Genomic DNA, 110,227 nt, shown 5'->3' with positions numbered 1-110,227 from the left:
GCACCATAGCTTAGATTGAAACCGTAGTCGAAACCGCTGGGATTGCGGCCGGTCGAATGGGTCAACATGGTCTCGATCTTGTCGAGGCCCTTGGCGAAAACGGCTTCAGGCGTCTGCGCCCCGGCATACTCGTCCCACAGCGCGATCATCTCGGTCTTCAGATCTTCAGGCAGGGGAGCGCACAGCTCCACAAGGTCCGCCCGTTCCCTTTGAGCGCGGTCGTCGCCGGCGCGTTGGTCGGTTGCCGGCACATCGCCGGAGATCGCCTCACCGAGATCATGCACGATGCAGATCTTGATCAGCCTGAGGAGGTCGATCCCTTCGAACGTATCGCCAAGAAGGATGACCAGCAGGCACAGCCGCCAGCTGTGCTCGGCGGTGCTCTCCTGCCGCCCTTTCGGTGTACGGCCGCTGCGCAGCGTGTCTTTGAGCTGGTTGGCGGCGTCAAGAAAGGTGAGGATTGCGGAAATCCGACCTGGGTCGAGCGTCATGGTTTCTCCGCAGCGGTCTGTGCAAGTGGGCATGGCGTGGTCCAGCGTGTTTCATAGTCCGCCGCCCGGGCCGGATCGAGATTGGTCTTGCCGAGGTCGCTTTCGGCCCAGGCCTTGACCTTCGGGTCCATCACCCGGAACCACAAAGCTGGAAAGGCGGCGAGGACGAAGCACCCGGGATAGCCCGACGGCAAGGTCGGCAGGTTGTCAAACGAGCGTAGCGCTTGGTAGGGCCTGAGCGGATTGGCGTGATGGTCCGAGTGCCGCTGCAGGTGAAACAGCATCAGGTTGGAAATGATGTGATTGGTGTTCCATGAATGCCGCGGTTCACACGGAGCGTAACGCCCGTCGGGCTTCTGGTCCCGCTTGAGCCCGTAATGCTCGATGTAGTTTGCAGTGGTCAGGTGAAACCAGCCGATCAGGTTGTGAACCAGAATAAACGCCAGCATGGGCCAGCCGAAGAGTGTGATCAGCGTGACGTCCGCCGCAAGCGTGATCGCGTAGCCTTGCAGAATGTCGTTGCGCCAGTGCCAGAAGGGAAGGCCCTTGCGCGCCAACCGGGCGCGTTCCATCCGCCATCCGCGAACGGCCGTGCCTGGAATCTCGCGCAATGCGAAGCGCCACAGGCCTTCACCCAGCCGCGCCGAGGCCGGATCCTCTGGTGTGGCGACATGAACATGGTGGCCGCGGTTGTGCTCGATGCAGAAATGGCCGTAGCCGGACACAGCGTTCGCCAGTTTCGCACCCCATTGGTCGAGCCGGTTCGGCTTGTGGCCGAGTTCGTGTCCGACGGTGATTCCGGTGCCTGAACTGACCCCCGCCGCCACGACCAGCCCGATCCAGGCCCACCAGGGGGTGTCCGGCTGCCCCGCGGCAACCGCTGTGGCCAGGAAGGAGAACCAGAACACCGGCACCGAGAGAAACAGCAGCACCCGGTAATACGGGTCCGAGGCCATCGCCTCGACCACTTCTTCGGGCGGATTGTTGGGATCGACGCCGACCAGATGGTCTCCGGCAATGAAGATGCCGTAATAGAAGACCACCGGAACCAGCGCCCACCAGGCGTTTCCGGTCGTCATCATGGCAAGCGCCGCCAGTCCCGGCAGCGCAGGGGAGAGCACCGACAGCACCCAGAGTCCGCGTTTTCTGTCGCGATACTCTATGCGGTCCCCGGTCTTCGTCGTGCCGATGAAGATCATTGCCCGGCTCCCTGGAGGGGTGTGCGAACGCCTGATGTCCGTTCCCGATGGTAGGCCGGTCCGGCGCCGGGGGCAAGGCGGGTATGTATGACGGGGCGGCGGCCCAAGTGTCTTGGCGACTGGGCAGTGGGTGGCTACGCGGCGCTTGCGATCACTTCGTCCCGTCCAGCTTCCTTGGCGCGATAGAGTGCCCTGTCGGCGCGCTGCATCAGAGACGGCAGATCTTCGCCCGCAGCAAGCGTGGCCACACCGATGCTCACCGTAACCCGCAGCAACTGGCCTTCAAAGGCGAATGGCACCTCGGCGATTTCCTTGCGCAGACGGTTGGCAGTGCGTATCGCATTGGCGGCATTGGCTTCCGGCAGCAGAATGGAGAATTCCTCGCCACCGATACGTCCGATCAGGTCATGAGATCTGAGGCTCCGGGTCCAGCGCTCCACCAGCCCTTTCAGAATGGCGTCACCAGCCGCGTGGCCGTACTTGTCGTTAATCTGCTTGAAGTGGTCCGCATCGAGAAGAAGCAGCGACAACTCGCCGTTCCGCCGTTTGGTCCGCTCGATTTCCTTGCCGGCAAGATCCATGAAACGGTGCCGGTTCATCGCGTCGGTCAGGCTGTCTGTCCAGGCGAGGCGTATGAGTTCCCGCTCCTGGCGTTTGAGCTCGGTGATGTCGAAGCGGAAGCCGACCAGACCGCCTTCGCTGGTGCGGCGTTCCTGAACCCTCAGCCATGTGTCGCCCGGCAGATGCTGCTCGATCGGCTCGCCCGGATTCTGGTGCATCTCGAGGCGTTCTGCGATCCATGCCTCCTCGTTGCCGATTGCGTCGGGGTATTGCCCGTTCTCGACACCGTTGCGGATGATCTCTTCAAAGCTGGCGCCGGGGACGATGTATTTGGCGCTTTCGGCATAGATTTCGCGGTAGCGCTCGTTGCAGATCACCAGCCGGTCGTCCTTGTCATACAGAACGAAACCGTTGGGCAGGGATTCCATCGCGTCGATGAAGCGGCGCTCTGCCGCGTTCGCGCGGTTGAGCAATTGCCGCATTTCGAAACTGTCGATGACCATTGCGGCGAGATCGGCGAGCGATTCCCTTTCGTCGTCGGTAATGGTGCGCGGCTTGGTATCGAGGATGTTCACCGTGCCCAGGTTGAGCCCGCCGCTGGCCCGCAAGGGTGCCCCTGCATAAAACCGCAGATGAGGCGCGCCGGTCACATAGGGGTTGTCGGAAAACCTTGGATCCTTCGTCGCGTCTTCGACAACGAACACTTCATCCTGGCAAATCGCATGCGCGCAGAACGTGAGCTTTCTGGAGATTTCGTTGTAGGCATTGCCGATATGCGCCTTGAACCACAGCTTGTCGCCTTCAATCAGCGAAATGGCCGCGATCGGGACGTTGAATGTCTTTGCTGCCAGCCGGGTGATCCTGACATGCGCCTCTTCCGGAAGACTGTCCAGAATCTCATAACTGCGCAGCTTCTCCAGACGCTCCGTTTCTTGCGCGGGCAGGGGGTAGAATGGCATCAAGGTTCCTGTCTGATCCCGTTTGGTTCATGAGTATGCGCCGTTGGCTGGATCAGTGAAAAGGTCACCGTCATTTCCTGGCTGCGCCGCCACCGAAACCATCAGATCATCGCCGAAAACCCCTAATAAAGCACTACCTAAAGAGCGGTCTTGGCTTCTGTCTGGCCGGTTCGCAGACCGTCCGGGAAAACCGGTGCTCGCCGCTGTGACCTATTTTTTAAGACTGTGTGGCTAACGTGCTTCGTGATGATTTGCACAAGGAAGATCCGCATGCGCATCCTGTCTTTTCTTGCGATGATGACGACTGCCGTCATGGTGGCTACACCGGTTCAGGCCCTTGATTTCGATCGCCTGCTCACCCAGGCATTCGGATCGTCCGATCCGAAGGATCTCGGGGGGCCGATCTTTGCCCTGATCGGGCTGTTCCTGCTTGTCTTTTTCTGGGCTGCGCTCAGGATCGGCCGCAAGCGCCAGCGCCGTTTGATCCAATCCTATGACGAGCAGTTGCAGGAGTATTCCGGGCGCCTTCGGCGCGGCAAGAACTGACAGGCCGGGTGCGCCGCGCCCGAGCCGAATGGACAGCCTGGACCGGATCGGGTATCCCGCAGCATGTCTGGATGCCATTCATTCACCCGAGGAATGCTGGCTTTCCCGAAATTCATTTCACTTCGGTCGCCAATGCTTTAGATAACGCCGGTAGCCGTGGCTCTGTCCCTTCGGCCATCCAATCGTCCGAGTCCGTGAGGCCGTTATGCCCGCTCAGCTTTCCGTCAATCTCAACGCCGTGGCCATGCTGCGCAACCGTCGCGATCTGCCGTGGCCCAGCGTCACCGGGCTTGGCCGTATCGCGCTCGCCAATGGAGCCCATGGGCTGACGGTGCATCCGAGGCCCGACCAGCGCCATATCCGTTTCTCCGATCTTCCCGAGTTGCGCGCGCTCATCGACGATGAATTCCCGCAGGCCGAGTTCAACATCGAAGGCTACCCGACGGAGGAGTTTCTCGACCTCGTTGAGGCCAATCAGCCTGAACAGGTGACGCTTGTGCCCGACGACCCGTCGCAGGCAACCTCGGATCACGGCTGGGATTTCGAAGGCAAGGGCAATTTTCTGCGCTCGGTGGTGCAGCGGCTGAAAAAGGGCGGCGCCCGCGTCTCGCTGTTCTGCGATCCCGACGCCAGCCGCGCGGCGCTGGAAGCCGCAAGCGCAACCGGCGCCGACCGGGTGGAATTCTACACCGGTCCCTATGGTGGCACCTTTGATGATCCCGCCCGTGCGGCAGTGGAGCTCGCGAAACTCGAAGCTTCCGGCAGGCTCGCCGCCGGTCTCGGTCTCGGCATCAATGCCGGCCACGACCTGACGGTCGACAATCTGCCGGCCCTTGCCCGCGCGCTTCCCAACCTGCTTGAAGTCTCGATCGGCCACGGCCTGACCGCCGATGCGCTCGAACACGGCATGGCCGAAACCGTCCGGCGGTTTGTGAGGGCCTGCGGCTGAAGCGGCCTAAGACCGAGAAGCAGCAGTTCCCCTCCGTCTTATAGCGCGTCACTCAAACAGGTGACCTGCATCTATGGGCGGAAACGTAAAGGTGACGTGGAGGTTGGAAGCCTTGCTCGGCTCTATACCGAAGGCTAAAAAAGTGTCCATAAACGGGTCAGGGAAATGTATGGATCTGTGAGGTCCCAGAATAGTTTTGCAGCGAGAGTAATTATTATGGCCCACCAAATTTTTCTGTGTTTTGCAGGTCTTGTTGCTTGGTCAGTGATTTCTACAAGCGGGAAAGCCCATTTGGAATAACTAAAAAGAAAACGGTAAAACCAAATCGCACAGAATGCGACATACACATAAACCGCGGAAATAACGACATTATTTGTTGCGCTGAATGTCGTTGTGATCCAACCGGAAGATAGCCAGCAAAAATAGAAAGCCAATGGCAATCCGAATACCATCAGGAAAAGATCGTAAATAAAGCCAGAATGCAAAAAAGATCTGACTGGCCGGTGTTTTATAATATGCTTGCGTACTATTTCTTCAATACCAGATCGCCAACCGGATCTTGATCCGGATATGGACAAATTTGTAAAATTAGGGGTAGGGCTTGACACAATTTCTGAGGCATCAAATAGAGCAGGTTGTCTCAAGTCTATGTACAGCTCAAATCTATGCTCAGGTTCAACGCCCAATCTATGCTTGAACGGAGTAATGTTCGATAGGTAGACGCTTTGGATAAGTGGGCCACTTGGTGCCAAGTGGAGCACACCGGGATCAGAAGTATGAATGGATGTGCCGTCTTCAAAATTTACCGTTGCCAGTAGTCTGAAGGCGTTCTCCCGAAAGTCGTCTTTCAGGGTTTTGAATTCCTCTTCGGATTGGTCCTCATTTTTCGCGAGCTGAGAGATTTCTAATTCGCCTTGCTCACGAACAATATCCGATAGTTCAACGAAGATTTTGCGAAGGCCCTCAAGCGAGAACAACACCGACCCGAAGGTCAGGTTCTTTGTCGTAGGGTTTGCCATTTAGCTCCTTAGGGGAACAGGGGTTCCGACAAGTTCTCAGTGTAAATGCGGAATCAGTCGCCTACAACCTAGAGGCAATCAGTGCCAGCGACTAGCGCTGGTCGGCTGTCGGAACATGGCCTTTGTTTTGGTGGACAGATTTATTTAAGTTCCCTCCTCGCACGAGAGCGGGGAGGGAACTTGCCTCTGATCATCAGCCGAGAAGCGCCGCCTTGCTTGCATCCAGGAAGGCTTCGAGCGACATCGGTTGAGCGCCCGAAAGCGTGGCGGCGTCGCTGGTGACCATGGAAATCTTGCCTTCGCGCGTATTGGCGTCGAAGGAGACGAAGGTCGGGATATAGGGGGCCGGAACGCCGGCGCCGACCATGCCCTGGGCCAGTTGCTCATCATTGAGGTGGACGACGGTGAGCGGCTTGCCGGTTGCCTTTGCAGCCATCGCGGCGATCTCGTCGGTGGTGTAGGCCACCGGGCCGGTCAGCGTATAGGTCACGCTGTCGGAAGCGGGTGCTGCAACGCCCGCCGCGATTGCCCTCGCGATGTCATCGCGGGCGATATGCGCAATCTTGCCGGTGCCTGCCGAGCTGTACCACTGGCCGCTGGCAAGCGCCGCCGGCAGCGCCATGAACAGGTTCTCCATGTACCAGCCATTTCGGAAGATCGTGTAGGCGAGGCCGGAGGTCTTGATCGCTTCCTCGGTCTTCAGGTGATCGGGCGCAAAGGTGACCTTGCTCTCGGCCGGATTTGGCATCGAGGTGTAGAAGATGCGGCCGACGCCGGCGGATTTCGCCGCCGCCACCGCGGCAAGGTGCTGGCGCAGGCGGGTGCCTTCGCCGTCAAGCGCGTCGGTGGAGATGATGATCACGCGGTCCACACCGGCAAACGCGCTTGCCAGCGTGCCGGCATCGTTGAAATCGACCTCGCGGGTCTCGACGCCGCGGGAGGCCAGGTCCGAGAGCTTTGCAACGTCGCGCGAGCCGGCGACGATCGTGGAGGCGGGCACCTTGTAGCTGTCGATGAGGTGATGCAGCACGGCCGCGCCAAGCTGTCCCGAAGCGCCGGTGACGAGAAGTTTGCCAGTCATGTTTTTTCCTTTCGTGGGAGACAGCTCGAGCAGCATGTCTCGAAAATAAAGTAACTCTCTTATTGAGAGTTACTGCACATATGGTATGTGGAGGGAACGCGAAAGAAGGCAGTTTTGCTGCCGATAGGCACCAGAAAGGAACCACCATGGATGCGCATATCCCGTTCTCCGACCGGATCAGGATGATGCAGGGCGACCACAAGCTCGAGAATTGTCCTGTGCGCCAGGTCATGCAGGGGATATTCGGCAAGTGGAGCACGTTGCTGCTGCTGGCGCTCAGCGAACGGCCCTACCGTTTTGGCGAGTTGCGCCGCCTGGTGCCTGATATCTCGCAGCGCATGCTGACCCAGACGCTTCGCGATCTCGAGCGTGACGGCTATGTCTACCGCAAGGTCTTCGCCACCAAGCCGCCCAGCGTCGAATACGGCCTGACCGGCCTGGGAACCTCGATGCTCACCCCGCTCAACGATCTGGTGGTCTGGGCCGGGGACAATTTCACCGCCGTCGATGCGGCGCGGCGGCGGTTTGACGCTGAGGCGGGAACCTAAGGCAACGCTCAGACGCTGGTCCGGTCGCGCATGATGACGAAATCGGTGGCCGAACGGGTCTCCGGATGCGCAGGCAGGTCGGTCAGCATCATGGTCGCACCCGGGTGCAGATTGCGGGCGATCTGGGCATAGACGTCCGGTGGGATCACCAGTCGCGCCGTCACGGCGATTTCACGCTGCACATCCACCGCCGCCTCGTCGCCGGTTCCAAGACCGATCGCCATCCAGTCATAGACATGGGTTGCGGGATTGACGCCCTTGAGCAGGTAGACATGGGTGCCGAGCGGCAACCGCGGATGCTCGATACCGATCCCGGTATTGATGAACTCCGAGCCGTTCCGAAGCGCGATCAGGCGGCGGTCGGCACCGCTGACGATGATCGCAATAGCGTCATCCCTTTCGCCTTCCTTGTCGCGCGGCAGCTTCTTTCCGGCGACATGGGTGGTCATTGCTTCCACCGTCTTCAGGTCCGCATTTGATAGAACCAGCCCGGAGTGGCTCAGGCTGCCGATTCCCGAGCGGTCATTGGTGACGATCACTGGGGTTCCGTTGTGGGTGACGCCAAAGACCAGATCGGCAAAGGCACGCGGCAGATGCACGCAGCCATGTGAACTTGGATAGCCGGGCAGCCCGCCCGCATGCAGCGCGCAGCCGCCGAAGAAGAACTGGCTGTCGGGCATGGCGGCGTTGTTGTAGGCCCGGGAGTGATGCATTTTTTCCTTGATCAGCACCGTGAACACGCCGGTGGGCGTCTCGTAGCCCTTGCGTCCGGTCGACACCGTCGACACCCCGATGCGGATGCCGTTCCGGTAGACGAAGGCGAGCTGGTCGGACAGTGACACCAGCACGGCCACGGGACCATCCAGTGCCCGTTCCGGATACCAGGACCACTCCCCGGGCTTGAGATCGGTGACCGGTTTTTCGGTCTGCGCGAAGCTGCCGCGTCCGGCTGCAACCAGCGCCGTGGCGCCACCGGCCGCCAGAACGGCCCTGCGGGTCATGTTTGTCTGTGTCATCCGCTTCGATCTCCAGGGTGGCCGTTCAATGCTGGGCACGGCAATTCAATTAGAATAATTGCATATTTGCCCGTCAGTTCAAGATGGCCTTTGGAAGCTCCCTGCACCGTCTCCGGCATAGGGCAGGCGCCTTCCGTTCCGCTGCTGCTGGCCCGTCCGGCCCTTTGCTGGACCGCGTGTTCACGACGGCGCTTGAAATTGTGCCACGGCCCGGTATGAAAACCACGGGGAATTTTGCGGGAAAACCATGAGTCGGCTCACCTCCACGATCAACGCGGCAGCATCTGCAGCACTGTTAAGTGCGGTGCTGGCCGGCTGTTCCGCGCAATCGGGCCCCAAGAAGCCGCGATCGGTAACGCCGCCCAATTTCGAATCGCTCACCCCGCCGCAGAGCCTCCTGCGTGAGGATACGATCGAGGCGGGCACCCATGACCGCAGTTCGAGCCGGCTTGCCTATGTCGGGGTCTGGGCCGTGTCAGGCGATGCCTGTGCTATGATGGACCAGACCGCTTTTGAAGGTTACGCGGTGATCACGCCGGGGTCTCTCAGGCATCCGGATGAAACCTGCAGATTCGACGCGGGCCCGCCGGGACAGGCCTATTCGCAGTTCGAGGCAAGCTGCGAAGTTGGCCGCAAGACGATCAAGCGCATGATCACGGTGGACATGGCGACCCGCAACGCCATGCGCCTGAGTGTTGACGGCGCAAGCCAGGCGATGACCCGCTGTCATTTGCCGAAGTGAGACGGCAGAAACGACAAAGTTTCCTCCTCCGCTCGTCCGTGGCTCGGCTCCAAGGCTTGCATGACGGTTGCCGGCTCGCATGATTGTCACCTCGGCAGCAGACCTGACCGGCTGTGCAAGCCCGCCGGGACACTGTAGCCTTCCCGCGAGAAACGTATCGAACCGGTGCCGCAATCCCTTAACCGTGGGTAGCAGAATGACAGCCAGTATTTTTGAGCAGTTTGTAACACTCTGGGTGGTGATCGATCCGATCGGCACGATACCGGTTTTTGTCGCCGTAACGGCGGCGCTCGATCCCGCCGCGCACCGCCGGATCGCGCTGCAGGCAGCGCTGATAGCCGCGTGCGTGCTTCTTTTCTTCCTGGTCGCCGGACAGTTCCTGATCGACGCGCTCGGCATCAGCCTGCCGGCGTTTCAGATCGCCGGCGGGCTCATCCTGTTCCTGTTTGCGCTGACCATGATCTTCGGCGATTCCAAGCCGGAGCGTGAAACCGCAGAGGCCGCAGCCGACGACGCCCCGTCACCCGCCATCTTCCCGCTCGCGGTGCCGTCGATCGCCTCGCCCGGCGCCATGCTGGCGGTCGTTCTGTTGACCGACAACAACCGCTTCAGCATTTCGGAACAGGTTGTCACCGCCGCCATCCTGATGGCTGTGCTTGCCTGCGCCCTGGTTCTGATGTTGCTCGCCGGTCCGATTCTCAAGATCATCGGCAAGGGTGGCGCGGCAATTGTCAGCCGGGTCATGGGGATGATACTGGCCGCCGTTGCGGTGGATGCCGTGATCAACGCGATCTTCGACATCATTCCCGCCTGAACGATCTGAATTGATTTGAACGAACCTGATTTGAGAGGAAACACCGCATGCAAGCCTTGCCGGATACGCTGTCGATCGCCCAGGAAATCCAGCTCTCGGTAGCCCCGGTTTTCATGCTCACCGCCATTGCAGCGCTGTTGACCCTCCTGTTCAATCGCATGTCCCAAACCCATGATCAGATCCGCGCACTTGGCGAGCTTCCGGAAGGTGAGGGACCTGGGCCCCGTCCGGAAAAGTCCGCCTCAGCCGCGCTGGCAGCCCGGATCACGCGGATCCAGTGGGCCATAAGGTGCAACGTGACGGCCGCCATTCTGATCTGCGCCGTTGTGGTGTCCATCTTTATCAGCGATTACCTCGTTCCCGACCTCTCCAATCTCATCGCCGCCCTGTTCATTGGCGCAATGGCCTTGCTCGCCGCCGGGTTCATTCTGCTTCTGCGTGATGTTTCCAAATCCTGAACTGATCGCCTCCAGGCTCCGAGCCGGTGCCAGCAGATGACAGCCAGGTGTCTAGATCCATCTTGCGACAGCTACGATCAGATGCGCGCCTGGAACCAGCAGGATCTGCGCGAAAACGGTTCCGGCAAGCCGGCTCAGCACCATCCACACCAGCACGCGCCTGTAATGTGAATGGCTGACCTCGCCTTCGACCACGTCGTCGGTGAGACCTGCGAGATAAGGATCGATCAGTACGAACATCATGATGGTGGCGACGCCATTGATGACCGCTGATAGCGAACTGGCGGTGACCCTGAATTCCGGATCAATCGAACCGGCATAGATCGCCGAGAGCACGCCCACGGTCCAAAGCGCGGTGGCTGCGAAATTCATCAGCACATAGGCTGCCGGAAACCCGCTTGAAAGCTTCAGCGATGTGAGGTTCTGGTAACGCGGCAACGCCACCGACTGCATCACCACGGCAACTCCGCGCGGCGTCAGGGTGTTGAGCATCAGCCGGACAAGATTGCGCCGTTGCTTGAAGCTCGCGACGGCGCCGGTGGCCACGCGCTGGACCGTCGGGATCAGCAGGCCCCCAAGGATCGTCGCCACCGAGGCAGAAGCCAGGATCAGGGCGAAATCCGATTGCAGATGGCTGGAAGCCGCATCAAGGATCGAGCTCTCCACGCGTTTCGCCAGCAATGGCGCCTGGAACGAGTTCGAGGTCCGGGAAATCAGCACCATGGCATTGAACAACGAGAACGCGATGGCGATCTGCCCGGTCCTGATCCCGGCAATCCGGAACGCGAACGCCAGCGTGCCGATCAGGTGGATGACGAAGGTCAGAAGAATGATGGCGAAGAGTTGATAGTCCATGCCCGGTGTCCCCAAAACCTGAATGTCGAAAGCGGAGCTATGGACCGGTTTCGGGTTTTATTGCGGCGGCAAGGCGAATGATTTTTCGGACTGTGCAAACCTCGCACAGGGGGCTCGCTTGCCGACTGCCGATCGTTAGTATTCTTTTCTCTGGAGCGGATGTTGACACAGTACCGTACGGTACGGTACATCGCCGCCATGACATTGACCTTCGCCCCAGATACGGCTCCACGGAAAGCCGCAGCGCCCGCTGATGCCGCGATGGCCGCGTCGCAGGGCGAGGCATTTACCGAACGTCAGCAGGAAGTGCTCGATGCGGTGCTCAAGCTGATGGTGGCAGAGGGCGACGGGTTTTCGGTCGCCGCCGTCGCCCGCGCAGCCAGCTGCTCCAAGGAGACGCTCTACAAATGGTTCGGCGACCGCGACGGGCTCCTCACCGCCACCGTGCGCTGGCAGGCCTCAAAAGTGCGGATGCCGAAGCTGCCTCAGGACCGGCTGACGCGCCAAAGCCTCGAGGCGGCGCTGACCGGCTTTGCCGCAAGCTGGCTCACGGTGATCACCGGCGATCTGTCGATCGCGCTCAACCGCGCCGCCGTCAGCCATGCCGGTTCGGGCAAGAGCCGGCTTGGCGAAATCGTTCTGACCAACGGGCCTTTCGCGATGAAGCGGCGCATCGAACCGCTGCTCGAGACGGGCAGGGCGGCCGGGCTGCTTGACTTCGAAGACGTGACCGACGCCTTCCGCAGCTTCTTCGGACTGGTTGTCGCCGACACCCAGATCCGGCTGCTGCTGGGCGAGGACAGCCATCCGGACCAGGCCGAAATCAACATGATCTCCGCTCAGGCGGTGACGAAATTCCTCAGGCTGTATGGCCGGGGGTGAACACGGACTTCCGGCAGCGGGGCAGATCGCAGATCCCGCAGCCGGACTACACACGACAACGCGAACCAACGGGAGTGTCTCATGCGCGTATATTATGATCGCGACGCCGATCTCAATCTGATCAAGTCGAAGAAGGTGGCCATCATCGGCTACGGTTCGCAGGGCCGGGCGCATGCGCTCAACCTCAAGGATTCGGGCGCCGGCAACGTCGCCGTGGCGCTGCGCGAAGGCTCGGCAACCGCCAAGAAGGCCGAAGCCGATGGCTTCAAGGTGATGAGCGTGGCCGAAGCCGCCGGCTGGGCCGACCTGATGATGATGGCGACCCCGGACGAGCTGCAGGCCGACATCTACCGCGATCACATCGAAGCCAATATCCGCGACGGCGCGGCGATCGCCTTCGCCCACGGCCTCAATGTCCATTTCGGCCTGATCGAGCCCAAGGCCTCCGTCGACGTCGTCATGATCGCACCCAAGGGCCCCGGCCACACCGTGCGCGGCGAATACCAGAAGGGCGGCGGCGTGCCGTGCCTGATCGCCATCCACCAGGACGCTTCGGGTAACGCCCATGATCTGGCGCTTTCCTACGCCTGCGGCGTCGGCGGCGGCCGCTCCGGCATTATCGAAACCAATTTCCGCGAAGAGTGCGAAACCGACCTGTTCGGCGAGCAGGTTGTTCTCTGTGGTGGTCTGGTCGAACTGATCCGCGCCGGTTTCGAAACCCTGGTCGAAGCCGGTTACGCGCCGGAAATGGCCTATTTCGAGTGTCTTCACGAGGTCAAGCTGATCGTCGACCTGATCTATGAAGGCGGCATCGCCAACATGAACTACTCGATCTCCAACACTGCAGAGTGGGGCGAGTATGTCTCGGGCCCGCGCATCATCACCGCCGAGACCAAGGCCGAGATGAAGCGCGTCCTCAACGACATCCAGACCGGCAAGTTCACCTCCGACTGGATGCAGGAATACAAGGCCGGCGCCTCGCGCTTCAAGGGCATCCGCCGCATGAACGACCGTCACCAGATCGAGGAAGTCGGCGAAAAGCTGCGCGGCATGATGCCGTGGATCAAGGGCAACGCTCTCGTCGACAAGTCGAAGAACTGATCCGATATCATATCATTTCGACACGAAAGCCCGCCGATCCGGCGGGCTTTTTGCATTCTGGATGGCATTTGAATGAATCCGCTAACCGGAAGCTCATCGTATCGGGATAGGCTGTGACGTGTTGCAGGACCGTTTCAACCCATTGGGGTATGTCGGAGTATGGAGACATTCACGCTTTTCTTCGCCAACATGACCATTCTGGTGGTGTTGTCGGCCTCATTTCTTGGTCTTGCCCGGAAGTTTGACGACCAGGCCTATTGGCGAGCCTTGTCGGCGGCAAATCTCCTGCTCGCCATGGCGCTCGGCGTTTTCGCCTTGGAATCCCACCTGCCGCTGGTTTCGGTCTTTCTGCTGCCCAATCTGCTGCTGGTCCTTGGTTTCGCACTGCATTGGAATGCTGCCAGCCAGTTTGCCGGCCACGCTACGCCTCTCCATCGCCTTTGGGTTCCCGCCGTCGCGCTCGCGGCGATCAACGTGCCGGCTTTGATCACCGGCAGTTACAGCCTGGTCTATGTCGCCACCAACCTGATGGTAATGGTCCTGGCGGCGATGACGGCCTCCACCTATGCCGGCAAGGACCTCGGCGGATTGATGTCGCGCCATGGGCTTGTGCTGGCATTCGTGCTGATGGCGGCGGAAGGTGCGACCCGTGCAGTGCACGGTCTCTCCCTCGGTGGGGCAATGGGAGCAGGGCTGACCGACGATGCCGTGCTTGCAACCCATCTTGTCGTCTCGCTGGTCTTCGTCACCCTGGCCGGCATCTTCGCGCTTGGAATTTCCTTCGAGCGCACCGCCGGGCAGCTCAGGGAGATTGCCAGCCGCGATCCGCTCACCGGCATCTACAATCGCCGAGAGTTCGATCGCCGGCTTGACGAATTGCTCTCGGCGAAGCCGGGCGGCACTTTCGGGGTTCTGCAGTTCGACCTGGATTACTTCAAGAAGATAAATGACCAGTTTGGCCACGCCGCCGGTGATGACGCGCTTGTCGCGCTCGCCGGTCTGATCCGCCGAAACATCAGGGACGGCGATTGTCTGGCACGCCTCGGCGGAGAGGAATTCGGTGTGCTGCTGCCCGATGTCGGCCGCGACGGCGCCCTCAAGATTGCCGAGCGCATCCGCCATCTGGTCGAGACCATGCCGCTGGAATTCGCCGGCGACGGCTACCGGCTGACCGTGTCGGCGGGTCTCTACCATGGTACCGGAAAAAAGATGAGTCGTCGTAGCCTGATGCAGGCTGTCGACCAAAGTCTTTACCGGTCAAAGAACAACGGCCGCAACCAGGTCTCCCTCGCTGAAGCCGCCTGAAGGTGGACTGTTGCAGGAGCCGTCTGGCGATAGGCTTGATTCGCGGCAAATCCGTTCGGTGATCCGAACCGGATTCAAACAGTCGGCCTGTAGCCTGTGAACAGATCAGGCCGATTTGAACAAGAAGGAGACGCGGAGAGAGCGATGGAAACCGGCAACAGGCAACGCCTGCACCACTGGGATTTTTCCCGGGCGCTCTATCTTGTGCTCGGGATTCCGTTTCATGCCGCGGTGATCTATTCGCTGAGCCATGAATGGTCGGTGGCTTCGCCCGAAAAGAGCCAGTTGCTCACCTGGCTTGCCGATTTCCTTCACAGTTTCCGCATGCCCGGCTTCTTCCTGCTCGCCGGCCTGTTCTCGATGATGCTGCTCGACCGGCAGGGCGCCTGGCCCTGGCTCAAAAGCCGGCTGACGCGGCTCGGCCTGCCGCTTTTGTTCGCAACGTTGCTGATCGTGCCGTTCCAGATCAGCGTCCAGCAGGTGGCACTTGTCATCAAGGGCACGGTGCCGGCCGCCGATCTGCCCGGCATGATCGCGGCTCAGCTCAGCCATTTCGGCGAACCGTGGATCGCCCATCTGTGGTTCCTCTGGGTGCTGATCGCCTATTGCGTCGGCCTCGCCATGCTGCAGGTTCTGAGCCGCGGGACATTGCGCGCCCGGCTGGAGGCTTTCGTCACATGGGTGGGCGACAACCGCATCCTCTCGCTCGCGGCCTTTGCCGCGATCTGCGAACTCGTCGCCCGTGCCCAGGAGATCGTGGTGGCCGCCAGTCCTTACTACGGAAATGCGGTTCTCAACTACAATCTCTATGTGATCTATTTCGGCTTCGGCGCACTGGTCTATTCCAGCCGCAAGCTCAACGACCTGCTGCTCAGGCCCGGCTCGGTTGCCGCGCTGACCGGCGTGGCGCTGGTGATCTTCGCGCAAGTGCCGCACGCCGACCTGATCGAACACACCCTGAAGGTGATGGCGGCAATCCTTGGAGCCCTTCTGATCGTCGGCTACATCTCGAACCTGGCGCACCGGCATTTCAACCGCCCCGATGCGCGGGTGCGAAAACTGGTCGATGCCTCCTTCACCATCTACCTGTTCCACCACCCGGTGATCTACGTGCTGGCAACGCTGTTCCTCATGGTCGACCTGCCGCCGGTGCTCGAATTCGCCGTCATCGCCAGCTCGGCCGGCCTGATCTCCTACGCCATCCACCTGGCGGTGAGCCGCAGCGCGATTGCAATGCTGATGTTCAACGGGGTGAGGGCGAAAAAGCCGCCGGTGTCGCAGCAGTCGCGCGCGGACGCTGCCAAGCTGCAATCCATCTCTACCGACAGGCCTTATCCGCTGCGCGGGTAAGGAGGCGAGCGCCTAGCGTTTCTCAGGCGCTATGTCCTTGAGCTGTTGTGAAAACGCCGCGGCATCCTCCATCGAACAGGACATCTGCCTGCGGGTCGTCGACGGCGGCCGCTTGGCGACCGACAGTCCCGGACGCCATTCGGTTGCCGGCCGGATCGGTCGCGGCGAAAAACCGCCGCCACAGTTCGGGCAGACATTCAGAAGCACAGAGTCCACGCAATCGGCGCAGAAGGTGCACTCATAGGTGCAGATCCGCGCGTCCGTCGCGTGAGGCGGCAGATCCTTGTCGCAGCATTCGCAATTGGGTCTCAGTTCAAGTGCCATTGCGGTGCCTCCTGGAAAAACACTCTTGAATGCCAGGTCCTAACCGCCCCGCACCACCCGGCCCAGCCGCTTGATGCCTTCCTCGATCATGGCCTCGTTGGCACACGAGAACGACAGCCGGATCGTGTTGGCGCCCGAGCCGTCGGCGAAGAAGGCCTTGCCGGGGACGAAGGCGACGCGTTCGGTCTTGATGCTTTCGGCCAGCAGGGCCGCGCCGTCGAAGCCTTCGGGCAGGGTGACCCAGACGAACATGCCGCCGTCGGGCTTCGTCCATGACACGCCTTCGGGCATGTGGCGGCTGAGAGCGGCCAGCATGGCGTCGCGCCGTGCCTGGTAGGTGGCCTTGATCTTGGCCACCTGCGCCTCGAAGCCGTTCGAGGCGACGGTGTGGATCGCCATCTGGTTGAGCGTCGCCGAATGCAGGTCGGCGGCCTGCTTCATCAAGACCAGTTTCGAGATCACCGGGGTGGCGGCGCAGACCCAGCCGACGCGCAGGCCCGGCGCCAGCGTCTTGGAGAACGAGCCGCAATAGATCGTGCGGGTGGTCTCGATCGAGCCGGTGCGGGTAATGTCGAGTGCCAGCAGCGGAGGGATCTCGTCACCGTCATAACGCAGCGACTGATAGGCGGCGTCCTCGATGACGGCGATATCGAGCGCTTCGGCCAGGTCGAGAATGGCGGCGCGCGCACTTTCGGGCAGCGTCTCGCCGGTCGGGTTGGCGAAATCGGCCGAGGCATAGGCGAACTTGACCGCACCGCCCTTGGCTTGCGCGGTCTCGCGGTAATCGGCAGCCAAGCGGTTGCCCAGCGGCGTCAGCCGGTCGTAGTTCGGTTCATAGGCGTTGAAGGCCTGCAGCGCGCCGAGATAGGTCGGCCAGCCGACCAGCGCGGTGTCGCCTTTCGACAGAAACAGCTTGCCGAGATAATCGAGCGCCTGCTGCGAGCCCGAGGTGATCATGATATTGTCTGCGGTGCACTCGACCCCGAGCGAGGCCATGCGGCTGACCAGCCAGTCGCGAAGCGGCTTGTAGCCTTCGCTGACCGAGTATTGCAGCGCGGCACCCTTGCTGTCCCCGGTCAGAGCCGAGGTCAGCGCAGCACCAAAGGCCTCAGCCGGAAACAGCGCCGGATCGGGAATGCCGCCGGCAAACGAGATCACGTCGGGCTGGTCGAGCAGCTTCAAGAGTTCGCGGATTTCGGACGCCTTCATCCGTTCCGCACGTGTGGCGAAAAGTCCCGGCCAGTCGAGCCCATGCCCGGCGATTGTGCCGCCGCCCGCGTCAGCCTGCATCTGGGTGCTCATGTCGGTTCCTCCCGAGTGCGGCCGGCGCTGTCTGCTGCGCGCCAGCCCGTTTGCCGCAATGTTTGTTCATTTCAGTCCGGTGGGCCGGTCCGGGCGCAACAAAACTGCGTTCGGCACGGGCTGCAAGCAACAATGATCACGAATCGCAAAATATGTCAATAATACTGACCTAATTTGAATTGGTCTCCCGGAGGGTGGGTGGAACGCGCCGTCTTGCTGCCGGTAAATCGGTTAGATTGCCGCCGGGAACAAAATCCCGGCATGCGGCCATTGCTTTTCCACCAATAATGCAAAGGATTGCCTTGTCCTTGTCGAAGCTGATGACTAAGTGACGGGCACAATACCGCGCCAAGCGGAAACCAGAGGGCCGTCCCCGGGGAATATTGATGAGTGCCAGCGCGCCTGGAGCGACATTTATTGTCTTGATGCTGCCGTTTCTGGCGGCTTTGATAGCCCCGTGGCTGACACGACGTCTCGGCCACAATGCAGCCTGGCTTCTGGCCTTGGCTCCGGCGGCGATCTTCATTCATTTTCTTGGCTTTTCTGCGGAAGTTGCCGACGGCGGAATTGTCACGGGCGGGTTCCAGTGGGTTCCCTCCTACAATGTCAGCTTTTCCTGGCTGATCGACGGTCTGTCGCTCACCTTCGCGCTTCTGATCTCTGGCATCGGCGCGCTGATCATTCTCTATTCCGGCGGTTACCTGAAGGGCCACGAGCAGCTCGGCCGGTTCTTCTCGTTCATGCTGCTGTTCATGGGCGCCATGCTCGGCGTGGTGATTTCCGACAGCTTCCTGATGCTGTTTGTCTATTGGGAACTAACCTCGATCACCTCGTTCCTGCTGATCGGTTTCGACCACACCCGCGAGGCATCGCGCCGCGCCGCCATCCAGGCGCTGGTGGTCACCGGCGGCGGCGGTCTGGCGCTGCTCGCGGGTCTCCTGGTGATCTGGAACATCACCGGCGTCAGCCAGGTCTCGCTGCTCCTGAACTACGGCGATGAAGTCCGGGCAAGCCCGTTCTACCTGCTGGCACTGTTTCTGGTATTGGGCGGGGCCTTTTCCAAATCGGCGCAGTTCCCGCTGCATTTCTGGCTGCCCAACGCCATGGAAGCGCCGACGCCGGTGTCGGCCTATCTGCACTCCGCCACCATGGTCAAGGCCGGCGTTTACCTGTTGATGCGGCTCAATCCGGTACTCGGCGAGACCGTCTGGTGGGAGACCATCCTGCCGGTGTTCGGCGGCGCCACGCTGATCGTCGGCACGCTGCTGGCCATTCGCCAGACAGACCTGAAGCTGATGCTGGCCTACACCACGGTGTCCTCGCTCGGACTGCTGGTCATGCTGACCGGCTTCGGCTCCGAATACGCGATTTCCGCCGCGGTGCTCTATCTGGTGGCGCATTCGCTGTTCAAGGGCGGGTTGTTCATGGTCGCCGGCCTCATCGACCATGAGGCCGGAACCCGGGACGTCACCAGGCTTGGCGGCCTGCGCAAGGCCATGCCGGTGACCTTCATTGCGGCCCTTGCCGGCGCGATCTCGATGGCCGGCCTGCCGCCGTTCCTCGGCTTCCTCGCCAAGGAGGAGATCTACTACGCGCTCTGGGCCACCGATCCGTGGTCGCTGGCTTTCGTCGCCGTCGCTGTTGTCGGCAACGGCCTGATGTTCGTTATCGGCTTTGCCGTCGCACTCAAGCCGTTCCTCGGCCCCGAGGTCAAGACCCCGAAACATGCCCATGAAGGTCCGGTGCTGCTCTGGCTCGGACCGCTGACACTGGGCATTGCCGCGCTCGTGGCGGCGCTGATCTCGCCGCTTACTCACCGCTTCATTTCTTCGCCGATGGCAAGCGCGATTTCCGGCGAGGCCGAAACCGTGACCATCTCGGTGATCCCGCACATGGGTCCGGCGCTGATCCTGTCTCTGGTCACCATCGCCTTCGGCATCGTCGCCTACCGCATGCTTGACCGGTTGCGTGCCGGCATGGCGTCGCTGCTCAAGACCATCGGATGGGGGCCTGACCGCGGCTTTGACCAGTTTGTCTCCGGCATCGTTCGTCTCTCAGGCGTCGTCACCCGCATCGTCCAACCCGGCCGGCTTGATTTCTACATGACCGCCACTTTCGTGATGATCGCGATCGCGCTGTTTGCACCGATGGCCTGGTATGGCGAATGGCCGTCGATGCCGGTCTGGCCCGCGGATGTCCAGTTCCACGAGCTTGCGGTGTTTGCCATCGCGTTCCTGGGCCTTGGGGCGGTCATTTATGCGCGGGACCGGTTGACGGCGATTGTCTCGCTGGGCGTGCAGGGCTTTGCCGTGGCGCTCTTGTTCATGCTGTTTGGCGCACCTGATCTTTCCTTCACCCAGTTCATGGTTGAAACGCTCGCCGTGGTGATCCTGGCTCTTGTGATGACGCGGCTCAAGCTGTCTGCGTCCGATCATCGAGCCACCCGCGACAAGTTGATCGACATGAGCGTGTCCCTGGTTTGCGGCGCCGGATTCGCACTCTATCTGCTTGCGGTCACCCAGCAGCCTTTCAATCCCTATATCAGCGATTTCTTCGCGGCCTACTCCAAGATCGTTGCCCACGGCACCAATGTGGTCAATGTCATCCTGGTGGACTTCCGCGGCACGGATACGCTGGGTGAGATTGCCGTGGTGATGGTCACCGGTCTCGCAGTGCTGTCGCTGATCCGGGTCAGCGTCGGATATGCCGGCATCAAGATCGGTGACAATGATCCCGACCGGCGAGAGGAGACCCGATAATGCGTACGGTGATTTTCCGCGCCATTGCGCCTTATCTGACAAGCCTGATGGTGCTGTTTTCCATCTTCGTGCTGCTGCGCGGCCACAATGAGCCGGGCGGCGGCTTCATCGGCGGGCTGATCGCGGCCTCGGCTCTGGCCATTTACGGCATTGCCTGCGGCGTGGAACCGGTTCGCCGCGCGATCTACTTCCATCCCATGGGCATTTCCGCATTCGGTCTGTTTGTCGGAACGCTTGCGGGTGTGCTTTCGGTGTTCGCAGGTGTTCCGTTCATGACCGGGCTTTGGGTCTACCCGACATTGTTCGGCGTGGAAATTGCACTCTCCAGCGTGCTGGTGTTCGACATCGGTGTCTATCTGGTCGTCGTCGGAGCCATCGGGTCGATTGCGCTGGCGCTTGAGGAAAGGGACCGGGACTGATGGAACCTCTCTTTGCACTTCTGGTCGGCGCGCTGTTCACCGTGGCGATCTACCTGTTCATGTCCAAGCACATCATCCGTGTGCTGATGGGCGCTGCGATCCTGAGCAATGGCGTCAACCTGCTGATCTTCACCGCCGGCAGGATCACGCGCGAGGTCCCGCCGATCATCGGCGCGGATTCCGACGTGTTGCAGGCCTCGGCCGCCAATCCGTTGCCGCAGGCCCTTGTTCTCACGGCCATCGTCATCGCCTTCTCCTTCTTCGCGTTCCTGCTGGTGTTGGGGTACCGCGCCTTCCAGAAACTGGACACCGACAACAGCGACGAGATGCGTGTGGCCGAGCCCGTCAATGAATCAGCCCCGCCGTTGGGCTATTGAGGAGACAGCTGTAATGGCGGGAAAATCTGTGGGCCTTGAAGACCTTTCGGTCGCCTTTGTAATGGAGCCTCTGGCCGCAGCCGACTGGCTGATCCCGGGACCGGTCGTGTTCTGCCTTCTGGTCGGCTCGGTGCTGCTGATGCTGCGCAAGCGCACGGACCTTCAGCCGCTGATCGCGATTCCGGCACTGGTTGTGCTGTGTGCGATGACACTTGGCTTGTTGGCCCATGTGGTCGTCAATGGCACCGTATCGATGACCATGGGACGTTGGCTGCCGCCCTTCGGCATCTCCTTTACGGTGGATGCGATGGGGGCGTTCTTCGCCGCGACATCATCGCTGGTAGCGCTTGCGGCGGGGATCTATGGTCGCGGCGATGTCGACCATTCGGGCCGTCGCTATGGTTTCTACCCCTTCCTGCTGCTGATCATGGCCGGGGTGCTTGGCGCCTTCATGACCGGCGATATCTTCAATCTCTATGTCTGGTTCGAGGTACTGCTGATCTCCTCCTTCGGGCTGCTGGTGCTGGGCAACGAGAGGGCGCAGCTCGATGGCGGCGTCAAATACGCCTTTCTCAACCTCATCGCTACGACGCTGTTCCTGATTGCGACCGGCTATCTCTATGGCCTGTTCGGCACCCTCAACATGGCCGATATCGCGATCAAGGCGACCGAACTGCGTGGCACGGCGCCGCTGATGACGTTGGTCACGCTGTTCCTGCTTGCCTTTGCCATGAAGGCTGCGGCGTTTCCGGTCAACTTCTGGCTCCCCGCCTCCTATCACACGCCTAAGCTGGTGGTATCCGCCCTTTTTGCCGGATTGCTGACCAAGGTCGGCATCTATGCGCTGCTTAGAATCCTGGGCATGCTGTTTCCGGTGGAGCGTGAGGAACTGTCCTTCATCATCGCCATCGTCGCGGCGCTGACCATGGTACTTGGCGTCATGGGCGCGCTGGCGCAAAACGACATTCGCCGCGCGATGGGCTTCCTGGTCATCTCCGGCATCGGCGTGATGATGGCTGGTCTTGCGCTTGGCAGCCCGGCAGGCCTGTCGGGCGCGATCTTCTACGCTGCCCACTCCATGGTGGTCATGACGGCGCTTTACTTCGCTATCGGCATTGCGGCACAGCTGGGCGGCAGCTTCATGCTCTCCTCCGCCGGTGGGCTTTATGCCCGCAGTGCCGTCCTCGCATTTCTGACCCTGATGCTGTTCCTTTCGGTTTCAGGTCTGCCGCCGTTCTCCGGTTTCTGGCCCAAGGTGGTGCTGGTCAAGGCTTCGCTGGACGTCGGCGCCTGGTGGCTGGCGGCAGCGATTCTTGTGACCGGGCTGCTGACGACCATCGCGGTCGGGCGGATCTGGGCGCTGGCGTACTGGCGGCCCGCCAACGCAGGTGCGCTGGAACAACACGCTGCCGCGCAATCCCTGCCGGCCGGGGCGATGGCGGCTCTTGCCGGTCTGGTGGTACTGTCCGTCGGTGCGGGCCTCTGGCCCGAGCCGGTGCTGGTGCTGGCCCAGGATGCGGCGCTCGGACTGATTGATCCATCGGCCTACGTGCTGTCGGTGTTCCCCGGGGAGGTGCCGCAATGAGCTTGCTTCTGGTCAATGTGCTGCTGGCGCTGGTGTGGACGGCGGTCAGCGGATCGTTCTCGTTCCTCAATTTCGCCTTCGGATTCGTGCTGGCGATCTTTGCGCTTTCGCTGATCCGCGAGCAGGTCGGCTCGGTGGGATATTTTTCCCGCGCCCGGCGGGTGCTGTCGCTGTTCTTGCTGTTCATCTACGAGCTCGTGCTGTCGGCATGGCGGGTGGCGACGACGGTTCTGTCGCCGCGCATGGATATCAAGCCCGGCATCATCGCCTATCCGCTCAAGGTGGACCGCGACTTCGAGATCACCATTCTTGCCAACCTGATCACGCTGACACCGGGCACGCTCTCGATTGATGTGTCTGACGACCGTCGTATCCTCTATGTCCACGCCATGGACGCATCCGACCCCGAGGCCACAAAGCGCGATATCGCCGAAGGGTTCGAGCGCAAGATCATGGAGGCGTTTCGCTGATGAGTGCGGACATCATTCTCGATTACGCCGTGACACTGGCGCTCGCCACGCTCTGTCTGGCGTTTTTCGTCACCATCTACCGGATCATCAAGGGACCGACCCTGCCGGACCGGATCCTCGGTCTTGACATGCTGGTGGCGATCGCCATCGGCTTCATCGCGGTGATCGGCATCAAGACCGGCTTTACGCTTTATGTCGATGTTGCCATTGCGCTCGGCCTGGTCGGTTTTCTCGCCACCGTGGCATTCGCCCGCTTCGTGCTCTCGCGCGGCAAGACCGAGGACGACCTTTTGTCCGAAGCACGCGAGGCGGCAGCCGCAGCCCGCCGTGAGGCGAAGGCTGCGTCCAGGGCCGAGAACCGTGAGCGGCAACACAGCACAAGGTCTGGACAATGAACGAGATCGTCACCCTTATATCGGCAGCGCTGCTGGTCATCGGCTCGCTGTTTGCCCTGGTTGCTTCGGTCGGCCTTGTGCGCCTGCCGGATCTCTACACACGCATGCATGCCGCCTCCAAGGCCGGCACCATGGGAGCGTGCCTGATGCTGATCGCGCTTGCGATCCACGCCGCCGATTTCGGAACCATGTCGCGGGCGCTCGCCGGCGTGGTGTTCTTCCTGCTCACCGCGCCGGTTTCGTCGCATCTTCTTGCCAAGGCCTCCTATGCTGTCGGCTACCGTCTCCATTCTTCTTCCGTCATGGATGATATGGCGCCGAAAGATCAGGCTAAATGATAAATCAATGTGGTTTAATATTGATTGCAACCCATGACTTTAATTTATCGGCAAGCTCGCGCATTAATTACAGAATTTTATCAATTTGTGTAAAATTGTATTAATGCGGTTAGCGATATACAAGAAATAGTACTTGTTTAAGGTATAAAACAATGTAAATCCAACGCAGCGGCATGTTCTGCGGAGTTTGCGTTGTTTGTAACCAATTTTAATCCGATAGCCAGACAGCCTGCATGTTAGAGAAAGTTAGGACCAGTCTATGACAGAAACAAACAAGGACAGTGGCTCGGATCTGCTCATTGAGTTGACCGCAGAAATTGTCGCAGCTTACGTGAGCAACAACTCGGTAGCTGCAAATGATCTTCCCAATGTCATTTCCCAGGTGCATGCGGCACTTGGCGGCGCCACCATGCCGACTGAGGAGATCGCCGAGAAGCCGAAGCCGGCAGTCTCGGTTCGCCGCTCGATTCAGAACGACTATCTGATTTGCCTGGAAGACGGGCAAAAGTTCAAGTCGCTCAAGCGCCACCTGATGACCCATTACGGTCTCACTCCGGAACAGTACCGGGAAAAATGGGATCTGCCTGCGGACTATCCGATGGTCGCGCCGTCCTATGCCGAGGCGCGGTCACGTCTGGCAAAGGAAATGGGCCTGGGCCAGAAGCGCAAGCGCGGCAAGTAAGATCCGTCTGTCTGTCGCGCCGGTCCTGTCCGTCAACCCGGGACCGTCAAGGCAGGAAGCCGGAACAGATGTTGCCAGGACGGCCTGTCCGTCGGGCGACCATGAAAAGACCGCAGCCCCAGGGGCTGCGGTCTTTTCGTTCTCGCTGGCATCGGCCAAATGCCGGCGGCATCGAACCCCGCAAGGGGGCGGGCTGCCGGAAGGTGGAAAAGGTGTGAGGAAAAAATTCCTCCAAATCCGGGTCGAAAGCAACAAAAACAACGTAGAATCAACGCTAGGATGTGGTCGATGGGTGGCTGCACGTCCCCATGATCTGCATATCATGTAAGAAAATATTCCTATAATGGAGATTTTCGTCATGACATTGAAGCGCCAGGACAAGGCACCCCGCAGATCAGCAACTCATATCACCGGGACCGTGCAGGAAGCAGGCTTGCCATTGGCGCAGGCGCTGAGCGATCCGTTACCCGACGACGGGACCGTGCTTGCGCTTGCGGCCATCGCCGGCGGCGCCCGAATTGCTGAGCCTTCCGATGGGGCAGCGGGATCGGCGGATGCACCGCATCCGGGTATCGAGCCCCGGGGCCGGCAGGGCAGGGCTGCGTGCCGCGCCGCGATCCTCGACATACAGCGCTGCCGCGTCACCTGGCGGCTGGTTGCGCAACTCTTCGCCCAGGCCTGCGAGCGTGACCTGCCCGAAGGCGCCGCCCGCCGCAGGCCGAGGTGCCACATGCGCCAGATTGCCATGTATCTGAGCCACGTCGTGCTCTCCGTGCCTTACCAGACGATTGCCACCGCCTTCGGTCGCGACCGGACCACCGTCATGCACGCCTGCGCCGTGGTCGAGGACCGTCGCGATGACGCTGGCTACGACCGGTTCGTCGAGCAATGCGAGCGCTGCATCAAGGCCGTCTTCGCCCCGCTGGAGCATGATGATGCAGAGCTCTGATCTTATGCGGCTGCGCAACTCACTCGCAGGCTTGATCGGTTATCTCGCCCGTGGCCCGGCGCTCGTGGATCAAGCGGAGAACCCGCAGCGGGCAGCGAGCGCCTCGTCCGTCAACCTGGAGCTGATCCGGGATGACGGCGCCAGGCGCAAGGTCGATCCGCGCCTGCTCAGGGCGGCACTCGGACACGGGTTGATCGCGGCCGCTTCGTCCCGGACTTCCTTGCCCGGGGAAGAGCAGGCCTACGCGGCAACCCCCGAAGGCCTTGCTGCACTCAGGCGCTGGCTTGCTGATCCGCAGACGGCATTTCAGGATCAGCACCGACGGCTCGCGACGGCCTCCGACCCGGAGCACGGGTCGATCATCATCAATGGCAATGAATCCCCGCTTGCTGCACTGGCGCGGATCAAGGGCAGGGACGGCGGATTGTTTCTCGAACCATCGCAGGTCGAGGCAGGTGAGCGGCTCAGGGCCGATTTCACCCGCGGACAGATGCAGCCGTCGCTTGGCCAGAGTTGGGAACCAGTGCGTTACGGGCGGCGATCGGGAGCAACCGGTGGAGCTGCCGAGCTCGGCGAGGCGGCGCTGTCTGCGCGGTTGCGGGTGGAAGCGGCCATGGACGCGGTCGGGCCGGAACTCTCCGGCGTGCTGCTTGATGTCTGCTGTTTTCTCAAGGGCCTGGCCGTGGTCGAGCGGGAACGGCAATGGCCGGCACGATCAGCCAAGCTGATGCTGCGCACCGCCCTTGCGGCGTTGGCCCGTCATTATGCCGGCCCACGGCGCGGGTTCAGCCTGCCGCCCGTGCCGCCGCCGCATGCGCCTTGATCCGCAGCACCATCGAGCGCAGCCCGTTGGCGCGTTGTGTCGAGAGATGTTCCCCGAGGCCCAGCTGTGTCATCAACGCCCCTTCATCGAGCTCTTCGACTTCAGACGCCTTCTTGCCCGAGGTTGCGGCCAGAACGATGGCGACGAGCCCGCGCACGATATGGGCGTCCGAATCGCCCCGGTAGACCATCACCGGATCGCCGGGCTCACCCGGCTCGGTCTCGGCAACCAGCCAGACCTGGCTGGCGCAGCCCTTGACCTTGTTCTCGTCTGTCTGGTCCGACACAGGCATCTCCGGAAGCGCCTTGCCGATCTCGATGACATAGCGGTAGCGGTCTTCCCAGTCGTCAAGATACTCGAAATCGTCGATGATGGTCTGAAGCTTGGACATTGGGTTTTTCCTGTGACTTGCCAGTCATATAGGCGGATTTGAGCGTTTATGCACCCCATCCCGCCGTGAAATCCTCGGGAACTGACACTCCTGGAAACGGGCGCCGGCGGATACCCGGCCGTTTCCAACCGCGCCCCGGTTGCGCGGGATCGGGCCGACGGGCTAGAGCTTCTGCCTGAGCAGATGAGGCGGATGAACCTTGAGATACGCGTTCCGGACAGTCGATGTCTTCACCACCCGCCGCTTCGGCGGAAACCAGCTTGCCGTTATTCTCGATGCCGACGGACTTGAGACCGCGCAGATGCAGGCGATTGCGCGGGAATTCAACTATTCCGAGACCGCGTTCGTCCTGCGCCCGCACGATCCCGGAAACACCGCGCGGATGCGGATATTCACCCCGGCGACGGAGGTCCCCTTTGCCGGGCATCCGAATGTCGGGACCGGCCATGTGCTGGCAAGCCTGCAGCGCGACGCTGCGCGGCCCGAAAGCTTCGTCTTCGAGGAGGAGGCAGGGCTGGTTCCGGTTTCGCTGCGCTGGAGCGGTGGTGAGGTCGCAGAGGTCCGCCTGACCGCGCCGCAGTCGCTTTCGACGGGATCGCGCTTCTCTGACCTTCAGCTTGCCGCCTGCCTGTCACTGGACGTTGCCGATATCGCGACCGGGCATCACCAGCCGCTGATCGCGTCCATTGGTCTTCCTTTTCTCGTGGTCGAGATTGCCAGCCGCGCGGCCCTGCGGGCTGCAAGACCGGATATCGCCGCAATATCGCAGATCCTGCCGGCCGAGGGCGCCGACGCGATCTATCTCTATTGCCGTGAGATTGAAGCGGCTGATGGCGAAGTCGATCTGACGGCGCGCATGTTTGCGCCCTGGGATGGCGTTCCCGAAGATCCGGCAACGGGAAGCGCCAGCGGTGCCGCCTGTGCGCTGATCGCCGGGATCGGCGGGAGCGCGGTCACGCCGGTTCGTTTCAGGGTGGCGCAGGGCGTTGACATGGGACGCCCGAGCCTGATTGCCGTCGAGGTCGATGTGGCAAATGCCCATGTGAGCATTGGCGGTGCCTGTGTGCCGGTTCTCTCAGGCGAGATCGAAGTCTGAAGCTGTTGCGCGTTCCGAGAAGGTACCGGAAAAAAGAAACGCCGCCGGGAGGAAGGGCTGTTCCCGGCGGCGGCGCGTCAGACGCGACTGGAGTTGGCAGTGTCTAGCATCATCTAACTTACAGGCGGACAACCCGGGCCTGGCTCCGCAACGGAGCGGGGACCGGGAAGCTTAGTTGGTGACCGGCAGCGAGCCTGTCACCAGATCGGGTTCGCCGTCGGCGAATTTGGAGTCGAGAAACTGGTAGGCGATGCGGGCGCCTTCGCGGGCGCGCACCCCGAGCGCAGCGAAAGTCTCGCTGCCGGTCTCGCAGATGTCGGGTTTGCGCTCGCAGATCTGCTTGATGTCGGCCAGCGCCTCGACGGCCGCCGCCATGCTCTGGCCGACCTCGAGCTGAGGGGCGCCTTCAAGTGCTTCCCGCGAACCGGAATCGAGCACCGGCAAGGTGATCAGCACGAGCGAAAACCAGAAACTTCCCTTTATCAGAAACCACATTGTTGAGCCCTTCCTTTTGCCCGCCGTCTTTGGGCGGAAATGCCCGGGTTGTCCCGAACTTGACCGGCATCATGATGCAAAATCTTCAAGGCCGGTTTGAAGCGGGTGATAGGTTTTGAGCCAAATTTGTCGAAAGTTTTAGCTAAATGCCTGGCAGGCGCGGCGAGCTGCGAAATCCGCGGCATATCGCGCCAGGACCGTGCCCGGCCAGGCAGAGGCATTGTTCGGCAGGAACCTGCCAAAACCCGCGATTGGCTGGATTCTGCTGACCCGATGCGGGATGGCCCGCACCGCTTGCCGCCCGAAAGCAACGATTAACCATGTTCGCCAAAGACGGTCCAGCATGGGTTTGCACCACCGGATTCTGTCCGTTCAGGCGGTTTCGGACGGTCCGGCTTATCCTTTCCTTAAGCCGGCAATGACAATGTTGACCCAACAACAAACAACTGCGGCGTGTACGGATTCGGCAGTGACAAAATTTGACGATCTCATCGACAGAATCAAGCTGGCTGGACGGCACACCGCCGAGTCCTGGCTGGGTTCGGTTGCGCCCGGTGCCGATGCTGATGCCCAGGAGAGCAGGGTCTGCGCGATGACCGGCTGCCTGTCGAGCATCATTGTCGCGCCGCTTTTGGCTGCTCCGGTTCTGCTGACGACTTTCGCCTGGCCCTACGCGGTGTCGGGTGCGCTGGCCGCTGCCGCGCTGCCGGTTGCCGCCGCCGGATTGCTGGCCGCTACCGGCTCTGAGCGCCTCGCCGGCCGCGCAGCACTTGGTGGAGTTGCGGTCGCGCTGGTGTTGCTGGCAACGCTGAGCGGCGGCATGGCTTCTCCGTTTATGCTCTTGCTTGCCCTGCTGCCGCTTGAGGCGTCAATCCGGTCAACACAGCTTTCAGGCCTGGTCGCGGGCCTCGTCGCGGCAGCCTTGGCCGGCCTGGCAATCATGGTACTCGATCTCGGCGGAAACGCCTCTGCCGTTCCAGCCGGCGCTCAGGCCGCCGCAACGATGGCATCTGTCTTCTACGCGCTCGCGCGAGGCCTCGCCTTCATTTTGCAGGGTCCGGCCCCGGTTGTGGTTCCGGCTGTCCCGGCGGTCAAGGTTGCACCGGAGAGGTCCAGGTCTGATGGGGACAATGTTCTTGACCGTCTGCCCGGTCTGCTGACGCTGCACGATGCCCGCGGCAACGTTGTTCGGGTTGCGGGCGCCGACCAGGCGGAGTTCGCCTCCAAGCTTGGTGATGTCACCGGTACGGGCTTCATCAATCGCATCCATGTCGCCGACCGCATCGCCTTCCTTGATGCCGTCGACAGCCTTCGCCGTGGCGAAAGCCGCAGCCATGTCGAACTGCGGTTCGATTGCCCGGGCGAGACCTCGCAATTCGTCCATGTCGCCGTGGCTTTGGCGGCCGAACGCAACGAGGACGGCGGCTTCACCGGCATTCTGGCACAGACCCGCGATATCACCGCCGAGGTCGCGGATCATTTCCACGCCAGCGCGGTGGTCGAGCAGGCCGAGAGCGCCAATGCTTCCAAGACCCGCTTCCTCGCGGCTGTCAGTCATGAGCTGCGCACACCGCTCAATGCCATCATCGGGTTTTCCGACATTCTCGCGCGCGAGCTGTTCGGCAAGCTGGGCGATGAGCGCCAGCGCGAATATGTCGGCCTGATCCACCAGTCGGGGCAGCATCTGCTGTCGCTGGTCAACACCATGCTCGATATGTCGAAGATCGAGGCTGGCCGTTACGAGGTCTTCGTCGAGGCGTTCCCGATCGGCGAGGTCATCGACAGTTGCGACGCGATGTTGCGGCTGGAGGCATCCAACCGCGGCGTGACGCTGACCCGCAGGCTGGCGCGCGGCGTCGGCGAAGTGGTGGCCGACCGCGGCGCCGTCCACCAGATGCTGATCAATCTGGTCGGCAACGCCATCAAGTTCACCGAGCCCGGCGGCGTGGTCAATGTCGATGCGGCCATTCGCGACGGCCGGCTGCAACTGATTGTCAGCGACACCGGCATCGGCATTGCTGCCGACAAGCTCGCCTGCATCGGCGAACCCTTCGTCCAGGCCCAGAACGAGCTTGGTCGCCACTATGAAGGCACCGGCCTCGGTCTCTCGCTGGTCAAGGGGCTAGTCGATCTGCATGGCGGTGCGTTCTCGATCGAAAGCACCGAAGGCGAGGGCACCGTCGTGACCATCGAACTCCCCGCCGACGGTTCCGGCGCCAACAGGCAGTCGGCCAACTCCGCGGAGGATCCGGCAACGGTGTTTCCGCCGCACCTGCCGAAGGCCACTCCGATGCCCGCCGGACGGCTGGTACGAATTGATGAAAAAACCAGGAATGAAGACTATGCCGAGACAGCGCGTATCGCCTGACTTGTATGATGATGAAAACGGCAAGGGGCCAGGCATTCTCGGAATGCTTGGCGCGCTGGTTTCCGCGCATCCCTCGCTCGCCGGGGGCAGCGTCGCGTTCGCGGTCATTTTCGGCTTCGTCGCCACAAATGCGCTGTGGCATCAGCCCGGTCAGCATCCCGCGCCGATCCTCAAGACTAGGGATGTCGGCACGTCTTCCGTTCCGCTCGCCGCGGCAAAGCGCGACGCGCTGACCCCGCTTATCAAGGGCGTTCCGACCCGGACCGTGACCACTTACCGGATCGAGCGCAGCGACGACACGCCGACCGCCTCGATCCCGGTTCCCAATGCCGCCCCGGCGCCGGCAATTGCTCCGGCTGCACCGCTCGCCGCGGAAACGGTGGCAGTTCCGGCCGCCGATCCGGTGCTGACGCAGATCCAGACCATCCTTGCCGGCAAGGGGCTTTACCAGGGTGCGATCGACGGCCTGATGGGCCCGAAGTCCGCTGCCGCCATCCGCGCCTGGGAAAAGGCCAATGGCTACACCGAGACCGGTGAGGCGACCACGGCGCTGCTTGCGATCATGGACCAGGCCGGCGCACAACCTGCTCCCGTCGAGGTGACCAGTGCGCAGCCGGTGGCAAGCCCGGCCCCGATACCACGGCCTGCGCCGGCGGTTGCGTCCGACACCCGGGCCGGCGAACCTGTCACCTTGCCTGCGGTGACCGCCGAGGGGCCGAGTGAACTGGTGCGACAGATTCAATCCGGTCTGTCCAACATCGCCTATGCCGACATCACCGTCGACGGAGTTGCCGGGTCCCAGACCCGCGCCGCGATCAGCGCTTTTGAGAAGCATTATCGCTTGCCTGTCACCGGTGAACCCAACGAGACCGTGCTCAACAAGCTGCTCGAGATCGGCGCGCTGTGAGACTGAAGGCCGGCATCTTCGTCGCGGCCCTGACGCGCCGTGTCTTCTCGGATGGCGGCATGGCTGCGGTGGAGCGGCACGGCTCGGATGAGGCGGGGGCCATCTTTGTCCGCATCCGGCATCGTAACGGGACTGAAAGCCTGGCTGCACCTGCGCCGCAGACGGCCTTCGATGAGGATCGCCCCGACAGCCGGCTGTTCGAACTCCGCAAGACCCGCGTTCAAGAAGCCGAAGTCAACGAAATGCTCGCCCGCGAGGCAAGGTTCGATCCGGATTTTTGGGTGGTCGAAATCGAGACCGACAGCCCGGAAACCTATCTCAGCTTCATCGAGGAGTAGGACCTCGTTTACGCGCATTGCGTTACCCAGGTCCCGCCAGATCGTTGACCTTCCCGTCCGCTTCACTGCAAGCGGGACACTCAGTTGCGGCCTGCTTTACGCAGCTGGTTCGGCGAACATCCGAATTTCTGCCGGAAGGCGCGGGAGAAATGGCTCTGGCTCTGGAAGCCGTGGGCAAAGGCAATATCGCTGATCGGTTCGTCGGGCGAGGCGAGGATCCGTTTGCGGCAGGCCTCAAGCCGCGCATCGAGCACGAATTTACCAAATGTCATTCCGTCCCGGGCAAACAGTTTGTGCAGGTGCCGCGTCGAGATCCTGAAATGGCTTGCGGTCACACCAGGCGACAGTCCGGCCTCCGAGAGCCTTTGCCGGATATGGCTTTGGACCGTTACAAGATGTTGATCTGCAACGGTATTCCTTCGGGCATCGGACAATCCGAAGCACAGCATCTGCATCAGTCCCGGCAGCACGTGCTGCGCCGGCATGCCGCCGGTCAGGCTGTCGATGGCGGAAAACAGCGGCGCGGAAAAGCCCGATTGCCGGGTGATGGCGCGTCCGATGAAATTCGACACCCGTATGCCGTTCTCCTCAAGCACGGATTTCGGCAGATGCAGGCAGACCTGCTCGAAGTCCCGGTTGAACTTCATCGCGAACGGCTCGGTCGCATCGAGCAGTACCAGTGATCCCGCATCGAGTTTCGCCTCTATGCCACGCTGCGAAATCGCGCTTTGCCCGGCCAGCTGGAAATTCACGAAAACCGCTTCACAGCCCCTGAGCTTGATGTCCTGCCGTGTCCGCCGGACCACCTGCGCGCCAGCCTTGATCGAGGAGATGCTGGCATTGTCGGGAAGCTCGAACAGCTTGATCTGCCCGTGGAATGGGTTGCTGTCGACGGGCTCCGGCGACAGCGCCGTGTAGGCCTGGCTGACAGTTTCCTGCCAGTAGCTGAACGGCTGCGCGAGGCCTGTCGTGGACCAGACCTTCGGCGGCATATGTGCGGGCTGCGGGTGCTCCAGATGCATTCAAATCGTCTCCGGACTGCACGCAGTAAAGGTCAAAGTGCACTCTCGATCAAGTGGCTCTCTTGCCAGCATCGGGCCGATGCCGTTCGCTGGCGGCATCGAAAAAAACAATATTCGAGGGACCAGCAATGACATCGATCAGCACCCGGCTTACGGAAAAATACGGCATTTACTATCCCATCGTTCAGGCCGGAATGGCCTTTGCCGGCATGACGCCGCCGCTGGGAATCGCGGTGAGCGAGGCGGGCGGGATGGGCTCCATCGCCGGCGTCGGCATCATCCCGCCCGAGGGCGTGCAAATGCTTGTCGGCGGCATGAACGCAGGCACATCGCGGCCCTATCATGTCAACTTCATCACCATTTTCACCTCCCAGGCGCATATCGACCTGATGTGCGAGATGAAGCCCAGGGCAGTCTCGTTTCACTGGGGCCATCCGCAAAAATCGTGGATCGACCAGATGCATGAAGCAGGCATCGACGTCTGGGAACAAGTCGGTTCGGTGGAGGCCGCCATCGCTGCGGTCGCTGACGGCATCGACCTTGTGATCGCACAGGGTTCGGAAGCCGGTGGCCACAATTACGGTACCGCCGGCACCATCGCGCTCACACCCGCGGTGGTGGATGCGGTGGGTGACAAGGCGCTCGTGCTTGCCTCCGGCGGCATTGCCGATGGGCGCGGTCTTGCCGCGGCCTTGATGCTTGGGGCGGACGGGGCCTGGATCGGCACCCGCTTCGTAGCCACGAGGGAAGCCGCCGTTGCCGACGAGTACAAGCAACGGATTGTCGATTGCGACACGACAGGCACGCAGCTCACCCATGTCTTCGGCAGGGAGCACCCTGATTTCAATCCGATCCGCGTTCTCAGCACGCCGCTTGTCAGTGAATGGAGCGACAGGGTCGATCAGATCGCGGTTGGCGCCGAGCACCACCCCAAGATCGGCGAAATGGATCTCCTGGGTCAGCAGGTACCGCTGCATCGTTTCACCAACATGGTGCCGATGCAGGGCGCGACCGGTTCATTCGACGAGTTGCCGATGCTGGCGGGTGAGGGCCTTGGCCTGATCCATGATCTGCCGCCAGCTGCAGATGTTGTTGCGCGCATGGCAACCGAGGCCAAAAAGCTCCTGTCGAAATACGGGGCTTGACCTCGATGTCGAAGATACTGGTCTTCACCGCAACCGGTCAGGTCGGGTCGGCCTTGTGTGGCGAGCTCCTGGCGCGCGGCCACGAGGTCTCGGGCGTCACCCGCAGTGATGCCGCCGCCGGCCGGCTGATCCAGCGCGGGATCACGCCTGTTGTCGGCGATATCCGCAACCTCGATGAGCTCGGCCCCCGCCTCGCCGGATTTGACGCCGTGTTCCTGGCTTCGTCCGATGCCCGGGATCAGGACAGCACGGAAACCGCGCTGATCAGCTGCCTGCGCGACAACGATATCCCGCATGTGGTCAAGCTGTCCGCGCAATCGGCCGGACTGGAGCCGCCGGTCAGTTTCGGCATCCAGCATCGTAACGCCGAGCGGGCGCTCGCGCAAAGCGGCCTTGGCTTCACCATTCTGCGGCCGACCTTTTTCCAGCAGTCACTGCTCCTGATGGCCGGCGATGTCGCAAAGAAGAAGGCGATCACCGCGCCGATGGGCAAGGGCAGGGCTGCGATGGTCGATGTCCGCGACATCGCTGCGGTGGCGGCATACTGCCTGACCGAACCGGGCCATACTGGCAGGACCTATACGCTCACCGGACCGCAAGCTCACGGCTTTGCCGACGTCACCGAAAAGCTCACCGCGCTGCTCGGATTGAAGATCGGCTACATGAGTCCACCCGTGCCGGTGGCCCGGCTGGTCATGCCGTTTCTGACCGGCATGCCACGCTGGAAAACCAGTCTGCTGGTCGACCTGATGGTGGCGATCAGACACGGCGCGCAGCAGCAGGTTACGACTGACGTGGCGGATGTGACCGGCAGGGAGCCGCGCACGCTGCATGCGTTCCTGAAGGAGCACCTTGAAAGCTTTCAGCCATGATGAAACATCCCTGCTGCGGCGTGTGTCCGGCGGTAACAATTTGCCATGCCCGCTGCCGCGGCCCCGACTGCGAGCACTGTTGACGTGAATCCTCAATTTCCTGGCACCCAGGCGGTGATCGAAGCCTTTGCCTGGCTCGAAACAGAAGCAGCCTTCACCATCGTTACCCGATTGAATGTCAGGTTCGCCAAGGCCATGGGTGTGAAGCTGGAGGATAGCAACACGGAATATCATGCCATACAGGACGGCATGACGATGATCGTAAGCACTGACCCCTATGTCGGCGGCATGAGCGGTGACGGCGCCGGCCCTGTGCCCGGCAGCGCCCACAAACCCTATTGAACTGAAGGACAGACACAGATGAATGGTAAGATAGTTTCGCTTTCGAGCTTCCCGATCAAGGGATTGAGCCCGCAGGCACACCAGAGCGCGCCGCTGAAGACCGGCGACGGCTTTCCCGGCGACCGCCTGTTCGGATTTGCCAAGGCCAGCAGCGGCTTCGATCCGGCCGACCCGAAACCTCTGCCCAAGCACAATTTCATCGTGCTGTTGCAGCACGCAAGGCTTGCCGGCCTTGAAACCGGCTTCGATCCCGAGAGCCGCGTCCTGACCATCCGGACGAAGGACGCGGCGGACATGCGGTTCGACATGAACACGCAGGAGGGCGCCGACGGCGCGAGCGAATTTCTCACCAGGCTGCTCGGCCTGAAAGAGCAGGAAGTCCCGTTCTTTGCGTCTGCGTTTCCGCACCGTTTTACCGATGCCTCGGTCGCTTCCACCACCTTGATGAACGCGATCTCGTTCATCAATCTCGATTCCGTGCGCGCCTTCGAGAAGGAGATCGGGCGCGAGGTCGATGCAAGGCGCTTCCGCGGCAACATCGTCTTTGACGGTTGGCCGGCCTTCAGCGAACTCGATCTCGTCGGGCGCCATTTCCGGGTGGGGGGGGTGAGCTTCAACATCCTGCACCGCACCCAGCGCTGCCTTGCCACCGAGGTCAATCCCGACACCGCGGAACGCGACATGAAGCTGCCCAACCTGTTGAAGAAAGCCTATGGCCATTTCGACATGGGGATCTATGCCGAGGTGCTCAACGACGGCGTGATCTCGGTCGGGGACGAGGTCGTTCTGATTGACGTTTAGTCTCCGGCGTCAACGGCTTTCATGGTAAGAAACCATTCAGGATCAATGGGTTGATCCATTTTGGTGAATCGCTTTGAAAGCTGCCTGAATCAATCTTTCAACATGACGTTCAGCACGCCCAGTCTCAGCCGGCCTTGCGCGAGGTGGAAACCCGGTGACGCACGTCGCGTGGCGAAATCCGCCGGTCGCTGTCCTGCCGCACCGGCTTGCCGTCGGCGAGCGCCGGCACATGCGCGGCGGCGCCATTGGTGTAGCTGTCGGCACGCTGCCAGGCCTGAAGCCGCGCGGCGCAGCTGTCGCTGTCGAGTTCCTCGATCAGGTCGGTCGCCAGCGTATGCTTGACGGACGGCTTGGCCAGGTGCGGAAAGAAACTCTCGAGTGCCGATTTGATGGTGCTCTCGGGCGCACCCAGACCGATCAGGGCGGTTGCCAGCTGCCGGCCCGACAGGTCCATCATGATGCGCTCGGCAAGTGCATAGCTCGCGCCCATGGCGTCCGCCAGTGAAGTGGCGAACCAGCTCTCCTGATCGGTGACAGCATGACGGGCGAGCTGCGCCAGCCGCACATCGCCGACCCGGCGCCGTGCCGCAGCCGATGTGACGGCGGCATCCTGCTTGGTTCTGCCGGGCGCCAGCGCATCGCTTGCGAGCGGCTTGCGCGGGCTTGTCGGCCGGTTCAGCGGCGATTTCGGGGTTGGGCTTGCTGCTGCCACCATGGCCTTGAGCTGCGCCCGGAGTTTCTCGCTGGGGTCGAGCGGCGGCGCATCGACCGTCGGCCTGGTGTTGGGAGCCGAACCGCTCTCCGGCTCGCGCACTGCTAAAGAAGCCGGATCCGGGATCAGGCCGCGCAGCACCAGGAGCCCGTCCACCGACGGATCCTTCAGTTCCTGCAACTTGGCAATGGCTTTGGGTGAAAGATCCGAGCGCCGCGCGGCGGCCCGCGCATGCGGCGCGCCATGGCGCATCACCGCCCGGGTCAGGGCGTTTTCGTTGAGGAGTGGGTAATGCACGATGAAGGGTGCTGCAATCGCGATCGGCTCGTTGATCAGCATCTCCGCCACGTCCTCGGGAACCCGCGACAGGCGCGACAGCGTTGCCGACGCAGTGCGGCGGGTGTCCAGGCCTGCTTCCCGGTAGAGCGGCATGAAGAGGCGGGAAAACCGGGCCAGATCCTGGCGCGAGGGATGGTCGAGGCACTCAAGACCGCTGATGGCGGCCATCAGCACCGCATCCTTGCGGCGGACACCATCGGGTCGTTCGAGATCGCGGAAATTGTCTGACACGGGCACACCTTACTCAAACGCAACAACACACTTGCCGCAATTTATACCTAAACCGTTAGCGAGCTGTTAACCAAGTGATGGCTTGATGCAATTTAGCAAGGAGAAGAATGTCGAGCGTATTTCCTGTTCCACCGAGTTGGAGTCCAGAAATGACGACAATATTGACCTTCGATCAGTCGCGATGCCGCAAGGCAAATCCCGCCCGGTCCACAAGTAAAGCGGGCGCGGATATAGCTCAGGTTCTGTTGTTCACCGGCGTGCGCCGCGAACCGCTGTCTGCGATGGCGGCGCTGCCCGCACCCGCGGGTCACGAACCGATGTTTGACGACACTGCGCCCGACAAGCCGACAGGCAAGAAAAGGCGGCGCGGCAAGACGGGTTGAGAAGCGGCTGTTTCTGGTCCAGGGCGGGAGACGCCCAAGGAGACGGCCTCACTCCCTTGAGGAGCGGCCCTTAGGGGGGAGCGGCTACAGTTTGCAGCCAGCAACGCGGTCAATCGCAACGCCTCTCATCTTGACGCGATTCCGGCTGCTGCACCGGTCATCAATCCAGCGCTGAGGCGGTTGGTCAGACGCATCGCCCTCGGGCTCCTGAGAAGCGTCCGGGCGCGTGCGGCAAGCGCCACCCAGGCAAGATCGATTGCCACCAGCACCGCCAGCATGGTTGCCACCAGTTCGCCCCACCCAGTCAGCGTCAGCCGCGTCAGGTCGATGATCGAGGGCAGCAGCGCCATGTAGAACATCATGATCTTCGGATTGCCCAGCGTCACCGCCAGACCGGTCGCAAACAATCGCAGGGCCGAACCGCGTTCCGGCATGGCTTCCTCTCCCACGGCCACTGGCGCGATCCACATTTTCCAGGCCAGATAGAGCAGATAAGCTACCCCCAGCCATTTGATGGCGACGAACAGGAGGTGAAAACTCTGTGCCAATGAGGCGAGGCCGAACACGGCAAGCGTCAGCCAGACCGCTTCACCGATCCACATCGCGGCCAGAAAGGGCAGCACATCTCCGGCCCCGCGTGAAATTACCCGGGCCACGAGCGCGGCAATGCTCGGCCCCGGTGAACCGGCCGCGACCAGAAGCGCGCCTGCGAAGATGAACAAGGCCGGCAGTTCCATAAAGCCCTCTTTTCCGGGGATGATTATTGCCATTCACTCGGCGACATCAAGCCTGGAATGCCTGCCCTTGCTTGCCGCATGGCTCGATGCCAGTCCACGGAACTCGCTCAACCGCAGTGTGGATGGCCATCAGCTGCCGGTTGGGCGCAGCTACTTCAGCTTGTGCATCGCCAGCATCTTCATGATCGCGCTTTCGTAATAGGTCTCGGTGATGCCCTTGCGGACCTTGCGCAGGAAATATTTCTCAAACGCCACCTTGGCCAGGTGCACCCACATGCCTTCGGACGCCCAGTTGACGTTGCGCGGCGGGTTCTGCGGCTGTGCCAGGAAGGCCACGCCACGGTCGCCGAAATCGGCCAGGCAGAAGGCGTTCCATGTGGCCTCGTCGCGTGCCTCGCGTCCCTCGAGCAGCGCCTTGATGTTCCTGGCCGTTGCCAGAACCATGCTCTCGATCATGTAGCCGGTCTTCGGCACGCCGGTGGGCACCGGGGTCTTTTCCAAGGGCGCAATGGCGATTGCCACGCCGATGCCGAAAATGTTGGGATATTTCGGGTTGCGCTGGTGCTTGTCGACAATGATGAAGCCACGCGGATTGACCAGCCCCTCGATGTCACGCACCGCGCCGATGCCGCGGAAGGCCGGCAGCATCATCGAATACTTGAAATCGAGCGCGTGCTTGGTCTTCTCGGTCCCGTCGTCATTGAGTTCGGATACCGTCATGGTGCCGGCCTCGACCTTTTCCACCTTGGCATTGGTGATCCAGCGCACGCTGCGCTGGCGCATCTCGTGCTCGAGCATGCCCTTGGTGTCGCCGACACCGCCAAGGCCGAGATGGCCGACATAGGGTTCGGCGGTGACGAAAATCATTGGCACCCGGTCGCGGATCTTGCGGTTGCGCAGTTCCTTGTCGAGGATCATGGCGTATTCATAGGCCGGGCCGTAACACGACGCGCCCTGGGCCGCGCCGACGATGATCGGGCCGGGATCGGCACAGAAGGCTTCGAAGGCGACATTGGCGCGGGTGGCGTGATCGACGGTGCAGACCGACTGGGTGTGGCCGTCGGGACCGAGTCCCTCGACCTCGTCGAAGGCCAGTTCCGGACCGGTGGCGATCACCAGGTAGTCGTAACCGACCGAACTGCCGTCCTCCATCTCGATCCGGTTGTCCTCGGGGTGCAGCTTCTTGGCCGAAGCCTGGATGAAATCGATGCCGTGCTTTTTCATCAGCGGCGCCAGCTCGATCGTGATGTCGCCCTTTTCCCGCCAGCCGACTCCGACCCACGGGTTGGAGGGGGTGAACTGGAAACTCTCGGTCTTGTTGACGAGAGTGATCCGGTGGCTCTTTCCAAGCTCGGCCTTCAAGTCGAAGACCATGGAGATGCCGCCAAGACCGGCGCCGAGGACAACAATATCAGCTTTTGTCATGTGCTTGGTCTCCCTTGGCCCGGATCAGCCACGTATATATGTTTTCTCTTATATACGTGGCTGCGCGGCAAACCGCATTGATTGTTGTCAATGGCGCGCAAGGGTCAGCGGATGCGAAGCAGCCCGGCTCCGGCAAGCAGCACCGCAAGGCCGCTCGCCACGGTTCTGATCTGGTTCAAGAACTGCCAGCGTCCGGAGTAATCCTGCCAGATCCTGTTGGCGGTTTCTGTTGCTTCCGGCACGATGACGGCTGCAAGCGCCTCGTTCATCGGCACATTGAACAGGACGGTCACGCCGAAGCCACCCAGCAGATACACGCCCGCCGCAAGGCCGAAGCAGGTGGCAGCACCGCGCTGATGGTCTCGAAACAGCAGGCCCGAGGTCAGCGCCAGCACCACCGGGGTGAGAAAGAAGGCGGGAAAGAACACCGCGTTGCGTACCGAGGCGTTCATTGCCTGCATGGCCTGGATGGCGACCGCCGGATCGGCGGCATCAAGCCCCCACATGGTGGAGCAGACCCAGGCATAGAAGAAGCCGAAGATCGCGGCACTGAGCAGGAGCGAGAGGAGGGGGGCGAGCCGCGTCGAAATCATGCCTGTTCCTCCTGAGCCACGGTTGCCGTGCGGGTGCCCAGGAACGCGGTCCACAGCAGCGTCAGACAGGCCAGCTGACCGGAGATCACCGCAGGCCAGATCAGCCCGAACTGGGCATCGAAGTATTTCTGCGGGCCGAAGGAGATCAGCGCCAGCAGCGCGGCGAGCAGTCCCAGGATCCGGCCGGGCCTTGTCACTCCGCTTCCCAGCAGGATGGCAGCCATGGCCGCGGCCATGGACGCGCCGAGCAGTGGCGCGATGCCGAACAACGGTGTTGCGGCCGGCGGATGCGGCGGAATGCCGGCATAGAGTGCGCCAAGCATGACGGCCTGAAGGATGATCAGGACCGCAAGCGCGGCGGTGGAGGTCTGGTTGGGATGGGGCATGGGGTGTCTCCATAAACGTAATTAAGTGTACGGTTGCAGATATCCGTAATTTGAATTACGTTTTGTGTCAACCAGTGGAGACTGCTGATGCGTGATGAAAACAAGGCCGCCCGCCAGGAGAAGATCGAGGAGGCGGCCTATGCGGTGCTTGAAGCCAAGGGCTATGCCGGAACATCGATGCTGGCGATCGCCCGGGCGGCGCGCGCCTCCAATGAGACCTTGTACAACTGGTATGGCGACAAGACCGGCCTGTTCAAGGCGCTGGTCGTGCGCAATGCCGAAAAGGTCAGGACATTGTTGCAGGAGGGGCTGGACAGCGACGCCAGCCCGTTGGAGATCCTGCAGGCGCTGGGCCCGCGGCTGCTGGCCCTGCTCGTCAGCCCCCGCGCCATCCAGCTCAACCGCGCCGCCGCCGCTGATCCGACCGGTGAACTCGGTGCAGTCATCTCCGAGCGGGGCAGGGAAACCGTCGGCCCGCTGATCGGTGCGGTGATGGAACGTGCCCGAAAGGACGGCGCGCTCAGGTTCGACGACACCGGCGCGGCCGTCGGCCTCTATCTCAACCTGCTGGTGGGCGATCTGCAGATCCGCCGCGTCATCGGCCGCGAGCCTCCGCTCGACGAAGATGCGATCAATTCCCGCGCCGCCCAGGCCTACGAGCGCTTCCTCCGGCTTGTCGCTTAGGCAAAAGCTGTGGGGCGGTCATTTCCGCATTGGCATGGGAGCTTTGAGCCACCTTCGGCGCAAGGCCGTGCCGCGGGCGGCAGAGGTCCTCTCAGGCCGGGTCGATGGTAATGCCGGTGCAGCTCGCTTCCGCCAGGAATGCCCGTGCCGCCGGCCTCTGGCTCGGCGTCGGGGCGATCGCGCGCAAGACCACATAGCCCTGCGGCTGGCTCAATTCCACCAGCACCGCGCGCTCGAGCGCGCGCGGCATGAACCGCCGCAATTGCAGCATCTGCGCCGGAGTGACGAAAGCGATGTTGACCCCGGTCCCGATCGCCGAGCGGTCATTCATCGAATAGGTTTCATCCGAAGCCGTGTCATAGGCCGAAACCGTCCAGATCGGCACATCGCCGGAAGCCAGGACCCGCACCGGGCCGTTGGAGATGTCGAAATGGCACACGGCGCTGCGGATATGGGGATCCTCGTTGTAGAGCCTTGTTATGTTGGGCTCGTTGGCGAGCGAGTAGAACCGGTTTTCCGCCCCCAGCGCCTCGACCCGGGTCCAGGCGTCCTTGCCGGTCCACATCGGCAGCGCCAGGATGATGACGATGTGAATGAACGCCGCGCCGACCAGACCGATCGCGATGGCCAGCAGGGCACTACGCATCGCGGCACCCGATCTTTTCGATTTTCGGCATGTCGAGTTCGACCATGCTGACCGAGGCGGCGGTCGGCGTGTCGATCAGCGTCAGCACGAAGCTGACAGTGTCGGGCGCATCCAACCAGATCCAGTTTCCGGCCTGTGGCGCGGCACTGAGCCGGATGCGGAAGGTGCCGTCGATGTTGCGCAACGTTGTCCAGGAATTGAGGCTGACCGGAACCCGCTCCGGCGCGTCAAGCGGCTCGCCGCCCGCCTCGGCCACCCGCAGCGTCCAGAACCTTGACGGCGGCGTCGACCCGGAGATCTCGTAGCTGCACTGCCCCGAAAGCGCCGCTCCGGTCTCGTCGCTTCGTGCGGTGAACACCAGCCCTTCGGCACGGCCGAGCAGAATGCGCCCGTCCCCGGCGCGGTGCGCCTTTGCGAAGGGATCGGCGCTTGCGGTCTGCAGGTCGGGATAGGCGCTCCATGAACCGAGCCGGATCGCACCGAAGCCGGATGTCGCGGTCAGCATCCACGACGCCGACCATGCGCCACCGGCAAACGCGATCGCCAGTGTCAGAGCAACCAGGGCAGGCAGGCGAAACACGTGGCGGGGTTTCCTTCGTCAAACCGGGCGTCAGATCAGGCGCGCAAACAGCGCCGCGCGTGTCGAAAAAGCACAATCCCGCGCCAAGTACCAGCCATCCCCTTTGAAAAGATAGGGATATGCACCATTGCCGGTCATCACTGGGGTCTTCATTGCTCGGCGGTGGCCACGCCGGGCTGAAGGCTGGCTTCGACCGCGGCAAGCCTTTCGGCCTCGCCCAGCGGCTTGGCACTGTTGAGCTTGTCCATCAGTCCGCGCAGCACATCCGTGGTCTCCCGGTTCAGGGACCGGGTCCGCTGCCTTTGCGGCAGCGCATTGCCGTCCGCGTCGGTTGAGGCGCTGGCCACCAGCGGGGTCGCCCGCGGCTCCGGCAGGGGATTGTCGACGCCGGGTATGGCCCGGAGTTCGATACCCTGGTGGGCGTAATCCATCACCCGCTTGAAGGTCATCGCCGGCAGGGAGCCGCCGGTCATCCGGTTGGAGGACGTATAGTCGTCATTGCCGAACCAGACCGCGGCCGCAAAGTTTCCGGTGTAACCGCAGAACCACGCGTCGCGGTAGGCCTGCGTGGTGCCGGTCTTGCCCGCGGTCAGCACGCCGTCGACGGCGGCGCGCCGTGCCGTGCCGACATAGGGCACCCGTGTCAGCATCTGGTTCATGTAAGCGGCGGCGGTTTCGGTCAGCACACGCTCGGGCGCCGGTTCGTCGCGGCTGAAATCATAAAGCACATCGCCATTGTAGTTCATGATCTGCGCAATGCCATGACGGCGCGACTGGTAGCCGCCGGCGGGAAACACGGCATAGGCCGTGGCCTGGTCGAGCACGGTGACTTCCGAGGTGCCGATCGGAATGGTGACATCGCGCCGGATCGGTGTTTCGACGCCGAACTTCTTTGTCATCTCCATGATCTGGCCGATCGCATCCTCGCCGAGCCGCTCCTTGGCGAGCCGCACCGGAATGGTGTTGATCGACCGGGCCAGAGCGGTCTTGATGTCGACGCGGCCGGAATAGCCGCCGGAATAGTTGCCCGGCGCCCAGTTGCCCCAGCGGATCGGCGCGTCGACGATCGGGCTGTCCGGCGTCATGCCTTTTTCCATCGCCAGCGAATAGGTGTAGATCTTGAACGAGGATCCCGGCTGGCGGAGCGCGCGCGAGGCGCGGTTGAACTGGCTCTCGCCATAGTCCCTTCCGCCGACCATGGCGCGCACGGCGCCGCCGTTCTCGATCAGCACCAGGGCTGCCTGGCTCGCCCGGTAGCGCTCGCCATACTGGCGCAGCGTTGTCTCGACGGCGGCATCGGCGGCTTCCTGCATGCCCGGGTCGAGCGTGGTACGCACGATCAGCGAATGCTGGGCAAATCCACCGGCGATGCGCTTGACCTCGTCAAAGGCCCAGTCGAGGAAATAATCGGGTGCATCCCGGTCGCCGCGGTCGATGACGCTGGCCGGGTTGCGTCGCGCGCCGATCACCTGGCCCTCGGTCATCAGGTCACCCTGTACCAGATTGGACAGCACCTCGTTGGCGCGGGCCCGCGCCGCCGGCAGGTTGATGTGCGGCGCGTAGCGGGCAGGGGCCTTGAACAGGCCGGCCAGCATCGCCGCTTCCGCGATCGAGACCTCGGTGATGTCCTTGCCGAAGTAGAACTGCGCCGCCGCCGCTGCTCCAAAGGTGCCGCCGCCCATATAGGCGCGGTCGAGATAGAGCCTGAGGATTTCCTTCTTCGACAGGTTGGCCTCGAGCCAGAAGGCCAGGAATGCTTCCTTGACCTTGCGCTCGATGGTCCGCTCGTTTGTCAGAAACAGGTTCTTGGCCAGCTGCTGGGTGATGGTGGATCCGCCCTGGACCACCGAGTTGGCCTTGACGTTTTCGGTCATGGCGCGGGCGAGGCCCAGGAAATCGATGCCGAAATGATCGAAGAAGCGCCGGTCCTCGGTGGCCAGCACCGCCTTGATGAAGTGATCGGGCAGCTGGTCGACAGGCGCCGAATCCTCGTGAATGATGCCGCGATGGCCGATCTCGTTGCCATAGCGGTCGAGGAAGGTGACGGCGAAATCGTCACGCGCCTGCCAGTTGCCGGCGGTTTCCTCAAACGCCGGCAGCGCCAGCGCCAGCAGCAGCACGAAGCCCGCGGTACCGGCGTTCATGCCCTCGCCGGCGACCTCGAACACCGCCTTCCAGACCCCGCGGGTGCGGAAGCGGCGGAAGAAGATCGTGATCTCCTCCCAGATCTCGCCGACCCTGAAACCGGCATTCCAGATGGTGGAATCGATCCAGGAGTCGATGCGCAGAAGGATGTTGGAGCGCTTGCGGGGCCGGTTTTCCTGATTGAACGGGTCTTGCACGGGTCTTGGGTCCATTGCGGGCTTGGCGACCAGCATCGTCGCGCGTTGCTTTTGCCGCGGTGCAGGATGTCACCACAGTTTTTGCCCCCTGTGAGCTATGCTTTTGGCGCATTTTCAGTCAAAGGACAAGCCGTCCGCGCATGCGTGCGCGCCAAGCAGATGATAAAAGGGAAGCCGCTCATGAACGCCAAGCCCTTCTGGAAAGCCAAGACGCTTTCCCAGATGACCAGGGCCGAATGGGAAAGCCTGTGCGACGGCTGCGGCCGCTGCTGCCTCAACAAGCTTGAGGACTGGGACACCGGCGAAATCGCCTGGACCAACATCGCCTGCCGGCTTCTCGACGGCCATTCCTGCCGCTGCAAGGACTATGACAACCGCCAGGCGACGGTGCCCGACTGCATCGGACTGACGCCTGAGCAGGTCGAGACCATCACCTGGCTGCCGCCGACCTGCGGCTACCGGCTGGTGGCCGAGGGCGCCGATCTCTACTGGTGGCATCCGCTGGTCTCGGGCGATCCCGAAACCGTGCACGAGGCCGGCGTCTCGGTGCGCGGCCGCACGGTGAGCGAGGCCGGCATCGAGGTCGAGGATTTCGAGGACTACCTGGTCGACTGGCCGGGCGAGGAGCCCTGAGCGGCGCGCGCGCCGTTTTTTCGCCACGAAGGTGGAACCAAGACTGCACAAGCGGCGTTTAGTCCCCGTATTCCAAACGGAGGGACTATCCGATGATCCAGTGGATCCTTATTTTGCTTATTGTCGCAGCCGTCGCCGGTCTGCTTGGTTTTGGCCGCCTTTCGGGCGCAGCGCTGACCGGCGCCAAGCTTCTGATCGCCGTCGTGCTGATTCTTTTCCTGCTTGCCGTTCTCGGCATTGTCGCCATCGCCTAGCGCTAAACGTCCTTCATCCCCCAAGCTGAAGCACACCTCGAGCCGCCGGAGAGATTTCTCCGGCGGTTTTTTCGTGCGGTGGCCGGGGGTTTGCCGGGGGTGTAGATCTCAGGCGCTTGCGAAGACGCCGGTCATCCCCACTTTAGGGTGCCAGGCTGATGCATGTCGCGCTCAATCGGATTCAATTGAGCGATAGCGAACATGCATTATTTCAAAGTGCTACAGCGTCCTTTGCGCATCCAAATGGATGCGCGGCGCTGCAGGACCCGAACGCAGGAGACATGCACCGTGGCAGACACACCCGACACGCCGCCGAAACTCGAGACCCTTCTCTCCGGAGAGGCGCGCCCGCAGAACCAGTCGCTTGCGCTGACCTATGGTGCGGCGGGCGGCGAAAACATCGGCATCGAGCTCGATGCCCGGGTCGTGCCGGCGACGATCACCGCGCTGACCAGCCTGCTGGGCCAGGTGATGTCGACGCTGCCCGAGGAGGAGTGGCCGAATTTCCAGGTGCTCAAGACCACCGCCATGGGGCTTGCCATGAACGCCGAGGGCGAACTGGCGCTGGCGCTGGAACTCGAAGGCGGCGGCCAGCTGACACTCGGCCTCGCCAAGGGCGACCTCGCCCTGCTGCGCGACGAGATCGACGAGGCGATGCGGATTGCGGGGGATTTGCGGCATTAGAGGGGGGTAGGGCCGCTGCTAAAGCCAACTCTCGGGATCGCGCCCGCCATAGACAATGGCAACGACAAGGATCCCGTAGGGCATGGGCTCGTAGATCAGAATGTAATTGCCTTCGACCAGGATACGCGCCGTGGGGCTCAATTCCGGGCGGGCCACGCCCATGTGCGGCTGTGTTGCGGCGAGATCGGCCTTTTCCAGCATGCGCCGCAGCAGGGCGTCGGCCGCCGGTTCATTGTCGGTGGCAATGTTGCGCCAGATGTCGCGGATGTCTTGCTCGGCCCGGGGGCTGAGCCGCGCCTCAGCCACGGCGCTCGGCTTTCAGGTCCGCCAGCAACGCACCGGCATCCACCGCGCGGCCTTCGCCGCTGGCCATACCCTCGTCATAGGCGCGCTTCAGCCGGTTGAGTTCGAGCGCGCGCAATTCCTGATGCTGCTCCCACAGCCGCAGCGCATCGCGCAGCACCTCGCTGTTGGACGCATAGGCCCCCGACGCGACAGCCTCGTGCAGCCGCGCGATCTGCTGCGCGGAAAGCGAAATGGTGAGGGTCTTCATCGGCTCGTGTTTCATGCGGGCAGGATACCAGAGCTAACAGGAAGTAACAAGAATTGTTAGAAATTATGAGTCTGCACTCACCAGTCTGCCCTGGACGGAATTCCTAGTTAGCTGGTGTTCGCTTGGAAGTGCTGCTTCAATTTTATCCGGCGATAGACGCGATTATTTGCCATAGTGTTCCACCATGGGACCGTAGGGATAGGCAGGGCCAATAGGCGCGGCATAAGGTTCTTCGCCCTTCGGAATGACACTAAGCCATGGTTTGATTTGCTGATAGTATGGATCAATCATCGGTTCGTCGCCGCGTAGATGCATGCGGATTATGAATGCACATGCATCTGCCAATTGCAGGGGTTTGCATTCGGCTTTTTCTGAAAACAGAACATTGTTTCGAATACGCTCTAGCGGGAGATAGCGATCATCAATCCCACGCCGTTTGATCTCTACTGGGTTCCGAAAGATAGCGTGTGCGTCTTGGATGTACCTTTTGGCGTCGTCGTGGTTTTCGGCAATCAACTGCGCCACCTCGTTCGGGTGCACTTCGCGCATCAAGTGTTCCGCGACAAAGGTGCACCCCATAAACGCGATTGAATGACAGAACAGCGAAGTGGTTGCCGGGTTGCCGTTTAGTTGGGGATATCGTTTCACTGACTCCGCCCGCACCGCCATCCCAAACAGGATTGGCATTTCAAAATGGCGCGGGATCGAGGCAATATCCTTGATGATCTCCAGTCGTTTCTCTCGCGCCCATTTGCGACGGTCGAAATAGCGAGAACCGTGCCAAAGATCGGTCATGTGAAACACAAACCCTTCGCGATCTTCCTTAGGGATATGTTTCTCTACCAAGCCGTCTAGGTGCTCCTCAAGTGGGATCAATTGGTCATCCCCATGAACCACGGCCCCAGCTACGACAGTATGCGGATTGTTTTGTGAGGTGCCAGCTTCGTCCACGTAGATAAAACGCACAACCTTACTTCCCAACGGTGGACCGCCACCGAAGGCGGCATGTTCGTTCACAACTTTCAGTATATTCTTACCTCTTTGGGCACACGAAAAGCAATAATAGGAAAATAATCCTTGACCCCGTCACGGTCCTCTGGTAGGGTTATGTCATCGTCACAGAACTGCGCCGATAGCGATGCGGCGGTGAGGGCGGTGGTGCCTGCGGGTGCACCGGGTTGAGACCTGGATGAATGCGCGAGGCGCCTCTGGATTTTCCGGGGCGCTTTTTTGGTGGCCGGTGCCTGGTGGCGCGGCCGGATTATTTCGGATCTTTGCGAGGCGTGTGATGACCGAGGCTTTTGCGGCCGCCGGGCGGCTTGGGCTGTCCGCGACGGATGCTTGTGTGGCAGGCGAGCTGGCGCTGGTCGACCGGCTGATCGATCTGCTCACGGCGCTCGAACCGTTCGAGATCAAGCAGTCGGCGGTGTCCGTCGATGCGGGGCCAGGCGAAGGGCGAGGGAACGGTGACGGGATTTGCGACGCCGCCGGTGATGCGGCAGCGGTCGAGACTGCAGGTTCGGCGACGGCCGCGACCTCTGAGATCGGAGCGCGGGCCGCGGCGGCGGGCGCGGCGGATGCCGGGCCTGTGCCGGAGGGCCATGCGGCGAAGCCTTCCGCCGAGAGCACCAGGGCCATGCTTGCCCGGATGCGCGCAGTGCTCGACCGCGAGGCGGCACGGCTGGGCGAGGACGGGCTCGAGGGCAAGGCGGCGGTCGACCAGGTGGCGCTGATCGCCCGCACGCTCGAAAAGATTGACCAGATGGAACGGCTGATTGCCGAGGACCAGGCCCGCGCCGCCGGTCAGCGGCTCGGGCCGCAGGAACGCGAGCAGCTGCGGCAGACGGTGCGGCAGCTCATTCTCGCCGCCGCCGAGCGGCTGGCGGTCGAGCGGGCAGGCGGGCCGGATGAGGCCCATGAGGCCCATGAGGCCAATCAGGCAGGCCAGGCGCGGCCATGAGCATCGCCGTGCGGACCGCCCCGATGACCGCGCCCTTGGCCACCCCTTTGGCACCCCATTTGGCCAGCGCATTGCCCGCTTGGTTTGCGGCAGGGCTGGCGGCGAGCGTCTGGGACAATCCGGTGCCCGGCGCGCCGGTGCCGATCCGCAACCTCGTGGCCCTCGGCCGGCAATTGCCGCCGGTGTGGCGCAGGCCACCGGCCCTCACGGAGCCGGACCTTCCCGGCGATATCCGGGATGCCGGGGACCCGGAGGCGGCAACGCCCAGCGCCGGGGACCCTTTCGCCGGGGATCTTTTCGCCGAGGACCTGGTCACAGCCCACATCGCCCGGTTCGACGACCGGACGCTGATGGCGCACGCCCATGACTGGTCCCTGACGGCGCGGCCCGAACAATTGCCGCCTCAAGGCGACTGGCGCACCTGGCTGATGATGGGCGGGCGCGGCTCAGGCAAGACCCGCGCCGGGGCCGAATGGGTGCACGCGCTCGCCTCGGGCGATCTGCCGGGGCTCGGGCGGGACGGCCGCATCGCGCTGGTGGCCGAAACATTTGGCGATGCCCGAGAGGTGATGATCGACGGCATTTCTGGGATCATGGGGATTGCGCGGGCCGAGCGGCCGAGCTTCGAGGCGACGCGGCGCCGGCTGGTCTGGCCCTCGGGCGCGGTGGCGCAGATGTTTTCGTCCGAAGATCCCGAAAGCCTGCGCGGGCCGCAATTCGATCTTGCCTGGTGCGACGAACTCGGCAAGTGGCGCCATGCGCGCGAGACCTGGGACATGCTGCAATTTGCGCTGAGGCTTGGGCAGCACCCGCGCCAGCTGATCACCACCACGCCGCGGGCGACGCCCTTGATGCTGGCGCTGGTCAAGGACCAGGCCACCCGGGTGACGCGGATCCGCACCGAGGACAATGCGGCCAACCTGGCGGCGGGGTTTCTCGAGACCATCCGGGCGCGCTATGGCGGCACGCGGCTGGGGCGGCAGGAACTCGACGGCGAGCTGATCGCCGACCGCGAGGACGGGCTGTGGCGGCGCGAGCAGATCGAGGCGCTGGTGGTGCGCAGCCACGGGCCGCTCCATCGCATCGTCGTCGCCGTCGATCCGCCGACCTCGGGCGAGTCGAAACACTCCTGCTGCGGCATCGTTGCCGTTGGCCTTGATGCTGATGGTCGCGCGGTGGTGCTGGCCGACGGCTCGGTCGAGGGCGCAAGCCCATCGCACTGGGCGGGCGCGGTGAGCCGGCTCTACCGCCGCTTCGACGCCGATTGCGTGGTGGCCGAAATCAACCAGGGCGGCGACATGGTGACGAGTGTGGTCAGAACCGTCGACCCGACGCTGCCGGTGCGCACCGTGCGGGCGACACGCGGCAAGTGGCTGCGCGCCGAACCGGTGGCGGCACTTTACGAGCAGGGCCGGGTGGCGCACGCTGGCCACTTCGCGGCATTGGAAGACCAGATGTGCGATTTCGGCCCCGACGGGCTCTCCTCCGGCCGCTCGCCCGACCGGCTCGATGCGTTGGTCTGGGCGCTGACCGAACTGATGCTGCGCCGGAGAGGCGAGCCGCAGGTGCGGCATTTGTGAGAAGCGGTCAGCCGTAAAACAAAGCGGCGAGGGCGAACAGGCCGGTCAGCAGCAAGGGCGGCCAGCCGATGTGGCGACCGCGGCTGACCACGAGATCGAAAATGCCGACCGCGGTAAAACTCAGGCCGACACTGCCCAGGATCATCGTTTGCAGATGCGGCTCGTCAAAGGCCAGCGCGTACAGAATGACGGCCAGAACGATCCAAGTAACTGATGTGACGTGCCAGGCGAACCGCAAGACCATGCGGGCCAGCTGGTGGTCGAGCACCCGGTTGCCACGATGTTTGAACAGCGGCCGCAACAGATAGATTTCGCCGCCGATCGAATGAAGCACGGACGTCACAACCAGCCCGGCAATGCTGGCGACGACCAACCATTGAAACAGCAAACGGCCACTCCTTGTGGGCAGGGATGCGCATTTTCTGGCGCTGCGCACCGGCAAGTATGCGTCAGGGTTTAACCACTGGATTTTGAAAGGGCAACATCATGGCATTCGGATTTCGGCTTCCCTGGACCCGGACGGAACAGGTCCGCCCGCCTGCAGCCAAGAGCTGGCTGCCGGGTGCGATGGCGGCGCTGTCGGGCGAACAGGCCGCGCAGTGGAGCGGGCGCAGCTATGGCGCGATTGCCCGCGAAGGCTTCATGCGCAACCCGGTGGCGCACCGGGCAACACGGATGATTGCCGAAGCGGCAGCCTCGGTGCCCTGGCTGGTGTTTGACGCCGGCCGCGAACAGGAGCGCCATCCGGTGCTGGACCTGCTTCAGCGGCCCGACCCGAATGGCACGGGAGACGGATTTTTCGAGACGCTGTACGGCCATCTGCTGCTCTCGGGCAATGCCTGGATCAACCCGGTCAGCGCCGCTGGACGCATCGCCGGGCTGCAGCTCTTGAGGCCGGACCGGATGCGGGTGATCGCGGGCGCCGACGGCTGGCCCGTGGCCTATGAGCATCAATCGGGCGGCAGGCGGCAGAGGTTTGCCGCCAACCCCGAGGAGGGGCCGGGCCTGTTGCACCTCAAGCTGTTTCATCCGCTTGATGATCATCTGGGATTTGCTCCGCTCGAGGCAGCTCTGATGGCGCTCGATCTGCACAATTCGGCGATGAGCTGGAACAAGGCGCTTCTGGACAATTCCGCCCGGCCGTCAGGCGCGCTGGTCTATCAGCCCAGGGACGGCGGCAACCTGACACCGGAGCAATACGAGAGGCTGAAGGCCGAACTCGAGGACGGCTACCAGGGCGCGCGACGGGCCGGGCGGCCGATGCTGCTCGAGGGCGGGCTCGACTGGAAGGCGATGGGGCTGACGCCGCGCGACATGGATTTCATTGAGGCGAGGAACGGGGCCGCGCGCGACATCGCGCTCGCGCTCGGCGTGCCGCCGATGCTCCTGGGCATCCCCGGCGACCTGACCTACGCCAATTACCAGGAGGCCAACCGCGCCTTCTGCCGATTGACCGTGCTGCCGCTGGTCGGCCGGACCGCGCTGGCGCTGACCGCCTGGCTGCAGCCGGTTCATGGCGCGGGGCTGAAGATCGATTACGACGCCGACCGCCTGCCGGGGCTTGCCGCCGAGCGTGACGGGCTCTGGGCCCGGCTCGGCGCCGCAGATTTCCTCACCGACGAGGAAAAGCGGGAAGCCGTGGGATATCAAAATGTTGCGGGCTGAACCGGACTCAATCCGGCAGCCAGATGAATCAGTTTGTGAACAAGAATTGATCGTCAGGGGCGGAGGTGAAGCGATGCCTAATATTGATCCGGACCCCGCGATGCTGGCGGCACGGATTGCCGGCGCCCTTGCCGGCGCGCTGGTCTCGCTCGCCTACATGATGCCGAGGGGAACGCGCGAGGCGGTGGCCCGCGCCATCGCCGGCATCGTCTCCGGCCTCGTCTTCGGCGCGCCGACGGGCGTCGCCCTGGCACACTGGCTGGGTGTGACGGAAATGCTTTCGCCCACCGAAACTCTGCTCACCGGATCGGCGGCGGCGAGCATGACCGCCTGGTGGGTGCTGGGCGCGCTCGCCCGCATCGCCGACCGGACCGGGCGCGGACCCCGAGCCTGAGCCGGGCCCGCATCGACCCCATTTCGACACCAACAAGGACATCACCATGACACCTGACTGGAGCGCATCCGGACGGCAGCGAAAGCGCGTCGATCTGGCCCTGGAAGATGTGAGCGGCGACGGCAGTTTCTCGGGCTATGCCAGCCTGTTCGGCGCGGTCGATCTCGGCCGCGACGTGATCGAGCCCGGCGCCTTCGCCGCCTCGCTGAAGCGCCGGGGAGCGGGCGACGTGCGCATGCTCTACCAGCACGACCCGGACCAGCCGATCGGCCGCTGGCTGTCGATCCGCGAGGACGCGCGCGGCCTGCATGTCGAGGGCAAGCTGTCACTTGGCGTGGCCCGCGCCCGCGAGGTGCACGAGCTGATGAAATCCGGCGCGCTCGACGGGCTGTCGATCGGCTTCCAGACCCTTCGCGCCCGCAACGAGGCCAAGGCCGGGGTGCGAAGGATATTGAGCGCCGATCTCTGGGAGATCTCGGTGGTGACGTTTCCGATGCAGCCGGGCGCGCGGGTGACCGCGGTCAAGGCCGCATCCGGGCTGACCGCGCCGCCGACAGTGCGCGAACTCGAACGCCGGCTCACGCGGGATGCGGGGCTGACACGGCGCCAGGCGCGCGGGCTGATCGCCCGCGGCTTCGGCGCGCTTTCGGACAGGCAGGACGCTGGCCCGGAGGATCTCAAACGCCTGGAACGGCAGTTGCGCAGGCTAACCGCGACGCTCGGCCGTTCCACCCCTTCCACCGACAACACCCTGTTGAAAGGACGACCAATGACCTTCCAGACCAGGGCGCCCCGCGCGCCCGAAACCAAGAGCATCGACGCCGACGTCTCCGCCGCCTTCGAGGACTTCATGTCCGCCTTCGAGCATTACAGGCAATCCAACGACGAGCGGCTGAGCGAGATCGAGCGCCGCGGCGGCGCCGATGTGATCACCGAGGAAAAGATGGCCCGCATCGACACGGCGCTCGACGAGCAGAAACGCGCGCTCGATGCGCTCGCGGTCAAGCGCGCGCGGCCCGATCTCGGACGCGGCGCGGCCCAGCCCAGCGCCGTGCGCCAGGCCTTCGACGCCTATGTCCGCCGTGGCGACGAGGCGGCGCTGCGCCAGACCGAACTCAAGGCGATGTCGGCGGGCAGCGATGCCGATGGCGGCTACCTGGTGCCGGACGAACTCGACACCGAGATCGGCCGCAGGCTTTCCGAACTCTCGCCGATCCGCTCGATCGCCACGGTGCGGCAGGTCTCGGGCGCTGTGCTGAAGAAGCCGTTCGCCCTGAACGGCATGGCTACTGGTTGGGTCGGCGAGACCGACGCCCGGCCGCAGACGAACACGCCGCAGCTCGCCGAGCTGCAGTTCCCGACCATGGAGCTCTACGCCATGCCGGCCGCCACCGCCTCGCTGATCGAGGACAGCGCGGTCGACATCGAGGGCTGGATCGCCAGCGAAGTCGAGGCGGCGTTTGCCGAGCAGGAGGGCGCGGCATTTGTCACTGGTGACGGCGTCAACAAGCCGCGCGGCTTCCTCGATTATCCGAGCGTTGCCGATGCCAGCTGGAGCTGGGGCAATCTCGGCTTCGTCGCCACCGGGGCGGCGGGCGCGTTCGGCACGGACCCGTCCGACAGCCTGGTCGAGCTGGTCTATGCGCTCAAGGCCGGACACCGGCAGAACGGGCGCTTCGTCATGAACCGCAAGACGCAGGCCCAGATCCGCAAGTTCAAGGATGCCGACGGCAACTATCTCTGGATGCCGCCGGCGGGCGCCGGCCAGGCCGCCTCGCTGATGGGCTTCCCCGTGATCGAGGCCGAGGACATGCCCGACGTGGCGGCCAACGCGCTGGCGCTGGCCTTTGGCGACTTCCGCCGCGGCTATCTGGTGGTCGACCGGACGGGCGTGCGCATTCTGCGCGATCCCTATTCTGCCAAGCCCTACGTACTGTTCTACACCACCAAGCGCGTTGGCGGCGGGGTGCAGAATTTCGAGGCGATCAAGCTTCTGAAATTCGCCGCCTGACGGAGCCTTCGCTCCTTGCGAGCAACCCCTCTCCCGGCTTCCGGGGGAGGGACTCGGACCCCCAAACCACGCACACCCCGGAGACTGCCATGACCCTGATTTCAACCGATCCGCCGCTGGCGGAGCCGGTGACGCTTGCCGAGTTGAAGGCGCATCTGCGCATCGATGCGGGCGATGAAGACACCCTGCTCGAGGGCCTGATCCGGGTCGCCCGCGCCCATCTCGAAGCGGTCACGGGCGTGGCGCTGATCACCCAGGGCTTTCGCTTGGCTCTCGATGACTGGCCCCGCGGCGAGGTGATTCATTTGCTCAAGACGCCGGTTCAAACCATTGATGCGATTCTGGTTTACGACGCCGACGGCGTGGAACAGACCCTCGATCTGTCGGGGCTCGTGCTTGACGGCACCGCGCACCCGGCGCGGCTCATGGTGCGGCAACGACCGCCTGCCGGCCAGCCGATCAACGGCATCGAGATCGAGTTCACCGCGGGCTTCGGTTCGGGCGCGGAGCTGCCGCCAGAACTCAAGCGGGCGGTTCTGATTCATGCCGCTTATCTCTATGAATTCCGCGGCGCGGTGACGCCGGACATGCAGCCTGCCGCGATCCCCGCGGGCTATGACCGGCTGATCGCGCCCTGGCTGCGGAGGTCGCTGTGATGGCCGCGATGTTCATCGATCCGGGACGATTGAGCGCCCGGCTGGATCTGGAAACGCCGGCCGATCTGTCTGACGGGCAGGGCGGCGTGACCGGGGGCTGGACGCCGGTGGCGAGCGTGTGGGCTCGGATCGAACCGCTGCGCGCTGCGCCCCGAGAAGAGGCGAGCGCGGGCACCGCGCCCATCACCCACCGGGTCACCATCCGCTATCGCGACGATGTCCGCCACACCATGCGCTTCGTCCACCGCGGCCGCGAGCTCTTGATCCGCGCCGTGCGCGATCCCGACGAAAGCCGCCGCTACCTGGTCTGCGACTGCGAGGAGAACCGGCCATGAGCGTCAATCAACTGCAACAGGCAGTGGTCGAGCGTTTGGCCAACAGCCCGGCCGTTCTCGCGATCACCGGCGCAGGCCGGATTTTTGACCGGCTGATCACCCGCGCCGAGCCGCCCTACCTGGTGCTGGGCGAGATCACCAGCAGCGATTTCTCGACTGGTGAATCCGATGCCAGCGAACACCGCTTCGAAATCGAGGCGTGGAGCAAACAGAACGGCCGCAGAGAGGCGGTCGGACTGGCCGATGCGGTTCGCGCCGCCCTGCATGACGCCGATCTGACGCTCGCCGGCGCGGTGCTGATCAACCTCCGCCACGAACGCACTGTCAGTCGTCGCGCGCCCAAGACCGGGCTGCATGTGGCGCGGCTCAGGTTCCGCGCGGTGACCGAGCCGTGATCGCCGCCTGCTCCGAAAGCGAAGACCCAGATTTTGAAAGGACACATCCATGACCGCCCAGAAAGGCAAGGACCTGCTCATCAAGATCGATGATGGCGGGAGTTACGTCACCATCGCCGGCCTGCGCGCAAGGAGGCTGGCCTTCAATGCCGAGGCCGTCGACATCACCGACGCGGAATCAGCGGGGCGCTGGCGCGAGCTTTTGGGCGGCGCCGGGATGCAGCGGGCTTCACTGTCGGGCGGAGGCCTGTTCAAGGACCAGGCCAGCGATGCGCTCGCTAGATCCGTGTTCTTCGCCGGCGAGATCCGCGACTGGCAGGTGGCGATCCCGGATTTCGGCACCGTCACCGGGCCGTTCCAGATCATGGCGCTCGAATATGCCGGCCGGCACGATGGCGAGATGACCTTCGAGATCGCGCTCGAATCCGCCGGCGCGCTTGTCTTCGCTGCTGTGTGAGGTGGCGATGAGCGTTCATCCCAACCGCCGCCGCGGCGAGATCGCGGCGCAATTCGATGGCGAGATCCGGCTGCTGTGCCTGACGCTGGGCGCGCTGGCCGAACTCGAAAGCGCCTTCGGCGTCGACGATCTCGTCGAGCTGGCCGAGCGCTTCGAAGCCGGGAAACTCTCTGCCGGCGACATCATCCGCATCGTCGGCGCCGGGCTGCGCGGCGCGGGCAACCGGCTGAGCGACGAGGACGTGGCCGAGATGTCGACCGAGGGCGGGGCTGCGGGCTTTGCCCGGATTGCCACCGAACTGCTCTGGCTGAGCTTCGGCGGCGCCGAGACCGACCGGCTTTCACAATCAACACCCAATCGGGAGGGCCGGGCTCCGGACAGGCCCGAAAACCCTCCCGGGCCGCAGGTGGCGCCGAGGTGACGATGCCGGACCGGACGTTTTTCCCCTGGGCGTCCGTGCTCCGTTTCGGCCTCGGCCACCTGCGGCTTCCCCCTGATGCCTTCTGGCGGCTCAGCCTTACAGAACTCAACGCGCTCGCCGGCGCGGACGCCCGGCCTGAAACGACCACCCGGACCTCGCTGCAGGCGCTGATGGCGCTCTACCCGGACAGCCGAGCGGAGCCCGCCCAACACATGCGAAAGGACCTTGCCGATGACCGATGAGCCGAACCTCAACGTCTCCGTCGAACTCGATCTCAATGGCGCCGACCGGGCGCTCGATGAGCTGACGCGCAAGGCCGACGCCTTTGGCGGGGCGCTTTCCGGGGCCTTGAAATCTGCCACCGTCGACGGCCGCGGCCTTGACGACGTGCTCAGAACGCTCGGAACCCGCATGGTCGGCATTACGGTGGATGCCGGAACGCGCCCGCTCAACCAGCTGATGAGCAATTCGATCGCCGGTCTGACCGGCAGTCTCGGCCGCCTCCTGCCATTTGCCAGGGGCGGGGTGCCTGGCCGGATGCACGCCTTTGCCGATGGCGGCGTGGTCGGCGGACCGTCCTATTTTCCGATGCCGGGTGGCGATGTCGGGCTGATGGGCGAGGCGGGCGCGGAAGCGATCCTGCCGCTCGCCCGCGGGCCGGACGGACGTCTGGGGGTGGCGGCGGGCACAGGCACGCAACCGGTGCAGGTGACCTTCAATGTAACCACGCCGGATGCGCAGAGTTTTTCCAAGTCCGAGGCCCAGGTCACCGCCATGCTGGCCCGTGCCGTCGGCCGTGGCCGGCGCGGCCTGTAGGAGGCAGACATGAGCAATGGTTTTCACGAGGTGCGGTTTCCGCTCCGGCTTTCGCTCGGCGCCAGCGGAGGGCCGGGACGGCGCACCGACATTGTCGCGCTGTCCAACGGCGGCGAAACCCGCAACGCCCGCTGGGCCGATGCACGGCGGCGCTATGACGCCGGAACCAGTTTGCGCGGGCTCGATGACCTCTATCAACTCACCGCGTTCTTCGAAGCTCGGCGCGGCCAGCTCTACGGCTTTCGCTTCCGCGATCCGGTCGACCATGCCTCGGCGCCGCCGGGGCAGGCGGTCACCGCCATCGACCAGCAGATCGGGGTGGGAGACGGGGTGAAGGTCCTGTTCGAACTGACGAAGACCTATGCCGATGCCGGCGGCGCCACCACGCGAAGGATTGAAAAGCCCGCCGAGGGCAGCGTCGTGCTGGCTGTCGGTGGCCTGGCGCTGGAACCGGGCGAATACGCGGTCGATCACATCACCGGCCTTGTCACGATTGCGCCCGGATCGGTTCCTGCGCTCGGCGCGATCGTGACCGCGGGCTACGACTTCGACATTCCGGTGCGCTTTGACACCGACCGCATCGAGATCAGCCTCGCGGCCTTCAAGGCGGGCTCGGTGCCGAGCGTGCCGCTGGTGGAGATCAGGCCATGAGGAATATTCCCGAAGCGCTTGCAACGCATCTTGAACAGACCTCGACCACCACCTGCCATGCCTGGCGGCTGACACGGACCGATGGCCTGGTGCTGGGCTTCACTGAGCACGATCATGATCTCGAATTCGCCGGTACGGTGTTTTCCGCTGCCACCGGATTTCGCGCCAGCGAGGTGGAAAGCGGGCTGGGACTGGAAGCCGACGCCGCCACTGTGGCCGGCGCCTTTTCCGATGCGTCGATCAGCGCCGACGATCTGGCGCTCGGGCGTTATGACGGCGCCCGCGTAGAGACCTTTCTGGTCAACTGGCAGAGTCCGGGCGACCACGTGCTGCTGTCGACGCGGGAGCTGGGCGAGGTCCGCACCGCCGGACAGGCGTTCACGGTCGAACTGCGCAGCCTGGCTGCCTCGCTCGACCAGCCGCATGGGCGGCTCTACGGACGCCGCTGTGACGCCGACCTGGGCGACGCACGCTGCGGTAAGGACATCTCTGCGGGTCCGTTCACGCTGAGCGGGACTGTCGTCGCGGTCAGCGACGGGATGACGTTGATCGTGAGCGGTCTCGACGGTCGGCCCGCGGGCTGGTTCGACCAGGGCCGTATCCGTTTCGTGACCGGCCTGCTTGCCGGCCTGTCCGCCGACATTTCCAGCCATGCGATTGAGCCCGGCGGAGCGCGGTTGGGGCTGTGGTCGCCGTTGGCGCGGCTGCCCGCGCCTGGGGATCAGGTGTCGGTCACCGCGGGCTGCGACAAGTCTTTTGAGACCTGTTCAGCCAAGTTCGGTAACGGATTCAATTTTCAGGGCTTTCCCTATCTGCCCGGAGGCGACTTTGCCTATGGCTACGCCGATGCCGATACCGTCCACGACGGAAGGCCGATCGTGCCATGAGCGCGGATCCTCACGGCGAGCGCATCGTCGCGGCAGCGCGCGGCTGGATCGGCACGCCCTATCGGCATCAGGGATCGCGCAAGGGCGTCGGCTGCGATTGCCTCGGGCTGGTGCGCGGGGTCTGGGCCGAGATCACAGGCAGCGTGACGCAAGACCCCGGAGCCTATGCGCCCGACTGGGCCGAGCGGGCCGGAGCCGAGCGGCTTCTGTTGGCGGCACGGCTGCATTGCGGCGATCCTGTTGGGCTATCGGAGGTGATGGCCGGTGACATCGTGCTGTTCCGCTGGCGCGACGGCGTCTCCGCCAAGCATGCGGGCATTCTCTCGAGTCCGGATCATTTCATCCACGCCTATGAGCCGGTGGGCGTGATCGAAAGCGCGCTGGTTCCCTCCTGGCGCCGGCGGATTGCCGCCGTTCACCGTATTCCCCAGGCCAGCTGAAAAGCGAGTTCATCCCATGGCGACAATCCTTCTGCAGGTGGCCGGCGCTTCGCTCGGCGGTGTCTTCGGACCGGTCGGCACGGCGATCGGCTCGGCCATCGGCGCCACCGTCGGCGGCATGCTCGACACCGCGCTGATCAACTCCACCCGGACCATTGCCGGACGGGGCCTGAGCGGCGCGCGCATTCCCTCCGCCGATGAAGGCTCGCCGATCCTGCGCGTGCATGGCTCGATGCGCATCGCCGGCGCATTGATCTGGGCGACCCGGTTCGAGGAAACCGTGACGCAGGAACGCCAGGGCGGCAAGGGCGGCGGACCGAAGGTCGAGCGCTATCACTATCACGCCAATTTCGCGCTTGGGCTGTGCGAGGGCCCGATCGCCTTCATCCGGCGGGTCTGGGCCGACGGACGCGAGCTCGATCTCGAGAGCCTCGACATGCGGATCTATCGTGGGACAGCCAGCCAATTGCCCGATCCGCTGATCGAAGCCAAGCAGGGTGCCGGACGGGCGCCGGCCTGGCGCGGGCTTGCGTATGTTGTGTTCGAGCGCTTGCCGCTTGACGATTTCGGCAACCGGATTCCGGCGCTGCAGTTCGAGGTGATCCGGCCGGTGGGCGGGCTGGAACCGGCAATCGAGGCGGTGGCACTGATCCCTGGTTCGACCGAGCATGGCTATGCGACGACGCAAGTGCGTGAGACCACCGGGGTCGGCGCCGCGCGAACGCTCAACCGCAACATGCGCCAGGCCGCGACCGACTGGACGCAATCGATCGATGAATTGCAGGCGCTGTGCCCAAATCTCAAGTCGGTCGCGCTGGTGTCGGCCTGGTTCGGCGACGATCTGCGCGCCAGCCATTGCCGCTTCCGCCCCGGCGTCGAGGTCGTCGCGCGCAACGGGGAGACGCGGCCCTGGAAGGTGGGCGGGCTCGACCGGACAACCGCGCACCTGGTTTCCACCAGCAATGGCGGCCCCGCCTATGGCGGCACGCCTGACGATGCCGCGCTCGTCGAGGCGATCCGCGATCTCAAAGCGCGCGGGCTCAAGGTGGTGCTCTATCCCTTCGTGCTGATGGACATACCGGCCGGCAATGGCCTGCCAGATCCCGGCGGCGGAACCGGGCAGCCGGTCTACCCCTGGCGCGGGCGGATGACGGTGAGTGTCGCGCCGGGATTACCGGGAACGCCGGACGGCACGGCCACGATGCGAGCCGAAATCGTTGCGCTGTGCGGCGGAACGCTTGTCTCCGATGTCGTCGTCTCGGGTGACAGCGTTGCCTGGACCGGTGGCGACGAGGGCTACCGGCGCTTCATCCTGCATCACGCCGCACTGGCCATTGCGGCCGGCGGCGTCGACGGCTTTGTCATCGGCTCGGAGATGATCGGCCTGACCCGGCTCAGGGATGATGCCGGGGCGTTTCCCTTTGTTGATCAGCTGATCCAGTTGGCCGCCGACAGCAAGGCGACGCTGGGCGGGGCGACGACGGTGACCTATGCCGCCGACTGGACCGAATATGCCGGCTACCGGCCCGATGACGGTTCCGGCGACGTTCATTTCAATCTCGATCCGCTCTGGGCACATCCGGCCATCGGCGCCATCGGCATCGACAACTACATGCCGCTGAGCGACTGGCGCGACGCGGATCTGTCGGCCGGCAATCCCGATGATGCGAATTTTGCCAATGATCAGGCAGCCATGCGAGCCGGCATCGTCGGCGGTGAAGGCTATGACTGGTACTATGCCGGCAAGGCGGGGCGGGATGCGCGGGAGCGGCTTGCGATCACCGACGGTCTTGCGGGCAAGCACTGGGTTTACCGGGTCAAGGATCTGCGCGGCTGGTGGCAGAACCAGCATTTCGACCGTGTCGGGGGAGCCGAGGCGGCAAGCCCCAGCCCCTGGGTCCCCGGCTCGAAGCCGTTCTGGTTCACCGAGCTGGGATGCCCGGCGGTCGACAGGGGCGCGAACCAGCCCAACCTGTTTCCCGACCCGAAATCGTCGGAAGGCGCGATCCCCTGGTACTCGTCGGGCGGGCGCGATGACCTGGCGCAGCGGGCGTTTCTCGAGGCGCATCTTGCCCACTGGTCGGGGGCGGCGAATGCAGATGGCATGGTCGCCACCGACCGTATTCATCTGTGGACCTGGGACGCGCGGCCGTTTCCGGCGTTTCCGCTGTCCGCGCGGGTCTGGTCCGACGGCCCGAACTGGCGTACCGGCCACTGGCTCAATGGCAGGCTGGGGACCGTTGCGCTGAAGGACCTGATCGCGGCCATCCTGACGGAAGCCGGAATGACCGGTTTCAACGTGGACCGTGTCGACGGCATGGTGACCGGGCATGTGATCTCGAGCCCGGCCTCGGTGCGCGCGGTGCTGGCGCCGCTGGTCGAGGCCTTCGCCATCGATGTCCGGGAAGGGGCCGGTGGGCTGGAGTTCACCTCGCGGCTCACCCGTGGCGCGGCGCCGCTGGAAATCGATGCGGTGGCGGAGCCCGCCGAGGGGCCGCTGTTCGAGGAAATCCGTGGCGAACGCAGCGAGTTCGCCAACGAGGCCGTTCTGCTGTCGGCCGATCCGATGAGCGATTACGCCCCGGCCTCGGCCCGATCGCGCCGGCTCGAGGGCGAGGCCGCGCGCCAGCATGATCTGCCCCTGAGCGTTGCGATGGAGGCGGGACTGGCCCGCGTCACCGCCGATCGCTGGCTGCAGGATCACCGCTTGCAGCGCCGCCAGCTGCGCTTTGCGCTGCCGCCACAGGCCGCCGGAATTGAGCCTGGCGACACCGTCCGGTTCGCGATGGAGAACGCCCCGCCGAGCCGCTTCCGCATCACCCGCATCGAGGATGGCGAGATCCGCCGCATCGAGGCCGTGGCTCATGTTGGGGCCGCTGCGCCGCGGTCGAACGAGGACTACGGCGGCGAAACGGGCAACGATGCCAATGCGCCATTCGCACCGGAAGTCGTTCTGCTCGACTTGCCGGTGCTGTCGGGGAACGACGAAACCGGATGGGCAAGGGCAGGGGCACTGGCGATCCCCTGGCGGCAGATGGTTCTGTCGAGTTCCGTTGAAACCGAAGGCTATGCGGCGCGGGTGACGCTGGATGCGCCGGCCCGCATCGGCGCGCTGGCCGAGGCCTTGCCGCCGGGGTCAATCGAAGGACGGTTTGACTGTGGCAACGCGATCCTGGCCGATCTGGGTTTTGGCGGCCTTTCGAGCGCCAGCCGTCTGGCGGTGCTCAACGGCGCCAACGCGGTGGCGGTCCGCTCGGAAGCCGGGAGCTGGGAGATCATCCAGTTCGAGATCGCCGAGGAGATCGCACCGGGACGCTGGCGGCTTGAAAGCCTGTTGCGCGGACAGGCCGGAACCGACGACGCCATGCGCGCCGGCGCAGCCTCCGGTTCGGCCTTCATCGTTCTCGACGGCTCGGTCAGATCGCTCGGTCTGTCCCTGGACGAGGCCGGACGCGCCTTCAACTGGATCGCGGAAGCAAGCGGCGGACTGGCCGGCGGACCGTCGCCGACGATGTTCGCCGGCGGGGAACGGGCGCTCACGCCGCTGTCGCCGGTACATCTTCGCGCCGAGAGGCGGGCGGAAGGCATCAGGCTGTCCTGGATCCGCCGCGGCAGGCTTTCGGCTGACAGCTGGACCCCCGCCGAGATTGCCAATGACGAGGGCTTCGAGCGCTACCGCATCGACATCCTCGATGGCGTCAAGGTTATCCGGACGGTGGAAATGACCACATCGGAGTGGCTCTATCCGGCGGCCGATGAACTCACGGATTTCGGCGCACCGCAGGCGCAGCTGACCTTTCGCGTCGCACAGGCCGGAAGGCGCGTCCCCTGGGGGATCAACCGAACGGCAGCATGCAGTCTCTGATCTCCTCAGACGGCATCTCCAAACCAGACTGAAAATCCAGCCCGAAAACCTTGAAAGGACATCTGCGATGACCGACATCAAACCTTGGTGGCAATCGAAAACCCTGTGGGGCGCCATCGTCACGATAGGTTCGGCCGTGCTTGGCCTGACGGGACTTGATCTCGGCGAGACGGATCGCGAGGCGCTGACCGGGCTTCTGACTTCGCTCGGTGCCGCGATTGGCGGCATGATAGCCATCTTCGGGCGGATCAAGGCCAAAAACCGGATCGGTTGAACGCCGCTTGGCGACCGGTGCCGGTTTCCATTCATTTGCGGTTCAGGCAGGATCTTGTATCACTGGCTCCAAGATGAAATACGAACCGCTCCAGGGCTGATCATGATCATGAATTTCCTCAGTATCGGCTTAGTCGCCGCCCAGGCCGCAACCATGGCGCCGGTCGCCACCGTGTCGCAGGATCTGCGGGCGCCTGATGGCACCGCCATCGTCCGCACCGCATCCGACTGCTCGGGCGCAGCCAATCAGGTTGTCGGCCAGACCGGCGGACAATTGCTCTCTGCTTCCGCCCAGACGGAAGGCGGTCAGGCGGTCTGCGTGATCACGGTACTGGTACCCGGCAGCGGTAATGACCGCCCGAAGAAAGTCACCGTCACGGTTCCGCAGTAGGAAAACGGCAGTGCAATCGGGGCGGGGCTCGGCAGGTCCTGAAATGCCTGGCCTTTTCACGCCGGCCTGTGCGGATCGCGCGAGTCGGTGCATGGTAAGAGGGCGCGTACAGGCGGTATTGAGCCGACCGCGCGAAGACACAAAGCGGGAGCAGTTCAAGTGCGCATCTTGATCGTCGAGGATGACAAGGATCTCAATCGCCAGCTGGCCGAGGCGCTGCTGGAGCAGGGCTACGTGGTCGACCGTGCCCATGATGGCGAGGAAGGCCATTTCCTCGGTGACACGGAGCCCTATGACGCGGTGATCCTCGATATCGGCTTGCCAGAAATGGACGGCGTCACCGTGCTTGAGAAATGGCGCGCTGACGGCCGCGCCATGCCGGTGCTGATCCTGACCGCGCGCGATCGCTGGAGCGACAAGGTCGCCGGTATCGACGCCGGCGCAGATGACTATGTCACCAAGCCGTTTCACGTCGAGGAGGTGCTCGCACGCATCCGCGCCTTGATCCGCCGCGCCTCCGGCCATGCCTCTTCCGAGATTACCTGCGGTCCGGTCCGGCTCGACACCAAGGCGTCCAAGGCCAGCGTGGATGGTACAACGCTGAAACTGACCAGCCACGAGTACCGGCTTCTCTCCTATCTGATGCACCACATGGGAGAGGTGGTGTCGCGCACCGAACTGGTCGAACACATGTATGATCAGGATTTCGACCGCGATTCCAACACCATCGAGGTTTTCGTCGGCCGGCTGCGCAAGAAGATCGGCGTCGAGCTGATCGAGACCGTGCGCGGTCTCGGCTACCGGATGGTTGCGCCCGAAGGCGACAGCAGCGGCAAGTCCGGATGAAGCGCGGTTCGCTTACCGCCCGCGTCCTGCTGTTTGCATCCGTATGGGCCGTGATCGCCCTGGTGGCGATCGCCATTGTCATTTCCCAACTCTATCGGACCGGCAGCGAACGCGCCTTTGCCGACCTGCTCCGTGCCCATCTCAACAGCGTCATCAATGCAGTGACAATCAACGAGCAGGGGCGCCTGGCTGGCAATCCGCAACTGGGCGACCTTGTGTTCGACCAGCCCGGCAGCGGCTGGATCTGGCTGGTTGAGCCGCTTGGTGGCCTGGATGGCCCGCGGTTGGCTTCGATTTCCATCGGCGAAGAGGCGATACCGTCCCCATCACTTGAGATCTTGCCCTTCGGTGATCGTTATCAGCGCAGCTACGCGGCCGATGATGGCTTTGGCAACCACCTGGAAGTCATCGAGACTGAAGTCGAACTCGACAACCAGGGCCATGCCGCACGGTTCCGCGTCGGCGGCAACCGCGCGGTGCTGGAAGCCGAAATCGCCGATTTCTCGGCCAATCTCTACCTGGCGCTGGCGCTGTTCGGGATTGGCAGCCTGATCGTCAACGCCATCGCCATTCTTTATGGTCTCCGGCCGCTCGATCATGCCCGGCAGGCGCTCGGCCGCATCCGCGCCGGCGAGGCGCAGCAGCTCGACGGCAGTTTTCCGCGCGAGATCGCCCCACTGGCGGGTGAGATCAACGCGCTGATCGAGGCCAACCACCGGGTCATCGAGCGGGCCCGCATGCAGGTCGGCAACCTGGCCCATTCGCTGAAAACGCCCATTGCCGTGCTGATCAACGAATCCCGTGACATGACGCCGGCGCATGCGAGCCTTGTGCGCACCCAGGCTGAAACCATGCAGGCCCAGGTGCAGACCTATCTCGACCGGGCCCGCATCGCCGCCCAGCGCGGCAGCGTTCTGGCGCGCACCGAAGCCGCGCCCGTCATCGAGCGGCTGGTGCGGGTGATGGCCAAGCTGAACCGGGATCTGGACTTTGCCGCAGATATCGAACCGCGCGACGCGGTGCTCGCCATGGAAAGCCAGGATCTGGAGGAGGCGCTCGGCAACCTGGTGGAGAATGCCGCCAAGTTCGCGCGCAACAAGGTCGTGGTCAGATTGCGCCCGGCGCCCGCCGTCGAGGGCGAGAGGCAGATGGTCCGCATCGACATCGACGATGATGGCCCAGGCCTCGATGATGAAGGCATGCGCGAGGCGATGAAACGCGGTCGCCGTCTCGACGAATCCAAGCCCGGAACCGGTCTCGGTCTGTCGATCGTTGGCGAGATCGCGTCGGAGTACAAAGGCGGTTTCACGCTGGCGCGCGGCGAAAGCGGCGGCCTTTCGGCACGATTGACCCTGCCGGCGCTGATCACGGAGGCTTGAACCGACGTGGTTGGTTACCAGGCGCCTGCTCGGGTAGTCTCGATGGGAGGTGCGGTGGTGCGCCACAATGCCGCCACAGGAACAAGGCATGAACCTGAAGAGGCGGAGGTCCCGGTTTGCGGGGCTTGTCCGCAATTCAAGCGAGGATGACGGCAGCATGGCAATTTTGGTCTCAAGAGTGACGCGGTTCGGTATCATTGCCTTGCTGGCGGGAGCAGTTGCCGGATGTGCCGCCACCGGGGGTGTGCAGCCTTTGGCGTTCGCACCCGTCTCTACTCCCAAAGTGGCCGACAGCGACGCCATTCTGGCCGCGCTCAATGGCGGAATCCTGCCGCAGGACGCCGCTGGCGGTCTGGCCGGGCCCGACCGGTTGCGCGCTCTGGAAGCCGAATACCAGGCGCTGGAAAAGGCCTCGCTTGGCCAGGTCGTCGCCTGGAAGAGCCAGGCCCGGGGAACCGCCGGCGAGGTTTCTGCCGGAACGCCCTATCAGGTCGGCCAGCAGAACTGTCGCCAGTACACCCATACCGCCACCATCAGGGGTGTGCCGGTGAAGGGGCAGGGAGCAGCCTGCCGCAACGAGGATGGCAGCTGGACGCCGCTGGGTTGATCGCTGGTTTCGGCGCGGAAAGGTCATGTCGCACGCGCATTTTGACCGTCTGCTGATCCCTGCATGAGGCCGATGAAAGAGAAGCCCCGGCGCAAGCGCCAAGCGGTCTCGAATGTCGGTCCGGACCGGCGCCTCGCGGCGTATTCTGGTGTGCATGCGGGCTCGCAACACTCAAATACGCGACCAAACGCCCCAATTGGGGAATCAAGGCCGATTGATGTTGGAAAACAATCAATGCTCGGATATTGAAGCATCATGTTGTTTTGGGTAATCGCCGCCGTCATGACTGCCATTGTCACCGTGGCCCTTATGGGACCGGTGATGCGTTCACGTGCGCAGGCGTCCGACGCGCCTGAATTGCATGACATCGAGGTCTATCGCGACCAGTTGGCCGAGGTCGATCGCGATCTGGCCGATGGCCTCGTCGATCCGGTTCAGGCGGAGGTCGCGAGGACCGAAATCTCCCGCAGGCTTCTGGCGGCAGCACGCAAGAGCGAAGCCGCGGGCACCGATGACGCGTCCGATCGCAACCGACAGCTGCGCCGCGTCGCAGCGATCGCAGTTGCCCTTTTCATGCCTCTTGCAGCCCTGACCGCCTATCTTGAGTTCGGCCGCCCCGGTCTGCCACAACTGCCGCTCGCGGCACGGCTTCAGGCCGATCCGCAGACCAACGACATCGCCATGCTGATCGCCCGGGCCGAGCAGCACCTGGCCGAAAATCCGGATGATGGCCGGGGCTGGGACGTTCTCGGCCCGATCTATCTCAGGACCGGGCGTTTTGAGGATTCGGCTGCCGCGTTCAAGAAGGCGATTTCCATTCTGGGGCCGTCACCGACCCGGCTTGCGAGCCTTGGGGAGGCCCTGTTTTCCGCTGCCGGTGGGATCGTGACCGAAGAGGCGAGCCTGGCTTTCCAGACCGCCCGGGAACTTGATTCGACCGATCCGCGGCCGCAATTCTTCCTGGCTGTGGCCCTGGCCCAGTCGGGCAAGACCAGCGAAGCCCGCGCGGCCTTCTCCGGCATGCTCGAAACGGCGCCGCCGGATGCGCCATGGATCCCGGCTGTTCAAAGCCAGTTGGCGGCACTTCAGCAGCAACCGCAGACCTCGCCATTGTCGCCGGCGGGTGCCGCACCTGGAAATCCCTCCGCCGCCGATATCGCCGCTGCGCAAAACATGAGCGCGGAAGACCGTCAGGCGATGATTGCCTCGATGATTGAAGGGCTGGAAGCCAGGCTCGCGGACAATCCCGACAATGTCGCCGGATGGCTGCGGCTGGTGCGGTCTCACGTTGTCACCGGAAACCGTGACAAGGCGCAGACGGCGCTGGATCGGGCCTTTGCTGCGTTCGCCCCCTCCGGACCTGAGAACTCACAGCTGACCGCGTTGGCTGGCGAACTTGGCCTGAATGCAACGCCCACGCTTGGCGGCGTTCCGATGGCGCCTGCCGTTCCCGGACAGGAGCAGCCCGCCGTTGAGCCGTCCGCGGCGGCCAAGACGCCGTTCATTCTGCCGCCCGCAGGCAGCGAAACGCTGGCTTCGCAAGAGCGTCAGACTGATGACGCTGCGCCTGCGGGGCCGTCGCAGGCCGACATCGCCGCGGCCGCCGACATGTCCGTCGAGGACCGGGCGTCGATGATCCGCTCCATGGTGGAATCGCTCGATGCGCGGATGGTCGAAAACCCTGACAATCTCGAAGGCTGGCTGCGCCTTGTGCGCTCCTATGCCGTCCTCGGAGACCGGTCCGCGGCGCAAACGGCGCTTGAGCGTGCCGGTACGACATTCGCTGTGGAGAGCGACGGCGGCCGCGCCTTGGCCGAACTCGCAGCCCAGCTAGGGCTGGAACCTGTTGTGGAGAGCCAATGAACCGCAAGCAGAAACGATTGTCCATCATTGCCGCCGGTGCGGTTTTCCTCGCAGGAGCCGCGGCTCTGGTGACGTCCGCTCTGCGCGAGCAGATCGTGTTCTTCAACTCGCCAACCGATGTGCTGGCTCAGCCGCTGGCACCCGGCACCCGGGTCCGGCTTGGCGGACTGGTTGAGGAGGGCACCGTCCTGCGCGGCGAGAATTCGGCGGTGACCTTCCAGGTGACCGACACCAATGCTTCGGTCAAGGTTCGCTATGTCGGTATCCTGCCCGATCTGTTCCGTGAGGGGCAGGGCGTGGTCACCGAGGGCGTGTTTTCGCCCGAGGAAGGCACCTTCATGGCCGATACGGTTCTGGCCAAGCATGACGAGAATTACATGCCCAAGGAAGTCGCCGATGCGCTCAAGGCGCAGGGTGTCTGGCAGGAGGGCGATCCGCCACCAGGCGTGAACGTCAAGGAGACGCCAGTCTATTGACCGGCCGGGGTGCCGCAGACGTGCAGGAGGAAAGAAGCCATGATCATTGAAATCGGCCATTTTGCCCTGATCCTCGCGCTGGCGACCGCGATCGTTCAGTCGGTGGTACCGCTGATCGGAGCCCGGCGCCGCGACGCGGGAATGATGGCGGTCGGTCCGCAGGCGGCGGTGACTTCGCTGATGCTGGTGGCGATCTCTTTCTTCGCGCTCACCCACGCCTATGTGGTGTCCGACTTCTCGGTCCAGAACGTTGTGGAGAACTCCCACTCGCTCAAGCCGATGCTCTACAAGGTGACCGGCGTCTGGGGCAATCACGAAGGCTCGATGCTGCTTTGGGTGCTCATCCTGGTGCTCTTCTCTGCGCTGGTGGCGCTGTTCGGTCGCAATCTGCCTGATACGCTGAAGGCAAATGTGCTTGCGGTTCAGGCATGGGTCACCGTGGCATTTCTGCTCTTTGTCGTGCTCACCTCCAATCCGTTCAACAGGCTTGACCCGGCGCCCCTGGAAGGCAATGACCTCAACCCGATCCTGCAGGACATCGGCCTGGCGATCCATCCGCCGCTGCTCTATCTCGGCTATGTCGGCTTCTCTATTTCCTTTGCCTTTGCCATCGCCGCCCTGATCGAGGGCCGCATCGACGCCGCTTGGGCCCGCTGGGTGCGGCCGTGGACATTGACCGCCTGGATCTTTCTCACCGCCGGCATCTCGATGGGCAGCTACTGGGCCTATTACGAGCTCGGGTGGGGCGGCTGGTGGTTCTGGGACCCGGTCGAGAACGCCTCGTTCATGCCCTGGCTGGTCGGTACCGCGCTGCTTCATTCAGCGCTGGTGATGGAAAAGCGCGAGGCGTTGAAGATCTGGACGGTGCTGCTTGCCATCCTGACATTCTCGTTCTCGCTGCTGGGTACGTTTCTGGTCCGCTCCGGCGTTCTGACGTCGGTGCACGCCTTTGCCACCGATCCGGCGCGCGGCGTGTTCATCCTCGGCATCCTGGTGGTCTTTATCGGAGGGGCGCTTGCCCTTTTCGGCCTCAGGGCGGGAACGCTCAAGGCAGGTGGGATGTTCGCGCCGATATCGCGCGAAGGCTCGCTGGTCCTCAACAACCTGTTCCTGACCACGGCCGCCGCAACGGTTCTGGTCGGCACGCTCTATCCGCTGCTGCTCGAATCGGTGACCGGCACCAAGATCTCTGTTGGCCCGCCCTTCTTCAACCTGACCTTCGGCCCGCTGATGGTGCCTTTGCTGCTGGCGGTTCCTTTCGGGCCCTTGCTGGCCTGGAAGCGGGGCGATCTCGCCGGTGCGGCGCAGCGGCTCTATTTTGCCGCCGGCGGATCGCTGCTGGTGGGCCTGGGAGTGGTCTTCATTCAGACCGGCGCACCGGTTCTTGCCGGGCTCGGAATTGCTCTCGGCGTGTTCCTGATCCTGGGCGCCCTGACCGATCTGGCGCTTCGCGCCGGCATCGGCCGCGTCGGCGCCGGTGTGGCCTGGAGCCGGCTGATCGGTCTGCCGCGCTCTGCCTTCGGATCGGCGCTCGGCCATATGGGACTCGGCGTCACGGTGATCGGTGTGGTTGCGGCAAGCGTGTTCTCCACGGAAACCGTGATCGCCATGAAGCCGGGCGACACGGCGACAGCCGGCGGCTATGAGCTGCGTTTCGACGGGATCCGCGATTACAACGGCCCCAACTATACGTCGCAGTCAGGCGAGTTCACGGTGATGCGCGACGGCGTGGAAGTGGCCAAGACCGCTTCCGCCAAGCGCTTCTACCAGGCCCGCGGGATGCCGACCACGGAAGCCGGTATCCTCACCTTCGGCGCCAGCCAGCTCTACATCGCGCTCGGCGATCCGGAGGCCAATGGCGGGCTTGTCGTCAGGATCTGGTGGAAGTCCTGGGTAACCTTCATCTGGTACGGCACCGTCGTCATGATGATCGGCGGGATGCTGTCTCTGTCGGACCGGCGGTTGCGTATAGGTGCGCCCAACCGCGCGAAAGCCCGAAAGAAGACCGCGGAGGCTTCGGCTTGAGCCTGTTTCGTCATACGCTGGCCGCCCTGTTGATGATGCTGGCCTTTGCCGGCCAGGCTGCAGCGGTCAATCCCGATGAGGTTCTTGATGATCCGGCTCTCGAAGCACGGGCGCGCGAGCTCTCGCTCGATCTGAGGTGCCTGGTCTGCCAGAACCAGTCGATCGACGATTCCAACGCCGAACTCGCCCGGGACCTGAGGCTGCTGGTGCGCGAGCGGCTTGTGGCGGGCGACAGCGACGAGGACGTGATCAATTACGTCGTTTCCCGCTATGGCGAATTCGTGCTTCTGACGCCGCGGTTTTCGGTCAAGACCGTGCTCCTCTGGGGCGCGCCGTTGGTGATCCTGCTGATTGGCGCGGGGGTCATGGTGATCAATGCCCGCGGGCGTGACAAGATGGTCGCGGCTGCCGGCGGTAGCGGACTTTCGCAAGCCGAACAGGCAGAGCTCGCAAAAGTGTTGGAGGACCGTGATCGCGAAGCCTGATAGGACGGTCCCGAATATTGATAAAGGGGCACGACATGACGGCACACACGATCAGGGCAGAGTTTGAAGGCCATTCCGGGGCCAGGCTGGCCGCACGGCTTGACCTTCCCGCCGGCGCGATACGCGCCTGGGCGCTGTTTGCTCACTGCTTCACCTGTTCCAAGGATACGCTAGCGGCCAAGCGCATCTCCGGGGAACTGGCCCGCGCAGGCATAGCCGTCATGCGGTTCGATTTCACCGGGCTTGGTTCCAGCGACGGCGAATTTGCCTCCACCAATTTTTCCTCCAATGTCGCCGATCTGCGCGCCGCTGCCGACTGGCTGGCAGACCATTACGATGCGCCCGAAATTCTCGTTGGCCATTCGCTTGGCGGTGCCGCTGTGCTGGCGATTGCGGGCGAACTCGATTCGGTCAAGGCTGTCGCCACGCTCGGTGCTCCGGCCGAAGCCAGTCACGTGATCCAGAACTTCGGCGGCCATGTAGATGAAATCCGGGCCGAGGGAGAGGCTGAGGTCAATCTTGGTGGACGCACATTCACCATCAAGCAGCAGTTTGTCGAGGACCTCGATGCGACCAGCCTGGCCGACCGCATCGGCCACATGAAAAAGGCGCTGCTGATCCTGCACGCGCCGCGCGATGAGGTGGTCGGCATTGACAATGCCGCCGCAATCTTTGGGGCTGCGAAGCATCCAAAGAGTTTCGTCTCGCTTGATGGTGCCGATCACCTGCTCACCGACCCGGCGGATGCGAATTATGTCGCGGGCATCATTGCCTCCTGGGTGGCACGCTACCTGCCTGCGGAAGAACCGCGACGCGAGAATGATCCGGTGGAGGACGTTGTCGTCGGCGAAACCGGGCAGGGCCGGTTTCAGGTCTCGGTTCAGGCCGGCCCGCACCGCTTTCTTGCCGACGAGCCCGCCGATGTTGGCGGCGCCGACACCGGACCGTCCCCCTATGACCTGATTTCGGCAGCACTTGGCGCCTGCACCGCCATGACCCTGCGCATGTATGTTCGCCTGAAGAAGATCGACCTCGGCCTGGTGACGGTCACGGTGCGCCACAACAAGGTGCATGCGGCTGATTGCCTGGAATGCACCGATGAAGAACGGGCCAATGGCGGCAAGATCGACCGGTTCGAGCGGATCATCGCGATCGACGGCGGCACACCCGACGGCCTCGCCGACAAGATTGCCGAGATCGCTGGCAAGTGCCCGGTCCATCGCACGCTCGAACACGGCGCCAAGGTCGTGACGACACTGAGATGAAAGCGAAGCGAATGCTCGCGTATGCAAGGCACGCCGGCATCCACCATGGCTTCCGGCGCCAGCCTTGGAAGTGGCTTGCCAAACCGATCAAATCGCAGCGCAGACCGAATCCGCAGCAGCGGGTGGAATGCGTTGTCGTTATGAAAACCGGCTATGAGGGCGCGGGATGGCCTACTGACTGCTTTGCTTCGTCGCAGATCTCGTGCCACGAGGGTTTTTCGTCGACAAACTCGTGGAGGCTGTTCCTGACAGTCAGTTCGGTGTCGAGTGCGTTTGCTGCTATCGGAAAGCTGTCTGCATCGGACAGGATCTCGCCTAGGGAGGTGCCGCATATCCTGCAGAAACACCTTCCGTATATATACGGAGAAACCGGCTCGAACAGCTGAACATGCTCCCGGCCCTCAATCCACTTGAGATCATCCTTCCTGACGAAAACGATAGTGCTCGCCCCCACTTTCCTGCACCTGGAACAATGGCATGTGCCCATCATCGAAGGCTGATTGAGGAGTTCGAATTTCACCGCTCCGCAGCAGCAACTACCGTTAATCATCAAAAGATTCCTGTTTCAAAAAATGACATGCTATTGGAACAATACATGAACAAAACAAGGAGAGCAAGGTCGCAGTCGAGCTTCGGGAAATGCCCCTTCCTGCAGGAAGCGGCCCGTGAATCTGCCTGGCAGGACCTCACTTGCGAGGGCGCGGCACGCAATGTGGCGAGCACAAGGCAACAAACATTACAAAGGTTTAATGATCCGGAAAGCTTGTCGTAACGGCGACCGCACTATGTCTCTTGCAAAGGTCGGATAAACGGCTTTGCAATCAAGAAGAGGTTGAGACATGTCGAACAAGCCACGCAGATTTTCCAAGGGATTCCTGAGCACGACCGCCATTGCCGGTGTCGCGGCGGCGCTTCTTGCCACGGGCGTGCCCGCGCCGGTCTCCGGTGCCTTCGCAGAAGCCGTCCGCGTTGAAGCTCCTCAGGCACCGAGCTTCGCCGACGTGGTCCAGGCCGTATCGCCGGCCGTTGTATCCGTTCGCGTCCAGGCGGAGGTCAAGCCTGTCGCCAACGACGGCGGTTTCAGTTTCGATTTCAACGGCCGCGGCTTCGAGGACCTGCCGGATGACCATCCGATGAAACGGTTCTTCGACCAGTTCAGCCGTGGCTTCGGTGGTCAGGACGACCGCCGCGCCGAGCGGGACCGCCGCGGGCCCGATTCCGAGCGGCGTCCCGGTCGTGTGCGTCCGGTCAGCCAGGGTTCGGGCTTCTTCATCTCCGAAGACGGCCTCCTGGTGACCAACAACCACGTCGTCGAGGATGGCTCGGCCTTCACCGTCATCATGGATGACGGCACCGAGCTGGACGCCAAGCTGGTCGGACGCGACAGCCGCACCGATCTGGCAGTCCTCAAGGTCGAGGAAAGCCGCACCTTCACCTATGTCGACTTTGCCGATGACACCAAGGTCCGCGTCGGCGACTGGGTCGTCGCCGTCGGCAACCCCTTCGGCCTTGGCGGCAGCGTCACCGCCGGTATCGTCTCGGCCCGCGGCCGTGACATCGGCGCCGGCCCCTATGACGACTTCATCCAGGTCGATGCCGCCGTCAACCGGGGCAACTCGGGTGGTCCGACCTTCAACCTCAACGGTGAAGTGATCGGTATCAACACCGCGATCTTCTCGCCCTCGGGCGGCAATGTCGGCATCGCCTTTGCCATTCCTGCCTCGACCGCCCGGGCCGTGATCAACGACCTGGTCCAGAGCGGCTCGGTCGAGCGCGGCTGGCTCGGTGTGCAGATCCAGCCGGTGACCTCCGACATCGCCGAATCTCTGGGGCTTGCAGAAGCTGAAGGCGCGCTGGTCACTGCACCGCAGGACGATGCGCCTGCTGCCAAGGCCGGCATTGAGGCCGGTGACGTGGTCACCGCCGTCGATGGCGAGATGGTCAAGGATCCGCGTGACCTCGCCAAGAAGATCGCGGCCATGGACCCGGGCAAGACCATCGATGTCACGGTCTGGCGCAACGGCAAGAGCGAGATCGTGAAGGTCGAGCTCGGGTCGCTGCCGACGGAAGTGGCCGCCGTTACTCCGGATCAGGACGAAGCGCCCACCGCCCCCCAGGCCGATGCAACCCTCGACAGCTTTGGTCTGACGGTGGTTCCGGCTGAGACCGGCAGCGGCCTGGTCATCACCTCCGTGGCGCCCGACAGCGCCGCCGAGGAGCGCGGCCTGCGTGCCGGCGACGTGATCATCGCGGTCAACAACCAGGATGTCTCCAAGGCCTCCGACGTGGTCGGCATCATCGACGCCGCCGCCAAGGATGGCCGCAAGGCAGCCCTGTTCCAGGTCGAAAACGAGAACCGTTCGCGCTTTGTCGCCCTGCCGATAGATCAGGGCTGAGTTCATACCTGATCTTGTCGCATCCGGTCTCCCAGGAGGCCGGGTGCAACGACGCGGCGGCCGCCCCTATAGCCGCCGCGTTTTTGTTTGTGTATCCGCCAGCCGGCACCGCTCGGCGCGGCTTGCGGGATAGGGGTGAACCGCTAGGATTGCGACATGAAGATTCTCATCATCGAAGACGACCTGGAAACCGCGGCCTATCTGTCGAAGGCGTTTCGCGAGGCGGGGATCACCGTGGATCAGGCCAGCGATGGAGATTCCGGCTTTTTTCTCGCTTCCGAGAACATGTACGACGCGCTGGTCGTCGACCGCATGCTGCCCAAGCGCGACGGTCTGTCGATCATCAGCGAATTGCGGGCCAGGGGCGACGACACGCCGGTGCTGATCCTTTCAGCCCTCGGTCAGGTTGACGACCGCGTCACCGGTCTGCGCGCCGGTGGCGATGATTACCTCACCAAACCCTACGCATTCTCGGAATTGCTGGCACGCATCGAGATTCTCGGCCGCCGCAAGGGCAGCCGCGCCGAGCAGGAGACCACCTACCGCGTCGGCGATCTCGAACTGGACCGGCTCAGCCATGAAGTCCGCCGCGCCGGCCAGCAGATCCCGCTGCAGCCGCGGGAGTACCGGTTGCTTGAGTATCTGATGAAGAATGCCGGCCAGGTGGTCACCCGCACCATGTTGCTCGAGCACGTCTGGGACTATCATTTCGATCCGCAGACCAATGTCATCGATGTTCACATCTCGCGGCTCAGGTCGAAGATCGAGAAGGATTTCGGCGAGCCGCTGCTACGCACCGTGCGCGGTGCGGGCTACATGATGAAAGCCGGGGGCTGATCGCCTGTGTCCCGGCTCCGCGCCATGCTGTCGACAACGGCGGTCCGCCTGTCGGCTCTCTATCTCGGACTGTTCGCGCTCTGCGCCGTGGCGCTGGTGTTCTACATCACGTCGATTTCCGTCGGAATGCAGCACGACCGCACCCAGGAGATCATCCTGAGCGAGTTGAGGGTGGTGGCAACATCCTACCGCAGGGGCGGCATCACCGGTCTCGTGCGCACCATTGAGCGGCGCTCGCGCCAGCCCGGCGCCAATCTTTACGCCATCGCCACGCCGAGCGGCGAACTGATCGCCGGCAACACGGCTTCGATTGCACCGGGCGTGCTCGATCTTGAAGGCTGGACTTCCACCCCGTTCCGCTACACCCGTCTTGGCGATGCCGAGGACGAGGAGCATCTGGCCCTGGCCCAGGTGGTGGGCTTGCCCAATGGCATGCGGCTGATGGTCGGGCGCGATATCGGCGAGCGGGAACAGGTGCGCGGTCTGGTGCGCCAAGCGCTTGTCAGGGCACTTGCGATCATGTTCGTCGGCGCCCTGGCGATCTGGTTCTTTGTTGGCCGGCGGGCGCTCCGGCGGATCGATCATATGTCGGAAGCCAGCAAGAAGATCATGGCTGGTGATCTGTCGCAGCGCTTGCCTGTCAGCGGGTCCGGCGATGAATTCGACCGGTTGAGCCTGTCGCTCAATGCCATGCTGGGCCGCATCGAGCGGCTCAACGAGGGGCTGCGCCAGGTCTCCGACAACATCGCGCACGATCTGAAAACCCCGCTTACCCGGCTGAGAAACCGGGCCGAGGCGGCACTCTCCGCCGATGGCGGTGCCGCTGCCAAGCAGGAGGCGCTTGAGCAGATGATCGCCGACAGCGATCAGCTGATCCGCACCTTCAATGCCCTTCTGATGATCAGCCGTGTCGAGGCGGGATCGTCAACGGCGCAGATGAGCGACGTCGATCTCTCCGGCTTGGCGCGGGATGCCAGCGAGCTCTATGAGCCGGTTGCTGAAGAGGCCGGGATCAGCCTGGTTGCGCAGATTGCACCGGGTATCACCATTCGTGGCAATCGCGAGCTCCTGGCCCAGGCCCTGTCCAACCTCATCGACAACGCGGTGAAATATGCGGCCGATGCGCCGGCATCGGAAATCACGGTCAGCCTTGCCCGCGCCTCCGGTGGCCAAGTGCGCCTTGCAGTCATCGACAACGGGCCGGGCGTTCCCGCCAACCGTCGCGAGGATGTAGTCAAGCGCTTCGTGCGGCTCGATGAAAGCCGTTCAAAACCAGGTACCGGACTTGGATTGAGCCTTGTTCACGCCGTTGCGGCGCTGCATGGTGGGCAATTGCTGCTTGATGACGCCAAGCCTGGAGCCGAAGAAAATCCCGGCCTTGCCGCGGTCATGGCGCTGCCGGGGGGGACATGAAAGACACGCCAGACACGGGATTGATTGCTGATCTCACCAGGAGCCCGATCCGGGCACCGTCGCAGGCCGCCGCCAAGTCCGTGGCCGCCGATCTCAAGCCGCTTGCCGCCGACCATCCCGAGATCGCGGCGATCCTGGCGTCGGCGGGCGCGCCACGCGATTTTCTGCTGGCAGCGTTGGCGCTGTCGCCCTATCTGCGCGAAACCGCGCTGATCGATCCCAGGTCGCTTGCGCTGGCGCTGTCCTTGCCCGCACCTTACCTGGTTGCCAGAACCATCGAGGAAGCCCGCCTCTGCTGGAAGAACGGGGAGGGCCTGCCGGTTGGCGAGAGCGAGCTGATGGGAGAGCTGCGCCGGGCCAAGCGGCGGGTGTCGCTCACACTGGCGCTGCATGATCTTGCGCGGCTGATCGATGCGCGCCACACCACGGCGGCGCTCAGCGATCTTGCCGATGCGGCGCTGGCTTCGGCTTTCGATCACCTGCTGCGCGGAGGCCACGAAGCGGGCAAGCTGGCCCTTCCGGATCCGGAAAACCCGTGCGAGAATTCCGGCCTGATCGTGCTCGGAATGGGCAAGCATGGCGCGCGTGAGCTGAACTATTCTTCCGACATCGACATCGTCGTCTTCTTCGATCCCGATGCCGGCATAGCGCGCGACCGGGACGAGGTGGGTGAGGTCTTCGCCCGCATGGTGCGGCGGCTGGTGCGCATCATGCAGGAACGCACCGGCGACGGCTATGTCTTCCGCACCGACCTGCGGCTGAGGCCCGACCCGGGCTCGACGCCGCTGGCTTTCCCGGTGGATGCGGCGATGAACTACTATGAAAGCCGTGGCCAGAACTGGGAGCGCGCCGCTTACATCAAGGCCCGGCCGGTGGCCGGCGACACCGGTGCCGGCGAGAGGTTCCTGAAGGAACTGGTACCGTTCGTCTTCCGCAAGTATCTCGATTTCGCCGCCATTTCCGATATTCACTCGATCAAGCGGCAGATCCATGCCCATCGCGGTTTCGGCGACATCGCGGTCAAGGGCCACAATGTCAAGCTCGGGCGCGGCGGCATCCGCGAGATCGAGTTCTTCGTCCAGACCCAGCAACTGATCGCAGGCGGCCGGATGCCGAAGCTCAGGCTGCGCCGTACCGACGAGATGCTGGTGGCGCTGGCGCGCGCGCGCTGGATCGACACCACGACCGCCCGGCTGCTGGTGGAAAGCTACTGGTATCTGCGTGATGTCGAACACCGTATCCAGATGGTGCGCGACGAGCAGAGCCACACACTTCCTGAAAGCGAGGCCGAGCTTGCCCGCATCGCGCTGATGATGGGTGATGCCGACACCGCCAGTTTCGGCCAGACCTATGTCGCGGTGCTCGCCCGTGTCGAGGAGTGCTATGCCGAACTGTTCGAGAAGGAGCAGGGGCTTTCCGGTGGCGTCGGCAATCTCGTCTTCACCGGCGACGACGACGACCCGGGCACGCTCAAGACACTGGCCGAGCTTGGCTTCGATCGGCCATCCGACATCGCCCGCATCATCCGCACCTGGCATTACGGCCGCTACCGCGCCACACAGTCCGTCGAAGCGCGCGAACGCCTCACCGAATTGACGCCGGAACTGCTCAAGGTCTTTGGCGCCACCAAGCGCGCCGACGAGGCGCTGATCCGGTTTGACGCGTTCCTGTCGGGATTGCCGGCCGGCATCCAGCTGTTCTCGCTGATCGGCAACAATCCCGGGCTGATGTCGCTGATGGTCACGATCATGGCCTCCGCGCCGCGTCTCGCAGATATCATCTCCCGCAAACCGCATGTCTTCGATGGCATGCTCGATCCGGGATTGATGGCGGAACTGCCGACCCGCGATTACCTCGCCGAACGTCTCAAGACCTTTCTCGAGGGCGCGCGTGCCTATGAGGAGATCCTCGATCGCTTGCGCATCGTCGCTCTTGAGCAGAAATTCCTCATCGGTGTCCGGCTTCTCACCGGTGCCATTTCCCCCGAACGCGCCGCCCGCAGCTTTTCCCATCTCGCCGACTTGATTATCGGTGCGGCGCTAGAGGCGGTGGCCGAGGGCATGGAAGAGGCTCACGGTCGGGTGCCCGGCGGGCGGGTGGCTGTGCTCGGCATGGGCAAGCTCGGAAGCTATGAGCTGACTGCGGGCTCCGATGTCGACATCATTCTGCTTTATGACCACGATGCCGGCGCCGACGAATCCGACGGCGTCAAGCCGCTCGATCCGGTGCGTTACTATACCCGTATGACACAGCGGCTGGTGACTGCGCTGTCGGCGCCGACGGCAGAGGGCATCCTCTACGAAGTTGATCTCAGGCTTCGTCCGTCCGGCAACAAGGGCCCTGTGGCAACCTCGATCCGGGCCTTCGCCAAGTATCAGGCGGAAGAAGCCTGGACCTGGGAGCACATGGCGCTCACCCGGGCCCGCGCGGTGGCGGGCGATGCGAGCCTTTGCGGCGAAGCCCGTGCCTTGATCGATGAAGTGCTGGCCAAACCGCGTGATCGGACAAAACTGCTGTCCGACCTCACGGAGATGCGCGACCTGATCGAGCAGGAAAAGCCGCCACGCGACATCTGGGACGTCAAGCTGATCCCAGGCGGGCTGATCGACATCGAGTTCATCGCCCAGTATCTCTCGCTCAGCGCCCGCGCCGGGGGCTGGCTGCCGGCACCGGAAGATGACGAGGTCACCGGTCTTCTGGTTGGAGCCGATGTGGATCAGAGTTTTGCCGCTCTCGATCACAATGAATGCACCAGTACCGACGCGACGCTCAAGACCCTCGGACCTGATGTGTTGGGCGAAGAAGTAACGGAAACCCTGCGGGCTGCGCTGGCGCTGTGGAGCGGTCATGCCCAGATCGTGCGGCTCTGCACCGAGGGTGATTTCGCGCCGAAGGAAGCACCCGCGGGATTGATAGATCTTGTCATCCGCGCCGGCCAGGCGCCCGACCTCGCCAGCCTGGAGACTGACTTCAAGTCCACCTCGAAGCGTGTTCGCGCGGTTCTCCGGCAGGTGACCGGCTGAGGCTGTCCGCAATTTGCTGCATCACTATGGGCCACGCAGCGCGGCCTGCAGCTCCGGCACCCGTCGGCAGGGGCGCGCTTTTGGCCAGAAAAATGTCTTTGTGATGCCCGATTATGAGAATTGTCCACTTTATCTACGACTTTTGAGAATCTCTTTTTCAACCATTGTTAACGTTGCCAAGGGCAATTGGTTGTCAGTCTCAGCACTTCCTCCAAAGGTTGGATATTAGCAATGATGAAGAACTTTAAAATCTCGACGAGGCTGTTTTTTCTCGTCGGTCTTGCCCTCGCGGTGTTCACCGCCGCAGCAGTCTACAAGCTCTATGAATCCCACAATTCGATGGTCACGGAGCGCAAGGCCAAGCTCAAGGCGATGAACGAAACTGTGGTCACCATGTTTGAGTACTACAAGGGTTTGGAGGACTCCGGGCAACTGAGCACCGAAGAAGCCCAGAACCAGGCACTCGCCGCAGTCAGGCCCATGCGCTACGAGGGCAATGGCTACTTCTGGGTCAATGACATGGACAACATCATGCTCATGCATCCTTTCAGCGCAACGCTTGAAAAACAGGATCTCAAGGGTATCGAAGACGCCAACGGCAAGCTGTTCTTCCAGGAGTTCATCGACACGGTGGAAAAAAGCGGCCAGGGATTTGTCGACTACTACTGGAACAAGCCGGGCGAGGAGGAGCCAACCCTCAAGTACTCGCATGTGCAGGGCTATGCGCCGTGGAACTGGGTTGTCGGCACCGGCGTCTATGGCGACGACCTGGCGGCCCTGTTCCGCCAGAATGCCACGACAACCGCAGTCACACTCGGACTCGGCGCCCTGGCGATTCTGCTGTTCGCCTATGCGACGGTCCGCAGCGTGGTCAATCCGATCCGCAGCCTGAACGCCACCATGCAGGCGATTGCCCGCGAGGATGTCAGCAGCGAAGTGCCCGAGGCCGACCGCAAGGACGAGGTCGGCGAGATGGCCTCCTCGGTTCTGGTTCTGCGTGACTCTGTGCGTGAACGCGCCCAGATGCGGGTTCGTGAAGCCGAGCAGCAGCAGCAGCTCGACGCCGAACGCGAGGATGGTATCCGCCGCCAGGAAAACATCAGCCAGTCGCAGTCCGATGTCATGACCAAGCTCGGCGGCGCGCTCGAAAAACTGGCCGCCGGCGACCTGACCGTCCAGATCGACAACATTGCGCCGGAATACGCAAAGCTTCGGGACGACTTCAACCGCGCAGTAAACGCGCTCGGCGACGTCATCACCGCCATCGCCCAGTCGACCGATGTGGTCAACGCCAGCGCTGACGGCATTTCGGAAGCCGCCAACAACCTGTCGCAGCGTACCGAACAGCAGGCCGCCTCGCTCGAGGAAACGGCTGCCGCTCTCGACGAAATCACCTCGACCGTGCGCGGCTCGTCCGAACGTGCGGCGGAAGCCAACCGCATGGTCGGCGAGACCCGCCAGAGCACCGACAAGTCCGGCAAGATCGTTACCGAGGCGATCACCGCCATGACCCGGATCAAGGATGAATCCGACCGCATCGGCAAGATCATCGGCGTGATCGACGAGATCGCCTTCCAGACCAACCTGCTGGCGCTTAACGCCGGCGTCGAAGCTGCCCGGGCAGGCGAGGCAGGCCGCGGTTTTGCGGTTGTCGCCCAGGAAGTCCGCGAACTGGCGCAGCGGTCGGCAACGGCAGCCCAGGAGATCAAGCAACTGATCTCGAGCTCGGCCAACGAGGTTCAGAACGGCGTGTCGCTTGTTCAGTCGACCGGCGAGGCACTTTCGGAAATCGAGAAGTTCGTCACCCAGGTCAACGAACAGGTCAACTCGATCGCCACCGCCGCCCGCGAACAGGCCAACGCGCTTGCCGAGGTCAATACCGCGGTCAACCAGATGGACCAGATGACCCAGCAGAACGCGGCAATGGTCGAGGAGACAAGTGCTGCCAGCATGACGCTGACCCAGGAGAGCGCCCAGCTCAACTCGATGTTGCGCAATTTCCGTCTGCCGCAGTCGGGCGGCGGGCAGCAACGCCGGGCACGCGCTGCCTGATACGGATCACCGGTTCACCGGTTTGACACCAGCAAGACCGGCGCCTGCAGTTGATTGCAGGCGCCGGTTTTATGTTTCTAGCCCCGTCCGAACCACATGCGCCGGAGCGTGGCGTCACGCTTGATGAAGTGATGAAACAAGGCTGCACCGGCATGCAGAACGAACAGCCCGAGCAGTATCTTGGCGCCTATGCCGTGCGGCAGGCGGGGGGCGAAGGTGTTGAAGTCGGGGAGCGCGCCTGGCGCCCCGCCGAAGATGATGTCGCCTGCGCCCGACAGGACAAACAGACCGATACCGCTTGCAGCCATGGCCAGAATGACAACGTAGAGCAGGCCGTGGACCAGCTTCGCGGTCTTCTCCTGCCATGCCGGGTCGCCTCCCAGCGGTGCGGGGCGGCTGTCGAAGCGCCACCACCAGACCAGTCGTCCGAGCGTGAGCAGCAGAACGGCAATCCCCATCGGCGCATGGGCGCTGAGGATGCGTGCCTTTGTGGCCGGATCGGCGCTTTCCTCGGCCAGTGTGCCTGAAACCAGCAGCCCGATGATCAGCAGCGCGGTTATCCAGTGGATGCTGACCGCGACGGAGCCATAGGTGTTGGGAGTGCTTTTCGTGGTCATTGGAGTGTTCCTTCAGTCGGCTGCGAGGTGGTATTGCTGATTGACTTGTCTGACGATGCGGAGGACAGGCGCTTGTTTCTTTGGCGGGAGACTGTCATTGGCATTGCGGGACATGCCCTTGCCAATGGGTTGGTGGATGCTGCGTCTCCGGATTGGGCGGTCGACCTCCAGGGTTTGCAAAGGCTGGTTCCGCCTTGTCGGCTTCGCCACGCCATGATAGTAATTTACATGGAAATATTTACATGGCAACTAAAAAACCGCTGGATCGTCCTCGCTCGCTTGGCCAGGTCTTGAGTTTCGCCACCGGGGCAACGGTGTCGATGTGCCAGGACATGCTGGCCGAGCACGACCTGACGCTGGCGCAATGGGTGATCCTCTCCGCCCTCTGGCGCCAGGATGGCATGCTGATCAGCGAGATTGCCGACTATAGCGGCAACAACGCGCCGGCGGCATCACGCATCATCGACAGGATGGAGGAGGGCGGCCTGGTGAAGCGGGTGCCGTCGCCGGATGACAAGCGCGTGGTGCGGGTCCACGTCACCGAGCGCGGCGACGGCCTGTCACATCTCAGCGATTTCCACGAGCGGGTGAATGCCCGGCTGCTCAAGGGCATTGATGATCGCGATGCGGATCTGCTGTTTGATCTGCTCAGCCGTGTTGACGCCAATGCCCGGTCGCAAGATTGATCGAGGGCGGGAACGCTTTCTTCAGCAACGCGTTCTCACCGGAACGGCTTGACCGGCCTGCTGAATGATAGACCATCCGGCATGACATCACTGCCGAGCCCATCCAGCCCAGGGAATTTGCCCAATGCGCCGTTATGCCTGTCCCAACTGTTCCAACGAGGTGCACTTCCGCAACACCGAATGTGTCAATTGCCATTCACGTCTTGGCTATGTCCCCGAGTGGGACCGGATGTTCTACGCCATGTCCGATGATGCCCGGTGGCACGACGGCGCGACCGCCTACAAGGCCTGTGCCAACCGGCCCGAAATTGCCTGCAACTGGCTGATTGAAGAAACGCAGACCGAAGACCATTGCCTGAGCTGCAGGCACACGCTGGTCATTCCGGATCTGTCCGCACCCGGCAACCGCGATCATTGGGCCGCACTTGAGGAAGCCAAGCGCCGGTTGTTCTACTCGATCGAAAAGTTTCAGCTTGGTGTCGGTAACCTCGTCAGTCAGCCTGAGACCGCCCTGCGCTTCGAGTTCAAGGCCGACACGCTCACCGCCGACGGCAAGACCAGACGGGTGCTGACCGGCCACGAGCACGGTCTGATTACCATCAATGTCGCAGAAGCCGATGATCCCACCCGGGAAAAGTACCGCAAGGCCATGGGCGAACCCTACCGCACCCTGATTGGTCATTTTCGCCACGAAGTCGGGCACTATTACTGGGATGACCTCGTGTTCAATTCACCCAGGCTCGAAGCCTATCGCGCCATTTTTGGTGACGAGCGCCAGGATTACGGCGAGGCGCTGAAGCGGCACTACGATCAGGGCGCGCCGGCCGGCTGGGACGCGACCCATGTCAGCTCCTATGCGTGCGCCCACTCATGGGAAGATTTTGCCGAGACCTGGGCGCATTACTTTCACATCGTCGACGGGCTGGAAACCGCGGGCTGGTACGGGCTTGACGGGCACACACCGGATGCCGGGCTCAACCGGACGCCGGGCGGCTGGTCGGATGCCGGCCCCTACGGCGCCCAGGAGTTCCGGCCCCTGATGGACGCATGGGTGCCGCTGACGGTGGCGATGAACGCGATGAACCGCTCGATCGGCCTGGGGGATTTCTACCCCTTCGTGCTCTCGGACACCATTTTCGCCAAGCTCGAGTTCATTCACGACCTGATCCACGACCGCGGCTGACGTCCTTCCGGCACGCGCGGCCCCCGTGTAGCAGGTATCCAATCTGTAGCGGGTACCAAGTCGTTGCAGCCAAGCAGCCAGGCTGGAAACGGACGACAATGCCTATTCTGCCGCAATGGTCTCGCTCTTGGGGCATTTGATCGGCATCCGCACGCTGACAATGGTGCCCACGCCCTCGACCGACCGGACCTTCATTGCGCCGCCATGCATTTCGGCGAGACTCCGCGAGATCGCCAGCCCCAGACCCGAGCCGCCGTTGGATTTGGAGAACTGGTTCTGCACCTGCTCGAAAGGCTGGCCGATGCGGCTGAGCAGCGCCTTCGGGATGCCGATGCCGGTATCCTCGATGGTCACGGTGACCGCACAGGAGGTCTTGCGCGCCCTGACCATGATCCGCCCGCCGGGTTCGGTGAACTTGACGGCGTTGGACAGCAGGTTGAGCAGGATCTGCTTCATGGCCCGCCGGTCGGCCATCAGTGACAGGTGCTTGGAAATCTTTTGCTCGACCTCGATTCCCTTGTTCTCGGCCTGGATGGCGACCAGCCGCAGCGCTTCATCAAGCAGCGGCGCAAGATCCACATCCTCGCAATCGAGATGCATCTGACCGGCTTCGATCTTGGCCATGTCGAGAATGTCGTTGATCACCGTCAGCAGGTGGATGCCGGAATTGTGGATGTCGTCGGCATATTCCGCATATTTGTCAGAGCCCAGCGGTCCGAACATGCGCGCCTGCAGCACTTCGGAAAAGCCGATGATTGCATTGAGCGGTGTTCTCAGCTCATGGCTCATATTGGCGAGGAATTCGGACTTGGCCTTGCTGGCTGCTTCCGCGCGCTCGGTTTCGATCTGGTAGTCGCGGTTGAGTTCCGAGAGTTCTTCCGCCTTGCGCTTGAGCTCGGCCTGGGAGGAGGTGAGGTCGCCGATGGTCGCCATCAGCCGTTTTTCGCTGTCGCGCAGCCGCTCCTGGTTGCGCTTGAGCGGCGTGATGTCTGTGCCGACCGAAACCTGGCCGCCGTCGCGTGTCTGCCGTTCGTTGATCTGCAGCCAGCGGCCATCTGCAAGTTGAACCTCGTAGGTCTGCGCCAGCCCCTTGGAGCAGGGGACAGCCAGGCGCCGCTCCACGACCGGGCGGGTCGCTGCTGCCTCGACAACGGAGCGCGGCGTTCCGGGTGAAAGACTGTCCGCCGGCAGTCCGTGGATCTCCTGATAGTGCTTGTTCCACAGCACCAGCCGGTCGTCGCGGTCCCACAGCACGAAGGCTTCCGATGTGCTCTCGATCGCGTCGAACAGCCGTTGGTCGGCCTCCACCGTGCGTTGTTGCAGCCGGTGTTGTTCGGTGACATCCATGGCGATGCCGATAAGGTGGGTCTGCGTCGAGGTCGGATCGACAACTTGGGCCCGGGCCCGCATCCACAGATAGTGACCGTCTGCATGGCGCATGCGGAACAGGTGGTCGACCTGCCGGATGTCGCCGCTCGCCACCATCTGCGCAATCTCGTAGAGGTCGCCGTCGTCCGGATGGATCAGATGCGAGGCCTCCCGGAAGGAAATGACGCTGTCGCGGGGAGGCAGGCCGAGGATCTCATACATCGACCGCGACCAGTAGACCCGGCCCCTGGCCATGTCCCAGTCCCACAAGCCGCAGCGTCCGCGTGACAGGGCCATGTCGACCCGCCGGTGGCTTTCCAGATAGATGTCGTCGGCCTCCTGCGCCCGTCCGGCCTGGCTGAAATAGGCGTAGAGAATGACCAGAAGGATCGACGAGGTGGCGATGAACAGGGTCACATTGACCGAGACCGACTGCCGCCATGCGCCGTTCATGTCGGAAATCGGCGTGACCGAAAGGATCGCGCCCGCGCCGTCGGGCAGACGCGACATTGCCGCCAGCACCTGTTCCCCGTTCAGTGCGGTTTCCTGCACGCCTGCGCGTTCGCCGAAAAGCCTCAGCGGCGAGGAGTCGGGCAGCAATGCCTCGACCTGCTTGCCCAGCAGGTGATACCCGCCGGCTGTGACCGCAAAAACGCGCTCGTTGCCATCGAGAACCAGCAGATAGCGGCCGGCCGTATCGGGCATTGCGCTGATGACCCGGTTGAGGCGCGCTTCGGTTTCCCAGCGAAGGCTCTCCCGCACAGGTTCCAGATCGGCCGACAGCGTCGCGTGCGCGGCCGCAAGCGACAGCGCCGTCACCTGCTCGGCGGCATTGCGCAGACGGTCGTGATTGTCGCTTATGTTGATGTAACGGGCCGCAGCGACAACCACGAGAAAAGCCACGATCAAGATCGGGATCAGGTGCTTGAGAAAAGGCTCGGCACCGATCAGCCGCTCATAGGCGGGCTGCGCAAAAAGCTTGGCGTGCCCCGACATTCCCGCTCCCGCCGCGGGCTTTGCGCCGGCCTGGCGGGCATAGTCCGCCCCTTCGGCCGCAGGTACGTGCTGCGCATCCGTCATAAGTATTGTAAATCCCCGTTAGGATCCGGACTTCCGCATCTCCGAATCTGGCCTATATGAATCAAAGGTGATTCGGCTTGTCCAGTGCTAAAAGTAATCTTTTATTAACAAATTGAATTTGTTGAGTTTTTGCAAGATTCGAGTCGGCGCAGATTGGTGCCGGGCAGGGGGCTCTGCCGGCGTTCGGGCAAATCACTTGTGATCATGAGTTGATTTAGCACACGCTCCATCGCGGCTTGGCGGCGATGGAGCGTATGGCTGTGATGACGGGCGCCTCGAGAGGTCAGGCCGCCAGCATGCGATCGACGATGTCACCGACATCCGGTGACAATTCGCCAGCCTCGCGGATCGAGACCAGGGCCTGGCGTGCCAGTTCCTGCCGGCCCGCTTCGAGCGAGCGCCAGGACCGCATGGCCGTCAACAGCCGTGCCGCAAGTTGCGGATTGCGTTTGTCGATGTCGACCACCTCGGCTGCAAGCAAGCGGTAGCCGGCGCCGTCGGCCGCATTGAATCCGGTCGGATTGCCGGCGGAGAATGCGCCGATCAGGGCCCGCATGCGGTTCGGGTTGCTGCGGTCGAAATCATCGCTCTCGAGCAGTTCCTCGACCCGTTCGCGGGTCGGTGCGCCGGGGGTCATGGCCTGGATCGAATACCACTTGTCGAGAACCAGCGGGTCATCGGCAAAGCGTGTCTTGAAGCCCGCCAGCGCTTCCTCGGCTTCACTGGAACCGGGGAACTGGTGCACCAGAACCTGGAGCGCCTGCGACATCACCGTCATGTTGTCGCTGGAATCATAGGCTGTCTTGGCGCGCGCCGGCTGCCCTTCGGCAAGCGATGCATAGGCCAGCGCGACGCCCGCAAGGGCGCGCTGTCCGGCGTCCGCCGCATCGGGGCTGTAGGCACCTTTCGGTGCGCTGTCGGCAAGCCGCGCAAACACGTCCAGCCCGGCATTGGCAACTTCCGAAAGAACGGCTTCGCGCGCCGTGTGGATCGCCTCCGGATCGATGTTGGAGCCGATCTCCCGGGCAATATCGCTTTCCGCCGGCAAGGCGAGGGCCTGGGCGCGGAAGGCGGGCTCCAGACTGTCGTCTGCGCCGGTGGCAACGAGAATGTCGGCAAGTTCCCTGGCTGGGGGCAGGGTGCGCCCGTCCCGTGCTAGCTTGGAAACGGCCACGAGATGCCGCATGGCCTGCTCGTTGAGCGCCTGCCAGCGCGAAACCCCGTCACCGTCATGCCGGGCGATATGGGCCAGATCGGCGCTGCTTTGTTCCATGGCAATGTTGACCGGCGCCGAGAAGCCGCGGTTGATCGACAGCACCGGACGTCCGGGAACGTTGCTGAAGGTGAATGTCTGCTTGCGCTTGGTCAGGTGCATCACGCCGTTTTCGGCGTCGTCCGTGTCGGGCCGGCCATCGAATTCGGTGCCGTCGGGCAAGATCAGGCCATAGGCCAGCGGAATGTGCATCAGAGCCTTCCGCGACTGCCCCGGCGTGGGTGCCAGCGTCTGCTCGAGCGTGACCTTGAAGGTCTTTGAGGCTTCGTTCCAATCGGTCGATACCGAGACCGAAGGCGTGCCGGCCTGGCTGTACCAGAGCGCGAACTGCTTGAGATCGCGGCCGCTTGCCTCGGCAAAGCAGGCCAGGAAGTCCTCGATCGTCGCGGCATCGCCATCATGCCGTTCGAAATACAGGTCCATGCCCTTGCGGAAATCCTCGGCGCCCAGGATGGTGCGGATCATGCGCACCACCTCTGAGCCTTTTTCATACACGGTCGCCGTGTAGAAATTGTTGATTTCCTTGTAGGATTCAGGACGAACCGGATGCGCGAGCGGGCCGGCGTCCTCGGGGAACTGGTGCGCTTTCAGCAGCCGGATCTCGGCAATGCGCTTGACCGATGCCGAGCGCTGGTCGGCGGAAAACGCATGGTCGCGATAAACCGTCAGGCCTTCCTTCAGGCACAGCTGGAACCAGTCGCGGCAGGTGATGCGGTTGCCGGTCCAGTTGTGGAAGTATTCATGCGCGATGATGGCTTCGATATTGGCGTAATCGGCGTCGGTGGCTGTTTCCGGGTCGGCCAGGACATACTTGTCGTTGAAGACATTGAGCCCCTTGTTCTCCATGGCGCCCATGTTGAAATCGGAAACCGCGACGATCTGGAAGATGTCGAGATCATATTCGCGTCCGAACATCTCCTCGTCCCACTTCATCGAACGCTTGAGCGCATCCATCGCGTAGCCGGCGCGGCCTTCCTTGCCGTGCTCGACATAGATCTTCAATGCCACCTCTTTCCCGCTCATGGTGGTGAAGCTGTCTTCGACCAGGCCGAGATCGCCGCCTACCAATGCGAAAAGATAGGAAGGTTTGGGGTGTGGATCGAACCAGGCGGCGAAATGCCGGCCTTCGTCGTAATTGCCGCCGCCGAGGAAATTGCCGTTCGACAGGAGATGCTTGGCATCTTCCTTGCCGGCGATGATGGTCACCGTGTAGACCGCAAGCACATCCGGGCGGTCATAGAAATAGGTGATGCGACGGAAGCCCTCCGCCTCGCACTGGGTGCAGTAGACGCCGTTGGTCCGGTAAAGTCCCATCAGCTTGGTGTTGGTGGCGGGTGACAAAGTGGTGTTGACGGTCACCTCGAACGGGCCGCTCTCGGGCAGGCCACGAATGGTCAGGCTGTCGGGTGTGGCATCATAGAGCGACGGGTCGTGATCGTTGCCGTCGATCTGAAGGCTGTCGAGCGTCAGTTCGTCTCCGTCAAACACCAGAGGCGCGTCCGCTGCGACGCCTTCGCGGCGATGCAGGATCACCCGGGAGACGACTGTCGTCTCCTTCGGATCAAGCTCGAAGGTCAGATCGATTCGTTCAACCACGAAGTCGGTCGGCTTGTAGTCCTTGAGCTTGTAGACTTGTCCCGTTTCAGTCCGCATATGCTTTATGCCCCGCAGTTTCCCATTATGGGACGGGACGCTATCACAGCGGATCCTGACATCGGGTTAAGATAATCCCGCATCAATCCACTGGAGATCTGGCAGTGAATCGTAATGAAAAAATAAATAATTTGCGTTTGCCGGGTCCCGGTTCGACAGAAAATCCGAGCCTGGCCGTCAGCAATCGTTTCATCTGATCTTCAAGGTGAAAGCATGGTTTTGCCGATACATTGCCGCGGCCCTTTGACAGGCCGGCGGGAGGCTTGATTTGCTCATTTGCGGCCCCTGCGCCGGATATGGAGCTGTGCGGCCGGTCTGCCGAGCGCCGAGCGGCGATCTTATCGGGTTTGTGGTGGCGCTCTCGACATTCCGGCCCGTGGAGCTAATTATAGTCGAGACTCGCGACCGCGATCTTGAAAACCAATCCAGCACCGGGAACAGCCATGAACATCGCGACACCTAAATTCGGCGTGGGCGCATCGGCCTTGCGCAAGGAAGACCGAAAGCTGATCACCGGCGAGGGAGCCTTTACCGATGACGTCCGGGCCGAGGGCGAGTTGCGCGCCTATGTGCTGCGGTCGGCCTATGCGTCCGCCCGGTTCCGGATTAACGATCTTGACGCGGCGCGCGCGGCGGACGGGGTCCATCTGGTGCTCACGGCCGGCGATGTCGGCCATCTCGGGCCGGTTCCAAACCAGGCGACGGTGGCGCAGCCCGACGGGACGCGTCACGCCCAGAAACACATACCGCTGCTGTGCGACGGGGAAGTCCGCCATGTCGGTGACGCGGTGGCCTTCATCGTCGCCGACAGTCTCGCCCAAGCACAGGAAGCCTCCGAACTCATCGATATCGACTGGGAGCTGGGCGAGGCCCAGGCCGGCCTCGCCACGGCGCTTGACGATGGCGCGCCGCTGGTCTGGCCGGATCTTGGCACAAACCAGGCGTATCTCTACCGTACCGGTGATGCTGCCAGCACCGATCAGGCCTTTGCCGACGCCGATCATGTCACCACCATCGATTTTCTCAACAACCGGCTTGTGTCGAACTACATGGAAACCCGGGCGTGCCTTGCCGAATGGGACGATGCCGCCAGGAAGTTCACCCTGACGCTCGGCTCGCAGGGGGTTCATGGCATCCGCAAGACAATTGCCAAGGATATCTTTGGCATGGAACTCGAGGATTTTCGCGTCATCACCCGTGATGTGGGCGGTGGCTTCGGCACCAAGGTGTTCACCTACCGCGAGTACCCGCTGGCTCTGGAAGCCGCGCGTCAGCTCAACCGTCCGGTCAAATGGGTCTCCGACCGCACCGAGCATTTCCTCACCGACGCCCATGGCCGCGACAACAAGGTCACCGCCTCTCTGGCGCTCGACAAGCAGGGCCGGGTGCTGGGACTGAGGATTGACGTGCTTGCCAACATGGGCGCCTATCTGAGCCAGTTCGGACCGTTCATTCCGGTGTTCGGCGCCTCGATGGCAACCGGCGTTTATGACATCCAGAATCTCGATTTCAAGCTGCGCGGCGTCTACACCCACACCACGCCGGTGGACGCCTATCGTGGCGCGGGCCGGCCGGAGGCAGCCTTCCTGATCGAGCGGCTGATGGATGCGGCGGCGCGCGAAATCGGCATGCCGGTCGCAGAGCTGCGCCGCCGCAACTTCATCCGTCCCGAGCAGTTTCCCTACCGGACCCCGGGTGGCCGGACCTATGATGTGGGCGAGTTTGACGGTCACATGACCCGCGCTCTCGAAAAGGCCGGCGCGGCAGAATTCCCTCAGCGCGTCGAGGAGGCCAAGTCCCGGGGCAGACTGCGCGGCCTGGGCACCGCTGTCTACATCGAGGCCTGCGCCTTTGCAGGCTCTGAACCCGCGAGGCTGACGCTCGACGCCGACGGCGGCATCACGCTCTATATCGGCACCCAGACCAACGGCCAGGGGCATGCGACCGCCTACAGCCAGTTTGTCGCCGATCAGATCGGCATCGATTTCGACAGGATCACGGTTCGCCAGGGCGATACCGCCGAATTGGCCAAGGGTGGCGGCACCGGCGGCTCGCGCTCGATCCCGCTCGGCGGCGTCTCGGTTTCCGCCGCCTCGAAAGTTCTGGCCGAAAAGATGAAGAAGCTGGCCGCCGATGAACTCGAGGCCGCCGCAGCCGATATCGAACTGGTCGATGGCGCGGCCCGCATCGTCGGCACCGACCGGGTGATCAGCTACGCCGACATGGCGAAGGCTGCCAAGACGGATGATGACCGCACCGGGATTGCCGATGTCGTTCAGGACGAGGCCACCTATCCCAACGGTACCCATGTCTGTGAAATCGAGATCGATCCGGAGACCGGCAAGGTCGAGATTGTCCGCTACACCATCGTTGACGACTTCGGCATGACCGTGAACCCGGTGCTGCTGCTCGGTCAGATTCACGGCGGGGTGGTCCAGGGCGTCGCGCAGTGTCTGAGCGAGGGGGTCGTCTATTCCGAGGATGGCCAGCTGTTGACAGCCAGCCTGATGGACTACGCCGTGCCGCGCGCCGACAACATGCCGTTCTTCGATTTCGAGACACGCAACGTTCCCTCCACCACCAATGCCATGGGCATCAAGGGGGCCGGAGAGGCGGGTACGATCGGCGCCTGTCCGGCGGCCATGAATGCCCTTGTCGATGCGCTTGACCGGGCCCGCGGCGTCCGCCACATCGAGATGCCGGCCACGCCGCAAAGGGTCTGGGAAGCCTTGAACGGCTAAGGCGGTGGTCCGCAAGGGCGGCTGTCATGCATTCGCGCCACGCAGCGGCCCATCAGCTTTTTTGATCGGACGCTGACCGCCGTCCGGGTTATGTTTGCCTCTGCACGTCGTTCTGGCGCGCGGATAAAAGCCTATTTGTAAATGCGCCAGGGAAAGCACGCCAGGTGACCGAACAGCCGACACCCACGCCACCGCAAGCGGCCCCGGCGCAGCCGCCCGCCGGACAGTCGGGATCGCCGATGATCGGAATTCTGCTCAAGGTTGCCTCGGTTTCGGTGTTTGTCACCATGTCGACCCTGATCAAGGCCTCGGGGGAGGGCATGCCCGCCGGCCAGATCGTCTTCTTCCGCTCGGCTTTCGCCATTGTTCCGATTCTTGTGTTTCTGACAGTGCGCGGTCAACTCGACACGGCCTGGCGCACGGCGAGTCCTTTGTCGCATTTCCGCCGTGGCCTGGTTGGCGTCACCGCCATGGGGCTGGGGTTTTATGGCATCATGCGGCTGCCGCTGCCCGACGCGATTGCCATCGGCTATGCCATGCCGTTGCTGACCGTGGTCTTTGCTGCCGTCTTTCTGGGCGAGACCGTCCGCATTTTCCGCTGGTCGGCGGTGGCCGTGGGTCTGGGAGGGGTTCTGATCATCAGCTGGCCGAGGCTCAGCCTGTTCGGCGACGGTTTCGGCTCCAGCGAGGCGCTCGGTGTCATGGCGGTGCTTGCCTCGGCCACCCTCGGCGCCACCGCGATGATCCTGGTCCGGAAACTGATCCTGACCGAAAAGACCCCGACAATCGTTCTCTATTTCTCGCTCACCGCCACGGTTCTCTCGCTCGCCACGCTGCCGTTCGGCTGGATCATGCCGGATTGGCAGACGCTCGGACTGATGGCGATGGCCGGGTTTTGCGGCGGTCTGGGCCAGATCCTGCTGACCCAGAGCTATCGCCATGCCGATGTGTCGACGATCGCGCCGTTCGAATACACCTCGATCGTGCTCGGCATCCTCATCGGCTATTTCATCTTCGGCGATGTTCCGACCTGGACCATGCTTACCGGAACCGCCATCGTCGTTGGTGCAGGGATCTTCGTCATCCTGCGCGAGCATGCGCTCGGCCTCGAGCGCAAGGCCCAGCGCAAGCTGGTCACCCCACAGGGCTGATATCCCCGGCAGTCAAGACTGCTCCAGCCGCTTGTCTCATGTCTTTCAGGAAACCGTGGTCTCGACGTCTTCCTCGGCGCTCTGCTCGCCCCAGGTCGGGTCCGACCGCGGGTCAAGCTCGGCCGATTGAGGCGTCAGGTCGGGCATGGCCGCCATCGGCAGGAAGTCCGAGCGCATCTCCTCTGTCGGCTGCTCGCGGCGGCTGATGCGCCAAGCGGCATGTCCCGAATAGGCTGCAAAGCAGATAGCGATTACCGCGAACAGGGCGTGCGGCCCGAACGCGTCCATCGCCACACCCGTGACCACCGGCCCCACCATGGTCGCCACGCCATAGGTGATCATCAGGCCGCTCGACACCTCGACGAATTCGTCGGGCTGGGCATGGTCATTTGCATGGGCGACGTTGAGTGAATAGATCGGAAACAGCACGGTGCCCAGGAACAGCATGCTCGCAAAGAAGATGATCCTGTTGTCGACGCCGAAGCCGATTGTCAGTGCGCAGGCGGCAATTCCGATGAGGCCGGCGACGATCATCACCCGGCGGCGGTCCATGCGGTCCGAAGCGCGGCCCAGCGGATACTGGAAGATCGCTCCGCCGATCATGGCGATGGCGAGCATGGATGCGCCCTCGATGGTCGAAAGACCGAGCTGCGTCGCATAAACAGGCCCGAGGCCGCCCCAGGCACTGGCGATCAGGCCGGCAAGCAGGGTGCCGATCACCGCGGCCGGCGAGCGCCGGTAGAGCGCGGGAACGTCGAATTTGACCTGTGTGAGTGGCGCGGGCGATTGCGCGCTCGACAGCGCGGTCGGCATCACCGCCATCGAGCAGATCAGCGTGCAGACCATGAACAGGCCTGCGCCGAGCGGATCACCGAAGGGCACGATGTACTGCCCGATCATCACCGCCGACATGCTTACAACCATGTAGACCGAAAACAGCGCACCGCGGTTTTCGTTGCTGACCTTTTCGTTGAGCCAGCTTTCGATGATCATGTAGGCGCCGGCGATGGAGAAACCGGCCATAGCCCGGGTCAGCACCCAGATGGCCGGATGCACCAGCAGCGAATGCAACAGGTAGGACATCGCCATGATCGTCGTCAGGGCGCCGAACACCCGCACGTGACCGACCCTGAGAACCAGTCTGGGGGTGATGATGCAGCTCACAGTGAAGGCGATGGCATAGCCGGTTGCAATCAGCGAAATGGTGAAGGTCGACCAGCCTTCGGCAACCGCCCTGACCGGAATCAGGTAGCCCGACAGGCCCATGGCGGTGAGAAGGAAAAACGTCGAAAGCAGCAATGACGCCACTGACCGGACGGACTGGATCATGGCGGCTCTCCCTGCCAACGGAGCGCGGCCTGCCCAGGGTCCGGTTCAACGGATCATGCAGACCTGATTGCAATTGCGATTCTGAAAATCAGAGTGACATGTCCGCTTGCGACGCCAAGGCCCGATTGCGACGTTATTGAAATATTTCCGCCACGCCACGCCGTTGGGGCAGGATCTCAACCCTTTCCGAGTTCTTCCAGCCGGGCCTGCAGCGACAGGAAATCCGCCCAGGCGAGCCGCTTTTGCGACGGGTTGCGCAGCAGGTAGGCCGGATGCAGGGTCGGCAGCGCAGGGATCAGTTTCTCCCCGATCTTGCAATCCATCCAGTTGCCGCGGACCGACAGGATGCCCTTGTCGGTGTCGAGCAGGGACTTGTTGGCGATGTTGCCGAGCATCACCAGCACCTTCGGCTGCGCCAGAGCGATATGGCGTTCGATGAACGGCCGGCAGAGCTCGATCTCATGGGCGGCGGGGGTGCGGTTGCCGGGCGGCCGCCAGGGGATCATGTTGGTGATGTAGGCGGTGTCGCGGCTCAGTCCGATCGCCGCCAGCATGCGGTCGAGCAATTGCCCCGCGCGGCCGACAAACGGCGTCCCCTGAAGATCTTCCTCGCGGCCCGGCGCTTCGCCGATAAACATCACGTCCGCTTCCGGATTGCCGTCGGCGAACACCAGCGTCTTGGCGCTGTGGCGCAGATTGCATCCGGTAAAGCCGTCGAGCGCCGCGCGCAGTTCGGCAATCGTGCCGGCACCCGCGGCCAGTGTCCGGGCGTCCTCGAACGCGGCTTCGCCGGGGATCGTCAGCTGCGACGCCTGCCGCGCCGGTGCGACCGCGGGCGGCGGAGTTCGGCGGCTGTCGCCAGGACCGGTCGCCGCAGGAGTGCCGGGAGCGGTCTTCTGAGTGTTTGAAACTGCCGGGCCTGCAGCTGCCTGCGGGCGGTTACGCGCCTGAAGGATCTTTTCCGACTGCTCGAACCGGTCGATGACCAGGTCCTCGCACAGTTCACTGACACCGCTTTCGGCGTAGAAGTGCAAAAGCGCCGCCAGTTCAGCCGTGTTCATTTCAGGTGCCGTGCTTGCCATGGCCCGTTTCTATCTGATGCGCGATGCAGTGGAAAGGGGTGAGCGGGCGGGTACACAGAGCGCCGGCCGTGCTGCTGATCACTTGAATATTCTATTAATCCATGGAATATTAGAACGATGAAGACAAACTCAGCAGTCAGAATACTCTCGGTTCTTGCCCATGAAGGACGTCTGTCGGTGTTGCAGGCTCTGGTGCGGTCCGGTGACGAGGGCGCATCGGTCGGCACATTGGCGGCAGCGGTCGGGCAAAACGTCAAGACCGTTTCCGCACAACTGCAATTGATGGCCGATGCCGAACTTGTGCGTCCCCGCCGCGAGGGAAAGCAGATTTTCTACTGCGCACAGTACCACGTGCTCGGCGCCCTGTTCGGTTTCATCATGCACGATTGTTGTGCCGGGCATGAGGACCTGCGTCGCACTGTCCGGCAGGCCTGCGCATGCTGACCCCGGACCACGAAACCGCATGCTGCCATGCCAGGGCGGTTGATGCGATCAACAGGTCTTGTCATTGCCTGCCGCTGGACGCCCGGCAACGCCGCGCCCATGTGGCACAAGGCAGCCGGGGTGAGGGGCTGGAAGGTCTTCTGACGGACCGGGCAGGCCTGTATGCCGGCACTGCCGTGTTCCTTTCCCTCGCGCACTATCGGCAGATGGTGAAGCTGGTCGGCGCCATAGCCGAAAGCACCGCATCGGCGTCCTACCAGGCAGCCATTTCTGCCCGGGACCCTGGCATCGATCTTTCCTGCCAGCGTGAAAGCAGCGGCCTGCTTATGGGGTTTGACTTTCACATCTCGCCGGAAGGTCCGCGGCTGATCGAGATCAACACCAATGCTGGCGCGGCTTTTCTCGCCAAACAGTTTGCCGATCTGGGGGCGGGCTGCCTGTCCGATGCTGAGGAGCGGCCTGACTTCACCGAGGTGCGGCTGGACCGTTTGCTGGAAATGATGTTCATCAGCGAGTGGAGTAAGCTCAGGCCGGGTGAGCGGCTTCGCACACTCGCCATTGTCGATGATGATCCGACAGGCCAGTATCTCTATCCTGACATGCTGCTGGCGGCAGAACTCCTCAGCACGCGCGGAATTCACACTATCATCGCAGATCCATCGGCCCTGACATATCGGGAGGGCAAGCTGTGCCATGGCGATGTTGTCATCGACATGGTCTACAACCGCCTGACCGATTTCAAACTCGCAGAGCCGGAAAACCGGGTGCTGCGTCAGGCTTATGTTGAAAACGCCGCGGTGGTCTCGCCATCGCCGCGTCACCATGCGCTTTACGCCGACAAGCGCAATCTCGCGCTGCTGGGTGGCGGCAATCTGGCTGCGGGTGCTGTCAGTGCGGATCTCCGTGCGATGATTCCACTCACCCGGGCGGTCGCTGCCATGGATCCCGAAGCCGGTTGGAAAGCCCGCAAATCTATGTTTTTCAAGCCGTCGGGCGGTTATGGCAGCCGGGCCGCCTATCGCGGCGACAAGCTGACACGGCAGGTCTGGCAACGCATCCTTGAGGGTGATTATGTTGCCCAGACAACGATACCGCCTGCTAGCCGCGGCCTTTTGCTTGAGGGCATGCCGGCAGAGCTCAAGTTTGATCTGCGGCTTTATGCCTATGCCGGTGAGCCGCTGTTTCCGGTCGCGCGGATGTATTCGGGTCAGACCACGAACTTCCGCACCCCGGGCGGCGGTCTGGCGCCGGTGGTTCTCGTCTGAGGCGTATCTTCGATGCATGCACAAACGCCCGGGATGTGTGAAACATCCCGGGCGTTTGTGTTCGTTCGCTCAGATGACAGCGAAATCAGGCGTTTTCTTCGCCTGCGCCGTCTTCATCGTCGAGGTAGTCCGGATCGTTGGCGGCAGCTTCCGCAGCTTCCGCGGCAGCTTCCTCGTCAACGCCGTAGATCGCGTCAGCCGACGACAGGTCTTCGCCCTTGAGCTGGCGCTCGGCTTCGTCAGCCGAACGGGCGACGTTGAAGGTGACTGTCACGTTGACTTCTGCATGCAGGGCAAGCGGCACGGTGTGCAGACCGATGGTCTTGACCGGGTTGTTCATGTCGACCTGGCTGCGACCGATGGAGAAGCCGTTGTCGGCCAGAACCTGGATCACGTCGCGGGCAGCAACCGAACCGTAGAGCTGACCGGTTTCGCCGGCGGAACGAACCACCACGAAGGTCTTGCCGTCGAGCTTCTCGGCGATCTGCTCGGCTTCCGACTTGCGCTCGAGGTTACGGGCTTCAAGCACCGAACGCTCGGCTTCGAAACGGGCCTTGTTGGCGGCATTGGCGCGCAGCGCCTTGCCCTGGGGCAGCAGGAAGTTGCGGGCGTAGCCGTCGCGAACCTTTACGGTTTCGCCCATCTGGCCGAGCTTGGTGATGCGTTCAAGAAGGATGACGTCCATTGTAGTGTCCTTTCGGGGAGTTGTCAGGGTTTTGAGTTGGGACCGGAGCCGGTCGCCGTGAGAGTGCGGGCCGTGTCGAACAGCCCGAGGAACAGGAAAAATGCGAGCGGCACCGTGAAGATGATCGTCGCGAGATAGGCCGCCCACAGCAGCAGCCCGCGCGCCGGCTTGCCGCGGGTGCGGTGATGGGCGATGGCGAAACCGGCGATGATGAAGCCAGCTCCGAAAGCGCCGCAGATGGTCCAGCCGATCAGGCCGATGCCGCCATCGACGAAGCTCATTGCGCCGCCCGCTGCAAGGGCAATAGCACCGGTGCGCGGCATTCTCAGCTGTGAAGGGATGTCATCCTTGGGGCGTTTCGACCGGCCCGACATGCGTACGATGGCCGAGGCGACGTACCAGCCTGCAAGCAGGATCGTGACCCACATCGCAGCCTGGATCGCTGGCAGCGCATAGAGGAAGAACTGCTTCATTTCGGCAATGCCCTCGGGGCTTGGCGAATAGGCAGCGTTGCTTTCCTGGATGGTGGCAACAAAGATCTCGACCAGCTGGCCGACGAATTCGGTGCCGTAGCCCATGGCCACGCCGACGGCGATGAGGCCGATGCACACGCAAAGGGCAATGCGCACGAAGATTTCGGGCAGCGGATACCAGATGACGGCGCCTTCAGGCCCGCCGATTTCCTCGGCTGGACGCGCCAGGTTCGAAAGATGCGCGATCCATGCAGCGGGCGCCAGCGTGGTAACGGCGGAGACGAGCGCGGCTTGCGGCGTGGTGGCAATGCCGATCACCGCCATAGCGCTCAAAACCGCGACGATCGAAGCGAGATTGGACCAGCCGAGGCCGGCGATCAGCACCGGCAGCGCTGCCGCGGCAAACAGAATGAAGGAGAGGCTGGAAGGCGAGCCGGCGCTGACAAGCAGAAACGCGGCGGAAATGCCGGCGAGCAGGCCCACGAGGAGCGATGTGCTTTGCTGTGTCATCTTTCGCTGTCCTGCTTCAAGCAGTTAGAGGCATGCTGCCCCAACCCGGGATTTGGCGGCCCAGACCCCGCGCCCGTCGCGGGATGGGAAATGGATCCGGCGCTAAAACGCCGGATCCGCTGTCATACTACTTCAGCACGTAAGGCAGAAGGCCGAGGAAACGCGCGCGCTTGATCGCCTTGGCGAGTTCGCGCTGCTTCTTCTGGCTCACAGCCGTGATGCGCGAAGGAACGATCTTGCCGCGCTCGGAAATGTAGCGCTGCAGCAGGCGAACGTCCTTGTAATCGATCTTCGGCGCATTCGCACCCGAGAACGGGCAGGTCTTGCGGCGGCGATGGAACGGACGGCGCGTCGGGATCTGATTGATATCAACCATGTTCTAAACTCCTATTCGCGGTCTTCGCGCGGACGGCGCGGGCCACGGTCGCCACGATCACCGCGGTCGCCACGATCACCGCGATCACGATCGCCGCCACGCGGACGGTCGTCACGGTCGCGCTTCTGAAGCATGGCCGACGGGCCTTCTTCATGGGCTTCAACCGAGACGGTCATGAAGCGAAGAATGTCTTCGTTGAAGCGCATCTGGCGCTCCATTTCCTTCACGGCAGGTGCCGGAGCATCAATGTCCATCAGCGCGTAATGCGCCTTGCGGTTCTTGTTGATGCGGTAGGTGAGGGACTTCAGGCCCCAGTGCTCAATGCGCCCGACTTTGCCGCCATTAGCTTCGATCACGCCCTTGTACTGTTCTACGAGGGCTTCGACCTGCTGGCTGGAGACATCCTGCCGGGCAAGGAATACATGTTCATAAAGAGCCATGATTGACTTGCCTTTCTTGCTTTAACATCACCCGGATCCGGCGCTAAGCCCCAGCGACTTGTCCTGGCGGCGTTAAGCCGGGCAAGAAAGACGTAGGTCGAGACGGTCGTGAGCGGAGACACGGGAGGCCGGAGCGCTGTTGCCCCTAGGATCCTTTCGGATCGCACCCTCCGTTCAGCCACCAGCCAGATGACCGGGTGTTCGAACAGCCGCGCTTATACGCGGTTTTCGCTGCATTGCAAGGTCAAAACCAGATGCCGTTGAAGGGTTACGGGCGGCGAGAAGTTTCGCCGGACACCCCGCAGGCCAATCCGGTCCCGCGCAGCCCACCTTCCAGACGGCTTCCCCGCCCGACTTGTGACAGCTCCTCATTAACGGTTTTGCGCCTGGCCGAGGGGCAGCGGGTCCGCCGGCGATCAATAAATCATGGAAAGTTATAAATTAGAAAAATTGTAACTATCTATTTAACCCGGGCTTAGATCGCGGCTGCTAGATCTTGCACATCAAAACTTGCAGCCGCTATGGCCGGCCTGAGGAAAGGTTATGCAATGATCAAGACAATCCGCTCCACCCTTTTTGCGTGCGCCGCCCTGCTTGCCGCCGGCGCCCTGCCGGCCGCAGCTGGAAACGTTATCCTCACCATCGAGGGCGACATCGCCGGCGGCGCGCCGGTTGACATGACCCTCGAGGACATCGAGGCGCTGGGAGCGGCGACCATCGTCACGAAAACACCGTGGCATGAGAACGCGGTCACTTTCGAAGGGGTCCCCCTGTCGGCGCTGCTTGAGAAGGCTGGGGCAACAGGAACCATTCTCTCGGTTCTCGCGCTCAACAATTACCGCTCGGAAATGCCGGTTTCCGACATCTCCGAGCACGGCGTCATTCTCGCCTACAAGCAGGATGGCGCTTACATGCCGGTGAGCGACAAGGGACCGCTGTTCATCGTCTACCCGTTTGACGCTGATCCCGCTCTCAAAGACGAGGTCTACTACGCCCGTTCTGCCTGGCAGGTGCGGTCCATCACGGTCGAAGACTGATAGATCCGTCGGGAGACAAGTAGCATGACGCGACTGTCCAAAAACATCTTCAACCTGCTGGCAGTCGCGCTCGCCATCGCCTTCCTTGCGATCTATGTCATCCACTCCAATGTGGTCAGCGACACCGACAACGCTCTCGACCGGTCCTCGCGCTATGACGTGGCTTGGGTCGGGGCCGCCGGTCGCCTTGAATCGCTCCATCTGCAGAATGCGCTTTCCAACTTCATAATATCGTCGGACAGCGCGGACGCCTCGCAAGTCGTCCTGTTCGCCGACATCTTGACCAGCCGCTTCAAGGTCTTCGAGGCCCCTGCTTTCCAGTCATTTCTTGACCGCAAGGAGCGGCGGCGGCCGCTTCTCGAAAAGGCACGGGGCCGCTTCGCCGCCATTGTGACCGACCTGAAATCGATCGAGACGCTGCCGACCGCAGTACGCGAAAACCTCAAGCTGGAACTTGAGAAGGTCAATGCGGCGGTCGACCGGATCGGAGCGGAGGCACAGATGGATTCGGTCAATGAGGTGGCCGAGATCCGCAACGAACTGAAGAAGAAGCAGTACCTCCAAAAATGGATCGCAACCGGCCTGTTCGGCTCCATCGCTCTTCTGCTGGGCATCGCCGCCGTTCAGAACCGTTACCTGCGTGTTGCCAACCGCAAGGCGGTCCGCAACGCCGACGAGTTTTCCTATCTCGCCCATCACGACAGCCTGACCGGCCTGCCCAACCGCATGGCCTTCAACAAGGCATTCTCGGCGTCCGTGGCCAGGTGCAAGACCGACGCCCGTGCGGGCGTTGCGGTGCTTGCCTTCGATCTCGACGGCTTCAAGGCCGTCAACGACCGGCTTGGCCACGCCACCGGCGACGCGCTGCTCAGGCAGGTTGCTGACCGCATGTCCCGCACCTGTGCCGGCTTCTCCAACGCGATCCTGTCTGCCCGCATCGGCGGTGACGAGTTTGTCGCCATGCTGGATGCTGCCCTGGGCGAGGAAGCGGTTCTCCGGCAGGCCGAGCAACTGCGTGCGGCCTTGTCGGCTCATTACATGATTGATGGCGCTGCAGTGATTGTCGGTGCATCGGTCGGTGTGGCCATCAGCAAGCCGGATCGCGATCCCGCCAGCCTCCTCATCGATGCCGACATTGCCCTGTCCCAGGCAAAGAGCTCCGGCAAGGACCGGGCGCTGTTGTTCGATCCCGCCATGCATGACCTGTTCCTCAGGCGGGCGCTGATCCAGGCAGAGCTTGCCGGTGCCATCGACAATGACCAGATCACGCCGCACTACCAGATCAAGGTCGACGTCCGCACAGGGCGCGTGACCGGTGCCGAAGTGCTGGCACGCTGGACCCATCCCACCCTCGGCCCGGTTTCGCCAAGCGAATTCACCAAGATCGCCGAGCAGTCCGGCCTGATCGTGCCGCTCGGACGCAAGATTCTTGAGAAAGCTTGCCACGATGCGCTTCAATTTCCCGCCGGCATGGGCATTGCCGTCAATCTCTCTGTGGTTCAGTTTGTTCGCGGCGACCTGGTTCAAACCGTTCGGGACGTGCTGGCGGACACCGGCTTCCCGGCCGATCGGCTGACCCTTGAGGTCACCGAATCGCTGATGATCAATGAACCCGGCCGGGCGGTCGAAATCCTGTCGCAATTCAGGGAAATGGGCATCGCCATCGCGCTCGATGATTTCGGCACCGGCTATTCCGCGCTGAGTTATCTGCGGCAGTTCGAGTGGGACGAGTTGAAAATCGACCGCTCCTTCGTCGTGGAAATCGAGGAAGACAGCCGGGCCGGATCGATCGTTGGATCGATCGTGTCGATGGCGCATCAGTTGGGCATCAAGGTGACTGCGGAAGGCGCGGAAACCTGCGGCCAGGTCACGATGTTGCGGAAGGCCGGTTGCGACACCATCCAGGGCTACCATTTCGGCAGGCCTGTGCCGTTCTCGGATTTTCCAGCCGCCATGCTGCAGGCCGTCGCCGCGAGCGCGAAGCTTAAGGTAATGGAAGATGCCGCCGACTCCGCGGTGGCTTGAACCGGACGCAAGACAACGGCGCGCAGGAGCGGTCGGTCGGGCCATGATTCCGGCACGTGTCTGTTGACGTCAGGCAAGGCGTACCCCACTTGTTCGGCTCACAACGACCGGAGACGGACATGACCACCCCAACTGCCATCAGAACCGATTTCACCCGCACCGAAATCGTCGACACCGCGGCCATGGACTGGATCGCCTCACCCTCGGGCGGGGTTGACCGCAAGCCGCTCGATCGCATCGGCGGCGAAGTGGCGCGGGCGACAAGTCTGGTGCGCTATGCGCCGGGCTCGGATTTCCCCAGCCACACCCACAATGGCGGTGAGGAATTCCTCGTTGTTGAAGGCATTTTCTCGGACCAGCATGGCGATTACGGTCCCGGCACCTATGTCCGCAACCCGGTCGGCACCAGTCATGCGCCGGGCAGCCGCGATGGCTGCACCATTCTGGTCAAGCTCTGGCAATTCGAGGAGGGCGATACCGCTCCGGTGGTGATTGACACCGCATCGGCGGACTGGCAGGCGGTCGGACAGGGCATCGAGCGGCTGCACCTGCACCGTTACAAGTCTGAAAAGGTGGCGATGTTGCGCTTTTCCGATGGCGGCAGCCTGCGCCTTCCGGAGGAAAGCGGCGGCGTCGAACTCTACCTGCTCGACGGTCGGCTCCAGGTCGAAGGGCAAAGTCTGGCGAAAGGCGGCTGGGCCCGGCTTCCGGCAGGGATGGCGGTGACGCTGTCGGCGCCCGGCACAGCCACCCTCTACATCAAGACCGGGCACCTCGACGGACCGGTAACAGGTCCCGATGCCTGACCCGGTCCGGTCTGGACGTCACCGTCTGGCACCCTCATACGGAGCCCGGCTGCCAGTGGCGATGGATGAAATCATTGACCTCGCCAAAGGACTGCGCCGCTGCCTCTGAAGACAGCCGCTCCAGATGATGGCGCGGTGAATCCCAGTAGTTGATCCGGACGTCGCATCCGTGCCTCTGGCCGTTTTCGGCCATCCGGATTGCGTCGTCGAAATGCAGGTCATTCTCGCTGGTGTGGATCAGGATCGGCGGCCATCCGGACTGATCGGCAAATACCGGCGAGGCAAGCGGCGATGTGACCGGTTCATCCTGCAGGTAAAGCCGTGCGCAGAACGCCGCGGTCTCCATCCTGAATGGAGACTGCGAGGACATCGAGCGTGTGATATAGGACCAGCCGCTCAGGCTGAGATCACACCAGGGCGAAAACAGCACGATGCCGGCCGGCAGATCAATGCCGTCTTCGGCAAGCATTTGCAGGGCGCCCAGGATGATCGAGGCGCCTGCCGTGTCGGCCGCGAGAAACACGTTCTCCGCCCGGTGACCGTTTTCGAGAAGGTTCAGATAGCGGGCGGCGAAATCCAGCGGAGCCGCGGGAAAAGGATGCTCCGGCGCAAGCCTGTGCGACACCATCAGGATCTCGCAATTGACGGCTTCGGAGAGCCGCTGGACCATGGTCTTCTGCTTTCGTGATGGCGGCATGATGAAGCCGCCCCCCGCGACGTAGAGAATGACTGGCCGATTGCTCGATGATTGCCTCAGATGAGCGGCATGATCCTTCGGCTGGTCTGCCTTATTGCCGCCGCGCGCTGTCATTCCGCGCGGCATGAAGCTTGGCAGGGTCTCGAGCGCGCCACTTTCATAGCCGCCACGCATCTCGGCGATATGCAGTTCCGCCGCCTCAAGGCTGCCAGCCTGCCTGAGCGCGAATTTCAGTCTCGATATCAGAACTCTTTCGATCACCCGGTTTTCGACACGGGCCATGACCTGTTCCAGGCCACGCCGCAGCGGGCCGGTCTCGATGCTGAAACGGCGGGCAAGGTCGGATGCTTCCAGCATTGCCAGTCTTGGACCGGTAAGGCTGTTCAGTATATCGGCATTGGCTGTCATCTGTGTTTGTGACATTCTGTCGACCGTATCAAGTCCGGTGGATCAATGCGCCTGCGAACTGTTTCGAGTACCCTAGTTAGTGCGGGTGTATTTGTAAAATACGTAAGGGCGGAGCGGGCATAAATGGCGGACAAGCGGTCAGACGCGAAAGACGGCGCAACCGGCGCTCGGAAGGCAGCCAGCGATCAGCTTGGTGATGCGCGGAAAGCCTTGCCCGGCCTCGTTCGCGACAGCGGCTTGTTCGACCTTGACTATGACCCGTCCGAGCTTGCCCGGATGAACCAGATATTCGAACATCTCCCGGACCAGACGGTTTTTGACCTTTCCGCGCGTTTGAGGTCGGTGATTGCCGAAAAAGAGCCGGATTTCGTTGCCTTTTCTGAGGTCTTTGGCATTTCGCCTGCTGAGCGCAAGCTTCTTGAAAGCCTGGTCGAAGGGCTCACCGTGGTCGCTCATGCCGAAAGGGCCGGGATATCGGTCAACACCGCACGCACCCATATGCGGCGCCTGTTGGAGAAAACCGGTAGCGGCGGTCAACTCGATCTTATCCGCAAGGTTCATGCTACCGCCTGATATCGCGATCCGGACCACACACGTTCGTCGGGACTGAACAGGTCGTACGGATCATCACATATGATGATTACCCACCGGTGCCGGTGGACGAGTATCGGCTGTCCCAACGAGAAGAGGCAGTATTGTGATGATCAGAAAAGTCGGTTTGCTTTGCTTGATTGCAGCAATGGCACACGGGTGCGCGGGCACCGCTCAGTGGGACGAATTCCGGGGCGCAGAGAAAAGAAATCTTCCGCCGATCACCGTGAACGGAAAGACGTACAAAGTCTACGAACTCTCGCGCAGCTCGGACCCCGAGATTCGTGCACAGGATGACCCGAACGCCACATTCGCGGTGTATGTTGTCACTGGTCCGGGCAAGACCGTGTATTGCGGCCCCAATGCGTCGAGATGCAGAAATGTAATCCAGAAACTGGTCGGGTCGCCTGCCAAAGCCAATGCCAAACCCAAGCCTGACGTCCAGAAAGAAGTGCTTGATGGGATGTGATGTCGCCAGGGCGCGCAACCGGGGCTGAGCTGCTGCGGGGCTGAGCATGACGGGACTGCAGCCTCGGCAGTCCCGTCATTCATTTCCGATCAGATCGGCAGCGGATGCGCCCGCCGGGCCTGTGCGATGTCCTCAAACACTGCGTCCGACAGGCTCACTTCGGCGGCCCCGATGGCGGTCTTCAGCTGGTCCATCCTCGTGGCGCCGATGATCGTCGACGTCATGAACGGGCGCGAGATGCAGAAGGCGATCGCCATCTGTGACGGATCGAGCCCGTGCTTTCCGGCGACATCCAGATAGGCCTGCGCCGCCGCTTCCGCTTCGGGCCCCCAGCGTCCGCCGAGATTTTCGACCTTGGTGCGGCGGGAGCCTTCGGGAATGACCCCGCCCTGGTACTTGCCGGTGAGAATGCCGGTGGCCAGCGGCGAGAACGCCAGCAAGCCGACATCCTCGTGATGCGCCACTTCCGCCAGATCGGTGTCGAACATGCGGCAGATCAGGCTGTACTCGTTCTGGATCGAGGCGACCCGGGGCAGCCCGTGCTCTTCGGCCAGCCGTACGAACTGCATCGTGCCCCAGGCGCTTTCGTTGGACAGCCCGACGGCGCGGATCTTGCCGGCCTTCACCGCGTCACCGAGGCCTTCAAGCGTTTCGCGGATGTCGTCGACCGCGCCCGCCTTGTCCTGTTGGCTGGCGTCAAACGCCCAGTGCTTGCGGAAATGGTAGGAGCCCCGGTTGGGCCAGTGCAGCTGGTAGAGGTCGATATGGTCCACACCCAGCCGCTTCAGATTGCCGTCGACCGCCTGCATCACCGAAGCCCTTGTGAAGCCTTCGCTGTTGCGGATCCAGTTGACACCGGCGCCGCCCATCTTGGTGGCAAGGATTACCTCGTTGCGTTTGCCCGAGGCTCGGAACCAGCTGCCGATATACTCCTCTGTGAGGCCTTGGGTTTCCGCCCGCGTCGGCTGGGTCGGGTACATCTCGGCTGTATCGAAGAAGTTGACCCCATGGGCCAGGGCGTAGTCCATCTGCTCATGGGCGTCTGCCTCGGTGTTCTGTTCACCCCAGGTCATGGTGCCGAGACAGATCTCGCTCACCATCATCTCCGTGCGTCCGAGCCGGTTCATTTTCATGCGGTACATCCTTGGCTGCTGAGTTGCGCGCACAATAGCGTGAGCAAACCGGTGCGCAAGCCGGTCCATTGTGAATCACTCAATTCACCGGGGATTGCCGGTCATCGGGGATTGCCGGTCACATCGAACTGCCTGCGTCTCAAAACAGCCAGGCCACATAGCCCGTGTAGATTGCCAGCATTGCCACGCCAGCTGGGCGGCCGATGCGGCCGGCCAGCAGGATCAGGGCAACCAGCGCCAGCGATACGCCAAGCATGAACGGGATGTCGAACGATGCCATCGAGGCGTCGACCGGCACCACCACGACCATGGCTGTCAGGCCGAGAATGCCCAGGATGTTGAAGATGTTGGAGCCAACGACATTGCCAAGCGCGATTTCGGCCTGCCGCCGGAACGCGGCAACCACTGAAGTGGCAAGTTCCGGCAGGCTCGTGCCCACGGCGACGATTGTCAGGCCGATGACCGCTTCGGAGATGCCGAATTGGAGCGCAATCGAGGTTGCCGCATCGATCAGCAGATTGGCGCCGATGAACAGGCCGGCCAGTCCGCCCGCTATGAACAGGGCTTCTTTCCACCCGGCGAGCTTGACCACCAGCTCGGCCTCCTCGGCGCTCATGCGGCGCCGGTCGGTGTAGGTTACCCATGCAAGATAGGCCGCAAGCAGGGCGAACATGGCGAGGCCGGTTAAGAAACCGATGAGCCCCAGATAGCCCAGGCCGAGCATGACCACCGCGGCAAACAGCATCATCACCATGTCTCGCTTGAGGCCGGGGATCATGGCGGGAATTGGTGAAATCGTGGCGGCGAGGCCGAGAATGAGCAAGATGTTGGCGATGTTCGAACCGACCACATTGCCGACCGCGATCGCCGGCGCGCCATCAAGCGCCGCCTGCATCGAGACCAGAAGTTCGGGCATCGACGTGCCAAAACCCACGACGGTCAGGCCGATGAGAAGAGGCGGCATGCCGAGCCTGTTGGCAAACGAGATTGCGCCGCGCACCAGATAGTCTGCACCAAGTGTCAGCAGAACGAGTCCGGCGGCCAGCAGCAGCAGGTTGGATAACATGATGTGTTTCCTGTGATCGTGATTTCAGGTGCGGTTCAGGCTGTCAGGCTCGCACAGACGTCCGCACGATGTCCAGCGCACGCCGCATCTCGCGCCCCGCGGCGCCGAGCGGCAGATATGGGATTTTCTGGTGTCGGCCGAAAGCCCGGCAATCAGTCCGCGTTCTCGGGATCCATTTCGGCGGCGATCGCGAGCTTGACCGTCATCCAGGTCGCCCAGATCGCCAGCGGAATGACGAGGGCAAACATTACCAGATCACCGCCCAGGCCCAAGCCGAAAAAGCCGTCGGCAGCCCAGATTGCAGCCAGCGCGGTAAGCCAGATTTCCGAGCCGATCAGCACAATCGCGCCGATGGCGGTCATGAAGGCAATGAACTTTGTTGTCGGGGCCTGGCGGGCGGAATCTTGGCTGGAGGTATTGGAAGCGGGATACGACATCGTGGTCTGTCCGGAAAGGCGCTGCTGGTTCTGAGCGCAACAGCGAATATGTGAATGCACTTGGTGACGAATTCAAGATA

At 63.0% G+C, this 110,227-nt stretch carries 113 protein-coding genes and 1 pseudogene (1 of these 114 cut by a window edge); 75 read left to right on the top strand and 39 right to left on the bottom strand.

Annotated features, from left to right (window positions below):
• The 3 genes from SPHINGO391_RS13950 to SPHINGO391_RS13940 form a co-directional block, all read right to left on the bottom strand.
• Positions 1–491, bottom strand: partial view of an HD domain-containing protein gene (locus SPHINGO391_RS13950; protein ID WP_152009394.1) — the 5' portion only. It extends 88 nt beyond the left edge of the window; only the first 491 of its 579 coding nucleotides appear in the window; it begins with the start codon at positions 489–491; the stop codon falls past the left edge of the window.
• Entirely contained in the window at positions 488–1,690 is a 1,203-nt protein-coding gene (locus tag SPHINGO391_RS13945) for an alkane 1-monooxygenase (RefSeq protein ID WP_152009393.1), read from the bottom strand. The genes SPHINGO391_RS13950 and SPHINGO391_RS13945 overlap by 4 nt, the downstream gene beginning before the upstream one ends.
• Before the next feature lie 134 nt (positions 1,691–1,824).
• Complete coding sequence (locus tag SPHINGO391_RS13940; RefSeq protein ID WP_152009392.1) at positions 1,825–3,210, bottom strand: diguanylate cyclase; 1,386 nt, start codon at positions 3,208–3,210, stop codon at positions 1,825–1,827.
• Between the two features lie 270 nt (positions 3,211–3,480).
• On the opposite strand from SPHINGO391_RS13940, the gene SPHINGO391_RS13935 reads away from it, so the two are divergent.
• Positions 3,481–3,756 (top strand): hypothetical protein, encoded by a 276-nt coding sequence (locus SPHINGO391_RS13935; protein ID WP_152009391.1) that lies wholly within the window; start codon positions 3,481–3,483, stop codon positions 3,754–3,756.
• A 205-nt stretch (positions 3,757–3,961) separates the two neighbouring features.
• Entirely contained in the window at positions 3,962–4,705 is a 744-nt protein-coding gene (locus SPHINGO391_RS13930; RefSeq protein WP_152009390.1) for a pyridoxine 5'-phosphate synthase, read from the top strand.
• Positions 4,706–4,839: 134 nt separating this feature from the next.
• Here SPHINGO391_RS13930 and SPHINGO391_RS13925 read toward each other — a convergent pair whose 3' ends face one another.
• Together SPHINGO391_RS13925 and SPHINGO391_RS13920 are read right to left on the bottom strand one after the other, a co-directional pair.
• Complete coding sequence (locus tag SPHINGO391_RS13925) at positions 4,840–5,724, bottom strand: hypothetical protein (RefSeq protein ID WP_152009389.1); 885 nt, start codon at positions 5,722–5,724, stop codon at positions 4,840–4,842.
• A 193-nt stretch (positions 5,725–5,917) separates the two neighbouring features.
• A complete protein-coding gene (locus SPHINGO391_RS13920; protein WP_152009388.1) occupies positions 5,918–6,805 on the bottom strand; it encodes an SDR family oxidoreductase in 888 nt (295 codons plus the stop codon).
• A gap of 182 nt (positions 6,806–6,987) precedes the next feature.
• Between SPHINGO391_RS13920 and SPHINGO391_RS13915 the strand changes: the two genes are divergently transcribed.
• Complete coding sequence (locus SPHINGO391_RS13915) at positions 6,988–7,353, top strand: helix-turn-helix domain-containing protein (protein ID WP_152011564.1); 366 nt, start codon at positions 6,988–6,990, stop codon at positions 7,351–7,353.
• A gap of 8 nt (positions 7,354–7,361) precedes the next feature.
• Here SPHINGO391_RS13915 and SPHINGO391_RS13910 read toward each other — a convergent pair whose 3' ends face one another.
• Positions 7,362–8,369: a L,D-transpeptidase gene (locus SPHINGO391_RS13910; RefSeq protein WP_152009387.1), complete on the bottom strand. Its 1,008-nt coding sequence runs from the start codon at positions 8,367–8,369 to the stop codon at positions 7,362–7,364.
• 247 nt (positions 8,370–8,616) lie between these two features.
• Here SPHINGO391_RS13910 and SPHINGO391_RS13905 point away from each other — a divergent pair, with 247 nt between their 5' ends.
• The 3 genes from SPHINGO391_RS13905 (at position 8,617) to SPHINGO391_RS13895 (ending at position 10,383) form a co-directional block, all read left to right on the top strand.
• On the top strand, positions 8,617–9,111 hold the full coding sequence (locus SPHINGO391_RS13905) for a hypothetical protein (protein ID WP_152009386.1): 495 nt from the start codon (positions 8,617–8,619) through the stop codon (positions 9,109–9,111).
• 196 nt (positions 9,112–9,307) lie between these two features.
• Positions 9,308–9,925 (top strand): MarC family protein, encoded by a 618-nt coding sequence (locus SPHINGO391_RS13900; RefSeq protein ID WP_152009385.1) that lies wholly within the window; start codon positions 9,308–9,310, stop codon positions 9,923–9,925.
• Positions 9,926–9,972: 47 nt separating this feature from the next.
• Positions 9,973–10,383 carry a DUF2721 domain-containing protein gene (locus SPHINGO391_RS13895; protein WP_152009384.1) on the top strand — a complete coding sequence of 137 codons (411 nt, stop codon included), beginning with the start codon at positions 9,973–9,975 and terminating at the stop codon, positions 10,381–10,383.
• 51 nt (positions 10,384–10,434) lie between these two features.
• Here the strand turns inward: SPHINGO391_RS13895 and SPHINGO391_RS13890 are convergent, their stop codons facing one another.
• Positions 10,435–11,238, bottom strand: coding sequence for a lipid II flippase Amj family protein (locus SPHINGO391_RS13890; protein ID WP_152009383.1), 804 nt, complete (start codon positions 11,236–11,238; stop codon positions 10,435–10,437).
• Between the two features lie 261 nt (positions 11,239–11,499).
• On the opposite strand from SPHINGO391_RS13890, the gene SPHINGO391_RS13885 reads away from it, so the two are divergent.
• From SPHINGO391_RS13885 to SPHINGO391_RS13870, 4 genes are all read left to right on the top strand, one after another.
• A complete protein-coding gene (locus SPHINGO391_RS13885; protein ID WP_193217428.1) occupies positions 11,500–12,120 on the top strand; it encodes a TetR/AcrR family transcriptional regulator C-terminal domain-containing protein in 621 nt (206 codons plus the stop codon).
• A gap of 81 nt (positions 12,121–12,201) precedes the next feature.
• The gene (gene ilvC / locus SPHINGO391_RS13880) at positions 12,202–13,221 is read left to right on the top strand and encodes a ketol-acid reductoisomerase (protein ID WP_152009382.1); all 1,020 of its coding nucleotides are present in this window, start codon (positions 12,202–12,204) and stop codon (positions 13,219–13,221) included.
• Between the two features lie 159 nt (positions 13,222–13,380).
• On the top strand, positions 13,381–14,526 hold the full coding sequence (locus SPHINGO391_RS13875) for a GGDEF domain-containing protein (protein WP_152009381.1): 1,146 nt from the start codon (positions 13,381–13,383) through the stop codon (positions 14,524–14,526).
• Positions 14,527–14,670: 144 nt separating this feature from the next.
• Positions 14,671–15,876 (top strand): acyltransferase family protein, encoded by a 1,206-nt coding sequence (locus SPHINGO391_RS13870; RefSeq protein WP_152009380.1) that lies wholly within the window; start codon positions 14,671–14,673, stop codon positions 15,874–15,876.
• A gap of 12 nt (positions 15,877–15,888) precedes the next feature.
• Here the strand turns inward: SPHINGO391_RS13870 and SPHINGO391_RS13865 are convergent, their stop codons facing one another.
• Together SPHINGO391_RS13865 and SPHINGO391_RS13860 are read right to left on the bottom strand one after the other, a co-directional pair.
• Complete coding sequence (locus SPHINGO391_RS13865) at positions 15,889–16,200, bottom strand: DUF1272 domain-containing protein (protein ID WP_152009379.1); 312 nt, start codon at positions 16,198–16,200, stop codon at positions 15,889–15,891.
• A gap of 39 nt (positions 16,201–16,239) precedes the next feature.
• Complete coding sequence (locus SPHINGO391_RS13860; protein WP_244615192.1) at positions 16,240–17,502, bottom strand: PLP-dependent aminotransferase family protein; 1,263 nt, start codon at positions 17,500–17,502, stop codon at positions 16,240–16,242.
• Between the two features lie 386 nt (positions 17,503–17,888).
• Between SPHINGO391_RS13860 and SPHINGO391_RS13855 the strand changes: the two genes are divergently transcribed.
• The 10 genes from SPHINGO391_RS13855 (at position 17,889) to SPHINGO391_RS13810 (ending at position 26,299) form a co-directional block, all read left to right on the top strand.
• A complete protein-coding gene (locus SPHINGO391_RS13855) occupies positions 17,889–20,261 on the top strand; it encodes a putative monovalent cation/H+ antiporter subunit A (protein ID WP_193217291.1) in 2,373 nt (790 codons plus the stop codon).
• On the top strand, positions 20,261–20,680 hold the full coding sequence (locus SPHINGO391_RS13850) for a Na(+)/H(+) antiporter subunit B (protein WP_152009378.1): 420 nt from the start codon (positions 20,261–20,263) through the stop codon (positions 20,678–20,680). Before SPHINGO391_RS13855 ends, SPHINGO391_RS13850 begins: the two co-directional genes overlap by 1 nt.
• Positions 20,680–21,057, top strand: coding sequence for a Na+/H+ antiporter subunit C (locus tag SPHINGO391_RS13845; protein WP_152009377.1), 378 nt, complete (start codon positions 20,680–20,682; stop codon positions 21,055–21,057). The genes SPHINGO391_RS13850 and SPHINGO391_RS13845 overlap by 1 nt, the downstream gene beginning before the upstream one ends.
• 13 nt (positions 21,058–21,070) lie before the next feature.
• Positions 21,071–22,642, top strand: a complete 1,572-nt coding sequence (locus SPHINGO391_RS13840) for a Na+/H+ antiporter subunit D (protein ID WP_152009376.1) — start codon at positions 21,071–21,073, stop codon at positions 22,640–22,642.
• Positions 22,639–23,112, top strand: a complete 474-nt coding sequence (locus SPHINGO391_RS13835) for a Na+/H+ antiporter subunit E (protein WP_152009375.1) — start codon at positions 22,639–22,641, stop codon at positions 23,110–23,112. Before SPHINGO391_RS13840 ends, SPHINGO391_RS13835 begins: the two co-directional genes overlap by 4 nt.
• Positions 23,112–23,507, top strand: coding sequence for a cation:proton antiporter (locus tag SPHINGO391_RS13830; protein ID WP_152009374.1), 396 nt, complete (start codon positions 23,112–23,114; stop codon positions 23,505–23,507). Before SPHINGO391_RS13835 ends, SPHINGO391_RS13830 begins: the two co-directional genes overlap by 1 nt.
• Positions 23,504–23,845, top strand: coding sequence for a monovalent cation/H(+) antiporter subunit G (gene mnhG, locus SPHINGO391_RS13825; RefSeq protein ID WP_152009373.1), 342 nt, complete (start codon positions 23,504–23,506; stop codon positions 23,843–23,845). The genes SPHINGO391_RS13830 and mnhG overlap by 4 nt, the downstream gene beginning before the upstream one ends.
• Before the next feature lie 259 nt (positions 23,846–24,104).
• On the top strand, positions 24,105–24,527 hold the full coding sequence (locus tag SPHINGO391_RS13820; protein ID WP_152009372.1) for a MucR family transcriptional regulator: 423 nt from the start codon (positions 24,105–24,107) through the stop codon (positions 24,525–24,527).
• Between the two features lie 358 nt (positions 24,528–24,885).
• A complete protein-coding gene (locus SPHINGO391_RS25270) occupies positions 24,886–25,476 on the top strand; it encodes a helix-turn-helix domain-containing protein (protein WP_244615191.1) in 591 nt (196 codons plus the stop codon).
• On the top strand, positions 25,463–26,299 hold the full coding sequence (locus tag SPHINGO391_RS13810; protein WP_152009370.1) for a DUF6456 domain-containing protein: 837 nt from the start codon (positions 25,463–25,465) through the stop codon (positions 26,297–26,299). The genes SPHINGO391_RS25270 and SPHINGO391_RS13810 overlap by 14 nt, the downstream gene beginning before the upstream one ends.
• Here SPHINGO391_RS13810 and SPHINGO391_RS13805 read toward each other — a convergent pair.
• On the bottom strand, positions 26,262–26,690 hold the full coding sequence (locus SPHINGO391_RS13805; protein WP_152009369.1) for a SufE family protein: 429 nt from the start codon (positions 26,688–26,690) through the stop codon (positions 26,262–26,264). The genes SPHINGO391_RS13810 and SPHINGO391_RS13805 overlap by 38 nt on opposite strands.
• Before the next feature lie 199 nt (positions 26,691–26,889).
• Between SPHINGO391_RS13805 and SPHINGO391_RS13800 the strand changes: the two genes are divergently transcribed.
• Positions 26,890–27,786, top strand: coding sequence for a PhzF family phenazine biosynthesis protein (locus tag SPHINGO391_RS13800; protein WP_152009368.1), 897 nt, complete (start codon positions 26,890–26,892; stop codon positions 27,784–27,786).
• Positions 27,787–27,957: 171 nt separating this feature from the next.
• Here the strand turns inward: SPHINGO391_RS13800 and SPHINGO391_RS13795 are convergent, their stop codons facing one another.
• A complete protein-coding gene (locus SPHINGO391_RS13795; RefSeq protein ID WP_152009367.1) occupies positions 27,958–28,281 on the bottom strand; it encodes a DUF5330 domain-containing protein in 324 nt (107 codons plus the stop codon).
• Positions 28,282–28,750: 469 nt separating this feature from the next.
• Between SPHINGO391_RS13795 and SPHINGO391_RS13790 the strand changes: the two genes are divergently transcribed.
• From SPHINGO391_RS13790 to SPHINGO391_RS13780, 3 genes are read left to right on the top strand one after another with little or no spacing between them, the layout of a single operon-like run.
• A complete protein-coding gene (locus SPHINGO391_RS13790; RefSeq protein ID WP_193217290.1) occupies positions 28,751–30,649 on the top strand; it encodes a PAS domain-containing sensor histidine kinase in 1,899 nt (632 codons plus the stop codon).
• Positions 30,624–31,556, top strand: coding sequence for a peptidoglycan-binding domain-containing protein (locus SPHINGO391_RS13785; RefSeq protein WP_244615190.1), 933 nt, complete (start codon positions 30,624–30,626; stop codon positions 31,554–31,556). The genes SPHINGO391_RS13790 and SPHINGO391_RS13785 overlap by 26 nt, the downstream gene beginning before the upstream one ends.
• Complete coding sequence (locus tag SPHINGO391_RS13780; protein ID WP_152009364.1) at positions 31,553–31,894, top strand: DUF1491 family protein; 342 nt, start codon at positions 31,553–31,555, stop codon at positions 31,892–31,894. The genes SPHINGO391_RS13785 and SPHINGO391_RS13780 overlap by 4 nt, the downstream gene beginning before the upstream one ends.
• Before the next feature lie 80 nt (positions 31,895–31,974).
• Here the strand turns inward: SPHINGO391_RS13780 and SPHINGO391_RS13775 are convergent, their stop codons facing one another.
• On the bottom strand, positions 31,975–32,916 hold the full coding sequence (locus SPHINGO391_RS13775) for a helix-turn-helix domain-containing protein (protein ID WP_152009363.1): 942 nt from the start codon (positions 32,914–32,916) through the stop codon (positions 31,975–31,977).
• Positions 32,917–33,044: 128 nt separating this feature from the next.
• Between SPHINGO391_RS13775 and SPHINGO391_RS13770 the strand changes: the two genes are divergently transcribed.
• The 4 genes from SPHINGO391_RS13770 to SPHINGO391_RS13755 all read left to right on the top strand — a co-directional run bounded on the left by SPHINGO391_RS13770 (position 33,045) and on the right by SPHINGO391_RS13755 (position 36,076).
• On the top strand, positions 33,045–34,061 hold the full coding sequence (locus tag SPHINGO391_RS13770) for a nitronate monooxygenase (RefSeq protein WP_152009362.1): 1,017 nt from the start codon (positions 33,045–33,047) through the stop codon (positions 34,059–34,061).
• A 5-nt stretch (positions 34,062–34,066) separates the two neighbouring features.
• Positions 34,067–34,933, top strand: coding sequence for an NAD(P)H-binding protein (locus SPHINGO391_RS13765; RefSeq protein ID WP_152009361.1), 867 nt, complete (start codon positions 34,067–34,069; stop codon positions 34,931–34,933).
• A gap of 84 nt (positions 34,934–35,017) precedes the next feature.
• Positions 35,018–35,275 (top strand): hypothetical protein, encoded by a 258-nt coding sequence (locus tag SPHINGO391_RS13760; protein WP_152009360.1) that lies wholly within the window; start codon positions 35,018–35,020, stop codon positions 35,273–35,275.
• Positions 35,276–35,293: 18 nt separating this feature from the next.
• The gene (locus SPHINGO391_RS13755) at positions 35,294–36,076 is read left to right on the top strand and encodes an MOSC domain-containing protein (protein ID WP_152009359.1); all 783 of its coding nucleotides are present in this window, start codon (positions 35,294–35,296) and stop codon (positions 36,074–36,076) included.
• A gap of 124 nt (positions 36,077–36,200) precedes the next feature.
• Here SPHINGO391_RS13755 and SPHINGO391_RS13750 read toward each other — a convergent pair whose 3' ends face one another.
• A complete protein-coding gene (locus SPHINGO391_RS13750) occupies positions 36,201–37,358 on the bottom strand; it encodes a hypothetical protein (protein WP_152009358.1) in 1,158 nt (385 codons plus the stop codon).
• Between the two features lie 149 nt (positions 37,359–37,507).
• On the opposite strand from SPHINGO391_RS13750, the gene SPHINGO391_RS13745 reads away from it, so the two are divergent.
• Positions 37,508–37,741: a hypothetical protein gene (locus SPHINGO391_RS13745; protein ID WP_152009357.1), complete on the top strand. Its 234-nt coding sequence runs from the start codon at positions 37,508–37,510 to the stop codon at positions 37,739–37,741.
• 125 nt (positions 37,742–37,866) lie between these two features.
• Here SPHINGO391_RS13745 and SPHINGO391_RS13740 read toward each other — a convergent pair whose 3' ends face one another.
• From SPHINGO391_RS13740 to SPHINGO391_RS13725, 4 genes are all read right to left on the bottom strand, one after another.
• Positions 37,867–38,478 carry a LysE family translocator gene (locus tag SPHINGO391_RS13740; RefSeq protein ID WP_152009356.1) on the bottom strand — a complete coding sequence of 204 codons (612 nt, stop codon included), beginning with the start codon at positions 38,476–38,478 and terminating at the stop codon, positions 37,867–37,869.
• Between the two features lie 150 nt (positions 38,479–38,628).
• Positions 38,629–39,903, bottom strand: coding sequence for an FAD-dependent oxidoreductase (locus SPHINGO391_RS13735; protein WP_152009355.1), 1,275 nt, complete (start codon positions 39,901–39,903; stop codon positions 38,629–38,631).
• A gap of 104 nt (positions 39,904–40,007) precedes the next feature.
• Complete coding sequence (locus tag SPHINGO391_RS13730) at positions 40,008–40,496, bottom strand: anthrone oxygenase family protein (RefSeq protein ID WP_152009354.1); 489 nt, start codon at positions 40,494–40,496, stop codon at positions 40,008–40,010.
• The gene (locus tag SPHINGO391_RS13725) at positions 40,493–40,882 is read right to left on the bottom strand and encodes a hypothetical protein (protein WP_152009353.1); all 390 of its coding nucleotides are present in this window, start codon (positions 40,880–40,882) and stop codon (positions 40,493–40,495) included. Before SPHINGO391_RS13725 ends, SPHINGO391_RS13730 begins: the two co-directional genes overlap by 4 nt.
• An 87-nt stretch (positions 40,883–40,969) precedes the next feature.
• Here SPHINGO391_RS13725 and SPHINGO391_RS13720 point away from each other — a divergent pair, with 87 nt between their 5' ends.
• Positions 40,970–41,566 carry a TetR/AcrR family transcriptional regulator gene (locus SPHINGO391_RS13720; RefSeq protein WP_152009352.1) on the top strand — a complete coding sequence of 199 codons (597 nt, stop codon included), beginning with the start codon at positions 40,970–40,972 and terminating at the stop codon, positions 41,564–41,566.
• Positions 41,567–41,657: 91 nt separating this feature from the next.
• Here the strand turns inward: SPHINGO391_RS13720 and SPHINGO391_RS13715 are convergent, their stop codons facing one another.
• From SPHINGO391_RS13715 to SPHINGO391_RS13705, 3 genes are all read right to left on the bottom strand, one after another.
• Positions 41,658–42,212, bottom strand: coding sequence for a DUF1254 domain-containing protein (locus SPHINGO391_RS13715; RefSeq protein ID WP_152009351.1), 555 nt, complete (start codon positions 42,210–42,212; stop codon positions 41,658–41,660).
• Positions 42,205–42,792: a DUF1214 domain-containing protein gene (locus SPHINGO391_RS13710; RefSeq protein ID WP_152009350.1), complete on the bottom strand. Its 588-nt coding sequence runs from the start codon at positions 42,790–42,792 to the stop codon at positions 42,205–42,207. The genes SPHINGO391_RS13715 and SPHINGO391_RS13710 overlap by 8 nt, the downstream gene beginning before the upstream one ends.
• A 149-nt stretch (positions 42,793–42,941) precedes the next feature.
• Positions 42,942–45,149 carry a PBP1A family penicillin-binding protein gene (locus SPHINGO391_RS13705; protein WP_244615189.1) on the bottom strand — a complete coding sequence of 736 codons (2,208 nt, stop codon included), beginning with the start codon at positions 45,147–45,149 and terminating at the stop codon, positions 42,942–42,944.
• Between the two features lie 165 nt (positions 45,150–45,314).
• Here SPHINGO391_RS13705 and SPHINGO391_RS13700 point away from each other — a divergent pair, with 165 nt between their 5' ends.
• From SPHINGO391_RS13700 to SPHINGO391_RS13690, 3 genes are all read left to right on the top strand, one after another.
• Positions 45,315–45,767, top strand: coding sequence for a YcgN family cysteine cluster protein (locus tag SPHINGO391_RS13700; protein ID WP_152009348.1), 453 nt, complete (start codon positions 45,315–45,317; stop codon positions 45,765–45,767).
• A gap of 92 nt (positions 45,768–45,859) precedes the next feature.
• On the top strand, positions 45,860–46,021 hold the full coding sequence (locus SPHINGO391_RS13695) for a DUF1328 family protein (protein ID WP_152009347.1): 162 nt from the start codon (positions 45,860–45,862) through the stop codon (positions 46,019–46,021).
• A 288-nt stretch (positions 46,022–46,309) separates the two neighbouring features.
• Positions 46,310–46,705, top strand: coding sequence for a hypothetical protein (locus SPHINGO391_RS13690; protein ID WP_152009346.1), 396 nt, complete (start codon positions 46,310–46,312; stop codon positions 46,703–46,705).
• A gap of 18 nt (positions 46,706–46,723) precedes the next feature.
• Here SPHINGO391_RS13690 and SPHINGO391_RS13685 read toward each other — a convergent pair whose 3' ends face one another.
• The 3 genes from SPHINGO391_RS13685 to SPHINGO391_RS13675 form a co-directional block, all read right to left on the bottom strand.
• Positions 46,724–47,011, bottom strand: coding sequence for a type II toxin-antitoxin system RelE/ParE family toxin (locus tag SPHINGO391_RS13685; protein WP_152009345.1), 288 nt, complete (start codon positions 47,009–47,011; stop codon positions 46,724–46,726).
• Positions 47,004–47,258, bottom strand: a complete 255-nt coding sequence (locus SPHINGO391_RS13680; RefSeq protein ID WP_193217289.1) for a type II toxin-antitoxin system ParD family antitoxin — start codon at positions 47,256–47,258, stop codon at positions 47,004–47,006. The genes SPHINGO391_RS13685 and SPHINGO391_RS13680 overlap by 8 nt, the downstream gene beginning before the upstream one ends.
• A 162-nt stretch (positions 47,259–47,420) precedes the next feature.
• A complete protein-coding gene (locus tag SPHINGO391_RS13675) occupies positions 47,421–48,224 on the bottom strand; it encodes a DUF3800 domain-containing protein (RefSeq protein ID WP_193217288.1) in 804 nt (267 codons plus the stop codon).
• A 322-nt stretch (positions 48,225–48,546) separates the two neighbouring features.
• On the opposite strand from SPHINGO391_RS13675, the gene SPHINGO391_RS13670 reads away from it, so the two are divergent.
• Both SPHINGO391_RS13670 and SPHINGO391_RS13665 read left to right on the top strand, forming a co-directional pair.
• Positions 48,547–49,218, top strand: a complete 672-nt coding sequence (locus SPHINGO391_RS13670) for a hypothetical protein (protein WP_152009342.1) — start codon at positions 48,547–48,549, stop codon at positions 49,216–49,218.
• Positions 49,219–49,568: 350 nt separating this feature from the next.
• Complete coding sequence (locus tag SPHINGO391_RS13665) at positions 49,569–50,798, top strand: terminase family protein (RefSeq protein WP_152011560.1); 1,230 nt, start codon at positions 49,569–49,571, stop codon at positions 50,796–50,798.
• Positions 50,799–50,805: 7 nt separating this feature from the next.
• Here the strand turns inward: SPHINGO391_RS13665 and SPHINGO391_RS13660 are convergent, their stop codons facing one another.
• The gene (locus tag SPHINGO391_RS13660; protein WP_152009341.1) at positions 50,806–51,240 is read right to left on the bottom strand and encodes a hypothetical protein; all 435 of its coding nucleotides are present in this window, start codon (positions 51,238–51,240) and stop codon (positions 50,806–50,808) included.
• A 44-nt stretch (positions 51,241–51,284) separates the two neighbouring features.
• Between SPHINGO391_RS13660 and SPHINGO391_RS13655 the strand changes: the two genes are divergently transcribed.
• From SPHINGO391_RS13655 to SPHINGO391_RS13540, 25 genes and pseudogenes are all read left to right on the top strand, one after another.
• Complete coding sequence (locus SPHINGO391_RS13655; RefSeq protein ID WP_152009340.1) at positions 51,285–52,463, top strand: phage portal protein; 1,179 nt, start codon at positions 51,285–51,287, stop codon at positions 52,461–52,463.
• A 73-nt stretch (positions 52,464–52,536) separates the two neighbouring features.
• Positions 52,537–52,857: a DUF6107 family protein gene (locus SPHINGO391_RS13650; protein ID WP_193217287.1), complete on the top strand. Its 321-nt coding sequence runs from the start codon at positions 52,537–52,539 to the stop codon at positions 52,855–52,857.
• A gap of 46 nt (positions 52,858–52,903) precedes the next feature.
• Positions 52,904–53,377, top strand: a pseudogene (locus SPHINGO391_RS25265) (HK97 family phage prohead protease); the annotation flags it as partial.
• A 249-nt stretch (positions 53,378–53,626) separates the two neighbouring features.
• Positions 53,627–54,868 carry a phage major capsid protein gene (locus tag SPHINGO391_RS25260; RefSeq protein WP_244615423.1) on the top strand — a complete coding sequence of 414 codons (1,242 nt, stop codon included), beginning with the start codon at positions 53,627–53,629 and terminating at the stop codon, positions 54,866–54,868.
• A gap of 89 nt (positions 54,869–54,957) precedes the next feature.
• Complete coding sequence (locus SPHINGO391_RS13640) at positions 54,958–55,524, top strand: head-tail connector protein (RefSeq protein ID WP_152009337.1); 567 nt, start codon at positions 54,958–54,960, stop codon at positions 55,522–55,524.
• Positions 55,524–55,859: a phage head closure protein gene (locus SPHINGO391_RS13635; protein WP_152009336.1), complete on the top strand. Its 336-nt coding sequence runs from the start codon at positions 55,524–55,526 to the stop codon at positions 55,857–55,859. The genes SPHINGO391_RS13640 and SPHINGO391_RS13635 overlap by 1 nt, the downstream gene beginning before the upstream one ends.
• Positions 55,856–56,254, top strand: a complete 399-nt coding sequence (locus tag SPHINGO391_RS13630; protein WP_152009335.1) for a DUF3168 domain-containing protein — start codon at positions 55,856–55,858, stop codon at positions 56,252–56,254. The genes SPHINGO391_RS13635 and SPHINGO391_RS13630 overlap by 4 nt, the downstream gene beginning before the upstream one ends.
• 49 nt (positions 56,255–56,303) lie before the next feature.
• The gene (locus SPHINGO391_RS13625) at positions 56,304–56,711 is read left to right on the top strand and encodes a phage major tail protein, TP901-1 family (protein WP_152009334.1); all 408 of its coding nucleotides are present in this window, start codon (positions 56,304–56,306) and stop codon (positions 56,709–56,711) included.
• Positions 56,712–56,718: 7 nt separating this feature from the next.
• Positions 56,719–57,132 (top strand): gene transfer agent family protein, encoded by a 414-nt coding sequence (locus tag SPHINGO391_RS13620; protein WP_152009333.1) that lies wholly within the window; start codon positions 56,719–56,721, stop codon positions 57,130–57,132.
• A 2-nt stretch (positions 57,133–57,134) separates the two neighbouring features.
• Positions 57,135–57,374 carry a rcc01693 family protein gene (locus SPHINGO391_RS13615; RefSeq protein ID WP_152011559.1) on the top strand — a complete coding sequence of 80 codons (240 nt, stop codon included), beginning with the start codon at positions 57,135–57,137 and terminating at the stop codon, positions 57,372–57,374.
• A complete protein-coding gene (locus tag SPHINGO391_RS13610) occupies positions 57,364–57,948 on the top strand; it encodes a phage tail tape measure protein (protein WP_152009332.1) in 585 nt (194 codons plus the stop codon). Before SPHINGO391_RS13615 ends, SPHINGO391_RS13610 begins: the two co-directional genes overlap by 11 nt.
• Positions 57,949–57,957: 9 nt before the next feature.
• Positions 57,958–58,599, top strand: a complete 642-nt coding sequence (locus SPHINGO391_RS13605) for a DUF2460 domain-containing protein (RefSeq protein WP_152009331.1) — start codon at positions 57,958–57,960, stop codon at positions 58,597–58,599.
• Positions 58,596–59,486, top strand: coding sequence for a DUF2163 domain-containing protein (locus SPHINGO391_RS13600; RefSeq protein ID WP_152009330.1), 891 nt, complete (start codon positions 58,596–58,598; stop codon positions 59,484–59,486). Before SPHINGO391_RS13605 ends, SPHINGO391_RS13600 begins: the two co-directional genes overlap by 4 nt.
• A complete protein-coding gene (locus tag SPHINGO391_RS13595) occupies positions 59,483–59,926 on the top strand; it encodes an NlpC/P60 family protein (protein ID WP_152009329.1) in 444 nt (147 codons plus the stop codon). The genes SPHINGO391_RS13600 and SPHINGO391_RS13595 overlap by 4 nt, the downstream gene beginning before the upstream one ends.
• Positions 59,927–59,942: 16 nt before the next feature.
• Positions 59,943–63,791: a glycoside hydrolase TIM-barrel-like domain-containing protein gene (locus SPHINGO391_RS13590; protein WP_152009328.1), complete on the top strand. Its 3,849-nt coding sequence runs from the start codon at positions 59,943–59,945 to the stop codon at positions 63,789–63,791.
• Between the two features lie 67 nt (positions 63,792–63,858).
• Entirely contained in the window at positions 63,859–64,065 is a 207-nt protein-coding gene (locus tag SPHINGO391_RS13585) for a hypothetical protein (RefSeq protein ID WP_152009327.1), read from the top strand.
• A 102-nt stretch (positions 64,066–64,167) separates the two neighbouring features.
• Entirely contained in the window at positions 64,168–64,455 is a 288-nt protein-coding gene (locus SPHINGO391_RS13580; RefSeq protein WP_152009326.1) for a hypothetical protein, read from the top strand.
• 159 nt (positions 64,456–64,614) lie between these two features.
• On the top strand, positions 64,615–65,301 hold the full coding sequence (locus SPHINGO391_RS13575; protein WP_152009325.1) for a response regulator transcription factor: 687 nt from the start codon (positions 64,615–64,617) through the stop codon (positions 65,299–65,301).
• A complete protein-coding gene (locus SPHINGO391_RS13570; RefSeq protein WP_152009324.1) occupies positions 65,298–66,680 on the top strand; it encodes a HAMP domain-containing sensor histidine kinase in 1,383 nt (460 codons plus the stop codon). Before SPHINGO391_RS13575 ends, SPHINGO391_RS13570 begins: the two co-directional genes overlap by 4 nt.
• 157 nt (positions 66,681–66,837) lie before the next feature.
• Positions 66,838–67,287 carry a hypothetical protein gene (locus SPHINGO391_RS13565; RefSeq protein WP_152009323.1) on the top strand — a complete coding sequence of 150 codons (450 nt, stop codon included), beginning with the start codon at positions 66,838–66,840 and terminating at the stop codon, positions 67,285–67,287.
• A gap of 255 nt (positions 67,288–67,542) precedes the next feature.
• Positions 67,543–69,150, top strand: a complete 1,608-nt coding sequence (gene ccmI, locus SPHINGO391_RS13560; RefSeq protein WP_152009322.1) for a c-type cytochrome biogenesis protein CcmI — start codon at positions 67,543–67,545, stop codon at positions 69,148–69,150.
• The gene (gene ccmE / locus SPHINGO391_RS13555; RefSeq protein ID WP_152009321.1) at positions 69,147–69,626 is read left to right on the top strand and encodes a cytochrome c maturation protein CcmE; all 480 of its coding nucleotides are present in this window, start codon (positions 69,147–69,149) and stop codon (positions 69,624–69,626) included. Before ccmI ends, ccmE begins: the two co-directional genes overlap by 4 nt.
• A gap of 39 nt (positions 69,627–69,665) precedes the next feature.
• A complete protein-coding gene (locus tag SPHINGO391_RS13550; RefSeq protein ID WP_152009320.1) occupies positions 69,666–71,651 on the top strand; it encodes a heme lyase CcmF/NrfE family subunit in 1,986 nt (661 codons plus the stop codon).
• A 32-nt stretch (positions 71,652–71,683) separates the two neighbouring features.
• Positions 71,684–72,136 (top strand): cytochrome c-type biogenesis protein, encoded by a 453-nt coding sequence (locus SPHINGO391_RS13545; RefSeq protein ID WP_152011558.1) that lies wholly within the window; start codon positions 71,684–71,686, stop codon positions 72,134–72,136.
• 35 nt (positions 72,137–72,171) lie between these two features.
• Entirely contained in the window at positions 72,172–73,401 is a 1,230-nt protein-coding gene (locus SPHINGO391_RS13540; RefSeq protein WP_152009319.1) for a bifunctional alpha/beta hydrolase/OsmC family protein, read from the top strand.
• Between the two features lie 151 nt (positions 73,402–73,552).
• On the opposite strand, the gene SPHINGO391_RS13535 is transcribed toward SPHINGO391_RS13540, so the two are convergent.
• A complete protein-coding gene (locus SPHINGO391_RS13535) occupies positions 73,553–73,951 on the bottom strand; it encodes a GFA family protein (protein ID WP_152009318.1) in 399 nt (132 codons plus the stop codon).
• A 289-nt stretch (positions 73,952–74,240) separates the two neighbouring features.
• On the opposite strand from SPHINGO391_RS13535, the gene SPHINGO391_RS13530 reads away from it, so the two are divergent.
• From SPHINGO391_RS13530 to SPHINGO391_RS13510, 5 genes are all read left to right on the top strand, one after another.
• Positions 74,241–75,797 carry a Do family serine endopeptidase gene (locus tag SPHINGO391_RS13530; RefSeq protein WP_152009317.1) on the top strand — a complete coding sequence of 519 codons (1,557 nt, stop codon included), beginning with the start codon at positions 74,241–74,243 and terminating at the stop codon, positions 75,795–75,797.
• Positions 75,798–75,953: 156 nt separating this feature from the next.
• On the top strand, positions 75,954–76,634 hold the full coding sequence (locus SPHINGO391_RS13525) for a response regulator transcription factor (protein ID WP_152009316.1): 681 nt from the start codon (positions 75,954–75,956) through the stop codon (positions 76,632–76,634).
• A 24-nt stretch (positions 76,635–76,658) separates the two neighbouring features.
• Positions 76,659–78,047, top strand: coding sequence for an ATP-binding protein (locus SPHINGO391_RS13520; RefSeq protein WP_152009315.1), 1,389 nt, complete (start codon positions 76,659–76,661; stop codon positions 78,045–78,047).
• Positions 78,044–81,070 carry a bifunctional [glutamine synthetase] adenylyltransferase/[glutamine synthetase]-adenylyl-L-tyrosine phosphorylase gene (locus SPHINGO391_RS13515; protein ID WP_152009314.1) on the top strand — a complete coding sequence of 1,009 codons (3,027 nt, stop codon included), beginning with the start codon at positions 78,044–78,046 and terminating at the stop codon, positions 81,068–81,070. The genes SPHINGO391_RS13520 and SPHINGO391_RS13515 overlap by 4 nt, the downstream gene beginning before the upstream one ends.
• Positions 81,071–81,304: 234 nt before the next feature.
• The gene (locus SPHINGO391_RS13510; RefSeq protein ID WP_152011557.1) at positions 81,305–83,122 is read left to right on the top strand and encodes a methyl-accepting chemotaxis protein; all 1,818 of its coding nucleotides are present in this window, start codon (positions 81,305–81,307) and stop codon (positions 83,120–83,122) included.
• 77 nt (positions 83,123–83,199) lie between these two features.
• Here the strand turns inward: SPHINGO391_RS13510 and SPHINGO391_RS13505 are convergent, their stop codons facing one another.
• A complete protein-coding gene (locus SPHINGO391_RS13505) occupies positions 83,200–83,739 on the bottom strand; it encodes a cytochrome b (protein ID WP_152009313.1) in 540 nt (179 codons plus the stop codon).
• A gap of 242 nt (positions 83,740–83,981) precedes the next feature.
• Here SPHINGO391_RS13505 and SPHINGO391_RS13500 point away from each other — a divergent pair, with 242 nt between their 5' ends.
• Together SPHINGO391_RS13500 and SPHINGO391_RS13495 are read left to right on the top strand one after the other, a co-directional pair.
• Positions 83,982–84,425, top strand: coding sequence for a MarR family transcriptional regulator (locus SPHINGO391_RS13500; protein WP_152009312.1), 444 nt, complete (start codon positions 83,982–83,984; stop codon positions 84,423–84,425).
• 124 nt (positions 84,426–84,549) lie between these two features.
• The gene (locus SPHINGO391_RS13495) at positions 84,550–85,608 is read left to right on the top strand and encodes a putative zinc-binding metallopeptidase (RefSeq protein ID WP_152009311.1); all 1,059 of its coding nucleotides are present in this window, start codon (positions 84,550–84,552) and stop codon (positions 85,606–85,608) included.
• A gap of 102 nt (positions 85,609–85,710) precedes the next feature.
• Here SPHINGO391_RS13495 and SPHINGO391_RS13490 read toward each other — a convergent pair whose 3' ends face one another.
• Positions 85,711–88,056 (bottom strand): ATP-binding protein, encoded by a 2,346-nt coding sequence (locus tag SPHINGO391_RS13490; RefSeq protein ID WP_152009310.1) that lies wholly within the window; start codon positions 88,054–88,056, stop codon positions 85,711–85,713.
• A 283-nt stretch (positions 88,057–88,339) separates the two neighbouring features.
• A complete protein-coding gene (gene pepN, locus SPHINGO391_RS13485; RefSeq protein ID WP_152009309.1) occupies positions 88,340–90,982 on the bottom strand; it encodes an aminopeptidase N in 2,643 nt (880 codons plus the stop codon).
• A 443-nt stretch (positions 90,983–91,425) separates the two neighbouring features.
• Here pepN and SPHINGO391_RS13480 point away from each other — a divergent pair, with 443 nt between their 5' ends.
• Positions 91,426–93,723: a xanthine dehydrogenase family protein molybdopterin-binding subunit gene (locus SPHINGO391_RS13480; protein ID WP_152009308.1), complete on the top strand. Its 2,298-nt coding sequence runs from the start codon at positions 91,426–91,428 to the stop codon at positions 93,721–93,723.
• Between the two features lie 239 nt (positions 93,724–93,962).
• Positions 93,963–94,874 (top strand): DMT family transporter, encoded by a 912-nt coding sequence (locus SPHINGO391_RS13475; RefSeq protein WP_152009307.1) that lies wholly within the window; start codon positions 93,963–93,965, stop codon positions 94,872–94,874.
• A gap of 45 nt (positions 94,875–94,919) precedes the next feature.
• Here SPHINGO391_RS13475 and SPHINGO391_RS13470 read toward each other — a convergent pair whose 3' ends face one another.
• Both SPHINGO391_RS13470 and SPHINGO391_RS13465 read right to left on the bottom strand, forming a co-directional pair.
• Positions 94,920–96,203: an MFS transporter gene (locus tag SPHINGO391_RS13470; RefSeq protein ID WP_152009306.1), complete on the bottom strand. Its 1,284-nt coding sequence runs from the start codon at positions 96,201–96,203 to the stop codon at positions 94,920–94,922.
• Between the two features lie 176 nt (positions 96,204–96,379).
• Positions 96,380–97,285: a uracil-DNA glycosylase gene (locus SPHINGO391_RS13465; RefSeq protein WP_152009305.1), complete on the bottom strand. Its 906-nt coding sequence runs from the start codon at positions 97,283–97,285 to the stop codon at positions 96,380–96,382.
• Positions 97,286–97,402: 117 nt separating this feature from the next.
• Between SPHINGO391_RS13465 and SPHINGO391_RS13460 the strand changes: the two genes are divergently transcribed.
• The gene (locus SPHINGO391_RS13460; protein WP_152009304.1) at positions 97,403–97,729 is read left to right on the top strand and encodes a metalloregulator ArsR/SmtB family transcription factor; all 327 of its coding nucleotides are present in this window, start codon (positions 97,403–97,405) and stop codon (positions 97,727–97,729) included.
• On the top strand, positions 97,723–98,994 hold the full coding sequence (locus tag SPHINGO391_RS13455; RefSeq protein WP_152009303.1) for a hypothetical protein: 1,272 nt from the start codon (positions 97,723–97,725) through the stop codon (positions 98,992–98,994). The genes SPHINGO391_RS13460 and SPHINGO391_RS13455 overlap by 7 nt, the downstream gene beginning before the upstream one ends.
• An 85-nt stretch (positions 98,995–99,079) precedes the next feature.
• Here SPHINGO391_RS13455 and rplI read toward each other — a convergent pair whose 3' ends face one another.
• The 4 genes from rplI to rpsF form a co-directional block, all read right to left on the bottom strand.
• Positions 99,080–99,679 carry a 50S ribosomal protein L9 gene (gene rplI, locus SPHINGO391_RS13450; RefSeq protein WP_152009302.1) on the bottom strand — a complete coding sequence of 200 codons (600 nt, stop codon included), beginning with the start codon at positions 99,677–99,679 and terminating at the stop codon, positions 99,080–99,082.
• A 23-nt stretch (positions 99,680–99,702) separates the two neighbouring features.
• Positions 99,703–100,662: a DUF2232 domain-containing protein gene (locus SPHINGO391_RS13445; protein ID WP_152009301.1), complete on the bottom strand. Its 960-nt coding sequence runs from the start codon at positions 100,660–100,662 to the stop codon at positions 99,703–99,705.
• Between the two features lie 127 nt (positions 100,663–100,789).
• Positions 100,790–101,038: a 30S ribosomal protein S18 gene (rpsR, locus tag SPHINGO391_RS13440; RefSeq protein ID WP_007196805.1), complete on the bottom strand. Its 249-nt coding sequence runs from the start codon at positions 101,036–101,038 to the stop codon at positions 100,790–100,792.
• Between the two features lie 11 nt (positions 101,039–101,049).
• The gene (gene rpsF, locus SPHINGO391_RS13435) at positions 101,050–101,478 is read right to left on the bottom strand and encodes a 30S ribosomal protein S6 (protein WP_152009300.1); all 429 of its coding nucleotides are present in this window, start codon (positions 101,476–101,478) and stop codon (positions 101,050–101,052) included.
• A 548-nt stretch (positions 101,479–102,026) separates the two neighbouring features.
• Here rpsF and SPHINGO391_RS13430 point away from each other — a divergent pair.
• The 3 genes from SPHINGO391_RS13430 (at position 102,027) to SPHINGO391_RS13420 (ending at position 105,346) form a co-directional block, all read left to right on the top strand.
• Entirely contained in the window at positions 102,027–102,515 is a 489-nt protein-coding gene (locus tag SPHINGO391_RS13430) for a molybdopterin-dependent oxidoreductase (RefSeq protein WP_152009299.1), read from the top strand.
• Between the two features lie 24 nt (positions 102,516–102,539).
• The gene (locus SPHINGO391_RS13425; RefSeq protein ID WP_152009298.1) at positions 102,540–104,540 is read left to right on the top strand and encodes an EAL domain-containing protein; all 2,001 of its coding nucleotides are present in this window, start codon (positions 102,540–102,542) and stop codon (positions 104,538–104,540) included.
• 119 nt (positions 104,541–104,659) lie between these two features.
• On the top strand, positions 104,660–105,346 hold the full coding sequence (locus tag SPHINGO391_RS13420; protein WP_152009297.1) for a cupin domain-containing protein: 687 nt from the start codon (positions 104,660–104,662) through the stop codon (positions 105,344–105,346).
• 34 nt (positions 105,347–105,380) lie between these two features.
• Here SPHINGO391_RS13420 and SPHINGO391_RS13415 read toward each other — a convergent pair whose 3' ends face one another.
• Together SPHINGO391_RS13415 and SPHINGO391_RS13410 are read right to left on the bottom strand one after the other, a co-directional pair.
• Positions 105,381–106,466, bottom strand: coding sequence for an alpha/beta hydrolase (locus SPHINGO391_RS13415; protein ID WP_152009296.1), 1,086 nt, complete (start codon positions 106,464–106,466; stop codon positions 105,381–105,383).
• A 123-nt stretch (positions 106,467–106,589) separates the two neighbouring features.
• Positions 106,590–106,988, bottom strand: a complete 399-nt coding sequence (locus SPHINGO391_RS13410; RefSeq protein WP_152009295.1) for a hypothetical protein — start codon at positions 106,986–106,988, stop codon at positions 106,590–106,592.
• 163 nt (positions 106,989–107,151) lie between these two features.
• On the opposite strand from SPHINGO391_RS13410, the gene SPHINGO391_RS13405 reads away from it, so the two are divergent.
• Positions 107,152–107,511 (top strand): hypothetical protein, encoded by a 360-nt coding sequence (locus SPHINGO391_RS13405; RefSeq protein WP_152009294.1) that lies wholly within the window; start codon positions 107,152–107,154, stop codon positions 107,509–107,511.
• A gap of 89 nt (positions 107,512–107,600) precedes the next feature.
• Here the strand turns inward: SPHINGO391_RS13405 and SPHINGO391_RS13400 are convergent, their stop codons facing one another.
• The 3 genes from SPHINGO391_RS13400 to SPHINGO391_RS13390 form a co-directional block, all read right to left on the bottom strand.
• Positions 107,601–108,644: an aldo/keto reductase gene (locus SPHINGO391_RS13400; RefSeq protein WP_152009293.1), complete on the bottom strand. Its 1,044-nt coding sequence runs from the start codon at positions 108,642–108,644 to the stop codon at positions 107,601–107,603.
• Between the two features lie 139 nt (positions 108,645–108,783).
• Positions 108,784–109,710, bottom strand: coding sequence for a calcium/sodium antiporter (locus SPHINGO391_RS13395; protein WP_152009292.1), 927 nt, complete (start codon positions 109,708–109,710; stop codon positions 108,784–108,786).
• Positions 109,711–109,862: 152 nt separating this feature from the next.
• The gene (locus tag SPHINGO391_RS13390; RefSeq protein WP_152009291.1) at positions 109,863–110,147 is read right to left on the bottom strand and encodes a hypothetical protein; all 285 of its coding nucleotides are present in this window, start codon (positions 110,145–110,147) and stop codon (positions 109,863–109,865) included.
• Positions 110,148–110,227: the final 80 nt, after the last annotated feature.

It is taken from the genome of Hoeflea sp. EC-HK425 (assembly GCF_902498795.1).
In the GTDB taxonomy this organism is placed as follows: domain Bacteria; phylum Pseudomonadota; class Alphaproteobacteria; order Rhizobiales; family Rhizobiaceae; genus Hoeflea; species Hoeflea alexandrii.
This window is presented reverse-complemented; position numbering and strand designations above follow the sequence as displayed.

Excerpts from the sequence above, each read along its gene's own strand:
- SPHINGO391_RS13945 (WP_152009393.1), bottom strand. The coding sequence starts at position 1,690 with ATGATCTTCATCGGCACGACGAAGACCGGGGACCGCATAGAGTATCGC.
- SPHINGO391_RS13940 (WP_152009392.1), bottom strand. The coding sequence starts at position 3,210 with ATGCCATTCTACCCCCTGCCCGCGCAAGAAACGGAGCGTCTGGAGAAG.
- SPHINGO391_RS13935 (WP_152009391.1), top strand. The coding sequence starts at position 3,481 with ATGCGCATCCTGTCTTTTCTTGCGATGATGACGACTGCCGTCATGGTG.
- SPHINGO391_RS13930 (WP_152009390.1), top strand. The coding sequence starts at position 3,962 with ATGCCCGCTCAGCTTTCCGTCAATCTCAACGCCGTGGCCATGCTGCGC.
- SPHINGO391_RS13925 (WP_152009389.1), bottom strand. The coding sequence starts at position 5,724 with ATGGCAAACCCTACGACAAAGAACCTGACCTTCGGGTCGGTGTTGTTC.
- SPHINGO391_RS13920 (WP_152009388.1), bottom strand. The coding sequence starts at position 6,805 with ATGACTGGCAAACTTCTCGTCACCGGCGCTTCGGGACAGCTTGGCGCG.
- SPHINGO391_RS13915 (WP_152011564.1), top strand. The coding sequence starts at position 6,988 with ATGATGCAGGGCGACCACAAGCTCGAGAATTGTCCTGTGCGCCAGGTC.
- SPHINGO391_RS13910 (WP_152009387.1), bottom strand. The coding sequence starts at position 8,369 with ATGACACAGACAAACATGACCCGCAGGGCCGTTCTGGCGGCCGGTGGC.
- SPHINGO391_RS13905 (WP_152009386.1), top strand. The coding sequence starts at position 8,617 with ATGAGTCGGCTCACCTCCACGATCAACGCGGCAGCATCTGCAGCACTG.
- SPHINGO391_RS13900 (WP_152009385.1), top strand. The coding sequence starts at position 9,308 with ATGACAGCCAGTATTTTTGAGCAGTTTGTAACACTCTGGGTGGTGATC.
- SPHINGO391_RS13895 (WP_152009384.1), top strand. The coding sequence starts at position 9,973 with ATGCAAGCCTTGCCGGATACGCTGTCGATCGCCCAGGAAATCCAGCTC.
- SPHINGO391_RS13890 (WP_152009383.1), bottom strand. The coding sequence starts at position 11,238 with ATGGACTATCAACTCTTCGCCATCATTCTTCTGACCTTCGTCATCCAC.
- SPHINGO391_RS13885 (WP_193217428.1), top strand. The coding sequence starts at position 11,500 with ATGGCCGCGTCGCAGGGCGAGGCATTTACCGAACGTCAGCAGGAAGTG.
- ilvC (WP_152009382.1), top strand. The coding sequence starts at position 12,202 with ATGCGCGTATATTATGATCGCGACGCCGATCTCAATCTGATCAAGTCG.
- SPHINGO391_RS13875 (WP_152009381.1), top strand. The coding sequence starts at position 13,381 with ATGGAGACATTCACGCTTTTCTTCGCCAACATGACCATTCTGGTGGTG.
- SPHINGO391_RS13870 (WP_152009380.1), top strand. The coding sequence starts at position 14,671 with ATGGAAACCGGCAACAGGCAACGCCTGCACCACTGGGATTTTTCCCGG.
- SPHINGO391_RS13865 (WP_152009379.1), bottom strand. The coding sequence starts at position 16,200 with ATGGCACTTGAACTGAGACCCAATTGCGAATGCTGCGACAAGGATCTG.
- SPHINGO391_RS13860 (WP_244615192.1), bottom strand. The coding sequence starts at position 17,502 with ATGAGCACCCAGATGCAGGCTGACGCGGGCGGCGGCACAATCGCCGGG.
- SPHINGO391_RS13855 (WP_193217291.1), top strand. The coding sequence starts at position 17,889 with ATGAGTGCCAGCGCGCCTGGAGCGACATTTATTGTCTTGATGCTGCCG.
- SPHINGO391_RS13850 (WP_152009378.1), top strand. The coding sequence starts at position 20,261 with ATGCGTACGGTGATTTTCCGCGCCATTGCGCCTTATCTGACAAGCCTG.
- SPHINGO391_RS13845 (WP_152009377.1), top strand. The coding sequence starts at position 20,680 with ATGGAACCTCTCTTTGCACTTCTGGTCGGCGCGCTGTTCACCGTGGCG.
- SPHINGO391_RS13840 (WP_152009376.1), top strand. The coding sequence starts at position 21,071 with ATGGCGGGAAAATCTGTGGGCCTTGAAGACCTTTCGGTCGCCTTTGTA.
- SPHINGO391_RS13835 (WP_152009375.1), top strand. The coding sequence starts at position 22,639 with ATGAGCTTGCTTCTGGTCAATGTGCTGCTGGCGCTGGTGTGGACGGCG.
- SPHINGO391_RS13830 (WP_152009374.1), top strand. The coding sequence starts at position 23,112 with ATGAGTGCGGACATCATTCTCGATTACGCCGTGACACTGGCGCTCGCC.
- mnhG (WP_152009373.1), top strand. The coding sequence starts at position 23,504 with ATGAACGAGATCGTCACCCTTATATCGGCAGCGCTGCTGGTCATCGGC.
- SPHINGO391_RS13820 (WP_152009372.1), top strand. The coding sequence starts at position 24,105 with ATGACAGAAACAAACAAGGACAGTGGCTCGGATCTGCTCATTGAGTTG.
- SPHINGO391_RS25270 (WP_244615191.1), top strand. The coding sequence starts at position 24,886 with ATGACATTGAAGCGCCAGGACAAGGCACCCCGCAGATCAGCAACTCAT.
- SPHINGO391_RS13810 (WP_152009370.1), top strand. The coding sequence starts at position 25,463 with ATGCAGAGCTCTGATCTTATGCGGCTGCGCAACTCACTCGCAGGCTTG.
- SPHINGO391_RS13805 (WP_152009369.1), bottom strand. The coding sequence starts at position 26,690 with ATGTCCAAGCTTCAGACCATCATCGACGATTTCGAGTATCTTGACGAC.
- SPHINGO391_RS13795 (WP_152009367.1), bottom strand. The coding sequence starts at position 28,281 with ATGTGGTTTCTGATAAAGGGAAGTTTCTGGTTTTCGCTCGTGCTGATC.
- SPHINGO391_RS13785 (WP_244615190.1), top strand. The coding sequence starts at position 30,624 with ATGCCGAGACAGCGCGTATCGCCTGACTTGTATGATGATGAAAACGGC.
- SPHINGO391_RS13775 (WP_152009363.1), bottom strand. The coding sequence starts at position 32,916 with ATGCATCTGGAGCACCCGCAGCCCGCACATATGCCGCCGAAGGTCTGG.
- SPHINGO391_RS13770 (WP_152009362.1), top strand. The coding sequence starts at position 33,045 with ATGACATCGATCAGCACCCGGCTTACGGAAAAATACGGCATTTACTAT.
- SPHINGO391_RS13765 (WP_152009361.1), top strand. The coding sequence starts at position 34,067 with ATGTCGAAGATACTGGTCTTCACCGCAACCGGTCAGGTCGGGTCGGCC.
- SPHINGO391_RS13755 (WP_152009359.1), top strand. The coding sequence starts at position 35,294 with ATGAATGGTAAGATAGTTTCGCTTTCGAGCTTCCCGATCAAGGGATTG.
- SPHINGO391_RS13745 (WP_152009357.1), top strand. The coding sequence starts at position 37,508 with ATGACGACAATATTGACCTTCGATCAGTCGCGATGCCGCAAGGCAAAT.
- SPHINGO391_RS13740 (WP_152009356.1), bottom strand. The coding sequence starts at position 38,478 with ATGGAACTGCCGGCCTTGTTCATCTTCGCAGGCGCGCTTCTGGTCGCG.
- SPHINGO391_RS13735 (WP_152009355.1), bottom strand. The coding sequence starts at position 39,903 with ATGACAAAAGCTGATATTGTTGTCCTCGGCGCCGGTCTTGGCGGCATC.
- SPHINGO391_RS13730 (WP_152009354.1), bottom strand. The coding sequence starts at position 40,496 with ATGATTTCGACGCGGCTCGCCCCCCTCCTCTCGCTCCTGCTCAGTGCC.
- SPHINGO391_RS13725 (WP_152009353.1), bottom strand. The coding sequence starts at position 40,882 with ATGCCCCATCCCAACCAGACCTCCACCGCCGCGCTTGCGGTCCTGATC.
- SPHINGO391_RS13720 (WP_152009352.1), top strand. The coding sequence starts at position 40,970 with ATGCGTGATGAAAACAAGGCCGCCCGCCAGGAGAAGATCGAGGAGGCG.
- SPHINGO391_RS13715 (WP_152009351.1), bottom strand. The coding sequence starts at position 42,212 with ATGCGTAGTGCCCTGCTGGCCATCGCGATCGGTCTGGTCGGCGCGGCG.
- SPHINGO391_RS13705 (WP_244615189.1), bottom strand. The coding sequence starts at position 45,149 with ATGGACCCAAGACCCGTGCAAGACCCGTTCAATCAGGAAAACCGGCCC.
- SPHINGO391_RS13700 (WP_152009348.1), top strand. The coding sequence starts at position 45,315 with ATGAACGCCAAGCCCTTCTGGAAAGCCAAGACGCTTTCCCAGATGACC.
- SPHINGO391_RS13695 (WP_152009347.1), top strand. The coding sequence starts at position 45,860 with ATGATCCAGTGGATCCTTATTTTGCTTATTGTCGCAGCCGTCGCCGGT.
- SPHINGO391_RS13680 (WP_193217289.1), bottom strand. The coding sequence starts at position 47,258 with ATGAAGACCCTCACCATTTCGCTTTCCGCGCAGCAGATCGCGCGGCTG.
- SPHINGO391_RS13670 (WP_152009342.1), top strand. The coding sequence starts at position 48,547 with ATGACCGAGGCTTTTGCGGCCGCCGGGCGGCTTGGGCTGTCCGCGACG.
- SPHINGO391_RS13665 (WP_152011560.1), top strand. The coding sequence starts at position 49,569 with ATGGCGCACGCCCATGACTGGTCCCTGACGGCGCGGCCCGAACAATTG.
- SPHINGO391_RS13655 (WP_152009340.1), top strand. The coding sequence starts at position 51,285 with ATGGCATTCGGATTTCGGCTTCCCTGGACCCGGACGGAACAGGTCCGC.
- SPHINGO391_RS13650 (WP_193217287.1), top strand. The coding sequence starts at position 52,537 with ATGCCTAATATTGATCCGGACCCCGCGATGCTGGCGGCACGGATTGCC.
- SPHINGO391_RS25260 (WP_244615423.1), top strand. The coding sequence starts at position 53,627 with ATGACCTTCCAGACCAGGGCGCCCCGCGCGCCCGAAACCAAGAGCATC.
- SPHINGO391_RS13640 (WP_152009337.1), top strand. The coding sequence starts at position 54,958 with ATGACCCTGATTTCAACCGATCCGCCGCTGGCGGAGCCGGTGACGCTT.
- SPHINGO391_RS13635 (WP_152009336.1), top strand. The coding sequence starts at position 55,524 with ATGGCCGCGATGTTCATCGATCCGGGACGATTGAGCGCCCGGCTGGAT.
- SPHINGO391_RS13630 (WP_152009335.1), top strand. The coding sequence starts at position 55,856 with ATGAGCGTCAATCAACTGCAACAGGCAGTGGTCGAGCGTTTGGCCAAC.
- SPHINGO391_RS13625 (WP_152009334.1), top strand. The coding sequence starts at position 56,304 with ATGACCGCCCAGAAAGGCAAGGACCTGCTCATCAAGATCGATGATGGC.
- SPHINGO391_RS13620 (WP_152009333.1), top strand. The coding sequence starts at position 56,719 with ATGAGCGTTCATCCCAACCGCCGCCGCGGCGAGATCGCGGCGCAATTC.
- SPHINGO391_RS13615 (WP_152011559.1), top strand. The coding sequence starts at position 57,135 with ATGCCGGACCGGACGTTTTTCCCCTGGGCGTCCGTGCTCCGTTTCGGC.
- SPHINGO391_RS13610 (WP_152009332.1), top strand. The coding sequence starts at position 57,364 with ATGACCGATGAGCCGAACCTCAACGTCTCCGTCGAACTCGATCTCAAT.
- SPHINGO391_RS13605 (WP_152009331.1), top strand. The coding sequence starts at position 57,958 with ATGAGCAATGGTTTTCACGAGGTGCGGTTTCCGCTCCGGCTTTCGCTC.
- SPHINGO391_RS13600 (WP_152009330.1), top strand. The coding sequence starts at position 58,596 with ATGAGGAATATTCCCGAAGCGCTTGCAACGCATCTTGAACAGACCTCG.
- SPHINGO391_RS13595 (WP_152009329.1), top strand. The coding sequence starts at position 59,483 with ATGAGCGCGGATCCTCACGGCGAGCGCATCGTCGCGGCAGCGCGCGGC.
- SPHINGO391_RS13590 (WP_152009328.1), top strand. The coding sequence starts at position 59,943 with ATGGCGACAATCCTTCTGCAGGTGGCCGGCGCTTCGCTCGGCGGTGTC.
- SPHINGO391_RS13585 (WP_152009327.1), top strand. The coding sequence starts at position 63,859 with ATGACCGACATCAAACCTTGGTGGCAATCGAAAACCCTGTGGGGCGCC.
- SPHINGO391_RS13580 (WP_152009326.1), top strand. The coding sequence starts at position 64,168 with ATGATCATGAATTTCCTCAGTATCGGCTTAGTCGCCGCCCAGGCCGCA.
- SPHINGO391_RS13570 (WP_152009324.1), top strand. The coding sequence starts at position 65,298 with ATGAAGCGCGGTTCGCTTACCGCCCGCGTCCTGCTGTTTGCATCCGTA.
- SPHINGO391_RS13565 (WP_152009323.1), top strand. The coding sequence starts at position 66,838 with ATGGCAATTTTGGTCTCAAGAGTGACGCGGTTCGGTATCATTGCCTTG.
- ccmI (WP_152009322.1), top strand. The coding sequence starts at position 67,543 with ATGTTGTTTTGGGTAATCGCCGCCGTCATGACTGCCATTGTCACCGTG.
- ccmE (WP_152009321.1), top strand. The coding sequence starts at position 69,147 with ATGAACCGCAAGCAGAAACGATTGTCCATCATTGCCGCCGGTGCGGTT.
- SPHINGO391_RS13550 (WP_152009320.1), top strand. The coding sequence starts at position 69,666 with ATGATCATTGAAATCGGCCATTTTGCCCTGATCCTCGCGCTGGCGACC.
- SPHINGO391_RS13545 (WP_152011558.1), top strand. The coding sequence starts at position 71,684 with ATGATGCTGGCCTTTGCCGGCCAGGCTGCAGCGGTCAATCCCGATGAG.
- SPHINGO391_RS13540 (WP_152009319.1), top strand. The coding sequence starts at position 72,172 with ATGACGGCACACACGATCAGGGCAGAGTTTGAAGGCCATTCCGGGGCC.
- SPHINGO391_RS13535 (WP_152009318.1), bottom strand. The coding sequence starts at position 73,951 with ATGATTAACGGTAGTTGCTGCTGCGGAGCGGTGAAATTCGAACTCCTC.
- SPHINGO391_RS13530 (WP_152009317.1), top strand. The coding sequence starts at position 74,241 with ATGTCGAACAAGCCACGCAGATTTTCCAAGGGATTCCTGAGCACGACC.
- SPHINGO391_RS13525 (WP_152009316.1), top strand. The coding sequence starts at position 75,954 with ATGAAGATTCTCATCATCGAAGACGACCTGGAAACCGCGGCCTATCTG.
- SPHINGO391_RS13520 (WP_152009315.1), top strand. The coding sequence starts at position 76,659 with ATGCTGTCGACAACGGCGGTCCGCCTGTCGGCTCTCTATCTCGGACTG.
- SPHINGO391_RS13515 (WP_152009314.1), top strand. The coding sequence starts at position 78,044 with ATGAAAGACACGCCAGACACGGGATTGATTGCTGATCTCACCAGGAGC.
- SPHINGO391_RS13510 (WP_152011557.1), top strand. The coding sequence starts at position 81,305 with ATGAAGAACTTTAAAATCTCGACGAGGCTGTTTTTTCTCGTCGGTCTT.
- SPHINGO391_RS13505 (WP_152009313.1), bottom strand. The coding sequence starts at position 83,739 with ATGACCACGAAAAGCACTCCCAACACCTATGGCTCCGTCGCGGTCAGC.
- SPHINGO391_RS13500 (WP_152009312.1), top strand. The coding sequence starts at position 83,982 with ATGGCAACTAAAAAACCGCTGGATCGTCCTCGCTCGCTTGGCCAGGTC.
- SPHINGO391_RS13495 (WP_152009311.1), top strand. The coding sequence starts at position 84,550 with ATGCGCCGTTATGCCTGTCCCAACTGTTCCAACGAGGTGCACTTCCGC.
- SPHINGO391_RS13490 (WP_152009310.1), bottom strand. The coding sequence starts at position 88,056 with ATGACGGATGCGCAGCACGTACCTGCGGCCGAAGGGGCGGACTATGCC.
- pepN (WP_152009309.1), bottom strand. The coding sequence starts at position 90,982 with ATGCGGACTGAAACGGGACAAGTCTACAAGCTCAAGGACTACAAGCCG.
- SPHINGO391_RS13480 (WP_152009308.1), top strand. The coding sequence starts at position 91,426 with ATGAACATCGCGACACCTAAATTCGGCGTGGGCGCATCGGCCTTGCGC.
- SPHINGO391_RS13475 (WP_152009307.1), top strand. The coding sequence starts at position 93,963 with ATGATCGGAATTCTGCTCAAGGTTGCCTCGGTTTCGGTGTTTGTCACC.
- SPHINGO391_RS13470 (WP_152009306.1), bottom strand. The coding sequence starts at position 96,203 with ATGATCCAGTCCGTCCGGTCAGTGGCGTCATTGCTGCTTTCGACGTTT.
- SPHINGO391_RS13465 (WP_152009305.1), bottom strand. The coding sequence starts at position 97,285 with ATGGCAAGCACGGCACCTGAAATGAACACGGCTGAACTGGCGGCGCTT.
- SPHINGO391_RS13460 (WP_152009304.1), top strand. The coding sequence starts at position 97,403 with ATGAAGACAAACTCAGCAGTCAGAATACTCTCGGTTCTTGCCCATGAA.
- SPHINGO391_RS13455 (WP_152009303.1), top strand. The coding sequence starts at position 97,723 with ATGCTGACCCCGGACCACGAAACCGCATGCTGCCATGCCAGGGCGGTT.
- rplI (WP_152009302.1), bottom strand. The coding sequence starts at position 99,679 with ATGGACGTCATCCTTCTTGAACGCATCACCAAGCTCGGCCAGATGGGC.
- SPHINGO391_RS13445 (WP_152009301.1), bottom strand. The coding sequence starts at position 100,662 with ATGACACAGCAAAGCACATCGCTCCTCGTGGGCCTGCTCGCCGGCATT.
- rpsR (WP_007196805.1), bottom strand. The coding sequence starts at position 101,038 with ATGGTTGATATCAATCAGATCCCGACGCGCCGTCCGTTCCATCGCCGC.
- rpsF (WP_152009300.1), bottom strand. The coding sequence starts at position 101,478 with ATGGCTCTTTATGAACATGTATTCCTTGCCCGGCAGGATGTCTCCAGC.
- SPHINGO391_RS13430 (WP_152009299.1), top strand. The coding sequence starts at position 102,027 with ATGATCAAGACAATCCGCTCCACCCTTTTTGCGTGCGCCGCCCTGCTT.
- SPHINGO391_RS13425 (WP_152009298.1), top strand. The coding sequence starts at position 102,540 with ATGACGCGACTGTCCAAAAACATCTTCAACCTGCTGGCAGTCGCGCTC.
- SPHINGO391_RS13420 (WP_152009297.1), top strand. The coding sequence starts at position 104,660 with ATGACCACCCCAACTGCCATCAGAACCGATTTCACCCGCACCGAAATC.
- SPHINGO391_RS13415 (WP_152009296.1), bottom strand. The coding sequence starts at position 106,466 with ATGTCACAAACACAGATGACAGCCAATGCCGATATACTGAACAGCCTT.
- SPHINGO391_RS13405 (WP_152009294.1), top strand. The coding sequence starts at position 107,152 with ATGATCAGAAAAGTCGGTTTGCTTTGCTTGATTGCAGCAATGGCACAC.
- SPHINGO391_RS13400 (WP_152009293.1), bottom strand. The coding sequence starts at position 108,644 with ATGAAAATGAACCGGCTCGGACGCACGGAGATGATGGTGAGCGAGATC.
- SPHINGO391_RS13395 (WP_152009292.1), bottom strand. The coding sequence starts at position 109,710 with ATGTTATCCAACCTGCTGCTGCTGGCCGCCGGACTCGTTCTGCTGACA.
- SPHINGO391_RS13390 (WP_152009291.1), bottom strand. The coding sequence starts at position 110,147 with ATGTCGTATCCCGCTTCCAATACCTCCAGCCAAGATTCCGCCCGCCAG.